This is a genomic window from Staphylococcus pseudintermedius, from assembly GCF_001792775.2.
Taxonomy (GTDB): domain Bacteria; phylum Bacillota; class Bacilli; order Staphylococcales; family Staphylococcaceae; genus Staphylococcus; species Staphylococcus pseudintermedius.
In genome coordinates, this window is sequence record NZ_MLGE02000006.1 from 57,672 (window position 1) to 169,264 (window position 111,593).

The 111,593-nt window shown below is 38.8% G+C and carries 91 protein-coding genes and 2 pseudogenes (1 of these 93 only partly in view); 71 read left to right on the top strand and 22 right to left on the bottom strand.

From position 1 onward, the window contains the following. The 4 genes from BJK46_RS06250 to BJK46_RS06265 all read left to right on the top strand — a co-directional run. Positions 1–300 carry the 3' portion of a CidA/LrgA family protein gene (locus tag BJK46_RS06250; RefSeq protein WP_014612964.1) on the top strand. The gene continues 93 nt to the left of window position 1, outside the view, so 300 of the gene's 393 nt are visible here — the last part of the coding sequence; its start codon lies off the left edge, out of view; its stop codon occupies positions 298–300. Beyond that, complete coding sequence (locus BJK46_RS06255) at positions 297–983, top strand: LrgB family protein (RefSeq protein ID WP_014612965.1); 687 nt, start codon at positions 297–299, stop codon at positions 981–983. The genes BJK46_RS06250 and BJK46_RS06255 overlap by 4 nt, the downstream gene beginning before the upstream one ends. Before the next feature lie 574 nt (positions 984–1,557). Further along, complete coding sequence (locus BJK46_RS12175) at positions 1,558–1,734, top strand: hypothetical protein (RefSeq protein WP_014612966.1); 177 nt, start codon at positions 1,558–1,560, stop codon at positions 1,732–1,734. A gap of 262 nt (positions 1,735–1,996) precedes the next feature. Then, positions 1,997–2,821 carry a hypothetical protein gene (locus BJK46_RS06265; protein WP_103263578.1) on the top strand — a complete coding sequence of 275 codons (825 nt, stop codon included), beginning with the start codon at positions 1,997–1,999 and terminating at the stop codon, positions 2,819–2,821. Positions 2,822–3,040: 219 nt separating this feature from the next. Here BJK46_RS06265 and BJK46_RS06270 read toward each other — a convergent pair whose 3' ends face one another. Continuing rightward, complete coding sequence (locus BJK46_RS06270; protein ID WP_014612968.1) at positions 3,041–3,490, bottom strand: MarR family winged helix-turn-helix transcriptional regulator; 450 nt, start codon at positions 3,488–3,490, stop codon at positions 3,041–3,043. Between the two features lie 141 nt (positions 3,491–3,631). Between BJK46_RS06270 and BJK46_RS06275 the strand changes: the two genes are divergently transcribed. Together BJK46_RS06275 and BJK46_RS06280 are read left to right on the top strand one after the other, a co-directional pair. Continuing rightward, positions 3,632–4,261 carry a nitroreductase family protein gene (locus tag BJK46_RS06275; protein ID WP_103263573.1) on the top strand — a complete coding sequence of 210 codons (630 nt, stop codon included), beginning with the start codon at positions 3,632–3,634 and terminating at the stop codon, positions 4,259–4,261. 334 nt (positions 4,262–4,595) lie between these two features. Then, on the top strand, positions 4,596–5,315 hold the full coding sequence (locus tag BJK46_RS06280) for a GTP pyrophosphokinase (protein ID WP_096536057.1): 720 nt from the start codon (positions 4,596–4,598) through the stop codon (positions 5,313–5,315). A 309-nt stretch (positions 5,316–5,624) separates the two neighbouring features. Here the strand turns inward: BJK46_RS06280 and BJK46_RS06285 are convergent, their stop codons facing one another. Further along, positions 5,625–6,182, bottom strand: coding sequence for a M23 family metallopeptidase (locus BJK46_RS06285; RefSeq protein ID WP_096536055.1), 558 nt, complete (start codon positions 6,180–6,182; stop codon positions 5,625–5,627). 155 nt (positions 6,183–6,337) lie between these two features. Continuing rightward, positions 6,338–7,045, bottom strand: coding sequence for a hypothetical protein (locus BJK46_RS06290; RefSeq protein ID WP_014612972.1), 708 nt, complete (start codon positions 7,043–7,045; stop codon positions 6,338–6,340). Between the two features lie 421 nt (positions 7,046–7,466). Here BJK46_RS06290 and BJK46_RS06295 point away from each other — a divergent pair, with 421 nt between their 5' ends. Both BJK46_RS06295 and BJK46_RS06300 read left to right on the top strand, forming a co-directional pair. After that, complete coding sequence (locus tag BJK46_RS06295; RefSeq protein WP_041614885.1) at positions 7,467–8,885, top strand: phosphate--AMP phosphotransferase; 1,419 nt, start codon at positions 7,467–7,469, stop codon at positions 8,883–8,885. 103 nt (positions 8,886–8,988) lie between these two features. Next, positions 8,989–9,864 (top strand): alpha/beta fold hydrolase, encoded by an 876-nt coding sequence (locus BJK46_RS06300; RefSeq protein ID WP_014612974.1) that lies wholly within the window; start codon positions 8,989–8,991, stop codon positions 9,862–9,864. Positions 9,865–9,945: 81 nt separating this feature from the next. Here the strand turns inward: BJK46_RS06300 and BJK46_RS06305 are convergent, their stop codons facing one another. Beyond that, on the bottom strand, positions 9,946–10,155 hold the full coding sequence (locus BJK46_RS06305) for a hypothetical protein (protein ID WP_096536053.1): 210 nt from the start codon (positions 10,153–10,155) through the stop codon (positions 9,946–9,948). A gap of 186 nt (positions 10,156–10,341) precedes the next feature. On the opposite strand from BJK46_RS06305, the gene BJK46_RS06310 reads away from it, so the two are divergent. After that, a complete protein-coding gene (locus BJK46_RS06310; RefSeq protein ID WP_103263572.1) occupies positions 10,342–11,466 on the top strand; it encodes a hypothetical protein in 1,125 nt (374 codons plus the stop codon). 206 nt (positions 11,467–11,672) lie between these two features. Here the strand turns inward: BJK46_RS06310 and BJK46_RS06315 are convergent, their stop codons facing one another. Then, positions 11,673–13,232: a M4 family metallopeptidase gene (locus tag BJK46_RS06315; RefSeq protein ID WP_103263571.1), complete on the bottom strand. Its 1,560-nt coding sequence runs from the start codon at positions 13,230–13,232 to the stop codon at positions 11,673–11,675. Between the two features lie 380 nt (positions 13,233–13,612). Between BJK46_RS06315 and BJK46_RS06320 the strand changes: the two genes are divergently transcribed. The 3 genes from BJK46_RS06320 to BJK46_RS06330 all read left to right on the top strand — a co-directional run bounded on the left by BJK46_RS06320 (position 13,613) and on the right by BJK46_RS06330 (position 16,345). Next, the gene (locus BJK46_RS06320; RefSeq protein WP_096533450.1) at positions 13,613–14,497 is read left to right on the top strand and encodes an SDR family oxidoreductase; all 885 of its coding nucleotides are present in this window, start codon (positions 13,613–13,615) and stop codon (positions 14,495–14,497) included. A 226-nt stretch (positions 14,498–14,723) separates the two neighbouring features. Further along, the gene (locus tag BJK46_RS06325) at positions 14,724–15,881 is read left to right on the top strand and encodes an FAD/NAD(P)-binding protein (protein WP_014612979.1); all 1,158 of its coding nucleotides are present in this window, start codon (positions 14,724–14,726) and stop codon (positions 15,879–15,881) included. A gap of 71 nt (positions 15,882–15,952) precedes the next feature. Further along, positions 15,953–16,345 carry a hypothetical protein gene (locus BJK46_RS06330; RefSeq protein WP_103263641.1) on the top strand — a complete coding sequence of 131 codons (393 nt, stop codon included), beginning with the start codon at positions 15,953–15,955 and terminating at the stop codon, positions 16,343–16,345. A 756-nt stretch (positions 16,346–17,101) separates the two neighbouring features. Here BJK46_RS06330 and BJK46_RS06335 read toward each other — a convergent pair. Together BJK46_RS06335 and BJK46_RS06340 are read right to left on the bottom strand one after the other, a co-directional pair. Then, positions 17,102–18,232: a sugar diacid recognition domain-containing protein gene (locus BJK46_RS06335; RefSeq protein WP_014612982.1), complete on the bottom strand. Its 1,131-nt coding sequence runs from the start codon at positions 18,230–18,232 to the stop codon at positions 17,102–17,104. A 777-nt stretch (positions 18,233–19,009) separates the two neighbouring features. Continuing rightward, positions 19,010–19,999, bottom strand: coding sequence for a YeiH family protein (locus tag BJK46_RS06340; protein ID WP_101458197.1), 990 nt, complete (start codon positions 19,997–19,999; stop codon positions 19,010–19,012). Between the two features lie 233 nt (positions 20,000–20,232). On the opposite strand from BJK46_RS06340, the gene BJK46_RS06345 reads away from it, so the two are divergent. The 10 genes from BJK46_RS06345 (at position 20,233) to BJK46_RS06390 (ending at position 31,319) form a co-directional block, all read left to right on the top strand. Next, complete coding sequence (locus tag BJK46_RS06345; RefSeq protein WP_014612984.1) at positions 20,233–21,879, top strand: alpha-keto acid decarboxylase family protein; 1,647 nt, start codon at positions 20,233–20,235, stop codon at positions 21,877–21,879. 1,090 nt (positions 21,880–22,969) lie between these two features. After that, positions 22,970–24,373 carry an anthranilate synthase component I gene (locus BJK46_RS06350; protein ID WP_014612985.1) on the top strand — a complete coding sequence of 468 codons (1,404 nt, stop codon included), beginning with the start codon at positions 22,970–22,972 and terminating at the stop codon, positions 24,371–24,373. After that, complete coding sequence (locus tag BJK46_RS06355; RefSeq protein WP_020219473.1) at positions 24,370–24,954, top strand: anthranilate synthase component II; 585 nt, start codon at positions 24,370–24,372, stop codon at positions 24,952–24,954. Before BJK46_RS06350 ends, BJK46_RS06355 begins: the two co-directional genes overlap by 4 nt. Then, a complete protein-coding gene (gene trpD / locus BJK46_RS06360) occupies positions 24,938–25,942 on the top strand; it encodes an anthranilate phosphoribosyltransferase (RefSeq protein ID WP_020219474.1) in 1,005 nt (334 codons plus the stop codon). The genes BJK46_RS06355 and trpD overlap by 17 nt, the downstream gene beginning before the upstream one ends. Continuing rightward, a complete protein-coding gene (gene trpC / locus BJK46_RS06365) occupies positions 25,939–26,718 on the top strand; it encodes an indole-3-glycerol phosphate synthase TrpC (RefSeq protein WP_101458199.1) in 780 nt (259 codons plus the stop codon). The genes trpD and trpC overlap by 4 nt, the downstream gene beginning before the upstream one ends. A gap of 1 nt (position 26,719) precedes the next feature. Further along, a complete protein-coding gene (locus tag BJK46_RS06370) occupies positions 26,720–27,343 on the top strand; it encodes a phosphoribosylanthranilate isomerase (protein ID WP_015729626.1) in 624 nt (207 codons plus the stop codon). 2 nt (positions 27,344–27,345) lie between these two features. Continuing rightward, positions 27,346–28,551, top strand: a complete 1,206-nt coding sequence (gene trpB, locus BJK46_RS06375; protein WP_020219476.1) for a tryptophan synthase subunit beta — start codon at positions 27,346–27,348, stop codon at positions 28,549–28,551. Positions 28,552–28,553: 2 nt separating this feature from the next. Then, positions 28,554–29,303 carry a tryptophan synthase subunit alpha gene (gene trpA / locus BJK46_RS06380; RefSeq protein ID WP_063279009.1) on the top strand — a complete coding sequence of 250 codons (750 nt, stop codon included), beginning with the start codon at positions 28,554–28,556 and terminating at the stop codon, positions 29,301–29,303. 119 nt (positions 29,304–29,422) lie between these two features. After that, entirely contained in the window at positions 29,423–30,133 is a 711-nt protein-coding gene (locus BJK46_RS06385; protein ID WP_014612992.1) for an HAD family hydrolase, read from the top strand. Between the two features lie 457 nt (positions 30,134–30,590). After that, positions 30,591–31,319, top strand: coding sequence for a S1 family peptidase (locus tag BJK46_RS06390; RefSeq protein ID WP_014612993.1), 729 nt, complete (start codon positions 30,591–30,593; stop codon positions 31,317–31,319). A gap of 290 nt (positions 31,320–31,609) precedes the next feature. Here BJK46_RS06390 and BJK46_RS06395 read toward each other — a convergent pair whose 3' ends face one another. Further along, complete coding sequence (locus BJK46_RS06395) at positions 31,610–32,038, bottom strand: 6-pyruvoyl trahydropterin synthase family protein (RefSeq protein ID WP_014612994.1); 429 nt, start codon at positions 32,036–32,038, stop codon at positions 31,610–31,612. Positions 32,039–32,258: 220 nt separating this feature from the next. Between BJK46_RS06395 and BJK46_RS06400 the strand changes: the two genes are divergently transcribed. The 4 genes from BJK46_RS06400 (at position 32,259) to BJK46_RS06415 (ending at position 38,658) form a co-directional block, all read left to right on the top strand. Then, a complete protein-coding gene (locus tag BJK46_RS06400) occupies positions 32,259–33,680 on the top strand; it encodes an FAD-binding oxidoreductase (protein ID WP_015729622.1) in 1,422 nt (473 codons plus the stop codon). Beyond that, a complete protein-coding gene (locus tag BJK46_RS06405) occupies positions 33,670–34,950 on the top strand; it encodes a (Fe-S)-binding protein (protein WP_014612996.1) in 1,281 nt (426 codons plus the stop codon). The genes BJK46_RS06400 and BJK46_RS06405 overlap by 11 nt, the downstream gene beginning before the upstream one ends. A gap of 155 nt (positions 34,951–35,105) precedes the next feature. Beyond that, on the top strand, positions 35,106–36,899 hold the full coding sequence (locus BJK46_RS06410; protein WP_112424783.1) for an ABC transporter ATP-binding protein: 1,794 nt from the start codon (positions 35,106–35,108) through the stop codon (positions 36,897–36,899). Further along, positions 36,880–38,658 (top strand): ABC transporter ATP-binding protein, encoded by a 1,779-nt coding sequence (locus BJK46_RS06415; RefSeq protein WP_031253600.1) that lies wholly within the window; start codon positions 36,880–36,882, stop codon positions 38,656–38,658. Before BJK46_RS06410 ends, BJK46_RS06415 begins: the two co-directional genes overlap by 20 nt. Before the next feature lie 641 nt (positions 38,659–39,299). Here BJK46_RS06415 and BJK46_RS06420 read toward each other — a convergent pair. The 5 genes from BJK46_RS06420 to BJK46_RS06440 all read right to left on the bottom strand — a co-directional run bounded on the left by BJK46_RS06420 (position 39,300) and on the right by BJK46_RS06440 (position 46,153). Continuing rightward, positions 39,300–40,040 (bottom strand): MerR family transcriptional regulator, encoded by a 741-nt coding sequence (locus BJK46_RS06420; protein ID WP_020219478.1) that lies wholly within the window; start codon positions 40,038–40,040, stop codon positions 39,300–39,302. 148 nt (positions 40,041–40,188) lie between these two features. Next, positions 40,189–40,317 (bottom strand): VOC family protein, encoded by a 129-nt coding sequence (locus BJK46_RS12565; protein ID WP_015729617.1) that lies wholly within the window; start codon positions 40,315–40,317, stop codon positions 40,189–40,191. Between the two features lie 270 nt (positions 40,318–40,587). Beyond that, complete coding sequence (locus BJK46_RS06430) at positions 40,588–41,019, bottom strand: pyridoxamine 5'-phosphate oxidase family protein (protein ID WP_031253602.1); 432 nt, start codon at positions 41,017–41,019, stop codon at positions 40,588–40,590. Positions 41,020–41,375: 356 nt separating this feature from the next. After that, positions 41,376–42,770, bottom strand: coding sequence for an alanine/glycine:cation symporter family protein (locus BJK46_RS06435; RefSeq protein ID WP_014613001.1), 1,395 nt, complete (start codon positions 42,768–42,770; stop codon positions 41,376–41,378). Between the two features lie 1,427 nt (positions 42,771–44,197). Beyond that, a complete protein-coding gene (locus BJK46_RS06440; RefSeq protein ID WP_037542294.1) occupies positions 44,198–46,153 on the bottom strand; it encodes a fructose-bisphosphatase class III in 1,956 nt (651 codons plus the stop codon). A gap of 515 nt (positions 46,154–46,668) precedes the next feature. On the opposite strand from BJK46_RS06440, the gene BJK46_RS06445 reads away from it, so the two are divergent. From BJK46_RS06445 to BJK46_RS06465, 5 genes are all read left to right on the top strand, one after another. Next, positions 46,669–47,850: an MFS transporter gene (locus tag BJK46_RS06445; protein WP_015729616.1), complete on the top strand. Its 1,182-nt coding sequence runs from the start codon at positions 46,669–46,671 to the stop codon at positions 47,848–47,850. Between the two features lie 240 nt (positions 47,851–48,090). Beyond that, entirely contained in the window at positions 48,091–49,356 is a 1,266-nt protein-coding gene (locus BJK46_RS06450) for a pyruvate MFS transporter (RefSeq protein ID WP_014613004.1), read from the top strand. Positions 49,357–49,741: 385 nt separating this feature from the next. After that, positions 49,742–50,338: a class A sortase SrtA gene (srtA, locus tag BJK46_RS06455; RefSeq protein WP_014613005.1), complete on the top strand. Its 597-nt coding sequence runs from the start codon at positions 49,742–49,744 to the stop codon at positions 50,336–50,338. Positions 50,339–50,508: 170 nt separating this feature from the next. Then, positions 50,509–51,654: a glycerate kinase family protein gene (locus BJK46_RS06460; RefSeq protein WP_014613006.1), complete on the top strand. Its 1,146-nt coding sequence runs from the start codon at positions 50,509–50,511 to the stop codon at positions 51,652–51,654. 4 nt (positions 51,655–51,658) lie between these two features. Beyond that, the gene (locus BJK46_RS06465; protein ID WP_014613007.1) at positions 51,659–52,192 is read left to right on the top strand and encodes an LURP-one-related family protein; all 534 of its coding nucleotides are present in this window, start codon (positions 51,659–51,661) and stop codon (positions 52,190–52,192) included. A gap of 71 nt (positions 52,193–52,263) precedes the next feature. On the opposite strand, the gene scdA is transcribed toward BJK46_RS06465, so the two are convergent. Beyond that, the gene (gene scdA / locus BJK46_RS06470) at positions 52,264–52,938 is read right to left on the bottom strand and encodes an iron-sulfur cluster repair di-iron protein ScdA (RefSeq protein ID WP_014613008.1); all 675 of its coding nucleotides are present in this window, start codon (positions 52,936–52,938) and stop codon (positions 52,264–52,266) included. Positions 52,939–53,465: 527 nt separating this feature from the next. On the opposite strand from scdA, the gene BJK46_RS06475 reads away from it, so the two are divergent. The 17 genes from BJK46_RS06475 (at position 53,466) to BJK46_RS06550 (ending at position 73,055) form a co-directional block, all read left to right on the top strand. Beyond that, on the top strand, positions 53,466–54,545 hold the full coding sequence (locus tag BJK46_RS06475) for a Glu/Leu/Phe/Val family dehydrogenase (RefSeq protein ID WP_015729615.1): 1,080 nt from the start codon (positions 53,466–53,468) through the stop codon (positions 54,543–54,545). A 320-nt stretch (positions 54,546–54,865) separates the two neighbouring features. After that, positions 54,866–55,936 (top strand): PTS sugar transporter subunit IIC, encoded by a 1,071-nt coding sequence (locus BJK46_RS06480; protein ID WP_014613010.1) that lies wholly within the window; start codon positions 54,866–54,868, stop codon positions 55,934–55,936. Positions 55,937–56,232: 296 nt separating this feature from the next. Further along, positions 56,233–58,482, top strand: a complete 2,250-nt coding sequence (gene pflB / locus BJK46_RS06485; protein ID WP_014613011.1) for a formate C-acetyltransferase — start codon at positions 56,233–56,235, stop codon at positions 58,480–58,482. A 58-nt stretch (positions 58,483–58,540) separates the two neighbouring features. Beyond that, on the top strand, positions 58,541–59,302 hold the full coding sequence (pflA, locus tag BJK46_RS06490) for a pyruvate formate-lyase-activating protein (RefSeq protein ID WP_103263587.1): 762 nt from the start codon (positions 58,541–58,543) through the stop codon (positions 59,300–59,302). A gap of 39 nt (positions 59,303–59,341) precedes the next feature. Further along, entirely contained in the window at positions 59,342–59,515 is a 174-nt protein-coding gene (locus BJK46_RS12315) for a hypothetical protein (RefSeq protein WP_180904256.1), read from the top strand. Positions 59,516–59,904: 389 nt separating this feature from the next. Then, positions 59,905–60,564: an SDR family oxidoreductase gene (locus BJK46_RS06495; protein WP_037542301.1), complete on the top strand. Its 660-nt coding sequence runs from the start codon at positions 59,905–59,907 to the stop codon at positions 60,562–60,564. A gap of 294 nt (positions 60,565–60,858) precedes the next feature. Beyond that, positions 60,859–62,583: an oligopeptide ABC transporter substrate-binding protein gene (opp4A, locus tag BJK46_RS06500; RefSeq protein ID WP_037542303.1), complete on the top strand. Its 1,725-nt coding sequence runs from the start codon at positions 60,859–60,861 to the stop codon at positions 62,581–62,583. Between the two features lie 127 nt (positions 62,584–62,710). Next, complete coding sequence (locus BJK46_RS06505) at positions 62,711–63,718, top strand: ABC transporter ATP-binding protein (RefSeq protein ID WP_037544117.1); 1,008 nt, start codon at positions 62,711–62,713, stop codon at positions 63,716–63,718. Further along, positions 63,715–64,704 (top strand): ABC transporter ATP-binding protein, encoded by a 990-nt coding sequence (locus tag BJK46_RS06510; protein WP_037542304.1) that lies wholly within the window; start codon positions 63,715–63,717, stop codon positions 64,702–64,704. Before BJK46_RS06505 ends, BJK46_RS06510 begins: the two co-directional genes overlap by 4 nt. Then, the gene (gene opp4B, locus BJK46_RS06515; protein WP_014613018.1) at positions 64,701–65,663 is read left to right on the top strand and encodes an oligopeptide ABC transporter permease; all 963 of its coding nucleotides are present in this window, start codon (positions 64,701–64,703) and stop codon (positions 65,661–65,663) included. Before BJK46_RS06510 ends, opp4B (BJK46_RS06515) begins: the two co-directional genes overlap by 4 nt. 11 nt (positions 65,664–65,674) lie before the next feature. Then, positions 65,675–66,568 carry an oligopeptide ABC transporter permease gene (gene opp4C, locus BJK46_RS06520; RefSeq protein ID WP_014613019.1) on the top strand — a complete coding sequence of 298 codons (894 nt, stop codon included), beginning with the start codon at positions 65,675–65,677 and terminating at the stop codon, positions 66,566–66,568. Between the two features lie 231 nt (positions 66,569–66,799). Further along, a complete protein-coding gene (gene opp4A / locus BJK46_RS06525) occupies positions 66,800–68,521 on the top strand; it encodes an oligopeptide ABC transporter substrate-binding protein (protein WP_014613020.1) in 1,722 nt (573 codons plus the stop codon). Positions 68,522–68,626: 105 nt separating this feature from the next. Beyond that, positions 68,627–69,637: an ABC transporter ATP-binding protein gene (locus BJK46_RS06530; protein ID WP_014613021.1), complete on the top strand. Its 1,011-nt coding sequence runs from the start codon at positions 68,627–68,629 to the stop codon at positions 69,635–69,637. After that, positions 69,630–70,616: an ABC transporter ATP-binding protein gene (locus BJK46_RS06535; protein WP_014613022.1), complete on the top strand. Its 987-nt coding sequence runs from the start codon at positions 69,630–69,632 to the stop codon at positions 70,614–70,616. Before BJK46_RS06530 ends, BJK46_RS06535 begins: the two co-directional genes overlap by 8 nt. After that, positions 70,613–71,575, top strand: coding sequence for an oligopeptide ABC transporter permease (gene opp4B / locus BJK46_RS06540; RefSeq protein ID WP_014613023.1), 963 nt, complete (start codon positions 70,613–70,615; stop codon positions 71,573–71,575). Before BJK46_RS06535 ends, opp4B (BJK46_RS06540) begins: the two co-directional genes overlap by 4 nt. Positions 71,576–71,586: 11 nt before the next feature. Continuing rightward, on the top strand, positions 71,587–72,480 hold the full coding sequence (opp4C, locus tag BJK46_RS06545; RefSeq protein ID WP_014613024.1) for an oligopeptide ABC transporter permease: 894 nt from the start codon (positions 71,587–71,589) through the stop codon (positions 72,478–72,480). Positions 72,481–72,797: 317 nt separating this feature from the next. Next, positions 72,798–73,055 (top strand): hypothetical protein, encoded by a 258-nt coding sequence (locus tag BJK46_RS06550; RefSeq protein ID WP_014613025.1) that lies wholly within the window; start codon positions 72,798–72,800, stop codon positions 73,053–73,055. Between the two features lie 385 nt (positions 73,056–73,440). Here the strand turns inward: BJK46_RS06550 and sdaAA are convergent, their stop codons facing one another. Genes sdaAA through BJK46_RS06565 form a run of 3 tightly spaced genes read right to left on the bottom strand, consistent with a single transcriptional unit; the run spans position 73,441 to position 76,079 of the window. Continuing rightward, entirely contained in the window at positions 73,441–74,340 is a 900-nt protein-coding gene (sdaAA, locus tag BJK46_RS06555; RefSeq protein WP_020219490.1) for an L-serine ammonia-lyase, iron-sulfur-dependent, subunit alpha, read from the bottom strand. A 15-nt stretch (positions 74,341–74,355) separates the two neighbouring features. After that, positions 74,356–75,033: an L-serine ammonia-lyase, iron-sulfur-dependent subunit beta gene (sdaAB, locus tag BJK46_RS06560; RefSeq protein WP_020219491.1), complete on the bottom strand. Its 678-nt coding sequence runs from the start codon at positions 75,031–75,033 to the stop codon at positions 74,356–74,358. A 14-nt stretch (positions 75,034–75,047) separates the two neighbouring features. Beyond that, complete coding sequence (locus BJK46_RS06565; RefSeq protein ID WP_014613028.1) at positions 75,048–76,079, bottom strand: PTS sugar transporter subunit IIC; 1,032 nt, start codon at positions 76,077–76,079, stop codon at positions 75,048–75,050. Positions 76,080–76,638: 559 nt separating this feature from the next. On the opposite strand from BJK46_RS06565, the gene BJK46_RS06570 reads away from it, so the two are divergent. From BJK46_RS06570 to BJK46_RS06580, 3 genes are all read left to right on the top strand, one after another. Further along, positions 76,639–76,818, top strand: a complete 180-nt coding sequence (locus tag BJK46_RS06570) for a hypothetical protein (RefSeq protein ID WP_014613030.1) — start codon at positions 76,639–76,641, stop codon at positions 76,816–76,818. Positions 76,819–77,116: 298 nt separating this feature from the next. Next, positions 77,117–77,938: a metallophosphoesterase gene (locus BJK46_RS06575; RefSeq protein WP_037542313.1), complete on the top strand. Its 822-nt coding sequence runs from the start codon at positions 77,117–77,119 to the stop codon at positions 77,936–77,938. Between the two features lie 779 nt (positions 77,939–78,717). After that, complete coding sequence (locus BJK46_RS06580; protein ID WP_014613032.1) at positions 78,718–80,208, top strand: aldehyde dehydrogenase family protein; 1,491 nt, start codon at positions 78,718–78,720, stop codon at positions 80,206–80,208. A gap of 596 nt (positions 80,209–80,804) precedes the next feature. Here the strand turns inward: BJK46_RS06580 and BJK46_RS06585 are convergent. The 4 genes and pseudogenes from BJK46_RS06585 to BJK46_RS06605 form a co-directional block, all read right to left on the bottom strand. After that, entirely contained in the window at positions 80,805–81,065 is a 261-nt protein-coding gene (locus tag BJK46_RS06585; protein ID WP_014613033.1) for a hypothetical protein, read from the bottom strand. A 1,328-nt stretch (positions 81,066–82,393) separates the two neighbouring features. Then, complete coding sequence (locus BJK46_RS06595) at positions 82,394–83,182, bottom strand: hypothetical protein (protein WP_015729610.1); 789 nt, start codon at positions 83,180–83,182, stop codon at positions 82,394–82,396. A gap of 108 nt (positions 83,183–83,290) precedes the next feature. Continuing rightward, complete coding sequence (locus BJK46_RS06600; RefSeq protein WP_015729609.1) at positions 83,291–83,560, bottom strand: hypothetical protein; 270 nt, start codon at positions 83,558–83,560, stop codon at positions 83,291–83,293. Positions 83,561–83,706: 146 nt separating this feature from the next. Further along, a pseudogene (locus BJK46_RS06605) lies at positions 83,707–84,426 on the bottom strand (replication initiation factor domain-containing protein); the annotation flags it as partial. Between the two features lie 59 nt (positions 84,427–84,485). On the opposite strand from BJK46_RS06605, the gene BJK46_RS06610 reads away from it, so the two are divergent. The 10 genes from BJK46_RS06610 to BJK46_RS06655 all read left to right on the top strand — a co-directional run bounded on the left by BJK46_RS06610 (position 84,486) and on the right by BJK46_RS06655 (position 97,235). Then, entirely contained in the window at positions 84,486–85,493 is a 1,008-nt protein-coding gene (locus tag BJK46_RS06610; protein ID WP_015729607.1) for a PTS sugar transporter subunit IIC, read from the top strand. A 97-nt stretch (positions 85,494–85,590) separates the two neighbouring features. After that, the gene (locus BJK46_RS06615; protein WP_015729606.1) at positions 85,591–87,123 is read left to right on the top strand and encodes an SLC13 family permease; all 1,533 of its coding nucleotides are present in this window, start codon (positions 85,591–85,593) and stop codon (positions 87,121–87,123) included. 215 nt (positions 87,124–87,338) lie between these two features. Further along, complete coding sequence (locus BJK46_RS06620) at positions 87,339–88,163, top strand: formate/nitrite transporter family protein (protein WP_014613039.1); 825 nt, start codon at positions 87,339–87,341, stop codon at positions 88,161–88,163. 223 nt (positions 88,164–88,386) lie between these two features. Beyond that, the gene (locus BJK46_RS06625) at positions 88,387–88,944 is read left to right on the top strand and encodes a GNAT family N-acetyltransferase (protein WP_014613040.1); all 558 of its coding nucleotides are present in this window, start codon (positions 88,387–88,389) and stop codon (positions 88,942–88,944) included. A gap of 168 nt (positions 88,945–89,112) precedes the next feature. Next, a complete protein-coding gene (locus BJK46_RS06630; RefSeq protein WP_015729605.1) occupies positions 89,113–89,856 on the top strand; it encodes a sirohydrochlorin chelatase in 744 nt (247 codons plus the stop codon). Next, entirely contained in the window at positions 89,838–90,299 is a 462-nt protein-coding gene (locus BJK46_RS06635) for a precorrin-2 dehydrogenase/sirohydrochlorin ferrochelatase family protein (protein ID WP_015729604.1), read from the top strand. Before BJK46_RS06630 ends, BJK46_RS06635 begins: the two co-directional genes overlap by 19 nt. Then, positions 90,292–92,697 (top strand): nitrite reductase large subunit NirB, encoded by a 2,406-nt coding sequence (gene nirB / locus BJK46_RS06640; protein ID WP_014613043.1) that lies wholly within the window; start codon positions 90,292–90,294, stop codon positions 92,695–92,697. The genes BJK46_RS06635 and nirB overlap by 8 nt, the downstream gene beginning before the upstream one ends. Positions 92,698–92,701: 4 nt before the next feature. After that, on the top strand, positions 92,702–93,016 hold the full coding sequence (gene nirD / locus BJK46_RS06645) for a nitrite reductase small subunit NirD (protein ID WP_014613044.1): 315 nt from the start codon (positions 92,702–92,704) through the stop codon (positions 93,014–93,016). Further along, complete coding sequence (gene cobA, locus BJK46_RS06650) at positions 93,004–93,951, top strand: uroporphyrinogen-III C-methyltransferase (RefSeq protein WP_037542319.1); 948 nt, start codon at positions 93,004–93,006, stop codon at positions 93,949–93,951. Before nirD ends, cobA begins: the two co-directional genes overlap by 13 nt. 941 nt (positions 93,952–94,892) lie before the next feature. Next, positions 94,893–97,235, top strand: coding sequence for a 5'-nucleotidase C-terminal domain-containing protein (locus tag BJK46_RS06655; protein ID WP_037542320.1), 2,343 nt, complete (start codon positions 94,893–94,895; stop codon positions 97,233–97,235). Positions 97,236–97,445: 210 nt separating this feature from the next. Here the strand turns inward: BJK46_RS06655 and BJK46_RS06660 are convergent, their stop codons facing one another. Then, entirely contained in the window at positions 97,446–97,952 is a 507-nt protein-coding gene (locus BJK46_RS06660) for a hypothetical protein (protein ID WP_015729600.1), read from the bottom strand. A 749-nt stretch (positions 97,953–98,701) separates the two neighbouring features. Here BJK46_RS06660 and BJK46_RS06665 point away from each other — a divergent pair. The 10 genes and pseudogenes from BJK46_RS06665 to ltrA form a co-directional block, all read left to right on the top strand. Further along, complete coding sequence (locus BJK46_RS06665; protein WP_014613053.1) at positions 98,702–102,373, top strand: nitrate reductase subunit alpha; 3,672 nt, start codon at positions 98,702–98,704, stop codon at positions 102,371–102,373. Then, positions 102,363–103,919, top strand: a complete 1,557-nt coding sequence (narH, locus tag BJK46_RS06670) for a nitrate reductase subunit beta (RefSeq protein WP_014613054.1) — start codon at positions 102,363–102,365, stop codon at positions 103,917–103,919. Before BJK46_RS06665 ends, narH begins: the two co-directional genes overlap by 11 nt. Then, positions 103,912–104,487: a nitrate reductase molybdenum cofactor assembly chaperone gene (narJ, locus tag BJK46_RS06675; RefSeq protein ID WP_065354027.1), complete on the top strand. Its 576-nt coding sequence runs from the start codon at positions 103,912–103,914 to the stop codon at positions 104,485–104,487. Before narH ends, narJ begins: the two co-directional genes overlap by 8 nt. Then, positions 104,480–105,157: a respiratory nitrate reductase subunit gamma gene (gene narI, locus BJK46_RS06680; RefSeq protein WP_014613056.1), complete on the top strand. Its 678-nt coding sequence runs from the start codon at positions 104,480–104,482 to the stop codon at positions 105,155–105,157. Before narJ ends, narI begins: the two co-directional genes overlap by 8 nt. 15 nt (positions 105,158–105,172) lie before the next feature. Continuing rightward, positions 105,173–105,634 carry a nitrate respiration regulation accessory nitrate sensor NreA gene (gene nreA / locus BJK46_RS06685; protein ID WP_014613057.1) on the top strand — a complete coding sequence of 154 codons (462 nt, stop codon included), beginning with the start codon at positions 105,173–105,175 and terminating at the stop codon, positions 105,632–105,634. After that, positions 105,634–106,668 carry a sensor histidine kinase gene (locus tag BJK46_RS06690; RefSeq protein ID WP_014613058.1) on the top strand — a complete coding sequence of 345 codons (1,035 nt, stop codon included), beginning with the start codon at positions 105,634–105,636 and terminating at the stop codon, positions 106,666–106,668. Before nreA ends, BJK46_RS06690 begins: the two co-directional genes overlap by 1 nt. 18 nt (positions 106,669–106,686) lie before the next feature. After that, positions 106,687–107,337: a nitrate respiration regulation response regulator NreC gene (gene nreC, locus BJK46_RS06695; RefSeq protein WP_014613059.1), complete on the top strand. Its 651-nt coding sequence runs from the start codon at positions 106,687–106,689 to the stop codon at positions 107,335–107,337. 1,347 nt (positions 107,338–108,684) lie between these two features. Then, positions 108,685–108,840: pseudogene (locus BJK46_RS12660) on the top strand (hypothetical protein); the annotation flags it as partial. Between the two features lie 249 nt (positions 108,841–109,089). Next, positions 109,090–110,268 carry a nitrate/nitrite transporter gene (locus BJK46_RS06700; protein WP_014613064.1) on the top strand — a complete coding sequence of 393 codons (1,179 nt, stop codon included), beginning with the start codon at positions 109,090–109,092 and terminating at the stop codon, positions 110,266–110,268. Between the two features lie 589 nt (positions 110,269–110,857). Further along, positions 110,858–111,593: group II intron reverse transcriptase/maturase (ltrA, locus tag BJK46_RS06705; protein WP_112424784.1), on the top strand; the 736-nt coding region annotated here is incomplete at its 3' end.

The window sequence follows — 111,593 nt, forward strand, 5'->3', positions numbered from 1 at the left end:
AACATCCCCCTAGCTGGTAGTATTATTGGGTTACTTTTATTTTTCATTTTACTTCAATTTAAAATTGTTAAAGTAGAATGGATTAAAGAAGGTGCTAATTTTCTACTGGCGACGATGGTGTTTTTCTTCGTTCCCTCTGTGATAGGGTTAATGGATGTCGTCTCAGAATTAAACTTAAACTTCATTATATTTTTTACATTAGTTGCTGTTGGTACGGTGCTCGTGGCATATAGTTCTGGTTTAGTGGCAGAAAAAATGGTGACAGGCCGTATCTTCCGGAAAGGACAAAATCCATCGTGATGATCTTGCAAGGCATTGCGATGATTGTATTAACGGTCGTGATGTTTATATTGTCCAAAAAAATATATCATAAGTTTAATTCACCAATACTCAACCCCGCTTTAGTGACATCTCTTGGCGTTATTGCGATATTATTACTTTTTAATATCGACTATCACAGTTATATGGTGGGAGGGCAATGGATCAATCAACTATTGAGTTCCACAGTCGTGTGTCTCGCTTTTCCACTGTATTTAAACCGGCATAAGATTGTAAAGTATTTTAAAACAATCTTCGTCAGTGTATTCACAGCGGTAATTTTAAATTTCTCCCTAATTTATTTTTCTTTAAAATTACTCGGCTATGGACGCGAAGATATTGTGACACTCCTCCCCCGTTCGATTACAGCAGCGGTCGGTATTCAAGTGTCACATCAGCTCGGTGGCGAGGATACAGTTACGATTCTCTTTATCATCGCAACGGGCTTGTTAGGAAGTATGATAGGCGCATCCCTTGTACGTATGACGAACTTCCAATCTTCTATCGCACGCGGCATGACATTTGGTAATGCTTCTCATGCATTTGGAACCGCACGCGCATTCGAAATGGATTTAGAGTCAGGTGCATTTAGTTCGATTGGTATGATATTATCAGCCGTCATGAGTTCTGTGATGCTTCCAATACTATTGATGTTGTTCTATTAATATTCAAAACCATCATGGCCAACCCCTATATATGCCATGGTGGTTTTTTTGAGGTTGAAAGATTTGATATTCCCTAAAATTAACCTTAAAGAATTACCAATCATAGACATTCTTTCTTTATTCATATTACATTCCAAGTATTACAGTCATGGCATTAAAAACAATAGAAAAGGTAGTTGTGTGGTATTCAAGCTTGATATCGTAAAGATAGGAGATACAAACACTATAGATACTCTCCATTTCCTATTTTTTACTAGCACTCAATCATATGTTGGCTGCGTCAGTAATCACTCATGTTATTTTTAATGAATAAACCTATTTTCCATAACAGATGGTGTATGGATCATATGGGAACTAGGATATTAAGTTTTCCCAATTTCTGTCTTATTTATAGACCTTTCAACCCAATTTATAATCTCAAATGGAATACATAAAAATGAGAGAGTACCGTTAGGCATGTATACCAAAACTTTTAGGATTCGATGTTTTTGTGACATCCACACTTTATATTTTTCTGTAATCATTTTTATGATAATATGAAGTTATTCATGATTGAACACGGGAGGAGCTAGCGGTGTATATTATAGTAATTATTTTGGCAGTGCTGACCGTCATTGCTTGGATTACGGCAATTCGTGCATTTCGTCAGACGGGACAAAAGGGCAAAATCAATCCCAATACATGGGTTATCATCGGTGCAGTGTTGACAACATTGACGATCATGATGATGTTTATTTTCAGTCAAAATTAAACATGTATTGTATACATGTTGATAATAGAAATGAAAGACAAAAGTGAGAAATTGCATGGGCAGTTTTTTAACTTTTGTCTTTTTTGATGTAGCAGCGGACATGAATCATTTGTTAAATTTTGGTGAGAATCTACTATAATTCAGTGTATGAAAGTGGAGAAGTGGTATAATACTAAAAAATGAAACAGATGAGAGAGTGAAAGACATAGTGAATATTTTAGTGATTACTGATGGTCACCCCTATACCCATAATTATGTAGCCATGTTGGTTGCTGAAGGACATGATGTTTTTATCCAAACACCGCCGACGATGAGACAAACGACTGTTGCACAAACACGAGAGATTGACTTGTTTGATTTGTCGAATGTTGTCTCTGCATTAGAAGATATTGCACTTGTTGTCGTGATTGGAAACCCAGTATTTTCAAATACGAGGCTCACGCAAAGTCAGCCAATACAATTGCAACGATTAATGTATGACAATTTAGGTTATGCGATGAAGCAGGCGAATATTCAGCAATGTATCGTTTGGCAATCGCAATTGCAGCCTGTGCTTAAACAAATGATGGAGGCTTTTCAAATTGAAGTGATTCATCATGCTTTGAAAACAACGAAATGGTTTCCGAATCGCCGCGTCCTTTATCAATGGAGTGAGGAGCGACAAACAGTACGTTCGATTCAGGTGTTAGATATTCCACAAAGTGTATCAATGGAAGCGGTCACTGCCATGTACGGTCGATTTTTAAAAACGTTGAATGGGCGACTTGTGAATGGTATTTATGATGGACAACAGTTTACAATTGTGCTCATGCCATTTAAAATACCACTTATCCAAATGCGTCATCATTCGAGCAGTGACTTAACACAGCGCGTGATTTTGAATATTACAGGAGGATGGCTTGCACAACAAAGTGGACATACAGCACGTATGGAGTTTCGACGTTTAGAGGGTGATACAACGACATGCTTAATTGCATTGCATGACTTTGTTCCGCGATTACCTTGGGGTGTGTATCGCGTGACACAAGCACCAATGCATCGATTTGTCTCTTATTTATTCCGTCAATATTGGCATCAATTTAAGTAAAGGAAAGGAATAACGGGGCGTGTTAGGCTATAACGATATCGGAGGAGTAGAAATGTGATGGTCATGATTCTACTCCAGTGGTCCGATTGTAAATGAAGATGGTGCTATTATGAATAATAGCGCTAAAAGGAATAACTGCAATGATACTGGGGAGGTAGCGATATTTATATCTGTAGCGCATTGCCCCGTCGTTAACACTATGGCTATACAGCTGTAAAATTAAACTGTTACAGGGTGCGAAGGAAAGTTGTTTTCAAGAAATCGTTGTAAGATTCCGACTAATTCTGTCATATCCGTCCCTTCCATTGATAATGACGCATGTACCTCTTCATTTAAATGTGCGAGTTGTTGCTTCAGTTTGCGTCCTTTATCAGTAAGTGAAATGTTCAAGTTACGTTCATCTTCAGGCTTTCGTACTTTTTTGATCAAGCCCTGAGCCACTAATTTTTTAGTCAGTGGTGTCAAAGTGCCGGAATTTAAATATATGCGATCACCGAGTCGTTTGATATTGACAACCTCATCATCCCCAATTGAAATGAGTGTAATATAACCTGTGTAAGTGAGTTCATATTCTTTTAAACAAGCAGTATATTTTTTGATAACTTCCTTCGATGCAACATAAAATAAAAAACATAATTCGTCATGTAGCGCTTTCGGATGTTTTGTCATGTTGTAGACCCCCAATACTTTTAAACAATAGTTACTACTATTATACATACTTTTTTCTTGATTCAAAACTATGTATAAAATATAATTGAATCGCACTTTATTTAATGAAATGTTTACATTATAAAAGGAAAGGTGACTATTATGACACACGAACAAGATTTTCAAACAATCCTTACAGGCCGTCGCTCTGTTAAGTTATTCGATACAGAAGTAAAGATTCCACGTGAAGAAATGAATGAAATGATTAGAAAGGCAACATTAGCACCGTCATCAATTAACATGCAACCTTGGCGTTTTGTTGTTGTGGATACTCCAGAAGGTAAAGATACATTACGTCCACTCGTACAATTCAATAGCCGTCAAAATGATACTTCAGCAGCGATGGTTGTCATTTTTGGTGATATGTTGAATTATGAACATGCTGAAGAAATCTACGGGGCAGCCGTTGAAAAAGGGTATATGCCTCAAGAAGTCAAGGACGATTTAGTAGGCAAATTTGTCGCAATGTATGAAGGGCTAGATCAACAATCTATGAATGACGTTGTTAAAGTCGATAGTAGTTTAGCGGCAATGCAGTTCATGCTCGTTGCACGTGAACATGGTTATGAAACAAATCCAATCGGTGGCTTTAACCGTGAAGACATTGCAGCAGACCTTGGTTTAAACCCTGAACGTTATGTACCAGTCATGATCATCGCTATCGGTAAAGCAGCTGAAGAAGGTCGTCCAACATCACGCTTAGATGTTGAAAGAATTGTACAATATCGTTAAAAATAAACATACTTTAAGAGATACAGTTGAGTGATGTCCATTCAACTGTATTTTTTTGCAACGCTTCATCTAAAGTGACAAACATGATGCATGCTACACGAAAGACACAAAGTTTTTAGTCGAACGCACAACGACTTAAGCACCTTCAAATCATAAAAAAACGTGATTTTATCTAAAAATTCATTGCTTCAAGGACAAGTTTTTATCACATTTTTAAATTTCACTGCAGCTTTAAGGAAAAGTAGTAAAGGACTATTGAACCTGATATGATGATGAAAGATAACATAGCATTTAGGACCTTGATTTTAAATATAGTTATGTTGAGGTGAAAGAAATGTTCGTAGATAAAAACACACCTTTTAATGAAGAAAGTTTAAGACAAGAAATCGCTAAATATATGAACCGTGATTTGAAGGACATTAGTAGTATTGAAGAAATTGTCGCATTGATTGAACTAGAACATTTATATCGTGCGGCTTTAGAAGAAATTAGTACAAAGTTGCGTATTTTGGACGAAGATTTCCAAATTAAATATGCACATAATCCGATTCATCATATGGAACGTCGGGTCAAAGAGATTCCGAGCTTATTGCAAAAACTAAAAAGAAAAGGCTATCCGCTGACAGCACAAGCCGCAAGAGAAAATATTATGGATATTGCCGGTATTCGCGTTGTTTGTAACTATATTGACGACATTTATACCGTCGAACAATTGTTGTTGAAACAAACCGATATTCAGTTATTGACGCGAAAAGATTATGTTGAAAATCCAAAGAAAAATGGCTATAGAAGTTTGCATATTGTCATTTCTGTCCCGATTTTTCTCACAGATGGTATGAACGACACGCCTGTAGAAATCCAATTGCGCACTATTGGAATGGACATGTGGGCGAGTTTAGAGCACAAGTTGCATTATAAAAATCAACGTGGTGATTCTGAGATGTATTGTGATACGTTGAAAGCGTGCGCAATGGAAATTGGTGATGTGGAGGAGAAAATGCAACGAATTCATTTGAGTATCCAGCGTGACAGAGAAAAATTAGGGACCTGTTGATATGTGTAGATTTCTTTAAACATTTTCCCTTTCCTAAGGGGCTTGCGCGGTTTTGATAATCTGGATGGACCTTACTCTTATGTGACGCTATACATCAAGAATACATCCCAATTTTTTCCAATAGTCAATTTAAATTTAATCAAGTTTCTTACCATTCTAGGCATGATAGTTGAAACGTTATAGCCATTTTGTTGATTTTGTCTTATATTTTATTTTCACTGAACAGAATGGGAAGTAAGAAACATGAAAAAACAGGTGCTAAAAGGAATATAACCTTAAAGCACCTGTTTTTTATTTTATCAGTCTCATCTAGTTCAATCGATAAAGACTACGCTGTTGATCTGGAAGTTGGTCGACAAAGTCATCGGGGTCTTCAGCGAAACGATTGCCTACGCCCCCATGCATTCGTTGAAAATGGAGATGAGGTCCTGTCGTTTGTTCGCCCGTATTTCCGGACAATGCAATGACGTCACCGGCAGCTACCGTATCGCCTGTTTTCACTTTGAATTCATTTAAATGCATGAACCATTGAAAGTATTGGCCATTATCTTCGCGGATTTCTAACACATTGCCACCGAGTTTGTCTTTGAAAGTTCTTGTTACAGTGCCATTCGTAGGTGCAAGGACAGATGTATCTTCGGGTAAACGGTAATCATTACCGTAATGTCGGTTGTCGCCGTTGAAAGATAGATCGCGATTGTACGTGCCAAAGCCGTGTGTTTTACGGTCTTGATTGAAAAATGAGTCAGATAAGGTATGATATCTGTTCGATGTTTCGTGCTGAATTGCATCGTAATGCATGACAACTGTGACAGCTATCACAATAACGATGCTTAAAAAGAGCAGAGGAAAAAACCATTGCTTCATAAGCTCACCTTGTTTTCTATTGTATAAGGCGCTGTATATCAATGCAATGATTTTGACTGAAAAGTGATTTAGATGTTAGTCAAGAGAGGCGAAACAATAGAAAAAGAACTTGAAGTGTGTCACACACTTCAAGTTCTTTTAATGTTATATGAAGATTACATACCCCAAGCAGATAAACCTTGTGCATTGTAAGCTTTTGTAGCTGCAGCAATTTGACCTTCATAAGTGCTTGTTGAACCCCAACCAGGCATAGTTTGGAATAAACCAGATGCGCCTGAAGCGTTACGAGCATGTAATTGACCGTTTGATTCACGTGCAATAATTGTTTCCCATACTGATGCAGAAACACCTGTACGGCTAGCCATTTCTTGAGCAGCTCTTGTTCCGTAGCTACCAGCAGTGTTACCATTAGCTAATTTAACTGAACGAGTTGATGTTGATTGTGTTGTGTATGATGGTGCTGTTTGTTGTTTTGGTGCTTGACTAGTCGCTTGTTGCGTTGTTGATGGACCATTGCTGTAAGATTGTTGTGAAGCTAGTCCACTTACGTCAGCCATTTGTGTTGGTTGTGCAATTGATGAGTAGTCTTGTGTTGCTTGACCAAAACCATTGTATGACCAACCGAATTGTACACCGTTTGACCAAAAGTTATATGATACACCGTCTAAAGTGAAGTTGTATTCGTATGAACCTTCTTCAATTGGGTGTTGGTTTAATGATGGATCGTTGTGTTGCGCCATTGCTGCTAATTTAACTTGATCAATCCCTTGTTCTGCTGCATTTGCATCATGTCCGCTTGCTGCTAATCCTGCTGTTCCGATTGTTGCTGCAAGTGTAGTAGTTAAGAGTAATGATTTTTTCATAATAAATAAGTCCTCCAGTAAAGTAAGTTTTATATATTCATTTTCAAAAGTATGCGTAATTAAAAAATTCAACAATCACACTCTACCAACGAAACGCCATTTTGTAAATTACGCGTAATTAACAAAACATTACAATCGTTTTTCATTTTGCTGTTTTGTAACATAAATGTCATGTTGTTAAAAAGTTGTTCATCACTATTCATGCTGATAAAGGTGATTATAGCAAGGGTTATAGGAATATTTTATGAATTAATAAAAATCGACATATATTACAAATATTACAAGATAAAGTTGAATTGTAATGAAACAAGGGGAGATTTTGGGATAAAAAAAGAGCTTGTCAATATATTCATGATGTAAAAAAGATATTCCATTGCTCATTTTGAAACGACTTATATATAATAAGAGTAACGAGGTGAGAATGATGAAAAAACTGGATACGTTACGTTTAGAAATTGCGAGATTAACACGACAAACACATGCACTCGGTATACCAATGATGATTATTTTTGAAGGGGTGCCTGCTTCGGGAAAAACGAGATTAACGAACGAGTTGTTGCTCAATTTAGATGCAAAGTACACAAAATTTATCGCGACGAAAACACCATCAGAGTATGATTTAAGGTACCCATTTTTACAGCGCTTTTGGGAAACTTTACCTGAAAAAGGTCACATTAATATTTATTTTAGAAGTTGGTATTCACACTATGTGGATTATCAAGTGCATCAAATCAAATATCCGTTGTTTAAAAACCCACAAATTTTAAAGTCTGAAATAGATGACTTTGAAACGATGCTAGACAATGATCACCATGAAATGATTAAGTTTTTCATTCAAATTAATGAAGACAAGCGCCAAGAACATATTGCGCAAATGAAGACGAACCCATTAACGAGTTGGAAAGCACAAGAATATGAACAAGTTGTTGCACCGGATACCTATTTAGAGTACATGCAACCGTTATTGGATGATTCATGGGAAGTGATTGATTACGATGAACGTGAAAAAGCGCTCGTTCAAATGTACACACATATTCATGAGCGTTTGACACAAGCCATTTCACGTCATGAACAACGTGACACACATCGAGACGGCCGTTTTTCTGATACATTTGAAACCGACTTATTTGATAATAAGCAAACTAAAATTTCGAAAGAGGACTATAAAGAGAAGTTGACAGCGTTACAAAAACGAATGCGCGAACTTCAATTTGCTTTATATGAACGAAAAATTCCGCTCGTGCTCGTATATGAAGGTATGGATGCAGCTGGTAAAGGGGGGAACATTAAACGTGTTCGTGAGTTGCTCGATCCAACTGGTTATGAAGTCAATGCCGTGAGTGCGCCGACAGATGTTGAGTTAAGTCATCATTATTTATGGCGTTTCGCACAAACGATGCCGAAAAGTGGTCACATTGGAATTTTTGACCGCAGTTGGTATGGTCGTGTGTTAGTCGAGCGTGTGGAAGGTTTTGCGACTGAGAAAGAGTGGTCTCGCGCTTATGATGAAATTAACGCGTTCGAAAAAATGTGGACGGATGATGGCGCAATTATTTTGAAGTTCTTCCTTTCTTTAGATAAAGACGAGCAATTGAAACGATTTAAAGCGCGTGAGATAGACGTAGATAAACAGTGGAAAATTACGGATGAAGATTGGCGAAACCGTGATAAGTGGGACCAATATCTTGAAGCGAGTTATGATATGATTCAAAAAACAGATACTGCAGATGCACCGTGGCTTGTCGTGGCTGCGGATCATAAAAAGACAGCGCGTATTGAAGTGTTAAAGTATATCATTCAAAAATGTGAAGAAAAGCTTTGGGGTGTGCAACAATATTAAGAAAATCAGACTCAAGCCCTTTTTTATTGTGATGGTTTTCTACTATAATATAGAGGCATATCACCCACGCGTAAAAGAATAGAACTGAGATAGAGGAAAAAATATGTCACTAGCTAATTATGAAACAAATATTATGAAATTATCACAGTCAAACGATGCAGGATTAGAAGTCGCAATCATGGGGAAACAAGAGACAGATAAAGCTGTTGTACTGCTTCATGGTGCGATTATGAATTATAAGATTATGACGATCTTTGCGAAATACATTCATGATGTCAAACTGATTTTTATCAACTGTCCTGGTCGCGGAAAAAGTACGAGTCTTGAACGCCAAGATTATGACCTTTCTGAATATGCGAAACGAATTAACGAAGCGCTTGTCACTATTGTTGAGGCTTCTCACATTTCAGAAATGTCCATGATTGGTTATTCGATGGGCGGATTAATTGCGACAAAACTTGCGGGATACAACACGCTACCGATTAAACATTTAATCTATTTAAATAGTGCCGCCAAAATCGATTATAAAGAGTTGCGTTTTTCTAAATTATTGTATGAAATTATGAAAGACGTCAAACCTGGTGAGCGAAATGAAATGATCAACAGTATTCCTGAATTCGTATTGTCTCAAGGCGTTTCTAAAAAACAGAAAGAAGGCTTTAACTTTTCTCAATATTTCGCGCCAATGGAAACGATGATTACAGATTTAATGTACACGTTACGTGCAGATTATTTGGCAGATATTGATAAAATTAAAGAAATGCCCAAAGTGCTCTTTTTACTCGGTGAAGATGACGTGATCTTTCCGAATAAGGACTCGAAAATTACCCATGAAAAGTTCGAGGCATTAGGTGCTGACGTCCAATCAATCATTTATCCGGATGTGGGGCATTTAGACTTTTTACGTGTGCTTGATGATTCGAGTATCGCAGAACAAGACAGTATGACTTATCACATTAATCAACTCTTGGCAGAATGATGAGTAAGGTGAAATCAAAAATGCGCATTTGAGCTTTGTCTAACAAAGTGTCGATGCGCATTTTTTTAGTTTGATATTCAGTTAAAAGAAATCAGAAGGCAATAAATCTTCAAATTCCAACTGCTCTATTTTTTGCAGAGCTTGACTGTTTAAAAAGTCTTGTACATAAGAAAACTGAACAATATCATTTTTGTAATTTTCGACAGCCGATAAGTTGTCATTATCTTGAAAATAGTGTGCTGCAAATAGGATCACACCGATCGCAATGGCAGCACGTAAAAGAACACGCATTGTAGAAACCTCCTTGTCGCATGATAATTTAAGGATACATGAATCGCAATCATGTGGTATGCGTCTAGAGCAACAATTCGCTCTCCAACTTTAGCATGAGCATACGACAATCAAACGTCGCTTTACATCAAATTAACATCATTACGTTACGATAAAAGAAAAGAAGAATCAAAGGAGGCGCATGATGTGAAAGTGACGTTCGAAGCGATTCGACATCAGCAAGGGTGGATTGAAGCTGTTTATTATGATGAGAGACATGAAGGCACGATTCGATTTGAAATGGCAGACCCTATCGAAGTGCGCGATGATTTGGTAGCGGAAGCATTGGCAGCGCTTTGTGGTCAGTACTATGACATGATTGAGATGGAGTGGAAAGTTTCTCAACGAACGAAACGACAGATTGAACAACGCACGGGTGCCAAGCTGATTTGTAAAGGGCGTATGCTCTTTTGGAATATTAATACAATAATGCGACATGATATCAAAACGCTCAATTTTAACGGGGATGTATATAATTTGTCCGCATTTGCACTGACGCCAGGTGATGTGAATGCAGTGTCACTCGATTTTGGTTGGGAATCTGCACATATGTATGACATGTTTGATGAATGGCAAAGTCGCATCGTGAAAACGAATGTGATGGAGACGCATTTTCCTTTGATTATTTCAGATTATTATATGATAGGCAGTATTTTGTACAAAGACTTTTTCAATACCACTTATATGGTGACTGGGATGCAGTTGAATCCATTGACAGTGAACATGACGAAAATGGAGGCTGAACAGGCGATTGCAGGCATGGTGAACTTGCCTCATTCGCTAGGGTTAACTGCAGTGGGGCATACGAAAATTGCTTGTCAACGTTGGCCCCATATGCTTGAACAGGCGTGTCGTGCGGTGAGAACGTCGCAACCGCATATCGGTGTACAACAACGTCTCCTTATAGATGTTGAAAATGAACGGGGACGTCTCGGATTAGGTGCGTATGCCAATCAAGTGCAACCGACAGAAATCGCTTGGGGAACGGACGAACGATTGGACTTTTTAGCACTCTACCTATTGAAATATGGTGGTAGGGCGCAAGCGGAAAAGTTAGTCCAACATATCCCATTAGAAGCGGATGCCCTTGTTCAACAATGCGATTTTCAATTTTATGACCGTTATTATCCCGGGGTAATGCATTATATGGATAAGTCTATACGTGAGGCAGTCCAACAACAGTTAGAAAAATATGGCATTGTGATGATGAGTGAGTCGGATTGGCAAAATTTTATGGCGGTCAGAACGTGGATACAACAAACAAGAAGGTAAAAGCGTAGTAAGAGACTGGGAAAACATAATGTCCCAGTCTCTTACTGTTTAAGGGGGTTAAGGTAGGGTTGATATGATTGTCCGAGAAATCCGCCCACAACGCTTCTATGTCGCTTTTAACCTTAGCGTCGTCTCGTTGGATTGTGGCATTGGAATTCATCGGATAATTTGTGTTGTAACTCAGTTGTCATGATTAAGGCAAGCAATTATACGCCTACTTCTTCCCATGCAGCTTCGACTTGCCTCGCTACATCTTCACCATATAAATCTAATGCAGCACGAACTAATGACGCTTTGGCATCTGCAAAATTTGAAGTAGAAGTTAAGTAAGATGTTAATGCTCTGTAATAAATTTGTTCAGCTTGTTCTTGACCGATTTTATTAACAGTAAGGTAAGCAGCTTTATTTGGAATGCCTGAGTTCGTATGTACGCCACCATGGTCACTTGACGTGTTGACATAGTCTCTCATATGGCCCGGTTGGTTAAATTGTTCTGGATTTGACATGCTGCGTAATGCATCACCTGGGCGTCTTGGTGTATACACATCTTCACCGATTAAAGTATCGCCCGGATCCATAAAGTAAGCAAATGTGTCAGACATACTTTCGTTCAAAGCACCTGGTTGGCCACGGTAAATTAGTCCAGCTGTCTCTTGTGTTACACCGTGTGTAATTTCGTGAGCAACGACGTCATCTGCACCAGATAAAGCTGTAAATGTAGTGCCATCGCCGTCACCGTAAATCATTTTGTCACCAATCCAAGCAGCATTGTTACGGTTGTCTTGACCTTGGAAGTTATTGACATGCACAATTGACATAATATCACTGTCTCTGTTGTCATAAGAACGACGATCAAATTTTGATGCGTAGTAGTCATATACTTTTTTCGCGTAATAGTTCGCATCAACACCTGCGCGTTGGTAGTCATCTGTAAAGTTTGTGTCTGGGTCTGTAATTAAGTCTGCAGAACCTGACGCAGGGTTAAAAGCATACGTAGCCATTACTGCAGAACCTGACGCAGGGTTAAAAGCATACGTAGCCATTACTGCAGAACCTGTCACATCTTCTAATGAATAACCACCATCAATAGAGTTGATGTTAATACGTTTAGTGTCACCAAGAACACCTCGACCAGTACCTGTTGCAGCTGCATGGGCAACTAAGTCTGTTTTTTCTACAACTTCTCCTGTTTCGGCATCAACTTTAAGATCCCAGTGTGACACATCGGGTTCCATTGTTACTAATTCTACATGATAAACGTATTTGTTGTCTTCACCATCAATTTCGACATCATTGACTTTAACGACATCTTCATCTAAGTTGGATGCTTCAGATTGTTTCATATCTACAGCTTTAAAGGCAGTTGAAAGGGCAGCATCTTTAGAAATACTTACGCTGTTTGTTGGATCGACTTTTTCTGCGTTTACTTCCCCGTTAATGAGTACCACTTGTCCTTTTTTGTCAACGTGGACTTTTACCTCTTGATCTTTCGCATGAACACCATCGACAACAGGTTGAAGTGTGTAGTGTGTATAACCAAGGTCGTCAGTGAGTGCGTCGACTACATCGTAATCCTTATAATTGTCTTTCACATCACTTGGCAATTCTTTTAAGGCTTTGTTTGCATCTGCTTTCGATTTAACGGTGGTTTTAAAGTTTTTCTCTAGTGGCTTTTCCGACGACGATTCAGCATATACATTTGGAGATAAAGATAATACTGATAAACATAAAGTACCAAATAAAACCTTTTTTGACAATTTAAACATTTAAACAACTCCTTAACTTTTGGTATGTTTAAATTTTAATAAATTTATAAATTGCAAAGTATATTTTTGCCTAAGTGTTATATTTTTATGCCTAAGTGTAAAATAACTTCTTTTGGGCTGCGATTTTCGACAGCTAGGGTATGCCGTTTCGTTAGAATTTTCAATTAAAAAGAGTCTCATTTAAAAATGATACTATAAATAAAAAAATTTTCGTATGTAAAAGATGTTAAAAAGAGTAAATTTAAATTCAGGTTGAGACGTTGAATATAACAGGAGAATTAAAAGAAAATGCCCAGATTTTTATATAGCGTGTTCAAAATGAATGTTTCTTTCAAGGGGATATCGGGAATTTTAGAAGTAAACTATTGAAAAGGAGTTTTATAATGACTCAAAATAATCCAACAAACCGCTTTTACAATGAAGACTTTCCGAAACAATATCAACCTTATCCAGGCATACAAAATCAAATGACACCGGTACCTGATTGTGGTGAAGAAACATATGAAGGTTCGAACAAATTAGTGGGCAAAAAAGCATTAGTGACAGGTGGCGACTCAGGTATTGGTAGAGCAGCGGCGATTGCTTATGCGAAAGAAGGCGCGGATGTTGCTATTGCTTATCACCCTGACGAACAAGCCGATGCGGATGAAGTGAAAGCCGTCATTGAGAAAGCAGGTCAAAAAGCTGTCTTGTTACCAGGTGACTTACGAGATGCAACATATGCGAAACAAATGGTTAAAGATGCACATGAACAACTCAATGGTTTAGATATTCTCGTATTAAATGCAGGTATGCAACAATTCGAACATGAAATTGAAAACTTATCTGCTGAACAATTGACGGATACGTTTGAAGTGAATGTGTTCTCAACAGTTTATTCAATTCAACAAGCGTTAGAATACTTCGAAACAGGTGCGAGTATTATTTTAACGTCATCGATTCAAGGTGTGAAACCAAGCGCACATTTAGTGGATTATGCGATGACCAAATCATGTAACATTTCATTAACTAAAAGTCTCGCAGCGCAACTAGGGCCTAAAGGCATTCGTGTCAATGCTGTGGCGCCTGGCCCAATTTGGACGGCGTTGCAAATTTCAGGAGGTCAACCGCAAGAAAGTATCCCTGAATTTGGTCAAAATCAACCGTTACAGCGTGCAGGTCAGCCAGTTGAACTCGCGGATGTTTATGTCCTGCTTGCTTCTGATAACGCAAGCTATATTACAGGGCAAGTTTATGGTATCACTGGTGGTGCACCGATTAATTAATAGAATGAGAGTGAGTATTAAAAGAGTTAGGACGTTGAGTAAATGACGTCTTAGCTCTTTTTTAGGTTGATGAGTATCGCGATTTTTAAAGAAGACATATTAAATGTAATGCCTTCCTTTTTATAAGGAGGAAATCCGACATGTCTTTTTACGAAAATAGTTGATTCATACGTCAAAGTCCTTTATTATAAATCGTAATCATTCCTATATAGAAAGAGTGAATCCTATGACATACGAATGGGTTATTATCGGTGGGGGTGTGCATGCGACAACGATCGCATTACAACTCCGACAACTTGGATTACCCGTGGAACAACTGAGAATGATTGATCCACATCCTCATTTATTAGATCAATTTGATAGACAAACAGCGCGTATCGGGATGCCTTATTTACGTTCGCCATTAGTGCATCATTGTCATCCTGAACCTTTTAATTTGAAAAAATTCGCGAAACAACAAGGCTATACGCAACCGATGATTGGTCCGTATCAACGCCCAAGATTAGATATGTTTTTCGACCATACACGTCATTGGATACGTCATTACGGTTTAGAGACATGTCATATTTGTCAAAAGGCAGTACACCTATGCCGTTGCTGTGAAGATTGGGAAATTACGTTAGACAATCAGCAACAAATTCGAACACAACACGTCGTTTTAGCTATGGGTACACACCATACGCCGTTTATTCCACCTGCATTTCAAGATCAACCGCACGTGCAACATATTCATAGTCTTGACCTCGATACCTCAATGCAAGGTTCTCATGTAGTCGGAAGTGGGATTTCGGCAGGGCATCTCGTTATTAAATTGCTCACAGAAAGTCCAGATAAAACTGTTCATTTATGGATGAAGAAGCCTTTTGATGTCCATCACTTCGATGCGGATCCAGCGTGGTTAGGTCCGAAAAATATGAAGCCTTTTGAAGCGATGCCGTTAGCCGAAAGAATACACGTTAACAAAAAAGAACGTCATAAAGGGTCTATGCCGAGAGATATGTATATGACATTGAAAAATTATGAAAAAGCGGGTCGTTTGATCGTGCATCATACGCCTATCGAACGACTAGAAGACCATTGTATCGTTTCCGGAGAGACGCGCGTGGCATACGATGGCATTTATTTAGCGACGGGCTTTGTTCTTGATGTGATGACACAGCCACTCATTCAAGATATTTTACGACTACCTGAAGCACAACTCGTCGCAGGTTATCCGAAAACTACAACACAGCTGGAGTGGGTGCCTCGTTTATACGTTTCAGGCATGTTAGCTGACTTGGCACTAGGTCCTTTTGCCCGTAATATTATGGGTGGTCGGCAAGCGGCGTTACGTATCGGTCAAGCGTATACCGAAAGTACAACAGCTTATCAGAACGCAGTCTAATCATGATTTTGTAATCGCACTATGAAATGATTCGCATATCCGATATAATGCGAGTGATAGGAGCGATAACTATGAAAAAAACTAAAGGCGAAAAACCTCCAAAATATCGAAAAATCAATCATCGTGTGATGCAGGTTATCTTTGCATTTGGTATGATCTTACTCATTTTATTTATTGGTATGGGCACTGTGATTCCAGAACTTAACCGTCACACGTATGAAGGTATCATCGTAGAAAAATATAGAGAAGATCATGGAATGACGACAGGCACAACACAGTTTATTGAACTGAGACAAGGCGATCGTACGATTAAGATTGAGAACAGTGATATTTTATTACATGGCAAATGGGATAGTCTGGCGGTACAAAAAGACATTCGTGAAGGTGAGAAGGCGACCGTGCATACGATTGGATTTGACGTACCCAGTCTTCGCATCTATCCGAACTTGTATCAAATTGAGTAATAACCATTTTTTAAATGAGACACAAAAAAGTAGAGACTAGGACATGATGTTTTCCCAGTCTCTGCTTCTATTTATGGATTGATATCCATTAATGGTGATTAAACCGTTGAAAAATAAGGGTGTATGTAAAAAACGATGCGATCGTTTTCTTGATTTCATCAACTTGCAAGCAGTTGTGCAGTATTTGAAATATGATTGCCCAGAAGGCTGAGACGCCTGAGGGATAAGTTAAAGGCTAAACAACGTCATTTAACTTTAAAAGTGGCTACCGTTTAACGTAGTGGCTGTCTGACTTCTCAATGCGCATGATTTTGAGAAGTCGAGTCAGCCTTGCGGGGGTAGTACGACGAAAGCTTTGTTACACATGAGATTTCTGTACTGCTCCCAAAATCCGCAATGAATGGGTGCGCTGGGAATCAATAAACGGTGTTCCAAAAGCAGGATTTTCGACAGAACCCCTGCCATTTCGGCAAAATTTGGAAAGCGATTTTGCTCATCGCTCGGTTCTGCTCAAATTCTAAGCGCTTTTGTCACAACCTCCCTTCATCCCCTAGGAAAGGGAAGGCTTGATGGCAATCAAAAACCGAAAATCGTAGGGAGGGCAAGTTTAACAAAATATTGCATCAATCGCATCAAAAGTTTTTATGTCCCGCCCCCTACCTTTTTATGGACTTTTATTCATTATGATGATAACATCGGCGAAAAATGAGGGGGGATGGGATAAAAATTTTGTGTCTTAACCTCATGTTTTTAAATTTATTCTGAACCTTCATAAAGCAACTGTGCAATTCTTAATAACACAATCCCATCAATTGTATTCGGATCCCAACCTGTAATTTCATGGATTTTTTTAATACGATAATTCAATGTATTCCGATGAATAAACAAATCATTCGCAGTTTTGACTAACTTCCCGTGGTTTCTAAAATAGGCTTCAATCGTTTCTCCTAAGTACTTATCTTCCCCTAAATGCAGTAGTCTCTTATAATTTGCGACCAATGTCGTTTCATTTTCTGGTGTGAATTTTTTAATATTATTACAAATCGTTGCAAGTTCATGTGATTTATAAGTATGAAGCCCTTCTTGAATTTTTAAATCGTGCAATAGGGACTGCAACGAACGCGCTTCATGATAGGACTGAACTAAACCTTTGATACCCGTTGTAAATGAACCCAGTGTAATTAATGTACGGTCAAATACTTCATTTTGTACATTTTTATCGAAACCATCAATTAATTCTTCATGAGATTTACCGCGATTAGGGTTAGATTTGACGATATAAACGTATTCTTGTGGCGAAATTTCGACAATCTCATCCCCTGGTAATCTCAATGATTCTAATGCATCACGTAAAGCTGACGTTTTGGATTTACTCGAACTTTGCATAGAAATAAGCGCAACGGCAAATTCATCATTTAAACCTAAGCGATCGATCAAACTTTTGCGTTGGTAATTTTGAAAGTAAACGTCAGGATTGAATAAAATATGTGCTAACATTTGCGTGCGTGACAATGTTTCTTGAAAACGAGAGTAGTGTTCTAACTCTTCTTCAACGATAAATTCGGCATGAAGTTTTAATAAATGTGAATAAGCACGTATTTCATCAGGATTGCCACTGACAAGTAGGGCACCGTAAACTCTTCCGTGTAGTTCGATAGGAAGAATAACACCAGGATGTTGCGCGTTCCAAAAAGACATATCTTCTAATTCAATATCGATGGGCAGGTTACGTTCAATCGAGTGGCGCGCAGCTTGATGTACTTCACCTACACGATCAGGGTTAGATGTTGCGATAATTTGACCACCCCGATTCGTAATCAGTACTTCAGCTTTAATGATAGATGACGCTTTTTTTACGACTTTTTGAGCCCAATGTTGTTTTATCATTTACTCCAGCTCCTATTTTTTATATGTATTCTAAATAAAGGTAAAGCAGTTCCCTTTTGTTGAATAGTAGAATGGACATCAGAAGTTGAGTCGGCCTGTTGGATTTGTCACACGAACCCTTTTGATTGCATCGTCTCATGACTGGCAAAATACCAACACTTCCTAGATTGTAGTGAAAGGGCTGTTGTCATACATGTTGAGAAAGGGCAATCTTCATATCATAGCGTGTTTCCAAAACGAACAACAGAAAAAATAGAATATAATTTTTTTGTTCTGTTACGCTTGATTTTTCACTGAATGATATTAAATGTGTATATCATATCATAGAATGAATGGATTGTAATAGGTTTACCGAAACCTTTTCTTTAAGTTTTTTTGAACTTTGTTAACTTTGATTTACAATGTAAAGGTGCAATTCAATCACTCTTGTTTAAGTGTTAACTGTACTTTTATAATAAAACACTTTTTACTTTTTATGCAAATTTATATCTAATTACCTTAGAAGTTATATATTATTAATTTAACAATATAGTTATGATGGCTAGTAAAAAGTTGTGATATTTTATATTATAACAATAACAATTAAATTTTAAAGTAGGATAAGAAAATTTTTCTTCTTTAAACTGATTTGTTAAAAAGTGTGTGATTTTTAGTGTTAAAAAAAGATGCATATGTTTAAGAATGGCGTGAAATCAACGTTTGTTGTTTGATGGAGAAAATGAAAAAGAAGGGAGGCCCGTCGTGCGAATGCACAGTATGTCTCCCTATAGAGTAATTTTATAACATGCCGATCATTGCTAAAATGATCAAACTTGTCACAATTAAAGCAGCCCAAGTCATCATTCCTAACAAGATAGGGCGAATACCTGCTTGCTTAAATTGGCTAAATTTGACTGATAACCCAACCCCCGCAAGTGCAATTGTAATGAAAAACAGTGCCGCTTGTTTGAAAATCGCAATGATACCATCAGAAAAATTAAAAATGGTACTAACCAGTGATGCAACAATAAACCAAATAATAAAGTTCGGAATCATCGCCCATATATTTTGACGTTGGCCACTGTCATTTGTTGTTTGTTGACGTTTAGCCACCCAAAACGCCAGACCAATCGTGATAGGAATAATAAAAAGTGTACGTGTTAATTTAACAATGGTCGCGACTTCAAGTGCCTTTGAACCATATAACGCACTTGCTGCTACGACACTAGATGTATCGTTAATTGCTGTCCCACTGAAAAAACCAAATGCTTCTTGACTCATATGAAAAAAGTGGCCTATCGGAGGGAAAATAATGACCGCAATTAAGTTAAATAAAAACACTGTAGAAAGGCTAAAAGCGATAATATTGTCTTTAGCTTTAATGACTGGGCTTGTTGCGGCAATAGCAGAGCCCCCACAAATAGAGGTACCGACGCCGATTAAAATTCCTGTATCTAAATCAATATGAAATAACTTGACTAACAATGTGACCACAACAAAGGCAACGAGTAGCGTCACAATGAGTATCGGTAATGACTTGAGGCCTACTGTTCCGATTGATTGAAAACTCAATGTAAAACCGAGCAAAATGATGCTGTAATGCAATACTTTTTTACTGCTATATTGAATACCGGGTTTGAATGATTCAGGTAGTTTTAACGTATTATTCAAAACCATACCGATGACCATTGCAAAAATCGCACTACCTACAATTGGAAAAAAGTGACCAAAGAGGGTAGCGATAATTGCAATAGTGAGCGTTAGGCATAATCCTTTTACTTTTGACATAGTCATCGATCCTTTCGTGAAATGACATCGCAACATGTGAACATGACGTATATTTTTGCGCTAAGTTTAACAAAGTGGCAATCGTACAAGCCATCCTCGTTTGTTCTCAAGTATAGGCGTATCAGAATCGTTTTTCAATAGTCATTGACAGTTATAGGTCAATAATGTTGACTTTATTATCGCGGGCGTATAAAATGTAAATTGTAATCAATAAAGAGAAAAAGGACGGGATGATGATGAAAAAACGTATTGGACAATTTTTGATAGATGAAATCGCAAAACAAGGCGTTGATAAAATTTTTGGTGTTCCTGGTGATTTCAATTTAACTTTTTTAGATGATATTGAAGCACATGAGACATTAGAATGGGTTGGTAATACGAATGAATTGAATGCAAGTTATGCTGCAGACGGTTATGCACGTTTGAACGGACTTGCAGCTATGGTAACAACTTTTGGTGTCGGTGAATTAAGTGCAGTCAACGGCATTGCGGGTTCATACGCAGAAAATGTACCCGTGATACAAATTACAGGCGCACCGACGACAGTAGTTGAACAAGCCGGCAAATATGTGCACCATTCTTTAGGTAACGGCAAATTTGATGACTATCAAAAAATGTATGCACAAATTACTGAAACACAAACAGTATTAACTGTAGACAATGCATTAACAGAAATCCCGCGTATCATTAAAGTAGCAACAGAAGAAAAACGTCCGGTACATGTCCACTTACCAATTGACATCGCAGCAAAAGAAATCGAAGTACCAGATGACGTCGCATATCCTGCAACTCAAAAAGCAGAAAACGTTTCAACTGTAGTAGAAAAATTAACAGAACGATTAAAAGCCGCACAACAAGTGACGTTAATTGTCGGACATCAAATCAATAGTTACGGTTTGCAAAAAGATGTTCAAGCAATTGCAGAAAAATTAAACTTACCTGTAGCACAATTGTCACTCGGTAAAGGCTCATTTAATGAAGAAAGTGCGCAATATATGGGGGTATACGACGGTTATATCGCAGAAGACAATATCCGTGATTATGTCGATGGTAGCGATTTGGTCATTACTTTAGGCGCTAAATTGACAGACTCAGCAACAGCAGGATTCTCACAAAAATTCTCAAATGATACGATTGTAACTTTGAATCATCGCGACGTTAAAGTAGGCGACTATACAACAACTGAACCGTCATTACCTGAAATTGTAGAAGCGTTCAAAAATATTGATTTCAAATATGGAGGCGACTTTCCACAATATCAATGGCCAGATGTATCCGCAGCAGTATATAACGATGAACCATTAACACAAGAAAACTATTTCAACTTAATGCAAAACTTTTTACGTAAAGGTGACGTTATATTAGGCGAGCAAGGAACATCATTCTTTGGTGCATACCGCTTAGCACTTCAAGAAGGCACGACATTTATCGGCCAACCTTTATGGGGCTCAATTGGTTATACGCTCCCATCAACATTAGGTACATTACTTGCAGCACCAGAACGTCGTCATGTATTACTCATTGGTGACGGCTCATTACAATTAACGGCACAAGAAATGTCTACAATGGTACGTCAAAACTTAAATCCAGTCATCTTTATTATTAACAATGACGGTTATACAGTTGAGAAAAAGATTCATGGTGAAAATGCCAAATACAATGACATTCAAATGTGGGACTATAAATTATTACCAGCATTATTTGGCAACAAAGACATCCCAACATATGACGTCAAAACATCCAATGACTTAAAAGTAGCAATGGATCAAATCGATCAAAACCCTGATACGATGCATGTTGTTGAAGTTCACATGGATGTATTAGATGCACCAGCGAACCTAAACGAAATTTCTAAAGCCTTCGCTGCACAAAACAAATAATCTGTTGTAGAGGGCAAAATTTTATGGTTGACATGAAATTGAAATGCATGTATAGTGTTGGATAACTTCATAAAACGTATGGTTGATAAGTAGTTTTTACGAATGTAGCACGCAGAAAGCTAACGGTTGATGCAAGTTAGCACAAACGTAGAGATGAATTGGGCAATCGCAATATACGACCAATTGAATTGTAATCAAAAGAGCGAACATGGTATAGAAATTCATGTTAACTAAGGTGGCACCACGGTAACGCGTCCTTACAGAAGAGACGTCTACTGTGGTGTTTTTTAGTTTTTGTCGGCTATCTAAAAGTATCTCAAAGCCATTAATGACGTCCGTTTCGTTGAGGTGAGGCGCCTCGTAAAGTGAGTCAAAGTGAAGCAATAACTTAGATTGTGTGGAGGTGGGTTTGGGACATAGAAAATTTCAAGCCTCAATCCATTCATAGGTTGATGGTTCATTAATGACTTTAGAACAGTCGGAAAGTGATGGAGAATGGGATAGAAAAAATTGATGCTATTGGCTTTCTTGATTTCATAAACTTGCCCTCAGTTTCGCTGTATTTCATATAAGATTGTCCAGAGGGCTGAGACTCCTGAGGGATCAGCTGGTCCGGAAAATCCAATTCGGCATCCATCTAGTGTACACTTCAATCAAGCCGAATTTAGTTGAAGGGCCAGCCCCTAGGAAAGCGAAGCCACTATGGCAATCAAAAGCAAAATTCGTAGGGAGAGGGCAAGTTCAACAAAAATACTTCATCAATAGCATGAAAAATTTTAATGTCCCATCTCCAAAAATTAAAGAAATGCCTTATAAACGGAACAAAGTGAGTCGTGTTCCTTTCAACCGAAACAAACAATTGTGAGGTAAGAAAAAGTAGTTTGAACAATCGGTAGTTCCAGAAAATAGACGGCTGATGCGAGTCTATACCGACCTCAAGTGAATTGGTTCTTACTTGAAGCAACCAACTGAATCATAACTTAAAGCGAACAGTGACAATACTGTTAACAAAGGTGGTACCGCGCGTGAGCGTCCTTTCGGAGGACAATCATGCGCTTTTTTTAGTGCCGAAAATTGAAGGAGGAGCCCTATGAACATTGCCTATCGCGTTTTAGATGCACCGATCAATCCAGAAACATTAGCACGACATCGTCAACATAAAATTGTATTAGAAAGTGCCACAACATCGCAAACAAAGGGGCGATATTCTGTTGTCGCTTTTGATGCTTATGGGGAAGTCATTTTAACAGAATCACAATTAAATATTTTGGCCCCGCATCAAACGATTCAAGAAACGACTGCACCGTTTGAACAATTGAAAGCTTTTGTAGGGCAATATCACGCACAGATTTCTGAACCAGAGCTTGAGGTATTACCTTTCATTTCAGGCTTTGTCGGTTATTGTAGTTTTGATTTAGTCCGACACGCGTTTCCAGTGCTACAACAATATCCGGCAGCAGGTACAACGCATGATGTTCATTTTTATATGATTGAATCGGTATATGTATTTGACCATTATAAAGAACAAATTTACGTGATTGCGACAAACCTCTTTTCTAAAGCGACGGAACATGAATTATATGAGCGTCTAGATGAGATGATTGCGGAATTCAATCAAATTGAGTTGTTTGAAACGACGCAAGTACCTGATTTACCTGAAAAAGTGATTGAGCCGAATATTGATGAGGCAACGTTTATTGCACAAGTACAGCAATTTAAAGGACGTATTCAACAAGGTGATATGTTCCAAGTCGTCCCATCACGCATTTATCGTTATGCACATCATTTTGGTGAACAATTGCATCCATTGACGTATCAGTTATATCAAAAATTGAAAAGGAACAATCCAAGCCCTTATATGTTTTATTTTAATATGGGTGGTCCTATTTTAGTGGGGAGTTCTCCTGAAAGTTTTGTGAAAGTCAAGTCAGGCAAAGTGATGACGAATCCTATTGCAGGAACCATTAAACGCGGCACCACTGATGAGGAAGATCAACAATTGGCAGAAACCTTGTTAAGTGATGAAAAAGAGTTGAGTGAACATCGGATGCTCGTTGACTTAGGACGTAACGATATTTTACGTATTGCTCAACCAGGAAGTTTGGAATTGACGAAATTGATGACGATAGAACGTTACGAACATGTTATGCATATTGTCAGTGAAGTTATTGGTGATGTGGACCCAACACTTTCTCCTATTGATGTCATTGCGAGTTTATTACCGACTGGAACGGTATCAGGTGCGCCGAAATTACGTGCGATTCAACGTATTTATGAAACGCAACCTTTAAAACGTGGTGTTTATAGTGGTGGCGTCGGTTATATTAATTGCGACCATACGTTAGATTTAGCACTCGCGATTCGTACGATGGTCATTGATGAGACCTATGTGCATGCTGAAGCAGGGTGTGGTGTTGTCTATGATTCGATTCCAGAGAAAGAATTGGCAGAAACACAATTGAAAGCTAAAAGTTTATTGGAGGTCACGCTATGATTTTAGTCATTGATAATTATGATTCGTTTACGTATAACCTTGTCGATATGTTTCGCTTAAAGGAAGACGTTGTGGTGAAGTATCCGGATGACGACACATTGTATGACCTTCAACCAGATGCACTTGTTATTTCGCCAGGTCCAGGACATCCCGATGATACGACGCGACTCCATGAGATTATCGAGCATTTTAAAGGTATACCGATTTTAGGAATTTGTCTCGGTGCACAAGCATTGTATCGGTATTATGGAGGCCGAGTCGTCGTCGCGTCGAAGGTCATGCATGGCAAAATTGATACGTTACAATTTGAAAAGTCGACACTGTTATATAAAGGGATTTCAGAACATTCTGATATTATGCGCTATCACTCGCTCATTTGTGAAGAACAGTCGTTACCTAAAGGAATCCATATTACCGGTAGAACAAGTGACAGTATTCAATCGTTTGAACATCGAGTCCGACCGCATTATGGCATTCAATATCATCCGGAATCATTCGCAAGTATCGCGGTATCGGGCATTGTAGAAAACTTTTTAACAATCGTAAAGAAAGGTGTGTTGCCACATGACGTTACTGAATAAAATGATGAACTTTGAAGCACTCAATCATGAAGAAATGGGCGCGTTTATAGCGACGTTATTATCTGAAACGACGCCATTAGAAGATAAAGTCGCATTACTTGTCGCTTATACGATGAAAGGTGAAACATCAGACGAATTGTATGCGTTATGTGAAAGCTTGATTCATACGATGTACCCTGAACAACCGCAATATCTAGGCAGTATGTGTGTCTGCGGGACAGGTGGCGATGGCTCGAATAGTTTCAATATCTCCACAACCGTATCATTTGTGGCGGCAAGTGGTGGTATTGAAGTTGTTAAACATGGTAATAAAAGCGTCACATCACAGTCAGGGGGCATGGATATTTTACAAGCGATGGGCATAGCGACGACCCCTGTACAATCTGTGGTGCAACAGTTAAAAGATACACATTTGGCTTTTGTTAGTGCGACAGAATCTTACCCTGTGATGAAAAATATGCAGCCGGTCCGTGTGAAAGTGGGACGTCCAACAATTTTAAACCTTGTCGGCCCGATCATTAATCCGTTTGCGTTAGATTATCAGTCGATGGGGGTGTTTGATCCGACGAGAATGATAAAAATTGCTGAAGTGTTACAGCGATTAGGCCGTAAAAGAGCTATTGTCATTCATGGGGCGAATGGCATGGATGAAGCGACGTTATCGGGTGACAATCAAATCGTTGAAATGGACCAAACGATAGGGATTCGTGAATATACAGTCAATGCGGCAGATTATGGATTGCGTTATGCACCAGATGAAGCGCTTCGAGGTGGGACGCCAGAAGAAAATAAGGAAATAACACTAAACATTTTAAATGGAACGGATCAATCTGTAAGGAGAGACGTCGTGTTACTTAATGCAGGACTTGCGTTTTACACAGCGGAAATTGTCGACACGATTGAAGCAGGGATCGCCCACGCAGCGTCATGTATTGATTCAGGCGCTGCATTCAAACAATATGAACAAGCAGGAGGTGTAGTCGTATGACGATTTTAGATGACATTGTCGAATATAAAGAGCAGTTACTCGCTGAAGGTTACTATGAAACGTTATTGAACAATTTAGAAGAAGTAGCTGTGTCACACAAACGGACTGTAGCGGAACAATTTGAAAATGACCGTACAATTGGTGTGATCGCGGAAATTAAGTCAAAAAGCCCGACCGTTTTAGATATACCGGACCGTAATTTAGAGGAACAATTGCGATTGTATACAGCAGGAGGCGCATCAGCGATATCGATTTTAACGGATGAACAATATTTTGGGGGCAGTTATGAACGGATGGCAGCCTTGACAAAACAGACTGATGTGCCGGTACTCTGTAAAGACTTTATGATTGATGAACGACAAATCGATGTGGCGAAAAAAGCAGGGGCGTCTATGATTTTACTCATCGTCAACATTTTAACAGATGAAGCATTGGCGCGATTACATGATTATGCGACAGCTCTCGGATTAGAAGTGCTTGTGGAAGTCCATGACCGACAAGAACTGGCACGAGCACATCGTATTCGACCGCAATTTGTTGGTGTAAACAACCGTGATTTGAGAAGTTTTAAGACTGATGTCAGTCATACCGGACAAATTTTAACTTCACGACACCCGGGTATACATTACATTTCAGAAAGTGGCATTAAGACGGTGTCGGATATCGAAACGCTTGTACCAACTAGGATTGCAGGCGTACTGATCGGTGAAACATTGATGAAAGCGAATGATCCACAAGCAGAACTCCAAAGCTTTAAATTGCGTAAAGAGGTGTAACATGTATTTGAAATTTTGCGGATTTACACAAGAAGAAGACATCCGAGAAGCAGTCCAGCACGATATACAAGCAGTCGGATTTATCACGTATCCCAAAAGTGCACGCTACGTTGATTTAGCGCAACTGCAAAAACTAACTGCGCACGTTCCTAAAACGATGGATCGCGTGGCAGTGACTGTGAACACAACGATGGCACAACTAGAAGCCATCATCGAACAAACTGCTATTAATACGATACAGTTTCATGGTACCGAATCAATAGACATGATTGCTACAGTGAAGGCGCGCTATCCTGACATACAATTGTTTAAAGCGATTCCTGCCGATGAAAAATTGTCGGACAACATCGAACGTTATGGAAATGTTGTTGATCGACTGTTAATTGATACACCGTCTAGCGCTTTTGGAGGCACAGGACAAGTATTTGATTGGCGTGTGTTGGATACGTTGTCGACGTCGAATTGTTTGGTGGCAGGTGGCGTCAACAGTGAGAATGTACGGCAGTTAATCCAACGTCACCCGAATATTGCGGGTATTGACATTGCAAGTGGTATTGAAAAGGCAAAAGGCCAAAAAGATCATGACAAAATGGCATATATTGTAAAAGTTTTGAAAGGAGAATGACAATGAAAAACATTCAATTAGAAGCAGATGAACATGGATTTTTCGGAGAGTACGGGGGCAAATACGTACCCGAAACGCTCATGCCAGCTATCGAAGGATTGAAAAAGGCTTATGATGCGGCGAAACAAGATCCTGAATTTCAACGTGACTATCGTCATTATTTAAAACATTACGTTGGACGCGAAACGCCGCTTACGTATGCCGATTCTTACACGAAAGCATTAGGTGGCGCGAAAATTTATTTGAAACGTGAAGATTTGAATCATACGGGGGCACATAAAATTAATAACGCGATTGGTCAAGCTTTACTCGCGAAACGCATGGGTAAGAAGAAGCTTGTCGCTGAAACTGGCGCAGGTCAACATGGTGTCGCAAGTGCAACAATTGCAGCGTTATTCGATATGGAACTCGTTGTATTTATGGGGGAAGAAGATATCCGTCGTCAACAACTCAATGTCTTTCGGATGGAGTTACTCGGGGCGGAAGTCGTACCTGTGACTGACGGACAAGGGACGTTATCAGATGCGGTGAATAAAGCACTTCAATATTGGGTCGCACATGTCGATGATACACATTACTTACTTGGTTCAGCGCTCGGACCGGACCCATTTCCGACGATGGTGCGCGATTTTCAACGTGTCATTGGTGATGAAATCAAAGCACAACTTCAAGAAAAAGAAGGGCGTTTACCGAATGCCGTCGTCGCGTGTGTCGGTGGTGGTTCCAATGCAATCGGTACGTTCTATCCATTTATTGAAGATGCATCAGTGAAGTTGTATGGCGTGGAAGCAGCAGGGGAAGGTATCGATTCAGAACGACATGCTTTAGCAATTAATAAAGGAAAAAAAGGTGTACTCCATGGAACGAAAATGTATTTAATTCAAGATGACAACCATCAAATTAAATTGGCACATTCTATTTCAGCAGGCCTCGATTATCCGGGTGTGGGCCCTGAGCATAGTTATTACCATGACATAGGGCGCGTCGATTATGTCACTGCTGACGATAAAGAAGCGATGGAAGCACTCGTACGTTTCACAAAAGCAGAAGGGATTATTCCAGCAATTGAAAGTGCTCATGCTTTAAGTTATGTTGAAAAGCTCGCACCACAATTGGATAAAGATGACATTCTCGTCGTAACAGTGTCAGGTCGTGGTGATAAAGATATGGAAACGATTAAACATTATATGGAAGAAAAGGAGGCGTAACGATGCATGCGAAACAATTTGTAGCGTACATTATGGGTGGTCCAGAGTTTATAGCACAATTGAAAGCATTAGATGAAGTTGGCGCGGATTATGTTGAAATTGGTACCCCATTTTCTGATCCTGTCGCGGATGGTCCCATCATTATGGAAGCAGGACAGGCGGCGATTCGAGCAGGGATGACGGCCCAGAAAATTTTTGATCAGCTGAAAACAGTGAACGGTCAGCTCAACACACGTTATTTACTGATGACGTATTATCATACGATTGAAACTTATGGAGAAGCGGCATTTATGGCTGAAGCAGAAGCGGCCGGTGTAGAAGGGCTCATCATTCCGGATATGCCGTTTGAATATATCGAACAATTGAAAGCCCGTTATCCAGAGCGACAGTTGAAATTCATCTCACTAATCGCGATGACTGCTGCACCTGAACGACGTCAACGCATCGCTCAATCCGCTGAAGGATTTATTTATACGATCACAATGAATCAAATTACAGGTCAAAACGGCAATTTCCACCCTGAATTGAAGCAAAATATTTTAGATATTAAACAACATAGTGATGTGCCGGTGATGGCCGGATTTGGTATTCGTACACCTGAACATGTTCAAGAAATCATCGAAGTGGCTGATGGTGTCATTATCGGAAGTGAAATCGTTCGCCGTTTTAATGAAGAAGGCATTGAAGCAACGAAACAATATTTAGCGAGGGTTCGTGAAGCACTTGGTAAGCATCGTTCAACTGCACAGTAATTTGTCATATCAGTGTGAAGTTCAAACGCTATTCATTCAGGCACCCCCGTTATATAATAAGTGTCAGTATAAAAATGATACTTGTAGGGGTAAGTTTTAAAATAAAGAGGTGCTGAACAATGAATAAAGTGATGATTTTTGATTTAGACGATACGTTATATGATCAACTTTCAGGTTTTGAATATGCTTATTACCGTCATTTTGGTGATACGGATATCGGTGTAGAAAGGCTTTATCGTCATTTTCGTTTATATAGTGAAGAATTATTCGAAGCGACACAAACAGGCGCATTGTCGGTGCCGGACATGCATGTTGTACGCATCACACGTGCAGTGGCGGACTTTGATATCGAGTTGCCTGAAGAGAAAGCACATGCCTTTCAACGTGATTACGAATATGCGCAACAACATATCAAATTGTCAACTACGATTGTTGAAATGTTACAGTATTTAGTTCAAAAAAACGTCAAATTAGGTTTACTGACAAATGGGGAGTCAGACCGTCAGCGTGCCAAAATAAAAGCTTTAGGACTCGATCAATATATTCCAAAATCCAATATGTTTGTCTCAGCGGAACTGGGCTTATCGAAACCAGATCCAGCCATATTTGAAACAGTGGGCAAACAGATGGATGTCGGTGCGAGTGACGCATACTTTATCGGTGATCATTTTGACAACGACATTTTAGGTGCAATGCAAGTCGGTTGGAAGGCTATCTGGTACAATCGCCGCAATCGCCCGCAAACTGATATGACTAAACAGCCGACAAAAACAGTGATGACGGAAAAAGCATTGTTTGAAGCGATTCAAAATATCATTGAAAGTGCATAATATGAAAGCATGTGGAAGGATTAACGTTTCTTTCACATGCATTTTTAAATTTGTAATTAATAAGTCAATCTTAAGTAGGCTAATATGAAATCTAGCGAGTCAATATTCATTGCCAAGTGTGGTGTACTAACAAGGTAAAAGTAGTTGTAAGCACACGAACGAAAGCAAATGGAACGAATCTAGAAATAGGATAAAGAGTACAAGAAATTAGAAAAAAATATATATAAAACGCATAAAATGACAAAGTATATTACTGCGGTTCAGTGGGGTGGTATCTTTTTTATGACATTAAGAAAATCAATAAATTATACATAAAATTAATAGTTCTGAAACATCACTGTAACAATAAAATTAATATTTTTTAATATAATTATAGTATAAAGTAATTATAAGTGACATGCTGGGTATAATGTTGAAAGTGCATACAAGATATTAAAAGTGTAAAGGTGGAATAAAAATGAAAAGAAAAATTTCAATCATACTCTGCTTATGTTTTTTATTGCCTATACTAACCTTAAGTAGTGCGAACGCTCAACAGCCAAGCCCTGGAACACAAACGATAGTAGATACGCAGAAAGACCCTAATGGTAAATTAAACGCTAGATACGACCCGAGTTATACGCTTTATTGTTCCGCTGTTTTGATTACACCCAACATGTGGTTAACTGCAAAACATTGCGCTGGTAATCAAGAAAAAACAGGTTATATTGGTGCAGTGTATCCAGGTCAGTCCGGTGCGTCTACACCTTTTGGAATGATGAATATAAGTTTATATAAGCCAGACCCGGGTGTTGATATTGCGATTTTAAAAGGGACCGAAACAGATAAAAGTAGTGCTTATAAGTATTATATTAAAGGCTTTAAAACAGGTATTGTTGCTTATGATTTAGAGGGACTTAAGAAATTAATTGGAAAGAAAATATATAGTTATGGATATCCTGGTGATAAAGGTGAGACGAAGCAGTATAGAAGTGAAGGCATTATCACTAATGTTAACCCAATCACTAAGGAATTAAGTACTTCAATGCCATCCTCTCCTGGTCAATCAGGGTCGGGTGTGTTTTTAGAAAATGGCCAGTTTTTAGGTATCCTATATGGCAATGAAAATAGAACAACCTATAAGAGCGCTAAAATACAGCCTATCGATCAAAGATTAAAAACATGGATTGATAATAACAAAGAGTAAACAGATAAAAGTAATTCAAAAAAGAGAAAGACCTCCTGCTTTATAAACATCTCTCTTAGCACATAGGCAAAGGTGACTTGAACTGAAACGCTTTACCTCAGTTTAGTCATCTTTTGTCTTATAGTAAGCAATGTTCAAATTACATTTAAGTTCAATGAGCGTTTGCTAATCCCAAATTCATCGTATGTAATAACAATAAGACTGACATTTGAGTTTCCATTCCAACTCAATGCCAGTCTTATCCATCTTCTTAGATTTGTTTAACACAAGTGTCAAATCCGGCACTCACTTTACTGCGCCATAATGTTACGTGTTAATTTAATGCCTTGCTCAGGTGTTTCATATAGCGAAATGGTGTTGAGTGACACGCCTTCTGGCAAATACTCATTAAAGCGTAACCATATCCAATGTGCAATATTTTCGACCGTCGTATTCATATCTGGCAATGTATCATTAATCAACTGTCCATCTAATAAGGGTTCCAAATGTTCGCGGTACACTTTATCAATATCTTTAAAGTCGACTGCCATGCCATGTTCATCTGTTTTAGACCATAGCTCGACCTCTAATGTATACGTATGGTTTTCTAAATCGACATGTTCAGTATTTGAAAAGTAAATACGGTTATCACTCGTAAATTGATAGCGCGTCGTGACGATTAATGTTTTATGGTGGCGCGCAAAATGTTTCGGTGGTTGCACATGATCAAACTTTGACATGAATTCTCCTCTTTTCTGCCCTTTTTTACTAGCTTAACATACGTTTTTAGTGATGTCGCATATGTGCTTTTAAGCGATTGTCTCCCTACTTTGTATCAAACTGTTTATTTTTATTTAGAAATATATCCCCATGTTACATTTTTGGAAGTGTGATAGAATAAGAAATGACAACTTTATCAAAATATTCCGACATCAAGCAAATGAAATAGGGGGGATTTCAATGCAACAACAACGTCAACTTGAAATTGAACGACGATTGCGCGACATTGTGGGAGAGCGTGTGTTTGTCGATGTTGCACAGCGGGTGTCTTACGGTTATGACGGTTCATTTGGTCAATATTTGCCTGATTTTGTGACGCAACCGTTAGCAACGAGCGAAGTGCAACAAATTGTAAAACTTGCGAATGTGTATGATTTACCGATTTATCCGAGGGGCGCTGGGACGAACTTGTCGGGCGGTTCGTTGCCAGTAAATGGGGGCATTGTTCTTGATTTTTCACAATGGAATGATGAGGTGACGATTTACCCAGATGATTTAATCATTAAGACGAGACCAGGCGTGAAAACGGCGGATATACATGCGCTAGCAGAACAACATCAGCTCATGTATCCACCTGATCCGTCCTCTTCTTCTGTATGTACGATTGGAGGCAATTTAGCCGAAAATGCCGGTGGGCCGCATGGCGTGAAATATGGCGTTACGAAAGATTATGTGATTGGTTTAGAGGTCGTGACAGCACAAGGGGACATCATACGGACGGGCGGCAATACGATTAAAAATGTGACAGGTTACGACTTAACAAAATTACTCATCGGCGCGGAAGGCACACTGGGTATTATTACCGAAGCGACGTTACGTCTAATTCCGAAACCGCCAGCCACGCAAACCGCATTGATTGTTTTTGAAGATCTCGGTTCAGCAGGACGTTCGATTTCACAAATATTAACTTCAGGGGTACGACCGTCAAAAATGGAAATACTCGATCACCATGCGATAAACAAAGTTGTGGACTATGCGGGCATTGATTTGCCTAGAGATGCTGCGGCATTACTGTTAGTTGAAGTAGACGGTGATGAAGCGATATTACCGAAAGAACTTGAAACGATTAAAGCAGCACTCGCTAAAATGGGTGTGACGCAAGTTAAAATTGCTGGGTCCAAAGCAGAAGAAGCCGAGTTATGGCAAGTGCGTAAAGCGGTGTCACCAGCCGTTGTGGAACGTGGTTTTACGAAAATTTCGGAAGATGCGACGGTACCACTGAGTAAAATTCCGCACATGTTTGAGAAAGTTGATGAAATTAAACAAAAGTATGATTTGAATTTGGTTGTATTTGGCCATGCGGGAGATGGAAATTTGCATCCGACGATTAGTGCGAATATGCGTGATCCTGAAGCGGTAAAAAATGTGGAACGTGCGGTTGAGGAGATTTTTAATTATGCAATTGAACTGGGAGGAACGCTTTCGGGAGAGCATGGCATTGGTACGATGAAAAAGCCATTTATGACGCGTGAATTTGACCCAGCAAGTTTGGCATTTCAAAAAGCGATTAAAGATGCGTTAGATCCAGATCATCGCCTAAACCCTGGAAAGATTTTCCCGGCAACAGGTGAAACAAGGTTGGTGTTAAGCCATGACGACTAACTTAAAGGAACGTTTAGACTATGAAGCGACATTTGACTGTGTACAATGTGGGTATTGTTTGCCGGTTTGCCCAACGTATGTGTCATTCAAGAGTGAAAAACATTCGCCACGGGGTCGTATTAATTTGGTGAAAATGGCAGCAGAAGATAAAATTACATTGGCCGATATGGCATCTGGCATTGATTTATGTTTAGGTTGCCGTGCGTGCGAAACGATTTGTCCGACACATGTGCGCTACGGAGATATTTTAAGTTCAGCTGTTGAAGTGCTCCGCGAAGAACGCCCGCAATCACCTGTCGAGAAAGTGATTCGAACAGTGGCGTTTGAAGGTGTGTTAAAAAGTAAGAAAGCATTACGTCTAGTGAACAAAGGGCTCTATTTTTATCAACAGACAGGTATCGAAAAAGCGGTCACAGCCACAAAAATTTTGAAGCCACTTCCGAAATATGCACAACTCCAAAAAATGTTACCACCTGTGCGTCCAAGTCATCCTATTGAGGAAAGCGGTCATGAAGCACGTCCACATCAAATGAAAGTAGGCTTTTTTCAAGGCTGTATGATGGATGCATTTTTCAGTGAGGTGAATACACTTGCGATGCAGATTATGCGCCAACACGATGTCCATGTGACGAATGTACCGCAACAAACGTGCTGTGGTGCGCTTCAACATCATGCAGGGGAGACGGCGCATACAATTGTACTCGCAAAAGAGAATATTGTTGCGTATGAGCAGTATGATTTTGATTATATTGTGAATACGATTGGGGGTTGTGGCGCAGCATTAAAAGAATACCATTTGTTGTTTGAGAAAGGGACAATTTGGCGTCAGCGTGCTGAACAGTTTGTCGCAAAAGTTCGCGATATTTCTGAAATAATGGCACAAATTGAGTTGGAAATGACACATGAAGTGGCGTATCGTGCGGTATATCAACCGTCATGCCACCTAGAAAATGTTCAAAAAGTATTCGAAGCGCCTGAAAATGTATTGAAACGTGTACCTGGGCTTACGCTAGTAGAGATGCCATCCCAACAAATGTGCTGTGGTTCAGCAGGGATTTATAACCTTGTGCATTATGATGCATCGATGCAAATTTTAGATCACAAAATGAGCAACGTGAAACTAGCACGACCAGAGTTGATTATTACGTCTAATCCAGGTTGTCATTTACAGATGAAGTTAGGCGTGGAACGAGAAGGTTTAGGCCAACGCGTTGCAGTGAAACATATCGTTGAAGTAGTCGCAGAAGCATGTGGCATACGTGCATCGTAACGAAAAAAGTGGATATGGGGCATCAAAAGTTTTGATATCCTATCCCATTTTTACAAACAGCAAAATTGCCATATGAGTGAAATGAATGGTATTTTAAAAGACTGTGATAGTGAAGGATAAGTATTGACTCGGAACAACCGAAAGCAGGTGACAGCATGAAAGTTTTTAAACAATTAGGGTGGTTTTTGAAACGAGAGAAATGGCGTTATATAACAGCATTGATGGCGTTGTTCGTAGCGGCATTATCGAGTTTGATCCCACCGCAAATTATAGGTTTTGTAATCGACCATATTACGGCAAAAACATTAACGCCGCAAAACTTGACGATATACCTCTTGATTATTTTCTCAGTAGGTATACTCGTCTATGGATTACGTTACTTTTTACGCACCCGCTTTTTCGGAGCCAGTGCTAAATTAGGACGTATTTTAAGAGAACAATTGTACGAGAAATATACACAAATGAGCCCATCGTTTTATCAAAAATATCGAACAGGAGATTTGATGGCGCATGCGACCAATGATATTCGTGCTGTACAAAACACAGCCGGCATTGGTGTGATGACCATTTCAGAGGCAATGATTACAGGTGGAATGACGTTATTGATGATGTTTGTGACAATTAGTCCAAAGTTAACGCTCATCGCGATGATTCCACTGCCGATTTTAGTGATTTCAACGAGTTATTATGGTCGTTTGTTGCATAAAGGTTTTAAAGAAGCACAAGGGGCGTTTAGTGAGTTGAATGATAAAACGCAAGAAAGTATTGCGGGTGTGAAAGTGACCAAATCATTTGGCTATGAAACAGCAGATGAAGATGACTTTCGCCAATTGAGTGACCGTGTTGTAGCGAAAAACTTAGTTGTTTCGAAAATCGATGCACTGTTTGACCCGACGATTGAGCTGGTCATTGGCGCGAGTTATCTACTGAGTGTTGTATTTGGCGCCTATATGGTAATTGACGGTTCGATTACGATTGGACAGTTGATTACATTCACTACTTACTTAGGTATGCTTGTATGGCCACTTCTAGCACTAGGCTTTTTCTTTAACATTATTCAAAGAGGGGCGGCGTCATATGACCGTATACGAGAGATTGAAAGTGTGCCAAGTGGTATTGTAACGACATACCAAAATAGTGACGCACCGACTGGCGATATTAATTTTAATTTAAAGCAATTTCAGTTTGAAGATACAGCACATGCCAGTTTGCATGATATCAACTTTACGATTCAACAAGGGATGACAGTGGGAATTGTCGGTCATACAGGAGCAGGTAAAAGTTTACTTATTCGACTATTATTACGTGAATTTGATACTGAGCGACCTGAAGATATTCAATATGGCCATCATCCGCTACGTGACTATGATATTCGAAAGTTGCGGGCACAGTTCGGTTATGTCCCGCAAGAACACTTTTTATTTTCTTCAACGATTCGAGGGAACATTGCGTTTAGTCAACCCGATATTGATGATGAAGCGGTCCATCATGCCAGCGCGATGAGTCATATTCACCAAGATATTTTAACGTTACCACTAGCCTATGCCACAGTTGTCTGTGAACGTGGCGTCTCATTATCAGGTGGACAGAAACAGCGGATTTCTATTGCCCGTGCATTATTGACCCATCCACAAGTGTTGATTTTAGATGATGCATTGTCAGCCGTGGACGCCGAAACTGAAACTGCCATTTTAGGTAACTTGAAAAAAGAGCGACAAGGTAAAACCAACATCATTACTGCCCATCGAATGAGTGCGGTCATGCATGCGGATCTGATTATCGTTATGCGTGACGGGACGATTATCGAACGGGGTACACATGATGAATTACTGCAGCAGCACGGTTGGTATGCTGAAACATTCCAATCTCAAGCAATGCAAAGCCGTTTAACACAAGATTTAGAAAGCGAAGTCAATGGAGGTGACATGAATGAAACAACAAGAAAGTAATCCCCAATTGACGACGAAAGAACAAACACGAACGTTATATCGACTCCTCCGATATACATTTCCGTTTAAAAAGCTGATCTTTTTAACGATGACGATGCTGACATTATCGACTGCTGCGAGTATGTCGGTCCCATATTTGGTTAAAATCTTCATCGACCAATATTTAACGCCGAGATATTTCCCAGGTAATGATATCGTGATGCTATTAATTGTGTTCGTCGGCATCCAACTGATCGGCGCTGTGACGACCTATTTAAGTATTTATTATTTACAATATTTAGCATTCAAAGTCATTCAACAACTAAGAATTGATGCATTTAAACGGATCAGTCGTTTAGGTATGAAGTTTTTTGATGCGACACCAAGTGGGAGTATAGTATCACGATTGACGAATGATACAGAAGCGATTGTTGAAATGTTCACAGGTGTCTTATCATCATTTTTAATTGCCTTTTTCATGATTTTGGCAAGTTTTACGATGATGTTCGTATTAGACGTCCGCATGGCATTTTTCGCGATATTGTTTACACCATTAGTCTTTATCGTTCTCGCTGTTTATCGTAAGTATGCATCGGTTTACTTTTATGAAACGAGACGTCGCTTATCAGATTTAAATGCGAAACTCGGTGAATCCATTGAAGGTATGAAAATCATTCAAGTGTTCAATCAAGAGGCGCGCTTACGTGACGAATTTGAAACGATTAACACATCTCATTATGAATACTCCATGAAAACGATTCGCTTAGATGGGATGCTATTACGTCCAGCCATTACGATGTTGTCAACATTTTCAACCGTGATCATTTTGGCGTATTTCGGTATTTTAAGTTTTTCGACTACGGTGACAGCAGGGGTCGTATATGCCTTTATTCAATACATGCAGCGTTTTTTTGAACCCGTTAACCAAGTGAGTCAAAACTTAAATATTTTCCAACAAGCAATTGTCTCGGCCAGTCGTGTATTTAAAATGATGGATAATCCAACACACGCCCCATTACAGAATCCACAAGGTCACAGTGAAATCACAGAAGGACGTATCGTGTTTGATGACGTGTCCTTTAGTTATGACGGTGAGCATGATGTGTTAAAGCATATTTCGTTTACAGTTGAGCCGGGTCAAACAGTTGCATTGGTCGGTCATACAGGCTCGGGGAAAAGTTCGATCATCAACTTGTTTATGCGTTTTTATGAGTTTAATCGAGGTAACATTTTCATTGATGGTCAGTCGATTAAGACCTTTCCACATGAACATTTAAAGCGTAATATGGGTCTCGTGTTACAAGATCCGTTTATGTTTTATGGCACAGTTGCTTCTAACATTAAGTTGTATCATCCGACAATGACTGAAACAGAAGTGAAAGCAGCAGCGGAATTTGTACATGCACATTCGTTTATTGAGCAGTTGGATGGTGGCTATAATCATAAAGTGATTGAAAAGGGCAGTGCATTTTCAAGTGGTCAACGTCAATTGATTGCATTTGCGCGTACGATGGCAATTAACCCGAAAATTTTAATCTTGGATGAAGCAACAGCGAATATTGATTCTGAGACCGAAGAAGCGATTCAACAGTCATTGAATCGAATGCGTGCTGGACGGACAACTATTGCGATTGCCCATCGATTATCGACCATTCAAGATGCAGATGAGATTTTAGTGTTGAATCAAGGTGAGATTGTCGAGCGTGGTACGCATGATGCTTTGATTGCAAAAGGCGGCATTTATTATAAAATGTATCAGTTGCAGCTTAAAGGTGAGTGATTTGTATCGTTTAGGGAACATATTGAGACATTCACGAGGGGAAGTGTTCAAGCTTCAGATTGCTGAACCTATGCCCCTTTGATTGATTTTAATTTAAAATGGATTGCACGCTTTGGACTCGCGTTCCTAGGCGCCTCGCTACAACTAACCAACGCTTTGACTTAGCTGTTACATTTGTAGAGGTAGCGGTTGTGGATTTTGGGAGCAGCACAGAAATCTCATGTGCAACAAAGATTTCGTCGTACTGCCCCCGCAAGGCTGACTAGGCTACTCAAAAGCATGCGCATTGAGAAGTCAGACAGCTACTGCGTTAAACGTTAGCCACTTTTAAAGTTAAATGACATTAATTTGCCTTTAACTCATTCCATCAGGAGTCTTGCACGTTTTTTTGCAATCTGTGTTTGAACCTCAAGTCTCAAATGTGTGTGTTAATGACGTACAAATCACTTTCGCGTTAAGTCTGGCTGGATATTTTATAAATGAAACCTTAATGTATATCAAAGTCTTATTTTTGGTTTGTAGGATAGGTGATTGTTGAAAAAGTCATTGATTTGGTAGAAATGCGTTTTAAATGGATTGCAAAGGTTAGTAATGATAGACGTCAATTGGAAAGTACCAAGGTGACGTCTATTTTTTTATGTTTACGTATAATGCTTGATGAGTTTGTTTAGAATATAAGGCGCTTGTTCGCCAGCATATTGTTTGTAATAGGCACTGAACCGAGAGTCTTGAATATAAAGGTCTGCGAGTTGCTGATGATAGTCTGTCGAATAGTTAGGAACCATGTGCTTGAGCCAATTTTGATGTGCAAGAAAGGCTTGTTCTGCAGTTGGATGCGCGATAGGCAATGCTTGTTCCTCAATCGTTTTTAACAATAAAAATAGTGTTGCTTCGGCTGATTCTGCTGATTGGTATTCGTCTTGTGTTAAATTTTTAAAATGTTCATGTTGCGCTTTAACTTGTGTTGATGTGTATTTTTGTGCAAGTTCTTCACCATATTTTGCGTTAATTTCTGAGAGTGCATCTGCTTTTAACTGACTGAATTTTTCTTCTTGTGTCATTTCGATCCCTCCAAGTTGTTTTTCGATGAGTTTGATTTGTTTGGCAATCTGCTGCTGTTGTTGTTCTAAATAGTGCAAATGCCTGTTAAGTGTGTCCTCAATAAGCGTATCTTCCTCTAAAACAGCTTTAATTTGTCCAAGTGGCAATTGCATATTTTTATAAATCATAATTTGTTGTAATTGCGCAATATCTTTCTCATTGTATAGACGATAACCTGCTTCACTCGAGTTGCTCGGATTTAGAAGTCCGATTTGGTCGTAATAGCGTAAAGTGCGTGTAGATAATCCTGTCAATTCGGATACAACCTTAATGGTATACATATTGAACCCCCTTTCTCTTTGGAATAATATCAGTGTAATGCTTGACGTAACGTGAAGGTCAAGCGCAATTTGTAATTAAATATAAAAAACACTATTCTCCATAGCGCTAAGTATTGAAAACACGCTGTTGAGGAATAGTGTTTGTTTTTTACGATTGTTCAGTTTGGCGGACTGCGAAATAGTTGTTTTCATCATCAGCAAAGTTAAACACGGTGCCTGTTGGTAAAGTCATTCTTTCGCCGACTTGAATGCCTTTTGATTTTAAGTCATCATACAACGATAGATATTGGTTGTCCCGAATATGAGGGAAGGTGTCCCTGTATTGACGCCGAAACCCATCGCTTCAACTTTTTTTGGCTTGGAGGACGATGGCGGTTTGTGCTGTGTCTGTTGGTTTTAAAGTAATGACACGCATACCTTGAATTGTATCATCAGATGCGACTTAGAAATCAAAATGCGATGTCCAAAATTGTTTGGCTTTTTTGGTCTTGCACGTTTAACATGACTTCTTGTAAGCGTTGAATCATTTAAATACGGCCTTTTTTAGTTACAGTTGGCTCACATCAATTTCAAATGGGGTTGCTGTTTCATCACTATTCAATAATGTGATATGTGATGGAATAATACGTAATACCACTAAATCAGGGTCATTTTTAGAGTCGAAAAATGTGTGATCTTGTTCTTGCCACAACCAATCGATTTCTTTCGAGTTGGTAATGATATCGACTCGACCTTCAATTTCGACATAAGGCTGACCTGAACCTTCTTCATAACCTAATAATACATGGGCATCTGGGTTTTGTGTCAGTTCTTCAAACTTGCGTGTAGAACGGCTCGTTTTTGTATATAAATCTAAGTCATCGTTATAAAAAATCATATAACGGCTATTCGGTTTATTATTGACAGCAGTAGAGAGTACACCAATACGTGACTGTTCGATTACTTGATTGATTTTTTCAATCGCTTGTTGTTTCATCATTATCACCTCAAAGTTAATTTACCCTGAATCAATGATGATAAACGGAGCGGCATTGGAGAATGATATGGCATGAGGTTATTGACATGAATGATGATTTTGTCGTTCTTGATGTTTTACGACATAAATATTGCCTAAGAGTCAACAAATCCAACAAATCCATATAATAATGCAGGAAATGCTATAGTGTCACCTGTGATCAGTATCATTATAAATATTACGAAACCAGTGATAAAACTGCTAATCAATTGTTTCATTTTTATCTGTCTATATATCGCCTTTTCATCAAATTTGTTGATAAAGCATTGCAAAAAAATGATACGATCTGTTGGAAGGACACAGATCGTATCATTGGCATATCATGATGTTTTAGAATAGTTTTGTGTATTCGGTTTGAAATAAGATTCAGTCTCTTGCTTAATGATTTTATATAAGAATAAAATACCGATTAAGTTTGGAATCATCATCATCGCATTAGCAGTATCTGCAAACAACCACACTGTTTTAAGGTTAGCAATTGTTCCTACAAACGTAGCAATGACATAAATGACGCCATAAAGCATGACATATTTGACACCGAATAAATATTCGAAACATTTCGCACCGTACACGAACCAAGCGATAATGGTAGAAAATCCGAAGAAAATAACCGAAAGTGACACGACATATTCGCCTAAAGTGCCCAAACTTGCGCCGAACGCCATACTTGTCAGTGCGCCAGCTTCTAATTTTGCATCATGTGAAACGCCTGACAATAAACCACCTGTTGGATCCCAATAACCTGTTACGAGTAAAACAAGACCTGTCATCGTACAGACAATGATTGTCACGATAAATGTACCTGTCATAGCTACAAGTGCTTGTGTCGCTGGATGTCCGGCTTTAGCATTACCAGAAATCAATGCGACCGTACCTAAACCAGCTTCGTTTGAAAAGATCCCTTTAGATACACCATTTTGAATCGCTTGCATGACCATAATGCCAGTAAAACCACCAGCAGCAGATACCGGTGTGAACGCATATTTAAAAATTAAACCGAATGCCGGTAAAATTTGATCGTAATTAATAATGAGAATTGTCACAGATGCACCAATGTAAAAAATCGCCATCATTGGAACGAAGAATCCTGCAACGTTACTAATTCGTTTCAGGCCACCAAAAATAATGAGTGAGATGAGAATGACTAATACAATTCCAGTGATGAAACCACTCACGTTAAAGCTATTCGTCATAACGTCAGCAATCGTATTGGATTGCACACTATTCCCGATACCTAATGCAGCAAAGGCACCGAATATCGCAAAGGCAATCGCTAAAAATTTGAAACGATGACCCAACCCTTTTTCTATGTAATACATCGGACCACTTGAATATTCACCTTTATCATTTTGAACGCGGAACTTCATCGCTAACAACGCCTCGGCATATTTCGTTGTCATACCAAGCAAACCAACGACCCACATCCAAAAAATCGCACCTGGACCACCTAAAGTGACAGCTGTCGCGACACCGGCGATGTTCCCGTTACCAATCATACCGGCAAGTGACGTCATCAACGCTTTAAAGTTACTAATATCACCTTCACTTTCGGCTTCTTTTTTATTAGGAACAAAGGCGAGTTTGAAAGCATGAATCAGTTTTGTGAACTGCATGCCCTTCAACACAAAGGTTAAAAACAACCCCGTTCCCGTTAATAAAATGAGACTCGGTGCGCCCCATAATATCGCATTTAATTTTTCTAGGATATTAATCACACTGTACCCCTCCAATATTTGCATCTCTCAAGTAAACGCTTTCATCATTATAATACACATAGATTTGAATTGTAAAATAATACTAAAATCTAATTATTGCTCTTTTAAATTAAATAGATATCAACATCGGTAATGCCATTTCCCATAACACGTCGCATGTTACCGCATTACATCTTGTTGATTGCATGCAAGTAAATTAAAAACGCACTCTCAAATTTTACACCTTTCTTTCAAACATTACCACTTTTATTTGAATTTCCATTTTCAAACATTAGAGAAATCAACATATTGAATTCTTTTTACTCGAAAATTTATGAAGCATGTGCATGAAAACTAGCATTATAGATGAGGGGACATTCTATATTTGAAGTGTTACAGCTTTAGAAAAGTCTAGTCAGTCATAAAGGAATAAGCACTTTTTTTCACCCCCACAACAAGGAGAAAGTGGATGGTGCGTTAAAGGAAACTAAGAAGCGCATGTGAAAAGTGTTTTTAAATATTGAAATGTTGAACAAAAATTGCAAGAGCTTCGAAAGATATATTCATCCTTCCTACGCTCAACCCATAACAGTGAAATTGTATGGTAATAGAAGGGGAGAGGTGTATTTGTTTTGTTGTTCAAATGAAAGAATGAACGATTCATTAAAAAAGTTGCCTTATTGAATTGTGAATCTGGCGAGACTCCTGAGGGAATGAGTGCATACTGCTGACAGTCGCCTCTTTAATTAAATAGTGGTTACTGTTTATCGCAGTATCTGTCTGGGATGGGACATAAAAATTTTTGATGCTATTGATGCAATATTTTTGTTAAACTTGCCCTCCCTATGATTTGTGGCTTTAGATTCCCTTCATGGCTTCGCGTTCCTAGGGGCTGGCCCTACAACTCAATTCGGCTTGATTATAGTGTACATTTGGTGATAGCCGAATTGGATTTTCCGGACCAGCTGATCCCTCAGGAGTCTCAGCCTTCTGGGCAGTCTTATATCAAATACACAGTACTGAAGGCAAGTTTATGAAATTAAGAAAACAATAGCATCAATTTTTATCCCATTCACGCTGATTTTCCGACCGTTTTAAAGTCATTAATGAATATACAATCTATGTATGGCTTGAGGCTTAATTTTTTCAAGCCCCATCCCTTGGTATACACAACAAAATATAGTAAAGGAGCTGAGGAAACTTAATGTCCCAGCTCCTAGTCAGCCTTGCGGGGGCAGTACGTCGAAATCTTTGTTGTATATGAGATTTCTGTACTGCTCCCAAAATCCACAACCGCTACCTCTACAAATGTAACAGCTAAGTCAAAGCGTTGGTTAGTTGTAGGGTCATCGCCTAGGAACACGAGTATAGGTACCAATCAATAAGAACAGCTATTTCAATATAAAGAATCGTTCATTTATCTACATGTGATTTTCTCAAATACCACGTCATTTCATATAACGATACGACATCAACGCTTTCAACATATCAATCTCCTTCTGCAACTCGGCCCCCTCATTCGTATCTCGAATCAACTTACGCTCCAACTCTTTATCCACAACACGACGAATAGACAACTCATCTTCACCTGTCTCTAATAACTTCTCTTTTGAATTAAAATGTTGGTGCGCCACAAGCTGCATACCAAACGAGTTATACAGCAACGTGTAGCCCGCGATACCTGTCGTCGATTGATACGCTTTAGAGAAACCACCGTCAATAACAAGCATTTTACCGTTTGCTTTAATAGGATTTTCACCATCGCGCTCTTTCACAGGTGTATGTCCGTTAATAATACGACCTTGTTCGGGATTCATGTCGAATTCTTCCAACATCTTTTTCACAACGTCTTCATTTTCACGCAAACGATAGTATGGGTTTTTCACTTCTTTATGCGTGTTCTTGTCTTTAATAAAGTAACGCTCGAATGTCGTCATCGCACGTTTACCGAATAATGATGAATATTTACCAGTCCATAAATACCAGACTAAATCCGTTGAAAGGTCATCTTCTACTTCTTTATGTTCATAAGCGTAACGGACGTGCTTTTCAAATTCATCAATCAGTTCACGTCCAGTCAAGAAACGGCCATCAATTGTCATACCTTCCATTTCACCTTGCTCGTCAATGGGAATACAACCGTGAATGAGTAAATTACCATTGTAACGTAAGTACAAGTTCCCTTTTTTCATTAAGAAGTCTACATGACGACGCAATTTCTCAGATTCTTGTACAGATGTGAGCAACTTATCCATCACTTCTTGCTCTTCTTCAAGCAATGCAGTAGGTTGGCGACGGTCTACTGTTCTAAAACATGTATTTTCAATCGGATGGACTTTGCCGTTCAGTTCGATTGTACGGTTGCGATAATCCACACGATCGAGCAGTAAACGTTCATTCATTTCAAATTCAGGACGACGTTTAATAATCGGTCCTTCCAATTTAAATTGAATCATTGCAATGGCTTGATGAATTTTAGTAATCTGTAAAATTTCTGACTCTGATGGATTTTTCTCAGGATGTTTTTTCGGACGAAATGCCTCATTATCATCGTAATACTTTTCGGCTAGTGTTAATAATGGACGCAAGTTAATACCGTAAGCATCTTCAATAATGTCGAGATTGTCGTAACGTGCACAAATGCGGAGTAAGTTCGCGAGGCACACCTTTGAACCAGAGTAGGCACCCATCCATAAAACATCATGGTTCCCCCATTGAATATCGACAGAATGGTAATCAATGAGTGTATCCATAATTTTGTCTGGGTGAGGACCACGGTCGTAAATATCACCAACGACGTGGAGATGATCTACAACTAATCTTTGTGTCGTATTTGCAAGACTGATAATAAGTTTATCCGCTTGGTTCAATTGGATAATTTGTCTCAGAATTGCATCATAATAATCTTTTTTGTTGTTGAATTGGTTACTTTTATAGAGTAACTCTTCAATGATAAATGTATATTCTGGCGCTAATGATTTACGTAATTTTGAACGTGTATATTTGGAAGAGGTATATTTTACTAATTCTAGTAAGCGATTAATCGTTTTTTCATACCATGTGTGACGTTCACTTTTTGTATTAAAACCATTTTTAATACGCTTAATTTTTTCTTCTGGATAGTAGACTAATGCAATCAATTCATTCATTTCTTGGGGGTCTAATCGTGATTTGAAAATGTCATGAATCTTTTGTTGTAAATTACCAGATCCATTACGCAACACATGTTGAAATGCGTGATATTCACCGTGTAAGTCACTCACAAAGTGTTCTGTACCTTTAGGTAAATCCAAAATCGACTCTAAATGGATAATTTCAGTCGCAACTTTTTCTTCTGAATCGAATTTTTCAGCGATTAAATCTAAATACTGCCTTTTTAACTCTTTTTCTGTTTGAGATGACATATGAATTTCTCCTTTACCCATAAATTGTTCGTTTTTTAGATTATCGCAGGCCATGAATGATACTGCTTTTGTTTAAGTAGCTCAAAATGGATGAACTTGTGTGATAGAGGAAGATCATCAGTGGGAAATGGTGTTCCGCGTACTTGATGTGCATTAATCAAGGAAGCACGTGTTCTTGTGTTCAATAGCACGTTCAATGAAAGTAGTACGGCCAGCACAATACGAATCTTTCTCACCCGTCTTCAATCATCATGACAAGCCAAGTTGCCCTTATTTATCAAATATGAAGTTGACCTGTGTCTAACCGTTTCAACTCTATTAAACCACATTATTTATAGAAGTTAAACGAACCTGATTATGTACAGATTGTCTACAATGAAGATGCTCAACTTTTTGAATATTATTGATACACTTTGCATTTTGTATGTCATGCCCTTGATTTTATGATAATAGCGCGATATAATGTCAAAGTTATTAGTTAGCTTAGCTCACCGAAATGAGAAAGGAGTATTTGAGTGCAAAATCAAGAGCATCAAGCGTTTATAAAAAATTATATCTTCAACTTTTTAGTCAGTTTTTTTGTTTATTTTGCGATGTACTTACTTATTGTTGTTATCGCGCAATATGCCATTCAACGTTATGACGTATCTACCGGTGTTGCAGGATTGATTACGGGTATTTTTATCGTCGGTGCATTGATTGGCCGTTTCGTAGGTGGGCGCTATATTCATGAAGTGGGCCCTAAACGATTGTTGATGATTGGATTAGTGTTATTTATTATCACGCAATGTTTTTACTTCATTGAAGGGAGTCTCATCTTTTTATTTGTGACTCGTTTTTTAAATGGGATGGCGCTTGCGATTGCGACAACTGCGACAGGAACGATTGTGCCACTGATTGCACCTGTTGAACGGCGAGGTGTAGCGATTAGTTTGTTCAGTTTAAGTTTAGTGATAGGTGCCGCGATTGGTCCGTTTTTAGGGTTATATTTAGCAGGCATTTATCCAACATTCGTTTTATTCACAGTCTGTCTCATTGTTGCGATTTTAGCGTTCATCTTTGCACTGTTTTTAAAAGTCAATGTCAAAATGGCTGATCAACAATCTGACCACCAAGGCTTTCATATTTCGCAATTTATTTCAGTACCAGCGATTCCGATTGCGCTTGTCGTCCTCATTTGTGGTTTAGGTTACGCCTCTGTTTTATCATTTTTACAATTGTATGCCGTAGAAATTAATTTAACTGCAGTGGCGCGCTATTATTTTATCTTCTATGCAATCACTTCAGTTTTCACACGCCCATTCGTCGGTCGTATTTTGGATCGCTTCCATGAAAATTGGGTTGCTTATCCTGCACTAGTGATATTTGGTGTAGGTATATTAATATTAGCGATAGCACATAGTGGATGGGCATTGTTATTGTCTGGTGCATTAGTCGGTATTGGCTATGGTAGTATGACGGCTGTCGGTAATGTTGTAGCTGTCAAAGTATCACGTGCAGATCAAGTCGGTCTTGCAACATCCACATTTTTCATCGGACTAGATGTTGGCGTTGGTTTTGGTCCAGCGTTACTCGGCATGATTTTACCTGCTATCGGTTATCGTATGATGTATGTAGCGATAGGTATCATTTTATTGTTATGTATCATTTTATATGCCTTTATTCACGGCCGTCGTCAGCCAAAAGTGATGCAATAGTTGCGAAGCATAGTAAATAACCAAAAAAATAATAAATTAGTATTTTAAAAAATGGCTTAATCCCTTGTAATGATGGAGGTTTAAGCCATTTTTGTTAATTAAAGTGTAAATTATTAAAGAATCTTCTAAAAACGTTCAAAAAATGTTCGAAATTTTATTGTAACCGCTTTCTTGATGTGGTATATTCAGATAGCTACATGAAAGGTCATCAGGTGACCTAATGAAAGAGGGGCAAAAATTATGAGTCAAAAGAAAACGAATGTCCGTTGGCTATTTGCAGGTGTGTTTTTCTTAATTGGTGTCATCGCCTATATGGACCGCTCTAATATCTCTTATATTGCGGTACCAATGATGGAAGACTTACATCTTACAAAAGCACAATTTGGATTTTTAGGTTCATTTTTCTCTTTAGGTTATGCATTGATGCAAGTACCATCAGGATTTTTAGCTGAGAAATACGGACCTAAAAAGATGATTACGATTGCGTTAGTATGGTGGAGTGCATTTACAATCTTTACAGGAATGGTGAAAAATCATGGATTAATGTTTTTCGTCCGTTTTCTATTCGGTGTAGGGGAATCGCCAATGTTTCCGTCGAACGCTGTATTCAATACATATTGGTTCAGCAAGCATGAAAAAGGGCGTGCGGCAAGTGCGTTATTAGCGGGTTCTTATTTTGGACCTGTACTTGCACCAATTGTAACAGTGACAATTTCTAATGCATTTGGTTGGCAAGCTGTGTTCTACATTTTTGGTGCGGTTGGTTTCTTAATTGCGATTTTATGGGCAATTATTGCGAAAGACTTACCAGAACATCATAAAATGGTGAATGAAGCAGAAAAACATTTCATTATGGAAAACCGTGACGTTGTTAAAACGAAAAAGACAACACCACCATGGGGCGCGTTTTTCTCACGCTTTAGTTTTTATGCGATTGCATTACAATATTTCGTAGTTCAATTTGTTATTACATTATTTTTATACTGGTATCCAACGTACTTAATGGAACAATTCCACGTTGACCGAGATACAATGAGTAAAATCGCGGGTATTCCTTGGTTAGTAATGTTCGTCTTCATTTTAAGTGGTGGTACGATTTCAGATAAGATCTTGAGCAGTGGTAAATCACGTTTTGCGGCACGTGGTATTATTGCCATTGCAGGTTTTGCGATTTTTGGTATTTCACTTAATTTCGCGGTCACTTCAGATAGCTTAGTGAAAAATATTGTTTGGATGTCACTTTGTTTGAGTAGTATCGGTTTAGCGATGGTTATGAGCTGGGCTTCAGCGACAGATTTAGGACGTAACTATTCAGGAACTGTTTCAGGGTGGATGAACTTATGGGGCAATATCGGTGCGGTATTAAGTCCGATCTTTGCGGGTTACCTTGCAGAAATGATCGGTTGGATTCCAACATTACGCTCGATGCTTATTTTAGTAGTCGTTGCGATTGTATTATGGTTCTTTGTTAAGCCGGACCAACCTTTAATTAAAGACGAAGCGTAATAAATAGAGGAAGTGGGACTGAAATTTTTCATGCTATTGACGCAATGTTTTCTTTAACTTCCCCTTTCCATATGTTTTGTACTTTTGATTGCCTTCATGGTTTTGCGTTCCTAGGGACTGAATCTTCAACTCAATTCAGCTTGATTGAAATGTACACTTGACCGGTGTCGAATTGGATTTTGGGAGCAGTACAGAAATCTCATGTGTCACCAAGGTTTCGTCGTACTGCCCCCCGCAAGGCTGACTCGACTTCTCAAAAGTGCAGACATTGAGAAGTCAGACAGTTACTGCGATAAACAGTAACCACTATTTTCTTTTTTATTTTCAATTTGGGCTTGAGGGGATATAATAAGAGGCATAAAATCATCGTGAAAGAGGTCAGTCGATGCAAAAATTAACACGTGGGTTGGTTCCACTTATTGGTATTGCATTGATTTTAGCAGGCGTATATTTAATCTTTAAGCCGAAAATTGATGCATATTTGACCAATAAAGAAAATGAACAAAAAATTGAAGTATATGAAGAAAGTCAACAAAATGCACCATCAAAAGTGCCTGAAATTCCGAAAGACCCGTCGAAAGTCGTTGGTGTATTAGAAGTGCCGTCAGTCGGTATAAAAGAAGCTGTGTATCCTGGTCCTGCGACACCTGAACAATTGGAGCGCGGTGTCAGTTTGGCGGAAAAGGATGAATCACTCAAAGACCAAAATATCGCTATTGCGGGACATACGAATTATAGTTTGAACTATCAATTTACAGAGTTACACAAAGCGAAAAAGGGTGCAGAAGTAATTTTTAAACTGGGTAAAGAAACGCGCAAATATCAAATTACGTCGATTAAAGATGTCGATCCGTATCAAGTTGAAGTGTTGGAAGAGATGAAGAAAGATAAAGACCAACTGACACTCATTACTTGTGATGATTACGATGAGAAAACAGGTCAGTGGCTGACACGCAAAATTTATGTAGCAGAACGTGTGTAGTCGTCAAATGGATAATTAAACTTAGAGGTGATGTCGTATCGCATGTGCGAGGCATTACCTTTTTTATTTAGCATGTTAATGGTGTTGTTGAGAGCGGTTTCATAATTCTTTTGAATTCTCATCGCCGGACCTATAATATAAGAAGTACTAAGGTTAAGGGAGGACTACTGATGCATATACTCATTGCACCTGACTCATTTAAAGAATCTATGACCGCGATGCAAGCTGCAGAAGCAATTGAACAAGGTTGGCGTGACGTTGCGGGTGATACAATAACGTTTCATAAAATACCTATGGCTGATGGGGGAGAAGGAACGACCCAATCACTTCACGATGCACTACGAGGTGTGTGGCGAACGATTCCAGTTCAAGATCCATTAGGTCGTCCTATTTCAGCGACGTACAGCCTTGCGAATGAAGGACAGACCGCAATCGTTGAAATGGCGGCAGCTTCTGGATTAGATTTAGTGTTGTCAAATGAACGAAATCCACGTATGACCTCTACGTATGGCACGGGACAATTGTTGTTGGATGCGCTCGATCAAGGTGTGTCACATATTATTTTAGGGATTGGCGGCAGTGCGACGAATGATGGAGGTGCTGGGTTACTCCAAGCGATAGGGGTCCAACTTTTAGATGCAAAGGGCCAGCCGATTTCTCGAGGTGGTGAAGCTTTAGCGCAATTAAATCGTATCGACATGTCGCATATAGATGAAAGGTTTCAAAATGTGCAACTTGAAATCGCTTGTGATGTCGATAATCCGTTGCTCGGTCCGAATGGGGCAACTGCAGTTTATAGTGCGCAAAAGGGTGCAAGTCAAGCGGACCAAGTCATATTAGAAGCCGCTTTGTCACACTTTCATACTGTAATTGAACAAGATTTAAAGCAACAAGTGGCCGATATTCCAGGTGCGGGTGCTGCAGGGGGATTAGGTGCAGGTTTGTTGGCATGTCTTCCCGTAGACTTAAAACATGGCATTGACATTGTCCTCTCGGTGACGCAATTTGACGAGTATGTGCAACGTGCAGACCTTGTCATTACTGGGGAAGGTGCGATTGATGGACAAACTGTGTACGGTAAAACACCAGTGGGCGTCGCTAAAGCAGCGAAAAAGTATGGAAAGCCTGTTATTGCGATTGCCGGCAAATTGGGCGTAGGGTATGAAGCAGTTGAAAAGCATGGTATTGATGCGGTATACAGTATGTCAACAGGGCCCATGTCTCTAGAACAAGCAATCAATGAAGGGCCTGTGCACTTAAAACAATGGGCGCGGCATATGGCAAAATTTTATCAACTGATGAAAGAGAAGAGGTAAACGGATGCAAAAATTTCATTACAAAGAATATTTTTGGGATGTTACGAAAAAAATCATGACGGTATTCAATGACAAAGACGAACCCGTATATCAATTGAAGTTGGCCCGTGGTCAACAACGGTTCAAGCTGTCATTGCTATTCAATTATTTATGGCAAGAGTATGAAATTGAAGATGGCGAAAACCGTTTTTATTTATCGCGGAATAAAGGTGTCTTCGGTTGGTTATTGCCAACTTGGCAAGTGTATCAAAATGAGCAGTTGATGGGGCGTTTTCGTGCGAGTTCTCTTTTGCCGTTACGCTTTTACTATGATACAACGGAGGGCGACCGTTTTAAGTTTAAATTTCGCTTTTTTACATACAATGCTGAAGTGCGCGATGAATCGGGGCGTGATGTGATGTCTGTTGCAGCGTCAATTTTTAAGTTGAAGCCTGAATACCGTATTGAAATTCATGACGGTATGACCCATCCAGCGCTGTTGATTTTACTCTTTCAAGTAGGACAAGAATTCATTTCAATCGCAAGAAAAAGCCACTGAAACGATAGAGGCCTCAGTGACTATATATTCAAATAGGTTGGTGATGTCTTCACATGTGATCGAGGGCGTCATCAACCTGTTATTTTAGGAAAGAGCACATGGTTTTCTAAGTGGACATGCGCATGTGTTTCTCGTTCTAAGTGTGCAATTCGGTCGTAAACGAGTCGCCAAGTACCGCATGCTTCAGCTGGCGGTTGGAAATCATGCGTCAGTTCACGCATCTGTTGAAGTAATGCCCCCGCCTCATCGTGATCATCGACGAGCGATTGAACGACGGCATCTATATCTTCAACAGTTTCACCATTGGCAGAACGCACCAATTTAGGAAAAGCGTTTTGGTCTTCTTCATCTGTATGTGTCAACATTGCTGATTTAAATGCATCAAAAGTTGATTTTAATGTCACTAAATTCGGATGGTTTGGACCATGCACGCGTGAGAGTTTTGTGACATACGGTGTCAATTGCTTGAACTCTTCTCTTAATGTGTCATGATAGCGAGCTTGAATATATTGAATTAAAGAAGGGACAGATAAATATTGTGGTTGCATCCCTTCACCTTGTTGTTGACTTGCATCTTCTAATTCTTGAAGGAGTGGTGTGAGCGACAATTTAGGATGGTTTGAAACAGCTTCTTCAAGAGAAATCTGTCCCCCACAGCAAAAATCGATGCCGTGTTTGCGGAAAACGTCTGCTGTTTTAGGATAATGTGTAACGATATCCGCAACTTTATCTTGGGTAGCAATCATACTAAAACTTCCTTTCGTCTTGTAATACATTCATCATATCAATAATGTGAAAAAATGAACATTAGGGAAAAGGATGTGTTCACTTCGAAAAATGGATATATTTGACATGATTATCTCCTTAGCTCAAAAATTTTAGAATTACAAATAACGGGAAATTACACAGGTGACCTTTTTACAGAGACGTCAGCGCAATGCAAGAGGATAGAAACTTTGATGGTACTGGTAAAATAAGCATTTGTGTCAATTAAGGGAAAAACGAGCATCGCTACATAAATTTTAATTTAAAAATATCTCAAAAAAGCAAATTTGTAATGATACAAAAAGTTTTAAATGTGCTATAATATAGAATTGGAACCGCTTACACCATTGTATTGTATTTGCTGAAGGGGTCAAAAAATAGCAAATATGATATATTGGATAATGCGGAGTGGGACGGATATCTCACTTAATTGAATAGATAAGACGTTCCATTCTGATATTATGTGGTTTCATTGACGGGAAATGTGAAACACAAAGGAGGAATGGCAATGATTTTCGAAAAGATGGCACAAGCTGATTACGAGCAGTTAGTTTTTTGCCACGACGAAACAACAGGTTTAAAAGCAATTATTTGTATTCATGACACAACTTTAGGTCCAGCATTAGGGGGTTGCCGCTTCTGGAATTACGAAAGTGAGGAAGATGCGATAGTCGACGTGATGCGCTTAGCTAAAGGGATGACATATAAAAATGCAGCTGCCGGCCTTAATTTAGGTGGCGCAAAAACTGTTGTTATTGGTGATCCGAAAACAGATAAATCTGAAGCATTCTTTAGAGCACTTGGTCGCTATATTCATAGTTTAGATGGCCGTTACATTACTGCAGAAGATGTAGGAACTACAGTAGAAGATATGGATTTCATTCGTTTAGAAACACCATATGTGACAGGTGTCAGTGAGTCTTACGGTTCAAGTGGTAATCCAAGTCCGATGACGGCATTAGGTGTTTATTATGCGATGAAACGTACAGCGAAAGAAGCATTTGGCTCTGACAGTTTAGACGGGAAAACTGTTGCTGTACAAGGTGTAGGTAATGTCGCATATCATATGTGTAAATACTTACATGAAGAAGGCGCGAAACTGATTGTGACTGATATCAATGAGGAAGCCGTGCAACGTGCAGTGAATGACTTTAATGCTGAAGCGGTAGGAATTAATGATATCTATCAAGTTGACGCTGACATTTTTGCGCCATGTGCACTGGGTGGTATTTTAAACGATAAAACGATTCCAGAGCTTAAAGTGAAAATGATTTGCGGTAGTGCCAACAACCAATTGCTAGAAGAAAACAAGCATGGTCAAATGTTAGAAGAACGCGGCATTACTTATGCACCTGACTTTGTTGCTAACAGTGGTGGTGTCATCAACGTAGCTGACGAGTTGTACGGTCAATATAACCGTGAACGTGCTGAAAAGAAAGTGAAAAACATTTACGAGCAAATGGATAAAATTTTCACGATTGCAAAAGAAGAAGGTATTTTACCATTACAAGCAGCGGAACATCTTGCAGAATCACGAATTGATACGATGATGCGTGTACATAGTAAATATTCAGCAACTCAAAAATAATCATACAAGCATAAAGAGAGATAGGGGAACTTTAATGTGTCCTTGTCTCTTCTTTTTTTGCGTGAAAAGTGAATGATGTACGGAATAAACGACAAGTTAAAATAAAATGAAGTTGGATTGAATTATGTCACATTAAATTGCGAATATTTGAAAAAATGGTGTTGCTAAATGATCTTTGTTCGGTTACGCTATCACTATTGTGGTACGAAGCGCATTTGAAGGGGACAGAAAAAGTGGAAAAGTAGAATGAACGGCGTACCTCGAAAACCATTTGAAGCGCATTGGTTCAAATGTAATTTAACAGTGAGGTGGTAAAGGAAATGGAAGTAGCAGAGCAGAGAATGACATTTAAAACATTTATGTTCAAAGTATTGAATGGTTTAGCTATCGCAATTATTGCTGGGCTTATTCCGAATGCAGTGTTAGGTGGATTGTTTAAATATTTAAGTCAATACGCTGATATTTTCGCAACGATGAATCAAGTTGTCTTAGGGGTACAATTTGCGTTACCGATTATGGTCGGTGTCCTCATCGCGTTACAATTCAATTTAAATCCAATGGCAACAGCTTTAGTTGGCGCAGCATCATTTGTCGGTTCAGGGGCCGCTAAAGTGACGCAGGCTGGTTGGCAATTGGTTGGTATTGGTGATTTAATTAATACAATGATTACGGCATCTATTGCAGTACTGATTGTGTTATGGTTAGGCAATCGCTTAGGAAGTTTGAACGTGATTTTATTGCCTATTCTTGTCGGCGGAGGTGCAGGACTGATCGGTGTAGCGACATTACCTTATGTCAGCAAAATTACGTTAGCTATCGGTAGTTTAGTGAATACATTTACGACGTTACAGCCCGTGTTGATGGGCGTTTTGATTGCAGTCTTATTTTCATTCATTATTGTTTCTCCAATTTCAACAATAGGCGTTGGTTTAGCGATTGGTATTTCAGGTTTAGCAGCAGGATCAGCAGCGATTGGTGTTGCCGTTGCAGCTGTCGTTTTGTTCATCGGCACATTACGTGTGAATAAAATTGGTGTCCCGATCGCGATTTTATTAGGTGGTATGAAAATGATGATTCCTAATATTATTCGCTATCCTATTTTACTCTTACCAATCGGCATTACAGCAGCCGTAACAGGTGCAGCAGGTGCATTGTTCGGTATTTCAGGTGTGAAAGAAACAGCGGGATTCGGTATTGTTGGTTTAGTCGGCCCAATTAAAGCATTAGAATTAATGGACGGCAACGGTATGACCAACTTACTGATTGTCCTTGCGGTATTTTTCGTCATTCCATTAGTTGTTGGCTTTATTGTCGATTACATTTTGTGGAAAGTTTTAAAATTGTATGACTCTGAAATTTATCGTTTTACTGCAACAGAAGATAATAAATAAAAGCATTGAAAGTGTCATTTTGTCGAAAGAGACAACGTGGCGCTTTTTTATTTCGGGGCCTAAACTTTTAGAAAACGTCAGTCATCACGCCTTGGTCAGGTCAATTAAGTTATCTAAAAATAGTTACGCAACAAAAAAGTTCTTTTTAAAATTCTTATAAATTGTGACAAATTATTATACAAATTGACACGAAATGATGACATTTTATAAAACGCTTTCAATTTTAAGTGATTATATTCACAATTCTTGGTATACTACTTGTGAAATGATGAACAAACCTAATTGGAGGTAAAGACATGATTAAAGACACTCAAACTACACATAATGCATGGGAAGGTTTTAAAACTGGACGTTGGACACGCCATGTGGACGTTCGTGAATTTATACAATTAAACTTTACAGGTTACCAAGGCGATGACAGTTTTTTAGCCGGTCCAACTGAAGCAACGACGAAATTATGGGATCAAGTGATGGTGTTATCGAAAGAAGAGCGTGAACGTGGTGGTATTTGGGATATGGATACAAAAGTGCCATCAACCATTTTATCTCATGATGCAGGTTACTTGGATGAATCATTAGAACAAATTGTTGGTGTACAAACAGACAAACCATTCAAACGTTCTATGCAACCATTTGGCGGAATCCGTATGGCAAAAGCAGCATGTGAAGCATACGGTTATGAATTAGATAAAGAAACAGAGCACATTTTTACAGAGTATCGTAAAACACATAACCAAGGTGTATTCGATGCATATTCAAAAGAAATGTTAGCTTGTCGTAAAGCAGGGATTATTACAGGTTTACCAGATGCTTATGGCCGTGGTCGTATTATTGGAGATTATCGTCGTGTCGCACTGTACGGTGTTGATTTCTTAATGGCAGAAAAACAAAAAGACTTCAATGACTTATCATCAACTATGACTGAAGATGTGATTCGTTTACGCGAAGAAGTGTCAGAACAATATCGTTCATTAAACGAATTAAAACAACTCGGTGAACGTTACGGATTTGATTTAAGTCGCCCAGCTGAAAACTTTAAAGAAGCAGTGCAATGGCTCTACCTTGCTTACCTTGCTGCGATCAAAGAACAAAACGGAGCCGCAATGAGTCTAGGACGTACATCTACATTCTTAGACATTTATGCAGAACGTGACTTACAAGCAGGTACGATTACTGAAACGGAAGTTCAAGAAATCATTGACCACTTCATCATGAAATTACGTTTAGTAAAATTTGCACGAACACCTGATTACAATGCATTATTCTCAGGTGACCCGACTTGGGTAACAGAATCTATCGGTGGTGTCGGTATTGATGGTCGTCCAATGGTAACGAAAAACTCATTCCGTTTCTTACACTCACTCGACAACTTAGGACCAGCACCAGAACCAAACTTGACAGTATTATGGTCAACACGTTTACCTGAAAACTTCAAACGCTACTGTACGAAAATGAGTATTAAAACAAGCTCTATTCAGTACGAAAATGATGATTTAATGCGCGAAAGCTACGGTGACGATTACGGTATTGCATGTTGTGTATCTGCAATGCGTATCGGTAAACAAATGCAATTCTTTGGTGCACGTGCCAACTTAGCGAAGACATTATTGTATGCGATCAATGGTGGTAAAGATGAAAAATCAGGTGCTCAAGTTGCGCCAAACTTCGCACCAATTCAATCTGAAATTTTAGATTACGATGAAGTGTACCAACAATTTGATGAAATGATGGAATGGCTAGCAGGTGTTTACATCAACTCATTAAATGTCATTCACTACATGCACGATAAATATAGCTATGAACGTATCGAAATGGCACTCCATGATACAGATGTGCACCGTACGATGGCAACAGGTATTGCAGGTTTATCAGTTGCAGCGGACTCACTTTCTGCCATTAAATATGGTCAAGTTCGCACAATTCGCGATGAAAATGGACTCGTAGTTGACTTTGAAACAACAGGTGATTATCCAAAATATGGTAACAACGATCCACGTGTAGACGACATCGCAGTGCAGTTAGTGGAAAGCTTTATGAAAAAATTACGTAAACATCAAACGTACCGTAACTCTGAACATACGATGAGTGTACTCACAATCACATCAAATGTCGTTTACGGTAAGAAAACAGGTAACACACCAGATGGACGTAAAGCAGGCGAACCATTTGCGCCAGGTGCAAACCCAATGCACGGACGTGATGATCACGGTGCACTGGCATCATTATCATCAGTAGCAAAATTACCTTATGACTGCTGTAAAGACGGTATTTCTAACACATTTAGTATCGTACCAAAATCATTAGGTAAAGAAGAAGCAACACAAGAACAAAACTTAGTCAGCATTTTAGATGGCTATGCATTACAACACGGCCATCACTTAAACATCAATGTATTTAACAGAGAAACATTACTAGATGCAATGGAACACCCAGAAGAATATCCACAGCTGACAGTACGTGTATCAGGTTATGCCGTAAACTTTATTAAATTAACACGCGAGCAACAACTCGACGTTATTTCTCGTACATTCCACGAATCTATGTAACGAGTCAGTAACACAACACTAACAGTCTTAAATTGACATGATTAAATGGGGGAGAACGATGATTAAAGGACACATTCATTCAATAGAAAGCTTAGGTACAGTCGATGGCCCAGGCTTACGCTACATTATCTTTACACAAGGTTGCTTACTGAGATGTCTTTATTGCCATAATCCAGATACCTGGAAAGTCAATGAGCCCTCTCGTACGGCAACAGCAGATGAACTCGTGAATGAAATTGTTCCGTATCTCCCTTACTTTCAGGCATCAGGAGGGGGCGTCACTATCAGTGGTGGTGAGCCTCTCTTGCAAATGCCGTTTATCGAAGAACTGTTTGAAAAGCTTCAGGCACAAGGGATTCATACGTGTATCGATACTTCACTTGGCTGTGCAAACGATACGGAAGCTTTTAAGAAACATTTCGATCAAGTTTTAACACATACAGACTTATTGATGGTGGACATTAAGCATATCGATAATGAAAAGCATCAACAATTAACCGGAAAACCTAATACTCATATACTCAACTATATTCAATATTTAGCAGACAAGGGCCAACCGATATGGATTCGCCACGTGCTCGTACCAGGTCTCACCGACGCCCCCGAAGACTTGAAAGCACTTGGCACATTTATCAACCAACTTGGCAATGTTGAGAAATTTGAAATCTTACCTTATCACCAACTCGGTGTGCACAAATGGGAGGCCTTAGGTGTACCGTATGCGTTGAATGATGTTGAACCCCCGACAGATGAAGATGTAGAACGTGCATACGGTTATGTGAATTTTACAGGCGTGACCCCTCTTACGCCTGTACGCTAAATATTGGTTTTGTAAGAATGACATGATTCTATTTTCGCTATGCATAAACTTTTGACTTTAAATGATATTGAAGAGATGGCTGGGATGCAATGTGATGTTGCCTCTCAGCTTCTTTATTTTGTGAAATTTGTTGTTATATTTGACTTTGAAAAGGTGTTCATCAATCGATTGCTGAACCGCGCTACGCTTTCCCAGTGGACTTGCCTCAAATAAAGTGGGCTTGATTGAAGTATAAACTGGAGGGAAGCTAATTGGATTTTCGGCTATGTCTAATCACTCCGGAGTCTTGCATGCTTCTAGCCATCTGAAGTAGGGTGACGTTTGCTATTGACAGTGGACAAATATGAAAAGTTATATTTAATTCATATCATCAATACACATCAATTTGCATATTTTTATGGAAGAGGTGATAGCAAGAGACGAAAAATAGAAAATTGAGAACGTCGATGATATGGCATCGAGTTGTGCAATGTCATTTAAATAACGATTCAAAGTAGAATGGGGCGTTAAAATGTGGTAAGTAATTATTTTGTGTTTTTAAGTTTGTCATAAAGGGAAATACTAGAATAATCGCGTATGAAAGAGAAAGAGGAGGATGTTAGATGACACGAACATTAATTTTAGGTGCGAACGGTGGCGTAGGACAACATCTTGTGAAGCAAATGCACGCACAAGGTGAAGATTTTACTGCGGCTGTGAGAAAAAAAGAACAACAGCAAGCGTTAGCATCACAAGGCATTTCTGCAACATTGATTGATTTAGAAACAGCAACGATTGACGATTTAACAGACGCCTTTCTACCCTATGATCAAGTCATTTTTTCAGTAGGTTCTGGCGGTAGTACAGGTGCAGACAAAACAATTATTGTAGATTTAGATGGTGCGGTTAAAGCGATTAAAGCGAGTGAAGCCGCGAACATTGAGCACTTCATTATGGTGTCTACGTATGACTCTCGTCGTGAAGCATTTGATGCAAGTGGTGACTTGAAACCCTATACGATTGCGAAACATTACGCCGATGACTATTTAAGACATAGCCGATTAACAACAACTATTGTGCATCCGGGTGCATTGACAAACGATCAAGGAACAGGAAAAGTGAACGTTGCTGAATTGTTTGAACAACCTGATGTACGCCAAATTCCACGTGAAGATGTCGCTACAGTCTTGTATGAAGTGGCTACAAATGCAAAACATCGTGGTAAAGAATTCCAAGTGTTAACAGGGAACAACGATATTTCAGAGGCTTTATCGTCTCTTTAAAGTAACGATGGACACATCAATCAAGATAACTAGATACGTGAGAAGGCTTAAAAAATAAAAGTCTTCTCACGTATCTTTTTTGATGTCTCCTACCTTGTCGTTATATAAGTGATATACCTCATGTTGCCAGTTCGTCCTAAAAAAGCAAAGTATTCCGATAACAAAAATAAAAACCTCAAGTTAAATTATAATTTTAAATAAAATAAGGTTCAGTTGTAAATTTAGTTGTTGACAAAGTATTCAGAAAAATATAATAATTAAGTGAATAAGAATTCAACTGAAGGAGGAACTTGAATGAAGAAGACTTGGCGATATGCATGGGTATTATTGTTGTGTGTCACTCTTGTTTTATCAGCATGTGGAAAAAGCAGCTCGCAAACCTCGAGCAATGAAAATAACAAAACTGAAAAAAGTAATGCGAAAGGTGGTACTTTAAATGTTGGACTTACTGCACCACCAGAGGGCAACTTCCAAGATGTTTTTGCAAGTTCGACATCAGATTCAGACGTTGTAGCATTTTTTAACGATGGTTTAACAGAATCAGATGAGCATCTGAATATCAAACCGAAAATTTTGTCTTGGGAAAAAAGTAAGGAAGATGATTTAAAGTATACATTTAAAGTGAAAAAAGGGATTAAATGGCAAGATGGCAATCCATTTACAATTAATGACTGGATTTTCACTTTAGAGACAATAGCCGATCCTGATTATACAGGGCCACGATATAGTGGTGCAGCAGTCATTAAAGGGGCAGAAGAAAAGCATAAGGGTAAAGCCAAAACAATTAGCGGTCTCAAAAAGATTGATGATTACACAGTAGAGTTGACTTTTAAAGCAGCTAAAGCGAATAACTTAATGGCGTTATGGACGTCATCTGTCATCAGTGAAAAAGTCTTTAAAGATATTCCAGTAAAAGACATGGCGAAATCTGATGCTGTACGTAAGCATCCGATTGGTATCGGACCATTCATCGTGAAGAACATTGTTGATGGAGAATCAGTAGAACTTGTGAAAAATAAAGATTATTGGCAAGGCGAACCTAATATCGACAAAGTAAACTTACGTGTGGTTGAACAAACGGCAATGGCCCAAGCACTTGAAAAAGGTGACATTGATATGGCTGATGTAACAGGCCCAATTGCTAAAGAAATTAAAGATCATAAAGCTGAAAACGTAAAAATATTAGAGTCACCTTCAACTTCTTATGCAATTATCGGTTTTGTATTAAATGATTATGATAAAAAAGAGATGAAGATTGGAAAAGAGCGTCCTAAATATCAAGATAAGCGACTGCGTAAAGCAATGGCATATGCAATTAATCGTAAAGAATGGATTGATGCATTTTTCTATGGATATGCGAAACCATTATACGGTTTGATTCCTTCAGAACATTGGAGTGGAGCAAAAAAAGGTGAAGTAACAGAGTACGATTATAATGTAGAAAAAGCGAAAAAATTACTCGATGAAGCAGGATATAAAGATAAAGATGGTGATGGATTCCGTGAAGACCCTAATGGTAAGCCGTTTGTCATCAACTTAAAACATTATTCTGGTTCTAACCCTACTTTTGAGCCACGTACAGCCGCACTGAAAGGGTATTGGGAAAAAGTAGGACTGAAAACGAAAGTCGAAATGGAAGAGTTTGGTAAATATAATAATGATTTAGAAAATGCATCAAGTGATATGGAAGTGTATTTCCGTAGTTGGCAACAAGGTTCAGACCCTGATCCATCAGATTTGTACAAGTCGACAGCCTTATGGAATGAATCACGCTACAATAACCCGAAAGCCGATAAACTATTAGAAGAAGCTGTGGACAGTAAAATTGTAGGTGATGATAACGATAAACGTCGTAAAAAATACATCGAATGGCAAAAATTGATGACTGACGATCTACCTGTCATTCCAATTACTGAGTTTATCAATACAACAGCTGTCAGCAATAAAGTGAAAAATTATGAAGTATCTTTGAAAGGGGCTAACCCAATGTATCAATGGTCGGTTGAAGAGAAAAAATAATAGCACATAAATGGAGAAAGGGAATGATGACACACTGTCTCTTCCCTTTTTCTATATTTACTTAAAATGGATTGTCATTAATAACGACTTAAAAATGAATGACATGTGGTTAAAGAAAGGGGCGTTTATGAAAATGGGTCAGCTATTAGAGATCAACAACTTAACTACAACATTTGATATTGAAGGTCAGCCTTATGCAGCGATTTCCAATATTGATTTAACGGTCAATAAAGGTGAAGTGATGGGGATTGTAGGGGAATCAGGTTCAGGGAAATCCGTCCTTAGTTTGTCGATATTAAAACTATTGCCAGAAAAAATTTCAAATATCGCATCTGGAGAAGTGATTTACGAAGGCAAACGTATTGATCAGTACGATGTAGAACAAATGAATCAAATGAGAGGAAAAGAGATTGCGATGATTTTCCAAGAGCCGATGACATCACTCAATCCGGTGTTTACGATTGGTAATCAATTGATGGAAATGCTAATGCTCCATTTGAAATTGTCAAAATCTGAAGCAAAAGCGAAAGTAATCTCACTATTAAAACAAGTCGGTATTCCACGTGCTGAAAAAGTCGTTGACGAATATCCGCATCAACTGTCAGGTGGAATGCGTCAACGTGTCATGATTGCGATGGCGATTTCATGTTCACCTCAGTTGTTGATTGCTGACGAACCAACGACTGCACTTGATGTCACTGTTCAAGCACAAATTCTCGACTTGTTGAAACGTATTCAAGAGGATACCCAAATGAGCGTCATTTTTATTTCACATGATTTAGGAGTGATATCTGAAATTTGTGACCGTGTCGCTGTTATGTATGCGGGTGAAGTGGTTGAGACTGCAAGTGTTGAAGATATTTTCAGTCAACCGATGCATCCTTACACACAATTACTGTTAAAAGCCATTCCACGCCTTGATGTGAAACAAGAGAAATTAGAGACGATTCGTGGTTCAGTACCGAGTTTAGATGAGCTGCCGAAAGTTGGTTGTCGTTTTGCGAATCGCTGTCCACACGCGATGGCGATTTGTACGTTGAAAGATATTGAACCTTATCAATTCGAGCGGGAACATCAAGTGAAATGCCATTTATACACACAAGATACGGCATTGAAGGAGGCGAACGAGTCATGAGTGAATCATATGTGTTAGAAGTGAAAAATTTAAAACAATATTATCCGATTAAGGCAGGAGTCTTCCAAAGAAAAGTAGGCGAAGTGAAAGCGGTGGATAATATTTCCTTTAAGATTAAAAAGGGACAAACGGTTGGTCTTGTAGGTGAATCAGGCTGTGGTAAGTCATCAGCAGGACGTACGATTTTATGTTTACAAAAAGCGACAGAGGGCGAAATCTTATTTTGTGGGCAAGATTTAACAAAATTAAAAGGTAAAGCTTTAAGAGAAGCCCGTAAAGGTTTTCAAATGGTGTTCCAAGATCCGTATGCGTCATTGAATCCGATGCAAATGGTGGGCGATATTGTCGGTGAACCGATTCGTAATTATTATCATAAAAAGCAACGTGACATTGAAGATGAAGTGAAAGACCTTTTGAAGCGTGTTGGACTTAACGAAGCGGATTATTACAAGTATGCACATGAGTTTTCAGGCGGTCAACGCCAACGTGTTGGTATTGCACGTGCCTTAGCGCTCAAACCAAGACTGATTATTGCGGATGAGCCAGTCAGTGCGTTAGATGTATCTGTACAATCACAAGTGTTGAATATTATGGATGAACTACAAGAAGAAATGGGGTTAAGTTACTTATTTATTGCACATGATTTGAGCGTTGTAAAACATGTGAGTGACTATATTTGCGTGATGTATTTAGGGCACATTTTGGAACAAGGACCTGCTGACGCTATTTACGAAAATCCACAACATCCGTATACACAATCACTTATTTCAGCGATTCCAGATATTAATCCGACACAGCGCAAGAAACGAATTTTATTGGAGGGTGATTTGCCATCTCCGAGTCATCCGCCAGTGGGTTGTCCATTCCATACACGTTGCCCGGTTGCTGAGGCGCGATGTGCACAACAAAAACCACAAGCAGTCGAGGTCGGCAAAGAACATTATGCGGCATGCGTATTACTTGAAGAGGGAGAGGTGAAACTATGATCACATTAATCATTCGTCGTTTTTTGCTGATGATACCGATGTTGTTATTAATGTCTGTCGTGATTTTTACAATTGCGAAATTGCAACCTGGTGATGCATTTACAGGCAATATGGACCCAAAACTTGGGGCAAAATATTATGAAGAGCAACGTGAAAAACTCGGGTTGAATGATCCGATTCCAATGCAATATATGAAATGGGGTGCTCGTGTGCTTCATGGTGAATTAGGGGAATCCATTCGTTACAAACGTCCAGTGATGGATTTAATTGAAGAGCGTATGCCAAATACGATTTTGTTGGGGACAGTGAGTTTGATTATTACATATATACTTGCATTTCCTCTAGGCATTATTTCCGGTAGAAAACCATATAGTTTGTATGATTATAGTATCCAACTACTCAATTATTTGATGCTTGCGATTCCATCTTTTGTTGCGGGTGTTTTTGCGATTTATGTATTTGCTTTTCAATTTGGTATTTTCCCATATTCGGGATCTGTAGAAATCGGACTTGAACCCGGCACGTTTGAATATTATGTCAGCAAACTGTATCACGTGATTTTACCTGGTACGGTGCTTGGCTTACTTTCGACAGCAGGGTATATTCAATTTTTACGCAACGATATCATTGAAAATGCTCGAAAAGACTATATCCGTACAGCACGTGCTAAAGGTTTATCAGAATCAAAAATCTATAATAAGCATATTTTACGAAATTCAATTATTCCAATCGTGACATTTTTTGGTGGGGACGTGTTATCGGTTTTCGGTGGCGCAGTGATTACAGAAAGCATTTTTTCATTTCCTGGAATTGGTAAATTATTGATTGAATCTATCTCAGGTAAAGACTATCCATTAATGATGGCATTGCTGCTTTTCTTTTCATTTTTAGGGTTGCTTGCGAATCTTATTTCAGACATCACATATAGTATAGTAGACCCAAGAATCAAGAGTAACTAGGAGGGGCTATCATGGAAAATCAACAACTTAAAAAGAGTCAATCACCCTTACAAATTGCGCGTAAAAAGTTTATGAAAAATAAAACTGCGATGGCTGCAACTATCGTACTTGGCATGATTGTCATCATTTCGTTTTTAGCACCATTCATTGCCCCTCATGACCCAAACGTCCAAAATTTAGTGTTAATCAAGGGCGATATGTCGCTTGAGCATTGGTTAGGGACGGATTCGGGTGGTCGCGATATTTTTAGTCGCTTATTATATTCTGGACGTGTATCACTGACATTTGGGTTGTTCACGTCGATTGGATTAATGTTGATAGGTATTGTTATCGGGATGATTTCGGGATATTATGGCGGCTGGGTGGATACGGTACTCATGCGTTTTACAGAGTTTGTCATGTTATTTCCATTTATCCCATTTGCGGTTGTATTAAATGCGACATTCAGTCATGATATTGAAAGTCAATATGGTTCAGCGATAGTGTTAGGGACCGTGCTAGTCTTGCTTTCATGGGTTGGTATTGCGAGGATGGTTCGTGGCAAAGTGATGCAAGAAAAAGAAAATGAATATTTCCTCGCAGCGCAATCTATTGGGACACCGGTACATAAAATATTATTAAAACATTTATTACCGAATATTTTAAGTGTGATTATTGTTCAAGCAACACTGGTATTCGCCGTTCAAATTGTGGCCGAAGCAGGTTTGAGTTTCCTTGGTTTTGGAATCAGTAAAGAGGTTCCAACATGGGGGAATATGTTAACAGATGCACAAGAAGGTGACATTTTAAGGAGTAAACCGTGGATTTGGATGCCACCTGCACTCATTATAACAGTGACGATTTTATGTATTAATTTTATTGGTGAAGGATTAAAAGACGCACTGAACCCAAAATCTAAGCGGTAAATCATTATCAAAGAAAATGAGAGTACATGGATGTTATTGACCTCCGTGCACTCTTATTTTTTATGCGATGGCAGGATTCACGTTATTTCTGAGATGTATTAGATTATCTTTTTAATATAAAATGTTTGAAAATTTTAGATTTTTGCAAAATTTTATTGACAAAAAATTCGGATAAATACAATAATAAGAGAAAGGCGTTTTTAAACATTTAACAATTAGGGAGGAAATGGGATGAAAAAGGCTTATCGATATTTATGGTTTTTATCATTAATTGTAGTCGTTGTGCTCTCAGCATGTGGAAAAAATGGAAACGAGACATCAAATACGTCGAATAAAACCGGCAAAAGCGATGCGAAAGGCGGGACATTGACAGTAGGGATAGCGGAACCACCTGAGGGGAACTTCCAATCTATTTTTACTGGGAGTACAGGTGACTCTAATGTCATTGATTTCTTTAATGATTCACTGATCGATGTCGGTGATGATTTAAAGATTAAACCGAAAATTTTGTCATGGGAAAAAGACAAAAATGATGATTTGAAATATACGTTCAAAGTTAAAAAAGGGATTCAGTGGCAAGACGGTAATCCATTTACAATCAATGACTGGGTTTTTACTTTAGAGACGCTAGCAGATCCTGACTACGATGGTCCGCGTTATAGCGGTGTCGCGGTCATTCAAGGTGCGGAAGAAAAACGTAATGGCCAAGCTGATCGTATTAGTGGGATTAAGAAAATTGATGATTACACAGCAGAAATCACATTTAAAGAACATAAGGCGAATAATTTATTAGAGCTGTGGACATCGGCGCCAATTAGCGAAAAAGTGTTTAAAGATATTCCAGTTAAAGATATGGCGAAATCAGACGCCGTACGTAAAAATCCAATCGGTATCGGACCTTATAAAGTGAAGCGTATTGTCGATGGCGAATCAGTGGAACTCGTCAAAAATAAAGACTACTGGCGCGGGGAACCGAATATCGACAACATCAATTTGCGCGTCGTGGAACAAACATCGATGACACAAGCGTTAGAAAATGGCGATATTGATATGGCAACAATTACAGCGCCAATCGCGAAAGAAATTAAAGATAGTGGTAGCGAAAACTTACAATTGTTACAAGCACCATCAACATCTTATGCGATCGTCGGATTCGTGCTAAATGATTACGATAAAAAAGCGCAAAAAATCGGTAAAGAAAGACCGAAATATCAAGATAAAAAATTACGTCAAGCAATGGCTTACGCAATTAATCGAAAAGAGTGGATTGATGCATTTTACTACGGCTACGGTAAACCACTTAACGGTTTAATCCCTTCTGCACATTGGAGTGGTGCGAAAGAAGGCGATGTTAAAGAATATAAATATGACGTGGATAAAGCGAAACAATTATTAGACGAAGGGGGTTATAAAGATAAAGATGGTGACGGTTTCCGTGAAGATCCTCAAGGTAAACCATTCGTCGTGAATCTGAAGCACTATGCTGGCTCTAACCCAACCTTCGAACCACGTACAGCAGCACTCAAAGGTTACTGGGAAAAAGTAGGCCTTAAAACGAAAGTCGAAATGGAAGAATTCGGTAAATATAGCAGTGATTTAGAAAAGTCATCGAAAGATATGGAAGTGTACTTCAGAACGTGGCAACAAGGGTCAGACCCGGATCCTTCTGAGTTATACAGATCAACGGCACTTTGGAATGAATCACGATACAATAATCCGAAAGCCGATAAGATTTTAGATGAAGCCGTCGATACAAAAGTAGTGGGCGACGACAATGACAAACGTAAAGAAAAATATTTAGAATGGCAAAAAATAATGGCTGAAGATGTACCTGTCATTCCGATTGTAGAGTTAGAAGATGTGACTGCAGTGAGCAGTAGAGTGAAAAACTTTGAAGTATCACTGAAAGGTTCTAACCCGATTTATGAATGGTCAGTTGAAGACAAGAAATAATAAATGGTTTAGAAGAGGGATACGTGACGGCGAACGTCCGTCCCCTTTTCTTATATAAAGAAAGAGATTCATTTTTATTTTTGATACGGGTATAGGGGTGAAAATATGAATGAGAGCAAATTATTAGAAGTTAAAAATTTGTCTACCGCATTTGAAATAGAGGGACAACAGTACGATGCGATTTCTAATATTGATTTAGAAATTAACAAAGGAGAAATTTTAGGTATTGTAGGAGAATCAGGCTCTGGCAAATCAGTGTTAAGTTTATCCATTTTGAATTTGTTGCCTGAGAAGATTGCGTCGATCCGTTCAGGTGAAGTCCGCTATAAAGGTCAGCGCATTGATAATATGGCGCACGAAGCATTCAACAAAGTACGGGGTAACGAAGTGGCGATGATTTTCCAAGAGCCAATGACCTCACTCAATCCTGTATTTACGATAGGCAATCAGTTAATGGAAATGATTATGTTGCATTTAAAGCTATCCAAAAGTGAGGCAAGGGCTAAGGCGATTCAATTGCTCCAAGATGTGGGGATTCCACGTGCGAATAAAGTGGTCGATGAATATCCGCATCAATTATCAGGTGGGATGCGTCAACGGGTAATGATTGCGATGGCGATTTCATGTGCACCACATCTGCTTATTGCTGATGAACCGACAACCGCACTCGATGTAACGGTTCAAGCACAAATTTTAGCATTGTTAAAACGGATACAAACAGAAACGCAAATGGGTGTCATTTTCATTTCACATGATTTAGGTGTCATTTCAGAGCTATGCGACCGTGTAGCAGTCATGTATGCGGGAAAAATTGTAGAACTCGCACCTGTAGAAGAGATTTTTACACATCCTAAACATCCTTATACACAGTTGTTATTAAAGGCGATACCACGGTTAGATGTGCAACAAGAGACACTTGAGACGATCAAAGGTTCTGTACCTAGTTTAGTTCATTTACCTCAACAAGGATGTCGTTTTGTCAATCGCTGTCCACATGCGATGGCGATGTGTCAGACGCAAGATGTCAGTGGCATTCAAGTGGCAGATGCGCATCACGTGTTTTGTCATTTATATCAAAATGAAACACAACTGAAGGGGGTAGGGCAACATGACTGATTACATTTTAGAAGTGAATGATTTAAAACAATATTATCCGATTAAAGGTGGCGTGTTTCAACGTAAAATTGGCGAAGTGAAAGCTGTAGACGGCATTTCTTTTGTGATTGAACCTGGTCAAACTGTTGGATTAGTAGGTGAGTCAGGTTGTGGGAAATCATCGGCTGGACGTACGATTTTACAGTTACAGCAAGCCCATTCAGGAGAGATTAAATTTTGTGGGCAAGACATCACAAAATTAAGAGGACGTGCATTAAGAGAAGCCCGTAAAGGTTTTCAAATGGTGTTCCAAGATCCGTATGCGTCATTGAATCCGATGCAAATGGTAGGCGATATTGTCGGTGAACCGATTCGTAATTATTATCATAAAAAGCAACGTGACATTGAAGATGAAGTGAAAGACCTTTTGAAACGTGTTGGACTTAACGAAGCGGATTATTACAAGTATGCACATGAGTTTTCAGGCGGTCAACGCCAACGTGTTGGTATTGCACGTGCCTTAGCGCTCAAACCGAAACTCATTATTGCCGATGAACCAGTCAGTGCGTTAGACGTTTCCGTACAGTCTCAAGTGCTCAATATTATGGCAGAGTTACAAGAAGAATTTGGACTCAGTTATTTGTTTATCGCCCATGATTTAAGTGTCGTTAAGCATGTCAGTGACTATATTTGTGTGATGTATTTAGGGCATATTTTGGAACAAGGACCTGCTGAAGCAATTTATGAAAACCCGAGTCACCCCTATACGAAAGCACTCATTTCAGCAATCCCAGAAATTGACCCACGTCAGCGTAAGGAACGTATTTTACTGGAAGGTGATTTACCGTCGCCAAGTGATCCGCCTTCTGGATGTCCATTTCATACGCGATGTCCGGTAGCTGAGGCGCGATGTGCAGAAGTGAAGCCGCCATCAGTGGAAGTGAGTGCTAATCATTATGCAGCATGTGTGTTGTTAGAAAATGGGGGTGTCGCACAATGACAACATTAATCATCAGACGTATTTTATTAATGATTCCGATGCTCATTTTAATGTCAGTCGTCATCTTTACCATTTCTAAATTACAACCCGGTGACGCATTTTCAGGCAATATGGATCCAAAAGCTGGCGCGAAATATTACGAGCAAGAACGTGAACGCTTAGGCTTAAACGACCCACTCCCTGTGCAATATATGAAATGGGGCGAACGTGTCCTCCATGGAGATTTTGGCGATTCTATTCGCTATAAACGTCCAGTGATAGATTTAGTGAAAGAACGTATGCCGAATACCATTTTGTTAGGGGTCACAAGTTTAGTCATTACATATCTCATTGCATTTCCGCTCGGTATACTCTCAGGGCGCAAGCCGTATAGTTTATACGATTACAGCATTCAATTCTTAAATTATTTGATGCTCGCCATCCCGTCATTCGTTGCAGGGGTATTTGCTATTTATATTTTTGCGTTTCAACTTGGGCTCTTTCCGTTTTCAGGTTCCGTTGCGCTCGGTGTCGAACCTGGTTCAGCGGCGTATTATATAAGTAAGATTTATCATACGATTTTGCCTGGGACAGTGCTCGGTTTATTATCAACAGCGAGTTATGTTCAATTTTTAAGAAATGATATAATCGAAAACGCGCGTAAAGATTATATTCGTACCGCACGTGCAAAAGGTTTATCAGAGTCTATGGTATATAACAAACATATTTTAAGAAACTCGATTATTCCGATTGTGACATTTTTTGGTGCAGATGTATTGTCTGTATTTGGTGGTGCGGTTATTACAGAAACGATTTTTTCATATCCAGGTATCGGAAAGCTACTCATTGATGCGATCAGTGGTAAAGATTATCCATTAATGATGGCACTGTTACTATTTTTCTCATTTTTAGGATTACTCGCTAACTTAATTTCAGATATTACGTATAGCATAGTCGATCCGAGAATTAAGAGTAATTAGGGGGGATACAGATGGATAAGTTGAAAAAAGCAAAAAGTAAATCACCACTCACAATAGCGCGCAAGAAATTTCTTAAAAACAAACCGGCAATGATAGCGACTGTGGTACTTGGTCTCATCGCCATAATTTCATTTTTAGCACCACTGCTTGCACCTTATGATCCGAACTTACAAAATTTAGTGTTGATTAAGGGGGAGATGTCAGCAGAACACTGGCTCGGTACAGATTCTGGAGGGCGAGATATTTTAAGCCGCTTGTTGTATGCAGGGCGTGTGTCGTTACTATTCGGATTTTTTACTTCTATTGGACTTATGACGATTGGCGTATTGATTGGAATGATTTCTGGCTATTACGGTGGCTGGGTGGATACCGTGCTCATGCGTTTTACAGAGTTTGTCATGTTATTTCCATTTATTCCTTTTGCGGTCGTGTTGAATGCAACGTTCAGTGGTAAAATCGAAAATCAATACGGCTCAGCCATTGTGTTAGGTTTGGTGCTCATCGCATTATCTTGGGTCGGTGTCGCAAGGATCGTTCGCGGTAAAGTGATGCAAGAGAAAGAGAATGAATATTTCTTGGCCGCGCAATCAATCGGAACGCCTGTGTATAAAATTTTATTTAAGCATTTATTACCGAATATTTTAAGTGTGATTATTGTACAAGCGACACTCGTATTTGCCGTACAAATCGTTGCCGAAGCAGGACTCAGTTTCCTCGGATTTGGGATTAGTAAAAGTGTGCCGACTTGGGGAAATATGTTAACAGATGCGCAAGAAGGCGACATTTTAAGAAGTAAGCCATGGATTTGGATGCCTCCCGCACTCATTATTACAGTGACGATTTTATGTATTAACTTTATTGGTGAGGGATTAAAAGATGCTCTTAATCCAAAATCAAAAAGGTAAAATGGACAGGATTTCACTTCTATAACATTCAGGAATAAAAACAATAGTTTACGTACATCAGTAGGTGGAAAGATTTGACTGTAAATGATTGGAAATGTTTTCGATAATGTAAGAAGTTGACGCCATAGAGAACATGCGCCAGAAGAATTTGAGAATATTATGAAAAAACGAGCAAAAATGATAAAAATGTGATAGACTTTGTGCAATAACTAAAATTGTAAAAAGTAAATGATGGTTTCTAGTTGAAATAGTGTGCTGAACATGAATTTGTATTAAAAGTCAGGACGCTACTGTTAGGAACAAAGGGGATGAGGTCGATGTTGAAAAAATTGATGCTACTATTTTTTGCAATGGTCATTTCAACAACCATTGCAGAAACGTTTCTGATTGCTGGTACATGGCAATATTTGTTGATGCAATCTCTATCACTCGCATTTATCATATTCTTTATTTATCATTTTGTCGTTTTTCAGTTACAAGAAAAGCGGCAAGAAAAACGTTATCAAGACCGTCAATGGATCGTTAATAAAGAACATGAAGATGAAAATGTAAAGAAACGTTTAGTTCGTAAATAACTTGAATCATAAAATGGTTGAGGAGACATAAAAATTTTTGATGCTATTGATGCAATATTTTGTGTGATTTGCCCTCCTTATGATTTGTGATTTTTATTGCCCTCATGCCTTCGCTTTCCAAGGGGCTTGCCTTGCAACTCAATTCGGTTTCCTTCAAGTGAACAGTTCAATCAAGTCAAATTGAGTTGAGGCGAGGCGCCTAGGAACGTGAGTCCAAGGTAGCAATTCATTGTGTAAACTAAGAAAAGGATCATGCAAGTGTACCAATCCGAAATGTCGTGTACACAACAACTTGAAACGTTCACCAACATCATCGACTATTCATATCAAAAAGCTCGAAGTTAAGACAACAGTTGTCATCTCACTTCGAGCTTTTTTCCTAATATTATGAGAACACTTCGGATCGTTTGGAATCACCAAAGATTTTTGCTTTAATCGCTTCACCTGTTGGCGTACCAGCGAGCCCCCCTAAACCTGTTTCACGTAAAGATGCAGGAAGGTTACGACCCACTTTATCCATAGCCTCAATCACCTCATCTACTGGAATACGGCTTTCCACACCTGCAAGTGCAAGATCTGCTGAAATCAATCCATTGCCGGAACCAATTGCATTCCGCATCACACAAGGAATTTCTACTAACCCTGCGACAGGGTCACACACTAAACCAAGCAAGTTGCTAATACTAATTGCAAGTGCATGTCCAGCTTGTTCTGGTGTACCACCGAATGTTTGTACAGCAGCAGCGGCAGCCATTGCAGATGCTGAACCCACTTCTGCTTGACAGCCTCCTGTTGCACCAGCGACCGAAGCATTGTTAGCAATCACCATACCGCATATCGAGGCTGAAAATAGAAATTCGAGCATTTGGTCATTCGTTAAGTCATGTGATTGCTCTAGTTTAAAGAGTATTCCTGGAATGGTGCCTGAAGAACCAGCAGTCGGTGTCGCACAAATAATGCCCATTGCTGCGTTGACTTCATTAGTGGCAACCGCTCCTTCAACAGCTGACATCATATCATATCCAGAAAGGGCTTTATTGTGTTGGTTATACTTGTGGATTTTAATCGCGTCCTGCCCGGTATAACCTGTTACACTTTTAACCCCTTCCCCTGTCGTACCTTTTTGAACTGCTTCACGCATTGTGTCTAGGTTTTGTTGCATCATGTCCATGACTGCTTCGCGCGTCATACCACGTGTTTCCATTTCATGTTTAATCATAATTTCTGAAAAAGTTGTGTTATTTTCAGTCGCATAGTCGATTAATTCTTTCATTGTATCAAACATGAGAGTCCCTCCAATTTAATCTATATATGAAAAGTTTAAAAACGCATATTTTTCTTTGATTGATTCAAGTAGTTCGCTTTTAATTGGTTTATTCAAATGTAAGGCAAGTAAACAATGGCCTTTTGTCATCGTTTTAATCTCTTCATTGATGTCGACTTCATGCTCGATTAAATCGTTAATTAAATGATTGACTTCTGCAATTTTACATTCCCCATCAATGACAAGAATAGGGGGTGTGTGTGCCATCAGAATACACATTTGGTTAACGTGAATACTTTTCACTTTGAATGCACCACCGCCAATTGAAATGCCATTCAACTCGACGTGACGATCACCGTGATCGATTTCGATGACTGCACAGTTCGGGTGTTCACCTAAACTGGAACCTGATTTTTCGATAAATTCAAAGTCAATGCCTTCACTTCTTGCAATTTTTGTCGATGTTTTAATGCGAGAATCGAATGTACTAAAACCTAATAAGCCACCGATAATCGCTAAATCCGTGCCGTGACCTTTATGCGTTTCTGCAAAAGATTCGTAATAATTCACAACGATTTTCTCAGGTGTATCGCCAAGGACAGCACGAGCGGCCTGACCAATTTTCACTGCACCTGCAGTATGTGAACTTGATGGCCCCATCATCACTGGACCAATAATATCAAAAGCGCTTTGATAATCTTTTGTACGTGCCATAATTCATCCGCTCCTTAATTTGTTTGTTGATTCACATGAGGCACTTGAATGTCAAGCGTTGGTCGTTTCTTACTGATGAATGTGCCAATGAAAAAGCTCATAATAATACTAATGATTGCTACAACGACAATTGTAATCACGGTAGGCACCACTTCATTAAAGCCTAGCGCTACAATCGGACCGGCAATAGGTGTAGCCATGCCTGGTTGATTCACAACGATACCCATGTATGTGATAAACAAGCCATTGACCATTCCTACCACTGCATTTGTACCATACAGCTGGATTGGATATTTTGCGATCGTGTCGATTTGTGTTAATGGTTCGACAGCAACGGCAAAGGCTTTTCCTGCATTGCCGATTCTAAGTTTTCTAAACATCATAAAGTTGACAAATGAGCTACCCATACAACCGAGCGCACCAATCGCCATTGGAATACCCGTAAGTCCTAATAAGCTTGTGAAAACCATTGAACTTAACGGTGTCATACCTACAACGGGCACAATCGCACCGATAACAAGTGCAAGAGCGTACGGATTATTATCACCTACAGCTGTGATGGCAGTACCGATTTGTTTCAATACGGCAGTGACACTAGGTGATACGATAGATGCAATACCATATGCAATGGCAGGAGATAATAAGATCACCACGATCAGGTCTAATCCTTCAGGAACATATTTTTCAAGTGCTTTAATACCGAAAGCAACGAAATATGCCGCAATAAAAGCAGGTAAGAGTTTAAAATCAAATAGAACGAGTCCTGTTAACACAGCGAATACAGGATTAATACCGAACTTTAAACAAGTGAGAATGCCCACTGCAACACCACTTAAACTTCCTGCAACTTCCCCTAATTTAATAAAATATTCTGAGTGAAACACGCCACCGATTGCGTATTTTAAGAATGCTTCCGGTAAAAATGAAGCACAGGCAGCGCCTGATAAAGCTTGTAAACTGACTTTACCATTCGGGGCAAATTTTAAGAATAAAGTCATTGCAAGTAAAACAACGAGTAATGTCCCGATTCCCAAAATAAAATCCATATGAGTTCCTTCTCTCTTTTATTTTTATGTTTTTAATTAGATAGCTATCCCAAACAACCATCATTCTAAGGGCTTCATTTCGCTTATGCAAGCCCTTACATAATTGTTAAACATGCCTCATTGAGTTAAAATAATTATTTGAAAACAAATATATATAGATTGTGAAAATATAGTGTATATAAAATTACTGGTATAAAAGCGATTTTTAGTTCTATTTCACTTTAAAATATTAAAGCATCTGAGTAGTTTTTCTAATATGGCGTATTTGTGAAATATTTAAAGTTTAAATTTTATCAATTTTCAAACATAGATAAAGTGAAAAATAATAATTGTGCGAAATGTTATATGTATAAGCGCATAATAAAGATGATTAAAGGACAAGAGGATTGAAGTTATATCGTTATTTTTTGAATAGTTTCAATTTTGAATTTCGGAAGTAATAGGTATTGATTTGTAATTGTGATGATTATGTGAAAAGCATCACAAAATCGTGGTAATTTTGCGAATAAGGGGTATAATGAAAGTAAGGAAGAAGTAATCATTAAAGGATGTGTTAAACATGAGAGAATCAATATTAAGATTAATCCGTTCTAACCAAAGCTGCTACGATATTTACATTCACACAGGTGTCAGTCAAGGTGTGATCTCTGATTTGAGATCAGGTTATCGTACGCTTGATGATGTGTCTTTAAAAGATGCAGAACGTTTATATGACTATGCCAAAAATGTTGCGGCATAAAGGGATGCAGAAGCGAGGATTTAAGGAGACTTTAATAGATGATTGAGCTTTTTGTAAAGTTCGAATGATAAAGCATCAGGCAACGTTGGTTGTTTGGTGCTTTTGTGTGTTTAAAAGAGATATATGTCGTTTACTCATCTCGGTCTGATTCTCTTTAAGGCTGATGTGGCATGATTCTTTTCAAAAAAACACGCATGTTTAGCCAGGTAGATGACTATATTGAATTCATGGCGTAAAGCATTCGACTACACAGGTAATTGTTTCTTTTGAGATAATGAGGAAGATAGGAGGACGACTGATGAGAATAGGAACGATAGCAGATTTGCATTTTGATCGACATCAACGGTTAACGATGGAAGATTATCTTGAAGCGGTAGTGCGTCTCATTGACCAAGAAGCATTAAATATGCTCATCATTGCGGGTGATATTTCTAACCATTATTCGACGACATTTGAGTTTATCGCACAATTGACATCAGAAGTGACGATTCCGATTTACTTTATACCTGGGAATCATGACTTATGGCGACAACCCGATGAACAATTGACGACAGCAGAGATATTGCGATTGTATCAAGACCACCCGCAATGTTTGATGGGGACGCCTGTGGAAGTCGACAATTATGTGATTGCTGGACATATGGGCTGGTATGATTATAGTTTTGCTGCTGATCGCTTTACGTATGACAAGTTAGCAAAAGGGAAGCATTATGGTGCGACCTGGCAAGATAAAGTGTATACCGCTTTTGGCGTGTCTGATCCACAACTTTCACAATGTTTTGCCGCGGAAGTGGGGCAAGATTTGGTGTCTTATGCTGATCGTCAAGTCATTTTAGTGACACATGTCGTGACCCACCCTAAGTTTACTGTCCCTATGCCACACCGTATTTTTGACTTCTTTAACGGCTTTTTAGGAACAAGCGACTTTAAACCGTTGTATCAGCATTTTAATATTCCATATAGCGTGATGGGGCATGTGCATTTTAGGAAGCGATTAGTAGATGACAACACGACTTTTCTTTGTCCGTGTCTCGGGTATCCTCGAGAATGGAGAACGGATGATCTTGCTACAGAATTAAAGCACGCCTTACAAGTGATTCAAATACATGAAAGTACATAAATATCTTTTGTTCATAGCACGGATAAAACGACACGGCGCACTTAAAACAAAAATAAAGCCGATGCGCGGGGCACACATCGACTTTGCTCAACTTTAGTTTTATTATCTTAAAAGGAGGTTTAGGATATACTTGATTTAGCATTTGTCTATTGGGGTTTCAAGTATGTCTATCTGGGATGAAGTCGAACAGTCATTCACTCAACGTGATGTCTGAACTGTTCTGAATTCATTGTATCGCTAAAATGGTCCCTGCACATCGTACGTTAGGAGGGACATTATCTCAGACTTAAGCACGATACAATATAAATCGTAAAATTTCCTATTTACAACTGAAACATTATCGTTTATACTCCAATTAGATGCTTCAACATATAGCTTATATTGATGAAGTTTCTTAAAGCCTTTTTTAAGGTTGTTTAGTTGAATCAACCATATTTTACTAAACTAAGGTGTCAGTCATTTTCTAACATGAGTCTTCCATTAGTCTCATGACAATAACGTTTGGAAGTATGAGCCGTAAAGGCTAACTTCTTTTTCCCCAGTAGACAAGTCTTCTCCATTGAAGGCTTGTTTTTTTGCGTTTTTAAAGGGGTAAATACGAAGCTGAAGATACTTTTTTCTATATAAGTCAAAGTACTTTACCTTTTTATGAGAGCGCTTTACAATACAGTTAGAGTTATATTGAATACGACATCATTAAATGCAATGAATAAGAATGTTGCAATGCTTGTTTTATCCGAATATTTAAAATGGTGTCGAAATATAAGGAGGCAATATACATGAGTGTAAATGTGAGAGATTATATTGATGCGCAGTATAACTTATTTATTAACGGTGAATTTGTTCCAGCAGAATCAGGGGAATATTTAGATGTATATAATCCGGCAAACGGTGAAAAATTGTCACAAGTCGCTAAAGCAAGTGAAAAAGATGTAGATAAAGCAGTAGAAGCAGCAACGAAAGCTTTCCCGGATTGGAGTCGTCGTTCGAAAGCAGAACGTGCGAATATGTTACGTCAAGTCCATGACAAAATTATGGAGAAAAAAGAGCATTTTGCATATGTAGAAACTTTAAATGCGGGGAAAGCGATCCGTGAATCAAGCAGTATCGATATACCTTATACAGCGAAACATTATCAATATTTCGGTAGTGTGTTAGATACTGATGAAGGTACGCTCAACAATATGGAAGATCACATTATGAGTATCATTCAACATGAACCAATCGGCGTTGTGGGTGCAGTGGTCGCTTGGAACTTCCCGATGTTACTGTCTTCATGGAAATTAGCACCTGCCCTTGCTGCAGGGAATACAGTTGTCATTCAACCTTCGTCATCAACGCCATTAAGTTTGATTGAATTGGCGAAAATTTTCCAAGAAGTGTTACCAGCAGGTGTGGTAAACATTGTGACAGGTAAAGGTTCTGAGTCAGGGAATGCCATCTTTAACCATAAAGGTGTCGATAAATTATCATTTACGGGTTCAACTGCTGTCGGTTATCAAGTAGCTGAAGCAGGTGCAAAACGTCTTGTGCCTGCAACGTTAGAACTTGGTGGTAAAAGTGCCAATATTATTTTAGATGATGCGAATCTAGATTTAGCTTTAGAAGGTTCCCAATTAGGTATTTTATTCAATCAAGGTGAAGTATGTAGTGCAGGCTCTCGATTAATCGTCCATGAAAATGTGTATGATGAATTCATTCCACGCTTGGTTGACGCGTTTAAAAAAGTGAAAGTGGGCGATCCGTTAGATATGGAAACGCAAATGGGTTCTCAAACAGGTCAAGCACAAATCGATAAAATTCAAAGTTATATTGACTATGCAAACGAATCTGACGGCGCAAAAATTCTTGTAGGTGGTCACCGTATTACAGATAACGGTTTAGACAAAGGTTACTTCTTTGAGCCAACAATTATCGAAGTGGACGATGCGGACGATAAATTAGCGCAAGAAGAAATTTTTGGCCCTGTGTTAGTAGTGATTAAAGTTAAAGATGACGAAGAAGCCATTGATGTTGCTAATAATTCTGATTACGGCTTAGCGGGCGGTGTCTTCTCAACTAATATCAATCGTGCATTAAATGTTGCGAAAAATGTGCGCACAGGTCGCGTATGGGTAAATACGTACAATCAAGTTCCTGAAGGTGCACCATTTGGCGGTTACAAAAAATCAGGTATCGGTCGTGAAACGTATAAAGCAGCTATCGAAAACTATCAACAAGTTAAAAACATTTATATTGATATTAGCAATGAAACAAAAGGTTTATATTAATATGTATTGAATAATAAGAGAGGGTGAAGTTTAAGTTCTTACCCCCTTCCTACCATTAATGAAAGATATAATATTGAAATATACAATGCATATCAACATAAGGAACTTGAGAATTTTAATACTTGTCATGTTATCATTCGTAAGTTAGGTCTCATTGATTCACTATCTTTGAAATTCAATTGCTCAAATGGGCGAGACTCCTGAGGGATTATGTAAAAAGCAAAATAACGTCATTTAACTTTAACAGTGGTTATTGTATATCGCAGTAGCTGTCTGACTTCTCAAGGCGCATGCTTTTGAGAAGTCTAGTCAGCCTTGCGGGGGCAATACGACGAAATCTTTGTTGCACATGAGATTTCTGTACTGCTCCCAAAATCTACCAACGCATCCTCTACCAAACTAAAGTTGAAATCAAAGCGTTGGTTAGTTGAAGGGTCAGCCCCTAGGAAAGCAAGCCCATAAAGGCAATTGTAGAATTTATAATGATTATCAATGAGGGTCTTTTTCTATTAATTTTGATAAAGGGGTCTGAGATGTTGAAGTCTCAGGCTTCTTTTTACGTCCTAAATCTTGAAAATGAACTGGATTTTTAAATGCTATCTGTCCAAATGCAAATTCAAATCAAAAATATTCCAAAGTCTAATTTGAGGTTCAACACTCATAAACTTCGAAAGCTTTTCAGCGCTATTTTTATTAAGGTTTCCAACAATTGTTAGAGCATCTAAACTTAAACTTTGAATAAGTGGGTGCACAGAATGTACTCCTAACCGGCTATTAGAGTATCCGGTTGTGGCGTAATTTATAACCTCTGTCGATGTGCCTTGTTTTGAATGATTTTCTTGAATATTTCCAGACATAAAAAACAACTCCTTTTCAAGAAGTCGTTCCACCCTGCTCACCCAATTTTATATCTTGAAGATTTATATGAATTCGTATAACATCAAGATATACAAAATAAAAACAAAACATCGATATTTTTTGTATCTTTTTTTGGGTGAGTCGTTTTCACAAACTTTGGCGAGGGAGTGGAACGACTCTCTTTTTATTTTGTTTATAATATATCACTCTTACATAACTTGGTCTAACTGCTTGAAAAATCAATGTGTACCAAAACCCGTTTCATAATCAAAAATATTTGTGGCTTTATTCCAATTGATTTATTGACGTTGAGCCTCGGAACCCTTAACAATCCCAAAACTTGTCGAATGGTCGGCTTAATAGCTCACGCTATGCCGACATTCGTCTACAAGTTTAGTTAAGGGTTCTTCTCAACTTCAATAAATTTTCTCGGCATAAATGCGTGCTTAAATTATGTATGTAACTATCCCTTGAATGAAAAATTAATCATGCAATGATTAAATAATGATTACCCCTTACTTTTATTCACACCATATTCAATAACTTAATTCTAAACATCTGAAATAATACGGATTTTTAAACATAATAAAACACGTGACTATCTTAGTTAAACTTTAGTTTAATTAAGCCTTTTTTATTGTTCAAGGGCGCACTTACATACCAAAAATGGTATCGTGCTAAAATCAAAATTTGCGCGTTATAATCCAATAGCCTTATTTTGCATTTTAAGGGGGTTTATAGAGCAAACTTAAAAAATATATACTTTTTTATACCCGTATAATTATTTTCGTCGCTTAGAACGCAAATGTAAGCTAAATAAATATATTTTTTTAATCGCTCCAGCAAAAAAATAAAATCAAAAATCGTCAAAAATAGCTGTCACACTTTTGTGACAAATTGATTTTTGTGACCCCCATTAGCAAAATGTCTGAAACCCTTGAAATATCTGGCTTTGCCAGATTACCCATTATAAAATGGGTACATATTCCTCTTATGCTCTTACAAGAAAATCACCGTCCTTGTTGGGATTATGTCTCATTGCTCACACAAAAATTGAGTGGCTAAACGCTAGCCACTCAATAATTATTGGTATCCTTGGTTATATTTATTTGTTTTTTTAATGACATTTATCATTACATAAACCCATAAAATCAAGTAAAGAAATGTAAAAGATGAATGTACTAATTGTATACATGCTGAAAGTATAAAGGATAAAATTAAGAAAGAGATTCCTGGTTTCAAATCTTTAATATATATGTGCCCTAATCCTGGTATCAATATAGATAGTAAAATACTTAACCACATTTTTTTCATATAAATAACTCCTTTAAGAATTTGGTTGAGTCTGTTTATTTATTATAGCTTGTATATATATAGCTATTAATATTTCTTTTTTTACACTTTCACAAATTAATTTTAAATGGTGCTGTTCTCCTCGTTTATTAGTTGTTCGATTTTTTGAAAAGTCAAATAAACTTCTATTAGCGATTAATAATTCTTCATTACGATTGTTTAAAATTGTTGTTTTTTTACTAAGATATGAATTTTTCATCAAAAATTGTTCCGAACCATAATTCAACTGGTATGGAAGTTGTTGTTTTCCTCCACTATCCAAAAATTTTTTCATTTCAAAAGTACCAATTTGTTTATCATTCATGTAAACATTATATTTAGGCCTCATCGTTAATACTTTTTTAGGTATTACTTTTACACTAACATTTTCAGAATTTAAAAAAGTACTATAAATTGGTTGGAAACCAAAGATACTTATTAATTTATGAAAGTTATTAAAAAAGAATGTGGTATATGTCATATTATACTCACCATATATAGGAATTGTTTGTTTATCTACAGTATATACAGGACTTTGAAAGAAAAATTCATTTTTATCTAATTGAATTGATGATCTTGCACTCGTATTTAAAGAAGAATATTTATTTTGCATCACTTTTCTAAAAACAACTAATCCAATAATTATAAATGTAATAACACCCCATAGAGACCAAGTAACCCATAGAGGAACGCTAAATAGTAATTTTTTTCCCGATAATAATAAAATCGTATTTATTAAATTGAAAAGTAAAAGTATGACCCATACAAAGGTTTCACGAAACATTGCCAATAGAATCCCCACTTTTTTATTTTAATGAATTAAAGACAAAGTATGATTTTAACAACAGATTAAAATCACACTTTATCAAAATGAACAGTTTAAATATCACTTTTAAAGTAATGAAGAATAATCCCAAAGTGCAGTTGCTATTGTAACTACTTTAGCTTGAGGTATGTAACTTGCAATAAATCCAGCAATATCAGAAATAACACCTGCAAGATCTGTCCAAGCAAATCCATCAGTAGCATTAATTTTAATAGTTAATGAGTTGATTAAACCTCCAACATCAGTATTTGGGGCAAATCTTTTTACTAAATCTCCTCCAATTTGACTAGCAATTTGTTGTGCTGATGCATTACCATTAAATACATCGTATAACATGTAATCATCTCCTTCTCTCTACTCATATAACAAACCTATTTTCACCGTAAGCATAGCAAAAAACTATGCCTTTAATACTATGGCCTTAATAGCGTAAAACTTATAATCTGTTTGCTTTTTTGTTCACAGTATAAAATTAAATTCACTTAAAACTGAAAATCAGAAAGCCAAAAATCAATCTGCTTTTGTAATTGTTTTTCGTTTTCTTTCAAAGTCATTTTCATCAAATCAGTTAAATCAATCGGAGATATTTCTTTAATTAATTTCTTGTATTTATATTTAGTTCGTTTATTTAACTCTCCCCATTTGCCCTCTTCATGAATTAACATATAAACCATTGCTTGTTCGTTTCCCTTTTTTAACAGGGTCCAATTTGGTTGTAAGATGTGCAAGTCATTGAAACAGTCGTTCCAATAATCAACCATGTTTCGTTTGAGTTCAATTTCAACACGCCACAAGTGTTCTGAATGAATTTCAATATCTGCATTATCTTTACGTTCTTGTTTTTTATTGTAAATTCGAATAAATCTATCACTATCACGAACACCAAAATACTTAGTTTCCATGCTACCATTACGTCCATAAAACACAGTTTTCTTTAATGCTTTATCAGACATCGCATAGTAATCACTCAAATCATGTTTAAAATCAAAAGCTAAATCTATCCGTGTAAACCTAACATCGTCCATGTAGTCAATAATATTACGTTTCAGCCAAAAAAGTTCATATTTCGTTAATTTGTTAGGATTAAATTCAACACGCATATTACGTCTATCCCAACTATCAGCTTTCACTTTATCATACTCAATATAAACTTTTTCCTGTAATGCTTTGGCTTTAAACCTAGTTTGCAAAATATCCCAAATGTTATGTTAATATGAAATTTATAAAAACAAAATAACAAAGATTGGAAGTGTTCAACTCAGTGAAAAAATTACTCTATCGTTGGTTCATCGATGGTCTCAGTTATATGACACTTGGGCTTTTCAGTTCACTCATTATCGGATTAATTATGCAAACGATTGGTAAGCAAACGTTATTCCCAAGCCTTCACTTAGAATTTTTAGTTGAAGTTGGAAAAGTTGCACAAAGTTTAACAGGGGCAGCGATTGGGGCGGCGATTGCATATGGTTTGAAAGGGAAACCGCTCGTGATTTTTGCTGCAGTCATTGTTGGTATGCTCGGTTATGAGACGTTTTCAGGTGGTGCAGTAGGGGCGTTTTTTGCAGTACTTATCGCTGTGGAATTAAGTCAGCTTTATGCAGCCAAGACGAAAATTGATATCATTGTCACACCTCTACTGACATTAATGATAGGTGGTTTAGTGGCCAAATTTTTAGGTCCGGTGTTAAGTCAACTCATGTTAGAAATCGGAAAAGTGATAATGATTTCTACGGATCAACAACCTTTTGTGATGGGTATTCTTGTAGCAGTCATCTTTGGTTTATGTTTAACGGCACCGATTTCCAGTGCAGCACTGGCATTAATGTTAGATTTATCAGGATTAGCAGCCGGTGCAGCGACGATCGGTTGTGCTTGTCAAATGATTGGTTTTGCAGTGACGAGTTATAAAGAAAATGGCGTGAGTGGCATCATTTCAATTGGTCTCGGGACAAGTATGTTACAAGTGCCGAATATATTGTTAAAACCACTCATTATCGTGCCACCTACATTAGCGAGTGCTATTATCGCGCCAATCATGACGGTTCTCTTCCCAATGACGAACAATGCAGCAGGGGCAGGCATGGGAACGAGTGGCTTAGTCGGTCAAATTATGACGATCAATACGATGGGCGCGAGTTTGAATACGTGGCTACTCATTATGATGTTTCACTTTGTCCTACCTGCATTCGTCACATTTGTCATTTATCGTTTTATGATTAAACGTCAATGGCTTCATGTCGGGGAACAGAAAATACAACTGAATCAATAGTTATTAATTTTTTGTGAAAATTTGAACATAGGTATCTTTTTGAAGCGCTTTCTTGATACAATATAAGTAAAGAAATTCACAAAAGGGGGAGCCAAAAATGGCAACTACTTCAGCTTCAAAGAAAAAAGAAGGGGCAACATTTAAGCCGTTATGGTTTATTTTAAGCTTTGTTGCATTAATTGTGGTGTTATTGATGCCAACACCTGCAAGTTTACCGTTAATGGGGAAAGCAGCATTAGCAATTTTGGCATTTGCAGTCATTTTATGGGTAACTGAAGCGGTGACTTATCCGGTATCTGCAACAATTATTGTCGGTCTCATCATACTCTTACTCGGATTTAGTCCAGTTCAAAATTTAACACAAGCATTAGGCAATCCTCAAAGTGGCGGTGCGGTGTTAAAAGGTGACGACTTATTCGGTACAGGAAATGCATTGAAGTTAGCCTTTAGTGGTTTTTCAACGAGTGCCGTCGCGTTAGTTGCTGCAGCATTGTTCTTAGCAACCGCGATGCAAGTGACAAACTTACATAAACGTTTGGCACTATTAGTATTATCGTTTGTCGGTAATAAAACGAAAAATATCGTTATCGGGGCGATTCTTGTTTCTATTATTTTAGCGTTTTTCGTACCGTCCGCTACAGCACGTGCTGGCGCTGTTGTACCGATTTTATTAGGTATGATTGCGGCGTTTGGGGCAACGAAAAATAGTAAATTAGCTGCGTTACTCATCATTACAGCTGTACAAGCGGTATCGATTTGGAATATCGGGATTAAAACCGCTGCTGCTCAAAATATCGTAGCAATTAACTTTATTAATGATCAACTCGGTCATGACGTTTCATGGGGCGAATGGTTCTTATATGCCGCACCTTGGTCAATCATCATGTCTATCGTGCTTTATTTTGTTATGTTAAAAGTCATTCCACCTGAACAAGATGCCATTGAAGGTGGTACGGAGCTCGTTAAACAACAACTGGCAGAACTTGGTCCAGTTAAACCAACAGAATGGCGCTTAATTATCATCTCATTATTATTACTCGTGTCTTGGTCAACTGAAAAAGTGTTACACCCAATCGATTCTTCATCTATCACATTAATTGCATTGGCGATTATGTTAACGCCCAAAATTGGTGTCATGAATTGGAAAGAAGTCGAAAGCCGTATTCCATGGGGCACTATCATTGTATTCGGTGTCGGTATTTCGTTAGGTAACGTCTTATTAAAAACGACAGCAGCACAATGGTTAAGTGACCAAACATTCGGTTTAATGGGTTTGAAAGGTATGCCGATTGTAGCAACGATTGCATTAATTTCACTGTTTAACATTTTAATTCATTTAGGATTTGCAAGTGCGACAAGTTTAGCATCTGCATTAATTCCAGTCTTTATTTCATTAACATCCACATTAAGCCTAGGTGACAACGCCATTGGTTTCGTATTAATTCAACAATTCGTCATCAGTTTTGGATTCTTACTGCCGGTGAGTTCACCGCAAAGTATGCTCGCTTATGGTACAGAAACATTTACTGTTAAAGACTTCTTAAAAGCGGGGATTCCGATTACGATCGTCGGTTACATTCTCGTTGTCATTATGAGTATGACGTATTGGAAATGGTTAGGCTTACTATAAGAAGCAACACATGAGAGCAGCCAAGTATGGGATAACACTTCACTTGGCTGTTTTTATTTCATGCCGTCGGGGTGTAAATAAAAATGATTTAAAATGACAAAGAATTTGTATTTATTTTCACAAACTTTATGACAATTGCAGTGAGATTCATGTAAAATGTAAGTGACATTGTATGAATCATCAACAAGGTTGAATATTAAATTGGAGGTTGAACTATGGGGATTCAAAAACCGACAAAAACAGTTTCGGATACGTATACATCACGAGAAACGGTACAAAGCATTATCCATTCCGTTGCGATGAAAGAAGTGATGCTGGATAAAGCGATGCCACGTTACATACTTAAATCGATGCTGTCAGGGTTTTTACTCACGATTGTCACAGTGTTTATGCTCGCAATGAAGACGCAAATGGCTGGGGCGCTCCCTGGTGTTGTAAATTTAATGGGAGCGGCAGCGTTCAGTATTGCCTTAGTGTTTATCGTCTTAACACAAGCTGAACTATTGACGAGTAACTTTATGTATATGACAGTGGGTCTTTACTATCGTACGGTATCATTTGGCAAAACGATGTGGTTATTTACTATTTGTTTTATCGGTAATATTTTAGGTGCATTTGTACTCTTTATATTGATGTATTTCACTAAAGTGATGACACCTGAAATGATTGCGGCATTAACGTCAACAGTCGACGCCAAAACAGTTGAATCGACATGGCAAGCGATATTAGTCAAAGCCATCTTCGCGAATTTCTTTATCAATATTGGGATTTATGTCTCTATGCAATATAAAGAAGGCTTGTCAAAAACGTTTTTCATTGCGATTGGTGTCATTATTTTCGTGTTTATGGGTTATGAACACGTCGTTTATAATGCAGGCTTATTCGTAGGGATGATCTTTTATAATTTTGATGCAACTTCTTGGTTAGGTGTTCTGAAAAATATCGTCTTCGCATTTATCGGTAACTATATCGGTGGGGGCATATTTGTCGGTCTGTTGTTTGCATATTTCAACGGCTCACGTCGCATTGAACAAAAATAAATAGAAAATAGCAATAAAAGAGTTGGGGCCATCATTAAACCTCAGCTCTTTTTTGATATGAATATGTACCATACATGTGATCAATATGTTTAAACAAAATAATAAGCGCAGCATCGAACGGTACCTCTATCCATATCGAACAAAGTGAGCAAAGTGTATTAATTTCTATACGATATAAAATTTGATAATCTAACTACATATGAATGTAAAGGGAGGCGACACTATGTCTCAAGTTAACATTAGAATGGCTACTTTAGACGATGCAGAGGCCCTGCATAAACTGATGCATCGCGCATTTACACCTTTAAGAGAGGTCGGGATTGATTGGCCGTCCGTAAATGCGACATTAGAAATGATTCAAGACAATATTCAAAACAATGCTGCTTATGTGCTCGAAGTAGAGGGGAAAATTGTTTCAACCTTGTCGATACGTTTTCCATGGGAGCCGAGTCAGCCAGTTTCTAAATATCCGTTTGTTTGGTGGTTTGCGACAGACCCCGATTATGGCGGTGTAGGCTATGGTAATCAAATGATGACGTATGTGGAAGAAACGATTTTACGTGATACATTAAAAGCGCCTGCTGTAGTATTAGGGACTTCAGCGCGCAAAATGAGTTGGCTAAAAGATGTGTATGAACGTCGTGGTTATGAAACGTTCTTTTCATTTGAAGATGAAACAGGCGATGAAGGTGCAATGATGGTAAAGGTTTTAATTCCAGAACGTTATAATAAAGATTTACTCGCGCCACCACCATGGGCGCAAGGTGAATCATCTTATTAGTTGTAAAGTGAAAAGCATGTGCCGATAGATTCAGCGGTGACGATGTTGATAAGTGATAGGGAATTCCCTCAAGATACAGGAGAGGGGATTCCCTATTTTTTTATTTTTATGTGAATTTTATCACATTAGATTTCGTTTTTCGTCTACAATACAACTGTAGGGGGTGATGTGTTGCGTAAAGTAATTTTTGTTGTCCATGGGATGAGAAAAGGACAACTGAACGAAACATTGACACAATTTGTTGCACAGTTATTTGAAGCGGAACAGATGGATTACGCGATGGCATTTTTGGAAAGTGAGACGGCGAGTTTGCCAACAGTGATTGAAGACCAAGTGACTCAAGGCGTGACAGAACTTTATTTAGTGCCATTGTTACTCTTTTCGGCATCACACTATTATGAAGATATTGCCGATAGTTTAGAAGGTTGGCGTCAACTGTATCCTCAAACGACATTTTATTTGGCACAACCACTCGGTACACATCCAAAAATGAAAAATTGGGTGGCATCGCAAATCGCACGTTACCTAGATGAGATGGTGAAAGATACAGCTGTTGTCGTGTTAGCGCATGGCAGTGCACGTTTTAATGAACCTGACATCGCATTAGAAACCATTGCGAACCAACTCTCAACAGCGACACGACCATGCTATCCGTGTATGGTCTACGGGAAGTTAAATTATGAAAAAATCTTAGCTGAACTTGCCCAACAATGGCCGAAACTACTGATTATTCCGTATTTCTTTTATGATGGCTATTTAGTGCAGCGTACAAAGCAACGTATAGGCGCACTCGATTTACCGTGTGACGTCACTTTTACGACAGCAATTAATTTTCACCCGGTATTAAAAGAAGTGATTTTAAATCGACTTGAAGCATGCGGAGGCATGACACCATGTATCCTATCCAGCTAAATCTAACACATAAATCAGTCGTCATCGTCGGTGGTGGAAACATTGCGTGGCGAAAATTCACAAAATTAAAAGATGAGGCGATGCAAATCAAAGTGGTGAGTCCTACTTTTAATGATGCCTTTTTGAATGAAACGTGGGGGACCCATATTCAGCTGATTCAAAAACGGTATGAACGCGGCGATCTGAATGGTGCTGATCTCATCATCATTGCGACTGATGACGCAGTAGTGAATCAACAAGTCCGTGATGATGCAGCGTCGACGCAATGGGTGAATCATACAGGAGATCGTACACAATCGGATTTTTATAACAGTCTGGATATTGAACATCAAGGCATGAAGATCAGTATCAGTTCAGAGGGGCAGTCAATTCAACATACAAAAGCTTATGCGGCGAAAATAAAGGCGTTTTTGGCGACGCTTGAGGAGGATAATGATGAGTAAAACGAAATTATTAATGGTCGGCAACGGTATGGCGGGGGTACGTACGATTGAAGAAATTTTAGACCGCGACCCAGACCGTTTTGATATTACGATTATCGGTAAAGAACCATATCCGAACTATAACCGAATTATGTTATCGAACATTTTACAAAATAAAATGACAGTAGAAGAAACGATTATGAACCCATACGAATGGTATGAAGAGCGTCACATTCGTCTCATTACAGGAGATAAGGTAGTCAAAATTGATCGTGAAGCACAACAAGTTGAGACAGAACAAGGACAAGTCGTTGATTATGATCAAATGATTATTGCAACAGGTTCTGACGCGTTCATTTTACCCATTGATGGCTCACGTTTAGAAGGAGTGGTCGGTTTCAGAACGATTGATGATACTGAAAAAATGTTAGAAGTTGCGAAAACGAAAAAGAAAGCAATTGTCATCGGTGGGGGCTTGTTAGGGCTAGAATGTGCACGAGGCTTAGTCGAACAAGGTATGGACGTGACGGTCGTACATTTAGCGGAATGGTTGATGGAAGTACAATTAGACCGTCGTGCAGGAGAATTGTTGAAAAAGGATCTAGAGAAACAAGGATTACGTTTTGAACTTCAAGCGAATACACAAGAGATTATTGGTGATAAACAAGTCGAAGGGATTCGTTTATCGGATGGTCGTGTACTTGATGCAGATATGGTGGTCATGGCTGTCGGTATCCGTCCTGTTACGAAAGAAGCACGTGCAGCAGGGTTAGACATCGGTCGTGGTATTATCGTGGACGACTTTATGCAAACGAGTGATCCGAAAATCTATGCGGTCGGTGAATGTGCGGAACATCGCTCAAAAGTATATGGTCTTGTTGCGCCTTTATACGAACAAGGCAAAGTGTTGGCAGACCATATTACAGGACGTCCAACTGAAGGGTATCAAGGTTCGACAACATTTACATCATTAAAAGTGTCAGGTTGTGACTTGTTCAGTGCGGGTCGCATTACTGAAAATGACGATATCCGTGGCATTGAAATGTTTAACGGTATTGACAACATTTATAAAAAGGTATTCGTTCAAGATCATGCGATTGTCGGCGCGGTGCTTTATGGGGATACAGAAGAGGGTAACCGTTTCTACAATATGATGAAAAAAGGCGAAACGATTGATGATTATACGCTTGTGTCAATCTTGCATAAAGCAGGAGAAGTCGATGCGATGAACGTTGCAGAAATGGACGATGATGAAACGATTTGTGGTTGTAACGGTGTCTCAAAGGGTACAATTGTGAGTGCCATTCAAGAACATGATTTAACATCAGTTGCAGACGTGACACGTGTCACAAAAGCAGGGAACTCTTGTGGTAAATGTAAAGGCCAAATTGCAGAGTTGCTTGAACATACATTAGGTGATGACTTTGTCGCAAACGCACCGACTGGTATTTGTACATGTACAGACTTGTCACGCGACCAAATCGTGACACAAATTCGCGCAAAAGGGCTCAAAACATCAAAAGAAGTTCGTCATGTGTTAGATTTCAAAAACAAAGGCGGTTGTCCAAAATGTCGTCCTGCCTTGAACTACTATTTAAATATGGTGTACCCAACTGAACACGAAGATGAAAAAGCATCACGTTTTGCGAATGAACGCTACCATGCCAACATTCAAAAAGACGGTACATTCTCAGTTATTCCCCAAATGCGTGGGGGTGTGACAGATGCAGAGCAATTGATTCGTCTCGGTGAGGTGGCGAAACAATATGATGTCCCATTAGTGAAAGTCACGGGTTCTCAACGTATCGGCTTGTATGGGGTGAACAAAGAAGATTTGCCAGCAGTTTGGGAAGCACTCGGTATGCGTTCGGCTTCAGCATATGCGAAGAAAACACGTTCAGTGAAAAGCTGTGTAGGTAAAGAATTTTGTCGTTTTGGTACGCAATATACAACACGCCTAGGTATTCGTTTGGAAGCGACATTTGAATATATTGATACGCCACATAAATTTAAAATGGGTGTATCAGGTTGTCCGCGTAGCTGTGTCGAATCTGGTGTAAAAGATTTCGGTGTCATCGGTGTAGAAAATGGATTCCAAATATACGTCGGTGGAAATGGTGGTACAACTGTTGAAGTAGCTGAACATTTAACGACAGTACCAACAGAAGATGATGTGATTAAATTATGCGGTGCGTACATGCAATATTATCGTGAAACAGCAAACTATGCAGAACGTACAGCCCCATGGTTGAGACGTATAGGATTTGACCAAGTTAAAGCGGTGGTCCTTGATCCAGAAAAACAACAAGCATTATATGACCGTATTATGATTGCGAAAGCTGCCGTCGATCAAGAACCATGGCATGACATTGTGGAAAATGAACGCAAGCAAAAAATATTTGAAGTTGAGAAGGTGTAAGGCGATGTTACAACAAAAAGTAAAAGTGGCGAAGTTAACAGATTTAGAACCATTAATCGGTAAAAAAGTCTATGTCGGTGAGACGCCTGTCGCATTGTTTTTAACAGAAGATGGTGACATTAAAGCGATTCATAACGTGTGTCCGCATCAACAAGGTCCTTTATCTGAAGGCACAGTGAGCGAGCATTATGTATTTTGTCCACTGCACGACCAAAAGATTGATTTAAACACGGGTGAAGTACAAGAGCCTGATGAAGGTTGTGTCGCGACATATCCTGTTGAAGTCGTGGATGGAGATATTTATATATGTCTCCCTTAACGCAAGCAGCGACAAAAGTGTACTTAGTCGGTGCAGGTCCCGGCGATCCATGTTTGTTGACGAAAAAAGCTGAGCGTTGTATTCAAAAAGCAGATGTCATTTTGTATGATCAACTCGTGAATCCCTTTTTATTACAATTATCACGCCCAGATGCAGAGTGGATTCATGTTGGCAAAACACCTTACACACGTACAACGAAGCAAGCGCGCATTAATGCATTGTTAGTGGAAAAGGCGCAAGCGGCACAAGTGGTCGTTCGCTTGAAAGGGGGCGACCCTGCAATATTTGGACGTGTCACAGAAGAGGTCGATACGTTACGTGCACACCAAATCCCATTTGAAATCGTACCTGGTGTGACTGCAGCAAGTGCCGCGATGAGTCAGTTGGGCCGTGGATTAACAGAACGCGGCGTTTCCACACATATTACGTTTACAACAGGGCATTTTAAAAATAATGAAGAAAATGATATTGATTTGACGACACTCGCAAATGACGGCACACTCGCGATTTATATGGGGATTAAACGATTACCTGAACTCATGCGTACGATTCAACAACAAATTGGAATCGATTTTCCAGTTGCGATCATTTTTAATGCGACACGTTCGGATCAACATGTGGTCAGTGGCACAGTGACGACGATTGTGGACCGAATTGCAGCACTGCCTGAACGTTTGGGACCTGGCATTACGATTGTAGGTCAAGTTGTAAGAGCGTTAGATGAAGCGGTATTGAAGCCAGGTGCTGATTTTGACACGGTGTTGATTAAAGGTGAGAGACAGCGTGCGATTGAAGCGGCATATGAATGGGCAGAAGCAGGGCATGCAGTTTTGATTGACGATCGTGATTATAGCGATTTGCATCCGACACAAGCAAAGACAATAGCGCGTTGGGTGGACGAAATGGCGTTGACACGTGAGATTGCTTTGTCATAAACCAAAAGTGAGGGCTTGAATATTTAGCTGATTGCGTCCTTTGAACTCGCGTTCTTAGGGGACTTGCCTCAACTAAATTCGGCTTGATAGAAGTGTCCATTTGATAGAAGGCGAATTGGATTTTCGGCTGCGTCTGATCCCTCAAGCGTCTCGTTCAGGACGCAATCAAAATGTGTACCTCTGAATATTGTTAGGATAAGTCTCGGCGTATGGGCATACTCGACTCCTTTGTTTGGAAATGAAATCGCAATGTGAGAGTAGGGATGATTGCTTAGAAAAATAAGCTCAGAAGCGGGATTATCAAAGTTTAACATCATTTAAAATAAACAGAACTGGGTCATTAAGTTTTCCCAGTTCTGTTTATTTTTATGGATTTATATCCATAAATCATGCTCACATCGTCGAAATATAAAACTGAATTGGATGCAATAGATTGTCTTTATTTCATCAACTTGCCCTAAGTGACTGCATTGGGTGTAAGATTGCCTAGAGGGCTGAGACTCCTGAGGGGATGAATCAAAGACTTAAATATGATTTCTGATATTTATATAGTGGGTACTATTTATCGCAGTAGCTGTCTGACTTCTCAATGCGTTCGCTTTTGAGAAGTCTAGTCAGCCTTGCGGGGGCAATACGACGAAATCTTTGTTACACATGAGATTTCTGTACGGCTCCCAAAATCCACTAACGCCTCAACAAATGTAACAGTTTAATCAAGCGTGAGTTAGTCGAAGGGACAGCCCCTCGGAACGCGAGGCCATGAGGGCAATCAAAAACATAAATCTTAAGAATAGGGCAAGTTAAACAAAATACGCAATATATATCGTTTTTGGTAATGGATGAGCGAGTTCTATATTTATGGCCAAATTAACAAAAATTTTAAACAATTGGTCGAGGCTTTGTGCTAGGATAAAATTGTAATGACAATAAGGAGGTTTTATATGAAAGGGACAGGGCTCAAAAGTATGATGCTGTTGATGGTGTTGGTCATCGCTGTGTTGATCTTCAATCACGTTTCAAGTGATGCAGCCGAACAAACATCACAACAAGCAGCTCCGGAGACTCAAGTGGAAGCAGATGCTGAAACGACTGCAACGCATACGAGTCAACCGGATGTGACATCACAACAGCTAGCTACTACAGAAGAAACAGCACAACAGCCATCGGAAAGTGTAACAGGTCTAAAACAAGAAGGGCCAGCTACTGCAACGGTAGCTACGACTGAAGATGACACCATTGAATCAATCGCACCAACGTCAGCAGAAAATGTTGCTCAAGCGAAAAAAGACACACCAATGATGTTAAGATTGTCGGCTAAAAAAGCACAACCAGAAGCGACATCAATTGATCGTGCAAGTCATGAAACGGCGGCAACGACACATACGATTTTACATACGAATGATATTCACGGTCGCATGGTGGAAGAGAAAGACCGCGTGCTTGGTATGGCGAAGTTGAAGACGTTAAAGGAACAACAAAATCCGGATTTACTTGTCGATGCGGGCGATGCATTTCAAGGCTTACCGTTATCTAACCAATCTAAAGGGGAAGAAATGGCGAAAGCGATGAATGCAGTCGGTTATGATGCCATGACAGCGGGAAACCATGAATTCGACTTTGGTTATGATCAACTGAAAAAATTGGAAGGCATGCTTAACTTTCCGATTGTCAGCTCTAATGTATACAAAGATGGGAAATTGGCATTTAAACCATCAGTCGTGATTCAAAAAAATGGTGTCCGTTATGGTGTGATCGGGGTGACGACGCCAGAAACGAAAACAAAGACAAGCCCAAAAGGCATTGTCGGTGTGACATTTGCAGATCCGTTAACAAGTGTGACACGTGAAATGGACCGTTTGAATGGGCAAGTTGATGTGTTTATCGTGCTATCTCATTTAGGGATTGATCCGACAACCAAAGAAGCATGGCGTGGGGATTATTTAACACGTCAACTCAGTCAAAATAAACAATATCATCATCCGATTTTTGTTATTGATGGGCATTCGCATACGGTGATTGAACATGGTCAAAAGTTTGATCAAGACGTATTAGCGCAAACAGGGACAGCACTCGCGAATGTGGGTAAATTGACGTTCAAACAGTCTGGTCAGCAGTTTTCGAATGCTGAAGCGAGTTTGCTTAATGTCAAAAATTTAGCGAAGTTGCAACCAGATGCTGCTGTGAAAGCACAAGTCGATAAAGCGAATGAAGCATTTCTTAAAGCAACATCAGAAGTGATTATTCCGAATAATACAGTTGATTTTCAAGGTGAACGTGATGATGTAAGAACACATGAAACGAACTTGGGGAATGCCATTACTGATGCAATGGAAGCTTATGGTCAAAAAGGTTTTAGTCGTCCATCTGATTTTGCAGTGACAAACAGTGGTGGGATTCGTGCGTCGATTGCGAAAGGCAAAGTGACATTAAATGATGTGATTACGGTGTTACCATTCGGCAATACGATCGCGCAAATTTCAGTCAAAGGTAGCGATGTGTGGAAGGCTTTCGAACATAGTTTAAGTGCACCAACGATGACAACTGGCGGTGAAACGCAATTATCGGCAAATGGCGGTCTGTTACAAGTATCCAAATCAATTCAAGTTTATTTCGATATGAATAAAGCACCTGGCGAACGTATTAACGCGATTCGCGTGTTAAACAAGCAAACAGGTCAATTTGAAGATCTAGATATGAGTCGGACATATGCAGTCGCGATGAACGACTTTACAGCTTCAGGTGGAGACGGTTTTGACATGTTTGGAGGACCTCGTGAGGAAGGGATTTCACTCGAACAAGTCTTTGCGAATTATTTGAAAACAGCCGATTTATCACAATATGCGACAACAGCACCACAACGTATTATTAACGGTAAACCAGCTCAAAACAGTGAAATGCCAAAGATAACACCACCGTCATCAAAAGGGGATAACGTGATTCTATTCCCGCAAACAAAACGATCCAAAGTGGTGCCGATGACAAAAGTGCCGACAGCAGAGGGACAGTCACAACAAACAGCTATGCACGTAGCCTCTGAACATCGTGGTATGGCTCAATCCATGGTACCAGCAGTGAGCATGATATCTACTGATGCGACAGGAAAGATGGCACAAGCGCATAGGGTAATGACACAAAATGTTTCAGCATTAGGTCATCATGAAGCTAAGAATGACGCACAACAGTTACCAAACACAGGTGCGACAGAACAAGCACCTATCGTAGGCGGCCTATTCATGCTAGGTGCAGGTTTAGTGATTATGCGACGTCAAAAGCACCACGCATAAATGAGTATCCCCCCTAAAGTTGAGTGGTAAGGTTCAACTTTAGGGGGGACTTCATTCACACGGGGTTTTGATTAGACAGTCTCACGCTCGATGTTATGAGAGGGTGAATAGTAAATTAATGGCTATTCTCACACTCGAATATTCACATATAAACACTTAAGAAATCATTAAAATTTGATTTCTATAAATACCACGATAATTTGAGTGTATTTAAATCAATATCATACCAAGTATGACTATCACAGCTTTGGCGACAAAAAGTAGTATAGTGTTTTTAGAATTCTTAGTATTTAAATAATATAGCATTGTGAATATAATTAAATCAGCGAATGGTGTAACAAATTTAGCACTTTCATATGATGCTCCAAGCACATTGATATAAAATATAACAACTAAGTTTGTTATCATGTAGCTAATAAGTAAACTCATAAAAATATCTTTTCCATTATGACTAGAATCTCTATTGAAAATAAATATGATGAGTTTCAACAAGAAGTATGTTATGAATAAGGTTACTATACTTGATAGTATTATAATTATGATTATTAAAAAGTTAAATTGGAAATTGTCTATTTCAGCAGAAGATTTGATATTATTCAATTTAATTTTCATAAAATTTTCATTACTTTTCACAGCATAGAACACAAAAATAGAAGAAATTATATAAGGTATTATTAAAATAATTTGTAATAATGCGTCTTTAATTTTATTTTGCATGTCTTTCATCCTCTTAATTAAGTTGAATTACTTCAAAATCACCTTCATACGCGTCTAAGATGTTATTATGTGAAGTTAAGATAATACTTGTTTTTCCTTGATCTACAATTTCACTTATTTTTTTAGTATAAGCGCTCTACTATCAAAATCAATATTTGACAATGTTTCATCTAATATAATTATATCCCAATGATTTTGTTTAAATAATAATGTACACCCTACTTTCAAGCACATACATAAAGAAGCTTTGTCATATTGAGTATTAAGCTGGTTCTCAGTACAATTCATTAATCAAGCTTTTGACCACCTTAATGATATTTAACTTAGATTTTAAAAATTGAAATTAATAAAGAATATAATTATTTTTTCTTTATACTAAGAGGCTATCATATCTTTCAATTTAAAGATTAAATATGCCTAACTGATGGATAATCGTTCCTAACTGTTTATTAAAAATTTTAATTCTGATCAAATTGTTACATTATATACTAATTGTAAACTTTAAAAGTCATAATTATCAAAATGTTTGAAATGCAGAAAATCTTCGCCATAAATATTTACTTCGCTATTACCTTATTTTTTCATTTCCGTCTACACTAACTGTATTCAACATCTTTAACCGTTTTCATGTGCACAACAAACACTAGGGATTCCCACTAGTGAATTAGGCAATTCCCTAATATCTTCATTTTGTGAATAAATGTACAATCAGAGTGATAGGGCGTGCTATGCGAAAAAGGAGGATATCTATGGCTAAATTTGGAATGCAATTTTTTAAACCGACTGAAAAATTTAATGGCAATTGGTCAGTATTAGAACATAAAAGCCGTGAATGGGAAAAGATGTATCGTGAACGATGGAGTCATGACAAAGTCGTTCGTACGACACATGGCGTCAACTGTACGGGGTCATGCTCGTGGAAGGTGTTTGTGAAAAACGGTGTAATTACTTGGGAAAATCAACAAATCGACTATCCGAGTTGTGGGCCGGATATGCCGGAGTTTGAACCGCGTGGCTGTCCGCGTGGGGCGTCGTTTTCTTGGTATGAATATAGCCCGTTACGTATTAAATATCCTTATGTGAGAGGCAAGCTTTGGGATTTATGGACGGCAGCTTTAGAGGAACATCAAGATCCGATTAAAGCATGGGCATCCATTGTAGAAGATGAAGAAAAAGCAAAAATTTATAAGTCAGCTCGTGGTAAAGGGGGACATGTCCGCACGAATTGGAAAGATGTGTCTCAACTCATTTCAGCACAGCTCATTTACACGATTAAAAAAGATGGTCCAGACCGTATTGCTGGTTTCACGCCAATTCCAGCGATGTCGATGATCAGTTATGCGGCGGGTGCGCGTTTTATTTCGTTACTCGGTGGGGAAATGTTGAGTTTCTATGATTGGTATGCGGATTTACCACCAGCGTCGCCACAAATTTGGGGTGAACAAACAGACGTACCGGAATCAAGTGATTGGTACAATTCATCTTATATTATGATGTGGGGCTCTAACGTACCACTTACACGTACGCCGGATGCACACTTTATGACAGAAGTGCGTTATAAAGGGGCAAAAGTGGTGTCTGTTGCGCCGGATTACGCTGAAAATGTGAAGTTTGCGGACAATTGGTTAGCACCAAATCCAGGAACGGATGCGGCGATTGCACAAGCGATGACACATGTCATTTTACAAAAGTTTTATGAAGATGAGCCGTCAGAAATGTTCATCAATTATGCGAAACAATACTCAGATATGCCATTTATCCTATGTCTCGATCAAGATGACAATGGTTTTAAAGCAGGTCGCTTCTTACGTTCAAGTGATTTAGGACAAACATCTGAAAACAGTGAATGGAAGCCGATGATTATCGACCGTTTAACAGATTCACTACAAGTGCCAAATGGAACAATGGGGCAACGTTGGGAAGAAGGCAAACAGTGGAATTTGAAGTTAGAAAATGAAGCGGGCGAGAAGATTGATCCAGCGATGACAGTCATTGACGGTGACTATGAATTGATTACGATACAGTTTCCTTACTTTGATAATGATGGCAATGGTGTCTTCAAACGTGTCATTCCTGCACGTCGTGTGACATTGCCAAATGGTGAATCAACATATGTGACAACTGTATACGACTTGATGGCGAGTCAATACGGTGTGAAACGTTTCAATCATGAGTTAGAAGCAAAGGGTTTTGATGATGCGACGTCGTTTTACACACCAGCGTGGCAAGAAAAGATTACAGGCGTGAAAGCGAGCATGGTGACGCAAGTAGCGAACGAATTTGCACAAAATGCGATTGATACAGGCGGTCGCTCAATGATTATTATGGGTGCGGGTATCAATCACTGGTTCAACTCAGATACAATCTATCGCGCCATTTTAAACTTAGTCATTTTATGTGGTTGCCAAGGTGTGAATGGTGGCGGTTGGGCGCACTATGTTGGGCAAGAAAAATGTCGTCCGATTGAAGGTTGGAGTACGATTGCCTTCGCGAAAGATTGGCAAGGTCCACCACGTTTACAAAACGGAACAAGTTGGTTCTATTTTGCGACAGATCAATGGAAATACGAAGAGTCAGGTGTTGACCGATTAGCGTCACCATTAGCGGAAAATATTAAACTGCAACACCCAGCAGACTACAACGTTTTAGCGGCACGTAATGGTTGGTTGCCATCTTATCCACAATTTGACCGCAACAGTTTATTGTGGGGTGAAGAAGCGCGTGATGCGGGTGAGTTTACGAATGAAGCCATTTTGAAACGTGCGGTTGACGATGTGAAATCACGCCGTACACGTTTTGCGGTTGAAAATCCAGATTTACGTAAAAATCATCCGAAGTCACTTTTCGTATGGCGTTCAAATTTAATTTCAAGTTCTGCTAAAGGTCAAGAGTATTTTATGAAGCATTTACTCGGCACCAAATCGGCACTTATGGCTGAGCCGAATGAAACAGACAAGCCATCAGAAATTGAGTGGGGTGAAGATACAGTCGGAAAACTCGACTTACTCGTGTCATTAGATTTCCGTATGACAGCGACACCACTTTATTCAGATATCGTATTACCGGCAGCAACGTGGTATGAAAAACATGACATTTCATCAACAGACATGCATCCATTCATTCATCCTTTCAACCCAGCGATTGATCCATTATGGGAATCACGCTCAGACTGGGATATTTTCAAAACGTTGAGCCGTACATTCTCAGAGATGGCACGTGTCCATTTAACAGGCACTTATAAAGACGTGGTCACTGCACCACTTGCGCACGATTCTAAACAAGAAATTTCACTCGCTTATGGTGAAGTGAAAGACTGGACTAAAGGTGAAGTGGAAGCTGTACCAGGTCAGACAATGCCAGCATTTGCAGTCGTTGATCGGACGTATACAGATGTGTATGACAAGTTCATCTCAGTTGGCCCACTACTTGAAAACGGTAAAGTCGGCGCGCATGGTGTCAGCTTCTCTGTCAAAGACCAATATGATGAATTGCGCGGTATGGTCGGTACTTGGGAAGACGATACAGTGAAAAATAATAAACCGCGTATCGATACAGCACGTAAAGTAGCGGATGTTATTTTGAACGTGTCTTCTGCTACAAATGGTCGTGTATCTCAAAAGTCATATGAAGATTTGGAAGCACAAACAGGAATGTCATTGAAAGACATTTCATCTGAACGTGCATCGGAAAAAATATCGTTCTTGAACATTACATCACAACCGCGTGAAGTCATACCGACAGCGGTGTTCCCAGGTTCAAACAAACAAGGCCGTCGCTATTCACCATTTACAACGAATATTGAACGACTTGTACCATTTAGAACGTTAACGGGACGTCAAAGTTTCTACATCGACCATGAAGTGTTCCAACAATTTGGTGAAGCACTGCCAGTCTATAAACCGACATTACCACCAATGGTCTTCGGTACAAAAGATAAACCAGTGAAAGGTGGCGTGGATGCACTTGTATTACGCTATTTAACACCACACGGAAAATGGAATATTCACTCCACATATCAAGATAACCAACATATGTTGACATTATTCCGTGGTGGACCCACTGTTTGGATTTCGAATGAAGATGCAGCAGCACATGATATCCACGACAATGATTGGTTAGAAGTTTACAACCGAAATGGTGTCGTAACTGCACGTGCTGTCGTGTCACACCGTATGCCACGAGGAACAATGTTTATGTATCACGCGCAAGATAAACATATCGAAACACCTGGATCAGACATTTCAGGTACACGTGGTGGCTCTCATAATGCGCCGACTCGAATTCATTTAAAACCGACACAGTTAATGGGCGGTTATGCACAAATCAGTTATTCATTTAATTACTATGGACCAATTGGGAATCAGCGTGATGTGTATGTCGCTGTAAGAAAGATGAAAGAGGTGGATTGGCTTGAAGATTAAAGCACAAGTCGCAATGGTATTGAATTTAGATAAATGTATCGGCTGTCATACTTGTAGTGTGACATGTAAAAGTACTTGGACCAATCGACCAGGCGCTGAATATATGTGGTTCAATAACGTCGAAACGAAACCGGGTATTGGTTACCCAAAACGTTGGGAAGACCAAGAAACATATAAAGGCGGATGGGTCTTAAACAAAAAAGGGAAATTAGAGCTGAAATCAGGAACACGTTTAAACAAAATTGCATTAGGTAAGATCTTCTACAATCCGGATATGCCAGTCATTCAAGATTATTATGAGCCTTGGACATACAACTACGAACATCTGACAAAAGCGAAACCAAGCCAACATACACCTGTAGCCAAAGCACATTCCGTGATGACAGGGCAACGTATGGATTTGGATTGGGGTCCAAACTGGGAAGACGACTTAGCCGGCGGTCATATTACTGGCCCGCAAGACCCTAACATTCAAAAAATTGAAGAAGAAATCAAATTCAATTTTGACCAAACATTTATGATGTATTTACCGCGTCTATGTGAACACTGTTTAAACCCAAGCTGTGTGGCATCATGTCCGTCTGGTGCAATGTACAAACGTGACGAAGATGGCATCGTTCTTGTAGACCAAGAAGCATGTCGTGGTTGGCGTTACTGTATGACAGGTTGTCCGTACAAAAAAGTATACTTCAACTGGAAAACGAATAAAGCGGAAAAATGTACGTTCTGTTTCCCACGTGTTGAAGCAGGGATTCCGACAGTATGTTCAGAGACATGTACAGGCCGTATGCGTTATTTAGGTGTGTTGCTGTATGATGCGGACCGTGTGCAAGAAGCGGCATCAGCTGAAAACGAACAAGACTTGTATGAAAAGCAACTCGACTTGTTTTTAAATCCATTTGATGAAGCAGTCATTGAACAAGCAGAAAAAGACGGCATTTCTCAAGAATGGATTGAAGCGGCACAAAATTCACCAATTTATAAATTAGCAATTGAGTATAAATTGGCATTCCCATTGCATCCAGAATATCGTACGATGCCAATGGTATGGTACTGTCCACCATTAAGTCCGATTATGAACTACTTTGAAGGACAAAATGCAGGTAACAACCCAGATGCGATATTCCCAGCAATTGAAGAGATGCGTTTACCGATTCAATATTTAGCAGAACTCTTTACAGCTGGAGACACGGTAGCGGTGAAGGGCTCACTTCAGCGTATGGCGATGATGAGAAGTTACATGCGTGCACAAAATACAGGACGAGAATTTGATATGTCCCGTTTAGCGCGTGTAGGTTTAACGGAGCGACAAGCGAAGGATATGTATCGTTTACTTGCTATTGCTAAACATGAAGATCGTTTTGTCATTCCAACTTCGCATAAAGAGCAATATATGGATACGTACACAGCACAAGGCAGTCAAGGTTATGGGGGAGAACACTTTGGTGCGAACTGTGACGGTTGCGGTGTACCAGTCGGAACAGGTGGAAAAACGGGTCAAGAAATGTATAACGAGCGTTTCTATGGAGGGATTTTCCGTGATTAATCTACACATGTTGGATACGTATAAAGATACATTCGGTTATATGAGTCAGCAGTTGAGCTTTCCTGAAAAATTGACCTTCCACCCTAAAACATTTGAAGAAGTGTTTGATGAGACACATCCAGCTTACCCGCATGTCGTGGCGTATCGAGAAGCAATGTATGAAAAGAGTTTGTCGGAAATACAAGCTTTTTACACAGACACGTTTGATTTTAATAAAAAAGCCACTTTGTATATGACATACAATCAACTGGATACACAAAAAGAACGCGGTCAAATGTTGGCGAAGTTAAAAGTTCTTTATGAAATGTTTGGGCTTGAAATGCCAGCTTCAGAGTTGTCGGATTACTTGCCGCTCATGTTGGAATTCTTATATGCGGCACGCTTTGATGGTGATACACGTGCGCAAGAAAATGTACAACTCGTGATCATGATTATTGAAGATGGGACGTACGCGATGATGAAACATTTGGAAAGTGAGCACAATCCATATGCACATTTAATTCGTGGTCTTCGTGAAACGTTCAAGCATTGTATCGTTCAAGATAAAGAGGTGACACATCATGTTTAATCAATTTTTATGGGTGATTTTTCCGTACCTCTGTCTTGCAGTTTTTGTTATTGGGCACATCGCACGTTATCGTTATGACCAATTTTCATGGACTGCAAAATCGAGTGAATTTATTGAGAAGAAGCAATTAAAGTGGGGCAGTTTGTTGTTTCATCTTGGCGTTATTCCTGTGTTTTTCGGACATGTCGTTGGGTTACTTATCCCTGCACATTGGTTGGAAGCAGTTGGTGTGAATAACCATATCTATCATATCGGTGCAGTGTATATTGGAAGCATTTTTGGTATAATAACGTTAATTGGTATGTTTTTGTTAACAGCGCGTCGTATTACGAAACAAAATGTTCGTCGTTTAAGTTCGGCGTCAGATATTTTCGTTAACTTTTTATTATTACTTATCGTATTTGTCGGCTGTTATGCGACTTTAGTGACGAATGCGACAACGCCAGAGTTTGATTACCGTCAAACAATTTCGATTTGGTTTAGAGCATTGTTTACGCTCAGTCCAGATGCTAATTTGATGACAGAGGTGCCGCTTGCATTCCAATTGCACGTTCTTTTAGGCTTTACGATTATGGCTTGCTGGCCCTTTACGCGTCTCGTTCACGTGTGGAGTGTGCCGGTGACTTATGCAAGTCGTAGTTATATTATTTATCGCAAACATAAAATTTAATGGAAGGTGATGACCGTGAACCAGATTGATTTTTCGCAACATGATTATCAAGATGAAATAGATAGATTACGTCATGAATACCAGTTTGACTTTGCCGGTATTGCTTTGCCATCAGAAGATCATGTGGGGATGAAAATCAAATGGCGTTACGTGTCAGGCAACTTGAATGAACGATATCGTCGCATTGTGTTACGTAATGGACATGGTATTGCAGGGAATGTGATGAAAACAGGCAAGCCGATGATCATTCCGGATACAACAGATGATGCAATTCAAAATACATTGTTTGATTATCCTATATTGATGAGTGAGCAATTGACGGCTTTGATTGCGATTCCACTGTGGCACAACCATCGTGTGAAAGGTGTCCTTTTGCTCGGACAGCGTAATCAAAAGCCATTGCCACATCTAGCGAAAGACATTTCCTCCATTAAGAGTGTTGGTAGTTTGACAAGTGAAGATAAGGTGATGCAATAATGCCACAACAACAGACCGAATTATTAAATTTTTTACAAGCATACTATCATCAAACATCAGAAATGATTATTTTTATCGATGCACAAGGTCAAGTCATTGATATGAATGAAGCGGCAAAACGCGTCATTTCATCGGATAATGATATGAGTGGGATTTCGACGACGATATGTGGCAGATGTGAAGGGTATACGAACGAACACGCCTTACGCACATGTCAAAATTGTTTTTTGCAGTCTTCTGAAATTGGTGATACGACATTTCAAGTCTTTATGAAAACGACCAATAATAAAATTGAGCCATTTACAGCGACCTATCAAACGATCGATGAAGAACGACAAATTAAAGCCTTTACCCTTCAAAATGTCACAGCACAACTGCAGCGACAAGAAAAGCTATATCAACGTAATATGATCCAAAAAACGATTGCAGCACAAGAGAACGAACGTAAACGGATTTCGCGTGAATTGCATGATGGGGTCGTTCAAGAACTGATCAACATCAATGTGGAAATGCGCTTATTAAAATATCAAAACGATATGGATGTCCTCCTATCTAATGCCAAAAATATTGAAGGCTTGATGACAAAATTGATTGATGACCTGCGCAATTTATCATCAGAATTACGTCCGTCTACATTAGATGATTTAGGACTAGATGCCGCATTTAAAACATATTTTAAACAGATAGAAAATAACTACGGCCTAGCGATCAATTATCATTTTGATATTGACTCGGAGCGCTTTGATGCGGAAATTGAAACTGTCGTCTATCGTATCGTGCAAGAAGCGGTTTTCAATGCGATGAAGTATGCGGATATTGATGATGTTGATGTCATTATTCGCAAAGATGATCACTACCTTTATGCGGAAGTTTCAGATCAAGGGAGAGGATTTGAACCGAGTGATTCGCCTAAAGGAACCGGTTTAGGGCTTTATGGCATGTATGAACGTGCAGAACTGGTGAATGGAAAACTCAATATTGAAACGCAAAAAGGAAAGGGTACGATTGTGTCACTCGAAGTACCAATCAGCTAAAAGTGAGGGGAATGTAGCATGAGAATCGTGATAGCAGATGATCACGCTGTTGTACGTACGGGTTTTTCGATGATTTTAAACTTTCAAGAAGATATGGAAGTGGTGGGTACCGCTGCAGATGGTGTTGAAGCGTATCAAAAAGTGATGGAGCACGCACCGGATGTATTGATTATGGATTTAAGTATGCCACCAGGAGAATCGGGTTTAATTGCGACGAGTAAAATTTTAGATAGTTTCCCAAATACAAAAATTCTCATACTCACGATGTATGATGATGAAGAATATTTATTTCACGTATTAAGAAGTGGCGCGAGTGGCTATATTTTGAAAAATGCGCCGGATGAACAATTATTGTTAGCGATTCGTACTGTTTACCAAGGCGAGACGTATATTGATCCGAAAATGACGACTTCTTTAGTGAAAGAGTTTGTGCATTCATCAAATGACGGTGAGTATTCGAATGATCCGTTTAAAGTATTGTCGAAGCGGGAATTGGAGATTTTACCATTGATTGCGAAAGGTTATGGGAATAAGGATATTGCTGAGAAATTGTTTGTGTCGGTGAAGACGGTTGAGGCACATAAAACGCGTATTATGGATAAGTTGAATTTGAAGTCGAAGCCGGAGTTAGTGGAGTATGCGTTGAAGAAGAAGTTGTTGGATTTTTAGTGGTTTAACATGTTGCTCATTTTAAAATTGAGGGAACGTAGCGGGAGTTAAAACATTTTCTGTTATAGGTGTATGTTGCATGATTGCTACCTTGGGCTCGCGTTCCTAGGGGCTGCCCCTACAACTAATCAACGCTTTCATTTTACTGTTATATTTGTAATGGAAGCGTTGATGGATTTTCCGGGCCAGCTGATCCCTCAGGAGTCTCGCCCAGGTGTGCAATTGATATTTATAAACATTTCGAGTTGAGGATGTTACACGATATTTTGTGTCATCCTCAACTTTTATTTTGAAAGATGTCATTTAAAAAAGCTAACAACATATTCTTACGCACATACTTCAAATAACTTATCATTTTTATTGAGATGAGAAGATGACGTGAAAGGGCATGTGTTAAAAACATTTTCTGTTACAGGCGTATGTTGCATGATTGCTACCTTGGGCTCGCGTTCCTAGGGGCTGCCCCTACAACTAATCAACGCTTTCATTTTACTGTTATATTTGTAGTGGAAGCGTTGATGGATTTTCCGGGCCAGCTGATCCCTCGGGAGTCTCGCCCAGGTGTGCAATTGATATGTATAAACATTTCGAGTTGAGGATGTTACACGATATTTTGTGTCATCCTCAACTTTTATTTTGAAAGATGTCATTTAAAAAAGCTAACAACATATTCTTACGCACATACTTCAAATAACTTATCATTTTTATTGAGATGAGAAGATGACGTGAAAGGGCATGTGTTAAAAACATTTTCTGTTATAGGTGTATGTTGCATGATTGCTACCTTGGGCTCGCGTTCCTAGGGGCTGTCCCTACAACTAATCAACGCTTTCATTTTACTGTTATATTTGTAGTGGAAGCGTTGATGGATTTTCCGGGCCAGCTGATCCCTCAGGAGTCTCGCCCAGATGTGCAATTGATATTTATAAACATTTCGAGTTGAGGATGTTACACGATATTTTGTGTCATCCTCAACTTTTATTTTGAGCGGGTTGTTGATACACTTTTATCTACTGCTTCTCGCAACTTTTCTTTTTTAATGAGAGGGAGGTAGTGAGAATGTAGGGGGAGTGAACTAGACGCTTATTCTCAAATGAATTTTTATAGACTATCGAGCAAGGTATTGGGAATTCAGACATTTCCATGCACTTGTTCTTTTTAATTGAAGTTGAAATTTTACTTGTAATTAGGATTGATATTTCTTGTAATAGATTAAGCTGTTATGCAAATGGGACGAGTTCAATTACGACAGGGTTAATAAATCGAATCTGTGAGAAGTTTGATGTCTTTTATTTAGACATTGTAGGTAAAGATAAATGATTTACGCCACTTGAAGCGTATCAATGGTCTTTCAAAATTAAAACTACAAAAGAACGTGGTGCACGGTTGTTAGCAGAACTATTTGATCTTCAAAATAAACAAGGTATTACGACCAACGATGATACAAATAATGGGATATTAATTAGCGATGATGGATCAGAACGCATCAATACAAAAATCTAATTTGTTCAAAAGTTTAATATATTAGAGGAGTATATTGGTTATATAAATGGAATAGAGCACATGTCAAATGTGTAAGCGGACACTATCACTTTCGATTGTTAGGGGATACGCTATGTAATAATAGGGTAACTCCTTATGTTATAAATTTCACAATATCGTTAAACTAGAGGTGAAATCTAATCGCGCATCTTATTTGAACTGAAGCTAACGTTCAAGTTGATGCATCTAGTAAAGAAAGGTGAATGAGAAATGAATCAATCGAAAGGTGGCGTACAACTTGCGCTCCAAACACTCAGCCTTGTTGCAGGGTTTATGGCGTGGAGTATCATTGCACCATTAATTCCATTTATTTCACAAGATATTAAAATTTCAAGCGGTCAACTCTCTATTATTTTGGCCATTCCCGTTATTCTAGGATCTGTTCTGCGTGTACCATTTGGTTATTTAACAAATATTGTAGGCGCGAAATGGGTGTTTTTTACGAGCTTTATTGTGTTGCTCGTACCGATATTTTTACTCAGTCAAGCTGGCTCTCCTGGCGCGTTAATGTTTGCAGGATTCTTCCTTGGGGTCGGGGGCGCGATTTTCTCAGTAGGTGTTACATCACTTCCGAAATATTTTTCTAAAGATAAAGTCGGTCTCGCAAACGGTATTTATGGTATGGGGAACTTGGGGACAGCGGTATCTTCATTTTTAGCGCCACCGATTGCAGGTGTCATCGGATGGCAAAACACTGTACGTAGTTATTTAATTGTCATGGCAGTCTTTGCAATCATCATGTTCTTTTTAGGAGACAATAAAGAACCTAAAGTGAAAGTACCACTTGTAGAACAAACGCGTATTTTAATGAAAAACTATAAACTGTATTATTTAAGCTTATGGTATTTTATTACGTTCGGCTCATTTGTCGCATTTGGCCTATTTTTACCAAACTTCCTCGTACAAAATTTCGGTATTGATAAAGTTGATGCAGGAATTCGTACAGGTGTGTTTATCGCGTTAGCGACGTGTTTGAGACCTCTTGGCGGTATTTTAGGGGATAAATTTAACGCGGTGACGATGTTGAAAATCTTCTTCTCTATTATGATTGCGGGTGCTTTTATCTTAGGTGTTTCGAGTCAAATTTCATTGTTTACAATCGGCTGTTTAACAGTGAGTGTTTGTGCCGGTATTGGTAACGGACTTGTGTTTAAATTAGTGCCACATTATTTCACAAAAGAAGCGGGTGTCGCAAACGGTATTGTTTCTATGATGGGGGGGCTTGGCGGATTCTTCCCACCGCTTGTCATTTCAGCTGTGACATCTATCACAGGTACGAGTCATTTCGCATTCATCTTGTTATGTGTATTCGGATTAATTGCACTTGTAACGATGTTTAACTTATCTAAACGTGAAAAAGCAGCCGCAAATAAAGCGACTGTGTCATAATACTGACAAGTGATTCAAAGTAGAACATTGTTATGAATAAAAAGAGGACCGAGAGACGTCATGTTTCTCAGTCCTCTTTTCAGTGCGCCCGGCATGGGTAACATCTTGACGGTGAAAGTCCGTTACAGGCTTGGTAGTAGGAACTGTTAGCGAAAGACAAGGGTGTCCATTGCGAAGTGGAATCTGAAGGAAGTCGGACGCAAACACTCGCACTGACGAACAGAAATATCATACTAAGGCTATGTAGAATGGATGAATCTGCTGAACAAGATGAAGTCCGATACTACCCGAGTTCTATATAGTAAATGATGCGGTGACATGAGTGGAAAGAGGTTACACCTTACCCGGGGAGGTCTCATCAGCGGTATATTTATACCGTAGTAACAACGAATGATGAGAAGTCAGCAGAAGTCATAGTAGGGAAAATGTACCGAAGGACTGAACAATATTCAATACAAAGTAAAGATTGGAGGTTATAGATTTACGACGTGCAGAATACGGTCTTAACCGGCAACTTATGGAAGGATAAGTAGTGGAACGAAAAAGAATACATAAGTGTGTACAGTAAATCTTAGGTGAAATGAAAGAAATGTATCGTAAGTCTCCATCATTGATGGAGCTTGTTGTAAGACCTGACAACATAGAAAAAGCTATCAAGAAGGTTAAGAAAAACAAAGGTGCTCCTGGAATTGACGGCATGAAAGTCAGCGAACTCCATGCTCACTTTGCGCAGTACTTTTCGCAGATAACGAAAAAACTGCTTGATGGTTCATACAAACCTCAAGCAGTCCGAAAAGTTCAAATTCCCAAACCAAATGGGAAANTACGTGTGCTTGGTATTCCTGTCGCTAGAGACAGAGTCATACAACAAGCCATTAGACAAGTGATTGAACCAGGCATCGACCGAACATTTTCAAACCATAGCCATGGTTTCAGACCTCATCGTAGCACAGGAACAGCACTTAAGCAATGTGCTACCTACTACGAAGAAGGCTATAAAATAGCCGTGGATTGTGATTTGAAACAGTGCTTTGACATGTTAAATCATGATAAGCTCATGTATTTGTTCGAACGCCATGTTCAAGATAAGTCAATTTCCACATTTATCCGTAGAAGTTTACAAGTAGGTGCCATTGACCTATCTGGCGAAGTCGCAGAAAGAAAGATAGGTGCACCACAAGGGGGCGTTATTTCTCCCTTACTATGTAATATCTATCTACATGAACTGGATAAAGAACTCGAAAAGCGTGGACACCGATTTGTACGATATGCCGATGACTTTGTCATCTTCGTACGCACAAAACGAGCAGGCGAACGTGTAATGT

What these genes read in the sequence shown, in the direction of transcription:
- BJK46_RS06265 (WP_103263578.1), top strand. Translation starts at nt 1,997, where the DNA reads ATGTTGGTTGCTGAAGGACATGATGTTTTTATCCAAACACCGCCGACG.
- BJK46_RS06270 (WP_014612968.1), bottom strand. Translation starts at nt 3,490, where the DNA reads ATGACAAAACATCCGAAAGCGCTACATGACGAATTATGTTTTTTATTT.
- BJK46_RS06275 (WP_103263573.1), top strand. Translation starts at nt 3,632, where the DNA reads ATGACACACGAACAAGATTTTCAAACAATCCTTACAGGCCGTCGCTCT.
- BJK46_RS06280 (WP_096536057.1), top strand. Translation starts at nt 4,596, where the DNA reads ATGTTCGTAGATAAAAACACACCTTTTAATGAAGAAAGTTTAAGACAA.
- BJK46_RS06285 (WP_096536055.1), bottom strand. Translation starts at nt 6,182, where the DNA reads ATGAAGCAATGGTTTTTTCCTCTGCTCTTTTTAAGCATCGTTATTGTG.
- BJK46_RS06290 (WP_014612972.1), bottom strand. Translation starts at nt 7,045, where the DNA reads ATGAAAAAATCATTACTCTTAACTACTACACTTGCAGCAACAATCGGA.
- BJK46_RS06295 (WP_041614885.1), top strand. Translation starts at nt 7,467, where the DNA reads ATGATGAAAAAACTGGATACGTTACGTTTAGAAATTGCGAGATTAACA.
- BJK46_RS06300 (WP_014612974.1), top strand. Translation starts at nt 8,989, where the DNA reads ATGTCACTAGCTAATTATGAAACAAATATTATGAAATTATCACAGTCA.
- BJK46_RS06305 (WP_096536053.1), bottom strand. Translation starts at nt 10,155, where the DNA reads ATGCGTGTTCTTTTACGTGCTGCCATTGCGATCGGTGTGATCCTATTT.
- BJK46_RS06315 (WP_103263571.1), bottom strand. Translation starts at nt 13,232, where the DNA reads ATGTTTAAATTGTCAAAAAAGGTTTTATTTGGTACTTTATGTTTATCA.
- BJK46_RS06325 (WP_014612979.1), top strand. Translation starts at nt 14,724, where the DNA reads ATGACATACGAATGGGTTATTATCGGTGGGGGTGTGCATGCGACAACG.
- BJK46_RS06330 (WP_103263641.1), top strand. Translation starts at nt 15,953, where the DNA reads ATGAAAAAAACTAAAGGCGAAAAACCTCCAAAATATCGAAAAATCAAT.
- BJK46_RS06335 (WP_014612982.1), bottom strand. Translation starts at nt 18,232, where the DNA reads ATGATAAAACAACATTGGGCTCAAAAAGTCGTAAAAAAAGCGTCATCT.
- BJK46_RS06340 (WP_101458197.1), bottom strand. Translation starts at nt 19,999, where the DNA reads ATGTCAAAAGTAAAAGGATTATGCCTAACGCTCACTATTGCAATTATC.
- BJK46_RS06345 (WP_014612984.1), top strand. Translation starts at nt 20,233, where the DNA reads ATGATGAAAAAACGTATTGGACAATTTTTGATAGATGAAATCGCAAAA.
- BJK46_RS06350 (WP_014612985.1), top strand. Translation starts at nt 22,970, where the DNA reads ATGAACATTGCCTATCGCGTTTTAGATGCACCGATCAATCCAGAAACA.
- BJK46_RS06355 (WP_020219473.1), top strand. Translation starts at nt 24,370, where the DNA reads ATGATTTTAGTCATTGATAATTATGATTCGTTTACGTATAACCTTGTC.
- trpD (WP_020219474.1), top strand. Translation starts at nt 24,938, where the DNA reads ATGACGTTACTGAATAAAATGATGAACTTTGAAGCACTCAATCATGAA.
- trpC (WP_101458199.1), top strand. Translation starts at nt 25,939, where the DNA reads ATGACGATTTTAGATGACATTGTCGAATATAAAGAGCAGTTACTCGCT.
- BJK46_RS06370 (WP_015729626.1), top strand. Translation starts at nt 26,720, where the DNA reads ATGTATTTGAAATTTTGCGGATTTACACAAGAAGAAGACATCCGAGAA.
- trpB (WP_020219476.1), top strand. Translation starts at nt 27,346, where the DNA reads ATGAAAAACATTCAATTAGAAGCAGATGAACATGGATTTTTCGGAGAG.
- trpA (WP_063279009.1), top strand. Translation starts at nt 28,554, where the DNA reads ATGCATGCGAAACAATTTGTAGCGTACATTATGGGTGGTCCAGAGTTT.
- BJK46_RS06385 (WP_014612992.1), top strand. Translation starts at nt 29,423, where the DNA reads ATGAATAAAGTGATGATTTTTGATTTAGACGATACGTTATATGATCAA.
- BJK46_RS06390 (WP_014612993.1), top strand. Translation starts at nt 30,591, where the DNA reads ATGAAAAGAAAAATTTCAATCATACTCTGCTTATGTTTTTTATTGCCT.
- BJK46_RS06395 (WP_014612994.1), bottom strand. Translation starts at nt 32,038, where the DNA reads ATGTCAAAGTTTGATCATGTGCAACCACCGAAACATTTTGCGCGCCAC.
- BJK46_RS06400 (WP_015729622.1), top strand. Translation starts at nt 32,259, where the DNA reads ATGCAACAACAACGTCAACTTGAAATTGAACGACGATTGCGCGACATT.
- BJK46_RS06405 (WP_014612996.1), top strand. Translation starts at nt 33,670, where the DNA reads ATGACGACTAACTTAAAGGAACGTTTAGACTATGAAGCGACATTTGAC.
- BJK46_RS06410 (WP_112424783.1), top strand. Translation starts at nt 35,106, where the DNA reads ATGAAAGTTTTTAAACAATTAGGGTGGTTTTTGAAACGAGAGAAATGG.
- BJK46_RS06415 (WP_031253600.1), top strand. Translation starts at nt 36,880, where the DNA reads ATGAAACAACAAGAAAGTAATCCCCAATTGACGACGAAAGAACAAACA.
- BJK46_RS06420 (WP_020219478.1), bottom strand. Translation starts at nt 40,040, where the DNA reads ATGTATACCATTAAGGTTGTATCCGAATTGACAGGATTATCTACACGC.
- BJK46_RS06430 (WP_031253602.1), bottom strand. Translation starts at nt 41,019, where the DNA reads ATGATGAAACAACAAGCGATTGAAAAAATCAATCAAGTAATCGAACAG.
- BJK46_RS06440 (WP_037542294.1), bottom strand. Translation starts at nt 46,153, where the DNA reads ATGTCATCTCAAACAGAAAAAGAGTTAAAAAGGCAGTATTTAGATTTA.
- BJK46_RS06450 (WP_014613004.1), top strand. Translation starts at nt 48,091, where the DNA reads ATGAGTCAAAAGAAAACGAATGTCCGTTGGCTATTTGCAGGTGTGTTT.
- srtA (WP_014613005.1), top strand. Translation starts at nt 49,742, where the DNA reads ATGCAAAAATTAACACGTGGGTTGGTTCCACTTATTGGTATTGCATTG.
- BJK46_RS06460 (WP_014613006.1), top strand. Translation starts at nt 50,509, where the DNA reads ATGCATATACTCATTGCACCTGACTCATTTAAAGAATCTATGACCGCG.
- BJK46_RS06465 (WP_014613007.1), top strand. Translation starts at nt 51,659, where the DNA reads ATGCAAAAATTTCATTACAAAGAATATTTTTGGGATGTTACGAAAAAA.
- scdA (WP_014613008.1), bottom strand. Translation starts at nt 52,938, where the DNA reads ATGATTGCTACCCAAGATAAAGTTGCGGATATCGTTACACATTATCCT.
- BJK46_RS06475 (WP_015729615.1), top strand. Translation starts at nt 53,466, where the DNA reads ATGATTTTCGAAAAGATGGCACAAGCTGATTACGAGCAGTTAGTTTTT.
- BJK46_RS06480 (WP_014613010.1), top strand. Translation starts at nt 54,866, where the DNA reads ATGGAAGTAGCAGAGCAGAGAATGACATTTAAAACATTTATGTTCAAA.
- pflB (WP_014613011.1), top strand. Translation starts at nt 56,233, where the DNA reads ATGATTAAAGACACTCAAACTACACATAATGCATGGGAAGGTTTTAAA.
- pflA (WP_103263587.1), top strand. Translation starts at nt 58,541, where the DNA reads ATGATTAAAGGACACATTCATTCAATAGAAAGCTTAGGTACAGTCGAT.
- BJK46_RS12315 (WP_180904256.1), top strand. Translation starts at nt 59,342, where the DNA reads ATGCATAAACTTTTGACTTTAAATGATATTGAAGAGATGGCTGGGATG.
- BJK46_RS06495 (WP_037542301.1), top strand. Translation starts at nt 59,905, where the DNA reads ATGACACGAACATTAATTTTAGGTGCGAACGGTGGCGTAGGACAACAT.
- opp4A (WP_037542303.1), top strand. Translation starts at nt 60,859, where the DNA reads ATGAAGAAGACTTGGCGATATGCATGGGTATTATTGTTGTGTGTCACT.
- BJK46_RS06505 (WP_037544117.1), top strand. Translation starts at nt 62,711, where the DNA reads ATGAAAATGGGTCAGCTATTAGAGATCAACAACTTAACTACAACATTT.
- BJK46_RS06510 (WP_037542304.1), top strand. Translation starts at nt 63,715, where the DNA reads ATGAGTGAATCATATGTGTTAGAAGTGAAAAATTTAAAACAATATTAT.
- opp4B (WP_014613018.1), top strand. Translation starts at nt 64,701, where the DNA reads ATGATCACATTAATCATTCGTCGTTTTTTGCTGATGATACCGATGTTG.
- opp4C (WP_014613019.1), top strand. Translation starts at nt 65,675, where the DNA reads ATGGAAAATCAACAACTTAAAAAGAGTCAATCACCCTTACAAATTGCG.
- opp4A (WP_014613020.1), top strand. Translation starts at nt 66,800, where the DNA reads ATGAAAAAGGCTTATCGATATTTATGGTTTTTATCATTAATTGTAGTC.
- BJK46_RS06530 (WP_014613021.1), top strand. Translation starts at nt 68,627, where the DNA reads ATGAATGAGAGCAAATTATTAGAAGTTAAAAATTTGTCTACCGCATTT.
- BJK46_RS06535 (WP_014613022.1), top strand. Translation starts at nt 69,630, where the DNA reads ATGACTGATTACATTTTAGAAGTGAATGATTTAAAACAATATTATCCG.
- opp4B (WP_014613023.1), top strand. Translation starts at nt 70,613, where the DNA reads ATGACAACATTAATCATCAGACGTATTTTATTAATGATTCCGATGCTC.
- opp4C (WP_014613024.1), top strand. Translation starts at nt 71,587, where the DNA reads ATGGATAAGTTGAAAAAAGCAAAAAGTAAATCACCACTCACAATAGCG.
- BJK46_RS06550 (WP_014613025.1), top strand. Translation starts at nt 72,798, where the DNA reads ATGTTGAAAAAATTGATGCTACTATTTTTTGCAATGGTCATTTCAACA.
- sdaAA (WP_020219490.1), bottom strand. Translation starts at nt 74,340, where the DNA reads ATGTTTGATACAATGAAAGAATTAATCGACTATGCGACTGAAAATAAC.
- sdaAB (WP_020219491.1), bottom strand. Translation starts at nt 75,033, where the DNA reads ATGGCACGTACAAAAGATTATCAAAGCGCTTTTGATATTATTGGTCCA.
- BJK46_RS06565 (WP_014613028.1), bottom strand. Translation starts at nt 76,079, where the DNA reads ATGGATTTTATTTTGGGAATCGGGACATTACTCGTTGTTTTACTTGCA.
- BJK46_RS06570 (WP_014613030.1), top strand. Translation starts at nt 76,639, where the DNA reads ATGAGAGAATCAATATTAAGATTAATCCGTTCTAACCAAAGCTGCTAC.
- BJK46_RS06575 (WP_037542313.1), top strand. Translation starts at nt 77,117, where the DNA reads ATGAGAATAGGAACGATAGCAGATTTGCATTTTGATCGACATCAACGG.
- BJK46_RS06580 (WP_014613032.1), top strand. Translation starts at nt 78,718, where the DNA reads ATGAGTGTAAATGTGAGAGATTATATTGATGCGCAGTATAACTTATTT.
- BJK46_RS06585 (WP_014613033.1), bottom strand. Translation starts at nt 81,065, where the DNA reads ATGTCTGGAAATATTCAAGAAAATCATTCAAAACAAGGCACATCGACA.
- BJK46_RS06595 (WP_015729610.1), bottom strand. Translation starts at nt 83,182, where the DNA reads ATGTTTCGTGAAACCTTTGTATGGGTCATACTTTTACTTTTCAATTTA.
- BJK46_RS06600 (WP_015729609.1), bottom strand. Translation starts at nt 83,560, where the DNA reads ATGTTATACGATGTATTTAATGGTAATGCATCAGCACAACAAATTGCT.
- BJK46_RS06615 (WP_015729606.1), top strand. Translation starts at nt 85,591, where the DNA reads ATGGCAACTACTTCAGCTTCAAAGAAAAAAGAAGGGGCAACATTTAAG.
- BJK46_RS06620 (WP_014613039.1), top strand. Translation starts at nt 87,339, where the DNA reads ATGGGGATTCAAAAACCGACAAAAACAGTTTCGGATACGTATACATCA.
- BJK46_RS06625 (WP_014613040.1), top strand. Translation starts at nt 88,387, where the DNA reads ATGTCTCAAGTTAACATTAGAATGGCTACTTTAGACGATGCAGAGGCC.
- BJK46_RS06635 (WP_015729604.1), top strand. Translation starts at nt 89,838, where the DNA reads ATGTATCCTATCCAGCTAAATCTAACACATAAATCAGTCGTCATCGTC.
- nirB (WP_014613043.1), top strand. Translation starts at nt 90,292, where the DNA reads ATGAGTAAAACGAAATTATTAATGGTCGGCAACGGTATGGCGGGGGTA.
- nirD (WP_014613044.1), top strand. Translation starts at nt 92,702, where the DNA reads ATGTTACAACAAAAAGTAAAAGTGGCGAAGTTAACAGATTTAGAACCA.
- cobA (WP_037542319.1), top strand. Translation starts at nt 93,004, where the DNA reads ATGTCTCCCTTAACGCAAGCAGCGACAAAAGTGTACTTAGTCGGTGCA.
- BJK46_RS06655 (WP_037542320.1), top strand. Translation starts at nt 94,893, where the DNA reads ATGAAAGGGACAGGGCTCAAAAGTATGATGCTGTTGATGGTGTTGGTC.
- BJK46_RS06660 (WP_015729600.1), bottom strand. Translation starts at nt 97,952, where the DNA reads ATGCAAAATAAAATTAAAGACGCATTATTACAAATTATTTTAATAATA.
- BJK46_RS06665 (WP_014613053.1), top strand. Translation starts at nt 98,702, where the DNA reads ATGGCTAAATTTGGAATGCAATTTTTTAAACCGACTGAAAAATTTAAT.
- narI (WP_014613056.1), top strand. Translation starts at nt 104,480, where the DNA reads ATGTTTAATCAATTTTTATGGGTGATTTTTCCGTACCTCTGTCTTGCA.
- BJK46_RS06690 (WP_014613058.1), top strand. Translation starts at nt 105,634, where the DNA reads ATGCCACAACAACAGACCGAATTATTAAATTTTTTACAAGCATACTAT.
- nreC (WP_014613059.1), top strand. Translation starts at nt 106,687, where the DNA reads ATGAGAATCGTGATAGCAGATGATCACGCTGTTGTACGTACGGGTTTT.
- BJK46_RS06700 (WP_014613064.1), top strand. Translation starts at nt 109,090, where the DNA reads ATGAATCAATCGAAAGGTGGCGTACAACTTGCGCTCCAAACACTCAGC.